This is a genomic window from Micromonospora sp. LH3U1 (genome assembly GCF_028475105.1).
GTDB lineage: Bacteria > Actinomycetota > Actinomycetes > Mycobacteriales > Micromonosporaceae > Micromonospora.
Genome location: NZ_CP116936.1, coordinates 4,782,430 through 4,897,772 on the forward strand (window position 1 = coordinate 4,782,430; position 115,343 = coordinate 4,897,772).

At 70.4% G+C, this 115,343-nt stretch carries 83 protein-coding genes, 1 tRNA gene and 4 pseudogenes (1 of these 88 running past the window's edge); 44 read left to right on the forward strand and 44 right to left on the reverse strand.

Going from position 1 to position 115,343, the window contains the following annotated elements; all coding sequences use genetic code 11:
* On the forward strand, positions 1-942 hold the 3' portion of the coding sequence (locus PCA76_RS21890) for an aldehyde dehydrogenase family protein (protein ID WP_272612346.1). 528 nt of this gene lie to the left of the window's left edge; only the last 942 of its 1,470 coding nucleotides appear in the window; the start codon falls outside the window, past its left edge; it ends in the stop codon at positions 940-942.
* A gap of 29 nt (positions 943-971) precedes the next feature.
* On the opposite strand, the gene PCA76_RS21895 is transcribed toward PCA76_RS21890, so the two are convergent.
* Positions 972-1,247, reverse strand: a complete 276-nt coding sequence (locus tag PCA76_RS21895; protein ID WP_272612347.1) for a Dabb family protein — start codon at positions 1,245-1,247, stop codon at positions 972-974.
* Between the two features lie 79 nt (positions 1,248-1,326).
* Between PCA76_RS21895 and PCA76_RS21900 the strand changes: the two genes are divergently transcribed.
* The 10 genes from PCA76_RS21900 to PCA76_RS21945 all read left to right on the forward strand — a co-directional run bounded on the left by PCA76_RS21900 (position 1,327) and on the right by PCA76_RS21945 (position 11,127).
* Positions 1,327-2,967: a nitrilase-related carbon-nitrogen hydrolase gene (locus PCA76_RS21900; RefSeq protein WP_272612349.1), complete on the forward strand. Its 1,641-nt coding sequence runs from the start codon at positions 1,327-1,329 to the stop codon at positions 2,965-2,967.
* A gap of 3 nt (positions 2,968-2,970) precedes the next feature.
* Positions 2,971-3,777 (forward strand): oxidoreductase, encoded by an 807-nt coding sequence (locus PCA76_RS21905; RefSeq protein ID WP_272612350.1) that lies wholly within the window; start codon positions 2,971-2,973, stop codon positions 3,775-3,777.
* Positions 3,774-4,763, forward strand: coding sequence for an alpha/beta hydrolase family protein (locus tag PCA76_RS21910; protein ID WP_272612351.1), 990 nt, complete (start codon positions 3,774-3,776; stop codon positions 4,761-4,763). Before PCA76_RS21905 ends, PCA76_RS21910 begins: the two co-directional genes overlap by 4 nt.
* Before the next feature lie 6 nt (positions 4,764-4,769).
* Positions 4,770-6,035 carry an aromatic ring-hydroxylating dioxygenase subunit alpha gene (locus tag PCA76_RS21915; protein WP_272612352.1) on the forward strand — a complete coding sequence of 422 codons (1,266 nt, stop codon included), beginning with the start codon at positions 4,770-4,772 and terminating at the stop codon, positions 6,033-6,035.
* Positions 6,032-6,754, forward strand: a complete 723-nt coding sequence (locus tag PCA76_RS21920; RefSeq protein ID WP_272612354.1) for a hypothetical protein — start codon at positions 6,032-6,034, stop codon at positions 6,752-6,754. The genes PCA76_RS21915 and PCA76_RS21920 overlap by 4 nt, the downstream gene beginning before the upstream one ends.
* The gene (locus PCA76_RS21925) at positions 6,747-7,748 is read left to right on the forward strand and encodes a hypothetical protein (RefSeq protein ID WP_272612356.1); all 1,002 of its coding nucleotides are present in this window, start codon (positions 6,747-6,749) and stop codon (positions 7,746-7,748) included. The genes PCA76_RS21920 and PCA76_RS21925 overlap by 8 nt, the downstream gene beginning before the upstream one ends.
* A complete protein-coding gene (locus PCA76_RS21930) occupies positions 7,745-8,593 on the forward strand; it encodes an SDR family NAD(P)-dependent oxidoreductase (RefSeq protein ID WP_272612357.1) in 849 nt (282 codons plus the stop codon). Before PCA76_RS21925 ends, PCA76_RS21930 begins: the two co-directional genes overlap by 4 nt.
* Positions 8,590-9,273 (forward strand): hypothetical protein, encoded by a 684-nt coding sequence (locus PCA76_RS21935; protein WP_272612358.1) that lies wholly within the window; start codon positions 8,590-8,592, stop codon positions 9,271-9,273. The genes PCA76_RS21930 and PCA76_RS21935 overlap by 4 nt, the downstream gene beginning before the upstream one ends.
* Positions 9,270-10,013 (forward strand): maleate cis-trans isomerase family protein, encoded by a 744-nt coding sequence (locus PCA76_RS21940; RefSeq protein ID WP_272612360.1) that lies wholly within the window; start codon positions 9,270-9,272, stop codon positions 10,011-10,013. The genes PCA76_RS21935 and PCA76_RS21940 overlap by 4 nt, the downstream gene beginning before the upstream one ends.
* 286 nt (positions 10,014-10,299) lie before the next feature.
* The gene (locus tag PCA76_RS21945) at positions 10,300-11,127 is read left to right on the forward strand and encodes a hypothetical protein (RefSeq protein ID WP_272612361.1); all 828 of its coding nucleotides are present in this window, start codon (positions 10,300-10,302) and stop codon (positions 11,125-11,127) included.
* Positions 11,128-11,236: 109 nt separating this feature from the next.
* Here the strand turns inward: PCA76_RS21945 and PCA76_RS21950 are convergent, their stop codons facing one another.
* The 8 genes from PCA76_RS21950 to PCA76_RS21985 all read right to left on the reverse strand — a co-directional run bounded on the left by PCA76_RS21950 (position 11,237) and on the right by PCA76_RS21985 (position 23,577).
* Complete coding sequence (locus PCA76_RS21950) at positions 11,237-12,628, reverse strand: hypothetical protein (RefSeq protein ID WP_272612362.1); 1,392 nt, start codon at positions 12,626-12,628, stop codon at positions 11,237-11,239.
* Entirely contained in the window at positions 12,625-13,398 is a 774-nt protein-coding gene (locus tag PCA76_RS21955; protein ID WP_272612363.1) for a neocarzinostatin apoprotein domain-containing protein, read from the reverse strand. The genes PCA76_RS21950 and PCA76_RS21955 overlap by 4 nt, the downstream gene beginning before the upstream one ends.
* Positions 13,395-16,205 carry an ABC transporter permease subunit gene (locus tag PCA76_RS21960; RefSeq protein ID WP_272612364.1) on the reverse strand — a complete coding sequence of 937 codons (2,811 nt, stop codon included), beginning with the start codon at positions 16,203-16,205 and terminating at the stop codon, positions 13,395-13,397. Before PCA76_RS21960 ends, PCA76_RS21955 begins: the two co-directional genes overlap by 4 nt.
* Complete coding sequence (locus PCA76_RS21965) at positions 16,202-18,292, reverse strand: ABC transporter ATP-binding protein (protein ID WP_272612365.1); 2,091 nt, start codon at positions 18,290-18,292, stop codon at positions 16,202-16,204. The genes PCA76_RS21960 and PCA76_RS21965 overlap by 4 nt, the downstream gene beginning before the upstream one ends.
* A complete protein-coding gene (locus PCA76_RS21970; RefSeq protein ID WP_272612367.1) occupies positions 18,279-19,637 on the reverse strand; it encodes a hypothetical protein in 1,359 nt (452 codons plus the stop codon). Before PCA76_RS21970 ends, PCA76_RS21965 begins: the two co-directional genes overlap by 14 nt.
* Positions 19,634-20,827 carry a hypothetical protein gene (locus PCA76_RS21975; RefSeq protein WP_272612369.1) on the reverse strand — a complete coding sequence of 398 codons (1,194 nt, stop codon included), beginning with the start codon at positions 20,825-20,827 and terminating at the stop codon, positions 19,634-19,636. Before PCA76_RS21975 ends, PCA76_RS21970 begins: the two co-directional genes overlap by 4 nt.
* On the reverse strand, positions 20,824-21,852 hold the full coding sequence (locus tag PCA76_RS21980; RefSeq protein ID WP_272612370.1) for a WxL protein peptidoglycan domain-containing protein: 1,029 nt from the start codon (positions 21,850-21,852) through the stop codon (positions 20,824-20,826). The genes PCA76_RS21975 and PCA76_RS21980 overlap by 4 nt, the downstream gene beginning before the upstream one ends.
* Before the next feature lie 72 nt (positions 21,853-21,924).
* The gene (locus PCA76_RS21985) at positions 21,925-23,577 is read right to left on the reverse strand and encodes a hypothetical protein (protein WP_272612371.1); all 1,653 of its coding nucleotides are present in this window, start codon (positions 23,575-23,577) and stop codon (positions 21,925-21,927) included.
* 266 nt (positions 23,578-23,843) lie between these two features.
* Here PCA76_RS21985 and PCA76_RS21990 point away from each other — a divergent pair, with 266 nt between their 5' ends.
* The gene (locus PCA76_RS21990; RefSeq protein ID WP_272612373.1) at positions 23,844-24,662 is read left to right on the forward strand and encodes an NAD(P)-binding domain-containing protein; all 819 of its coding nucleotides are present in this window, start codon (positions 23,844-23,846) and stop codon (positions 24,660-24,662) included.
* Positions 24,663-24,700: 38 nt separating this feature from the next.
* On the opposite strand, the gene PCA76_RS21995 is transcribed toward PCA76_RS21990, so the two are convergent.
* Positions 24,701-26,098 (reverse strand): FAD-dependent oxidoreductase, encoded by a 1,398-nt coding sequence (locus tag PCA76_RS21995; protein ID WP_272612374.1) that lies wholly within the window; start codon positions 26,096-26,098, stop codon positions 24,701-24,703.
* A gap of 236 nt (positions 26,099-26,334) precedes the next feature.
* Positions 26,335-27,672, reverse strand: coding sequence for an MFS transporter (locus PCA76_RS22000; RefSeq protein WP_272612376.1), 1,338 nt, complete (start codon positions 27,670-27,672; stop codon positions 26,335-26,337).
* Between the two features lie 928 nt (positions 27,673-28,600).
* On the opposite strand from PCA76_RS22000, the gene PCA76_RS22005 reads away from it, so the two are divergent.
* From PCA76_RS22005 to PCA76_RS22015, 3 genes are all read left to right on the forward strand, one after another.
* Entirely contained in the window at positions 28,601-29,110 is a 510-nt protein-coding gene (locus PCA76_RS22005; RefSeq protein ID WP_272612378.1) for an SDR family NAD(P)-dependent oxidoreductase, read from the forward strand.
* Positions 29,111-29,129: 19 nt separating this feature from the next.
* The gene (locus tag PCA76_RS22010; RefSeq protein ID WP_272612379.1) at positions 29,130-29,603 is read left to right on the forward strand and encodes a MerR family transcriptional regulator; all 474 of its coding nucleotides are present in this window, start codon (positions 29,130-29,132) and stop codon (positions 29,601-29,603) included.
* A gap of 150 nt (positions 29,604-29,753) precedes the next feature.
* Positions 29,754-30,842, forward strand: coding sequence for an epoxide hydrolase family protein (locus PCA76_RS22015; protein ID WP_272612380.1), 1,089 nt, complete (start codon positions 29,754-29,756; stop codon positions 30,840-30,842).
* 38 nt (positions 30,843-30,880) lie between these two features.
* Here the strand turns inward: PCA76_RS22015 and PCA76_RS22020 are convergent, their stop codons facing one another.
* Positions 30,881-31,066, reverse strand: a complete 186-nt coding sequence (locus tag PCA76_RS22020; protein ID WP_272612381.1) for a hypothetical protein — start codon at positions 31,064-31,066, stop codon at positions 30,881-30,883.
* Positions 31,067-31,140: 74 nt separating this feature from the next.
* Here PCA76_RS22020 and PCA76_RS22025 point away from each other — a divergent pair, with 74 nt between their 5' ends.
* A complete protein-coding gene (locus PCA76_RS22025; protein WP_272612383.1) occupies positions 31,141-31,620 on the forward strand; it encodes a hypothetical protein in 480 nt (159 codons plus the stop codon).
* 310 nt (positions 31,621-31,930) lie between these two features.
* Here the strand turns inward: PCA76_RS22025 and PCA76_RS22030 are convergent, their stop codons facing one another.
* The 7 genes from PCA76_RS22030 to PCA76_RS22060 all read right to left on the reverse strand — a co-directional run bounded on the left by PCA76_RS22030 (position 31,931) and on the right by PCA76_RS22060 (position 42,568).
* Positions 31,931-34,111, reverse strand: a complete 2,181-nt coding sequence (locus PCA76_RS22030) for an MMPL family transporter (RefSeq protein WP_272612385.1) — start codon at positions 34,109-34,111, stop codon at positions 31,931-31,933.
* A 1,261-nt stretch (positions 34,112-35,372) separates the two neighbouring features.
* The gene (locus tag PCA76_RS22035; RefSeq protein ID WP_272612386.1) at positions 35,373-36,350 is read right to left on the reverse strand and encodes an NAD(P)-dependent alcohol dehydrogenase; all 978 of its coding nucleotides are present in this window, start codon (positions 36,348-36,350) and stop codon (positions 35,373-35,375) included.
* On the reverse strand, positions 36,347-36,574 hold the full coding sequence (locus PCA76_RS22040; RefSeq protein WP_442930147.1) for a helix-turn-helix transcriptional regulator: 228 nt from the start codon (positions 36,572-36,574) through the stop codon (positions 36,347-36,349). Before PCA76_RS22040 ends, PCA76_RS22035 begins: the two co-directional genes overlap by 4 nt.
* Complete coding sequence (locus PCA76_RS22045; protein WP_272612387.1) at positions 36,568-36,996, reverse strand: hypothetical protein; 429 nt, start codon at positions 36,994-36,996, stop codon at positions 36,568-36,570. Before PCA76_RS22045 ends, PCA76_RS22040 begins: the two co-directional genes overlap by 7 nt.
* A 1,552-nt stretch (positions 36,997-38,548) precedes the next feature.
* The gene (locus PCA76_RS22050) at positions 38,549-38,845 is read right to left on the reverse strand and encodes a hypothetical protein (RefSeq protein WP_112735805.1); all 297 of its coding nucleotides are present in this window, start codon (positions 38,843-38,845) and stop codon (positions 38,549-38,551) included.
* 967 nt (positions 38,846-39,812) lie between these two features.
* A complete protein-coding gene (locus PCA76_RS22055; protein ID WP_272612389.1) occupies positions 39,813-41,432 on the reverse strand; it encodes a pentapeptide repeat-containing protein in 1,620 nt (539 codons plus the stop codon).
* Positions 41,433-42,157: 725 nt separating this feature from the next.
* Entirely contained in the window at positions 42,158-42,568 is a 411-nt protein-coding gene (locus PCA76_RS22060) for a hypothetical protein (protein WP_112735813.1), read from the reverse strand.
* A 375-nt stretch (positions 42,569-42,943) separates the two neighbouring features.
* On the opposite strand from PCA76_RS22060, the gene PCA76_RS22065 reads away from it, so the two are divergent.
* Together PCA76_RS22065 and PCA76_RS22070 are read left to right on the forward strand one after the other, a co-directional pair.
* Positions 42,944-43,543: an abortive infection system antitoxin AbiGi family protein gene (locus PCA76_RS22065; RefSeq protein ID WP_336298010.1), complete on the forward strand. Its 600-nt coding sequence runs from the start codon at positions 42,944-42,946 to the stop codon at positions 43,541-43,543.
* 202 nt (positions 43,544-43,745) lie between these two features.
* Positions 43,746-44,291 (forward strand): hypothetical protein, encoded by a 546-nt coding sequence (locus tag PCA76_RS22070; protein WP_272612391.1) that lies wholly within the window; start codon positions 43,746-43,748, stop codon positions 44,289-44,291.
* 295 nt (positions 44,292-44,586) lie between these two features.
* Here PCA76_RS22070 and PCA76_RS22075 read toward each other — a convergent pair whose 3' ends face one another.
* Positions 44,587-48,297, reverse strand: a complete 3,711-nt coding sequence (locus tag PCA76_RS22075) for a hypothetical protein (protein ID WP_272612392.1) — start codon at positions 48,295-48,297, stop codon at positions 44,587-44,589.
* Between the two features lie 670 nt (positions 48,298-48,967).
* On the opposite strand from PCA76_RS22075, the gene PCA76_RS22080 reads away from it, so the two are divergent.
* From PCA76_RS22080 to PCA76_RS22090, 3 genes and pseudogenes are all read left to right on the forward strand, one after another.
* Positions 48,968-54,088 carry a hypothetical protein gene (locus PCA76_RS22080; RefSeq protein ID WP_272612393.1) on the forward strand — a complete coding sequence of 1,707 codons (5,121 nt, stop codon included), beginning with the start codon at positions 48,968-48,970 and terminating at the stop codon, positions 54,086-54,088.
* A 187-nt stretch (positions 54,089-54,275) separates the two neighbouring features.
* Positions 54,276-54,632 carry a DddA-like double-stranded DNA deaminase toxin gene (locus PCA76_RS22085; protein WP_272612394.1) on the forward strand — a complete coding sequence of 119 codons (357 nt, stop codon included), beginning with the start codon at positions 54,276-54,278 and terminating at the stop codon, positions 54,630-54,632.
* 48 nt (positions 54,633-54,680) lie between these two features.
* A pseudogene (locus tag PCA76_RS22090) lies at positions 54,681-54,947 on the forward strand (Imm1 family immunity protein); the annotation flags it as partial.
* A gap of 126 nt (positions 54,948-55,073) precedes the next feature.
* On the opposite strand, the gene PCA76_RS22095 reads toward PCA76_RS22090, so the two are convergent.
* Together PCA76_RS22095 and PCA76_RS22100 are read right to left on the reverse strand one after the other, a co-directional pair.
* On the reverse strand, positions 55,074-56,144 hold the full coding sequence (locus tag PCA76_RS22095) for a tyrosine-type recombinase/integrase (protein ID WP_272612395.1): 1,071 nt from the start codon (positions 56,142-56,144) through the stop codon (positions 55,074-55,076).
* Positions 56,134-56,436 (reverse strand): hypothetical protein, encoded by a 303-nt coding sequence (locus tag PCA76_RS22100; RefSeq protein WP_272612396.1) that lies wholly within the window; start codon positions 56,434-56,436, stop codon positions 56,134-56,136. The genes PCA76_RS22095 and PCA76_RS22100 overlap by 11 nt, the downstream gene beginning before the upstream one ends.
* Positions 56,437-57,338: 902 nt before the next feature.
* Here PCA76_RS22100 and PCA76_RS22105 point away from each other — a divergent pair.
* From PCA76_RS22105 to PCA76_RS22155, 12 genes and pseudogenes are all read left to right on the forward strand, one after another.
* The gene (locus PCA76_RS22105; protein ID WP_272612397.1) at positions 57,339-58,886 is read left to right on the forward strand and encodes a DUF2397 family protein; all 1,548 of its coding nucleotides are present in this window, start codon (positions 57,339-57,341) and stop codon (positions 58,884-58,886) included.
* Positions 58,883-60,166: a DUF2398 family protein gene (locus PCA76_RS22110; protein WP_272612398.1), complete on the forward strand. Its 1,284-nt coding sequence runs from the start codon at positions 58,883-58,885 to the stop codon at positions 60,164-60,166. Before PCA76_RS22105 ends, PCA76_RS22110 begins: the two co-directional genes overlap by 4 nt.
* A complete protein-coding gene (locus tag PCA76_RS22115) occupies positions 60,163-65,166 on the forward strand; it encodes an SbcC/MukB-like Walker B domain-containing protein (RefSeq protein WP_272612399.1) in 5,004 nt (1,667 codons plus the stop codon). The genes PCA76_RS22110 and PCA76_RS22115 overlap by 4 nt, the downstream gene beginning before the upstream one ends.
* Positions 65,156-66,370, forward strand: a complete 1,215-nt coding sequence (locus tag PCA76_RS22120; RefSeq protein ID WP_272612400.1) for a TIGR02679 domain-containing protein — start codon at positions 65,156-65,158, stop codon at positions 66,368-66,370. Before PCA76_RS22115 ends, PCA76_RS22120 begins: the two co-directional genes overlap by 11 nt.
* A gap of 163 nt (positions 66,371-66,533) precedes the next feature.
* Positions 66,534-66,792: pseudogene (locus PCA76_RS32875) on the forward strand (IS630 family transposase); the annotation flags it as partial.
* 133 nt (positions 66,793-66,925) lie between these two features.
* Entirely contained in the window at positions 66,926-67,558 is a 633-nt protein-coding gene (gene darT, locus PCA76_RS22125; RefSeq protein WP_272612401.1) for a type II toxin-antitoxin system toxin DNA ADP-ribosyl transferase DarT, read from the forward strand.
* Between the two features lie 18 nt (positions 67,559-67,576).
* On the forward strand, positions 67,577-68,638 hold the full coding sequence (darG, locus tag PCA76_RS22130; RefSeq protein WP_272612402.1) for a type II toxin-antitoxin system antitoxin DNA ADP-ribosyl glycohydrolase DarG: 1,062 nt from the start codon (positions 67,577-67,579) through the stop codon (positions 68,636-68,638).
* A 779-nt stretch (positions 68,639-69,417) separates the two neighbouring features.
* Positions 69,418-70,116, forward strand: coding sequence for a hypothetical protein (locus PCA76_RS22135; protein WP_272612403.1), 699 nt, complete (start codon positions 69,418-69,420; stop codon positions 70,114-70,116).
* Between the two features lie 223 nt (positions 70,117-70,339).
* Positions 70,340-71,467: a hypothetical protein gene (locus PCA76_RS22140; protein ID WP_272612404.1), complete on the forward strand. Its 1,128-nt coding sequence runs from the start codon at positions 70,340-70,342 to the stop codon at positions 71,465-71,467.
* A 114-nt stretch (positions 71,468-71,581) separates the two neighbouring features.
* Entirely contained in the window at positions 71,582-72,490 is a 909-nt protein-coding gene (locus tag PCA76_RS22145) for a hypothetical protein (protein WP_272612405.1), read from the forward strand.
* 439 nt (positions 72,491-72,929) lie between these two features.
* A complete protein-coding gene (locus PCA76_RS22150; protein ID WP_272612406.1) occupies positions 72,930-73,259 on the forward strand; it encodes a hypothetical protein in 330 nt (109 codons plus the stop codon).
* Complete coding sequence (locus PCA76_RS22155) at positions 73,256-74,269, forward strand: hypothetical protein (RefSeq protein WP_272612407.1); 1,014 nt, start codon at positions 73,256-73,258, stop codon at positions 74,267-74,269. The genes PCA76_RS22150 and PCA76_RS22155 overlap by 4 nt, the downstream gene beginning before the upstream one ends.
* A 75-nt stretch (positions 74,270-74,344) precedes the next feature.
* Here the strand turns inward: PCA76_RS22155 and PCA76_RS22160 are convergent.
* The 9 genes and pseudogenes from PCA76_RS22160 to PCA76_RS22200 all read right to left on the reverse strand — a co-directional run.
* Positions 74,345-74,476: pseudogene (locus PCA76_RS22160) on the reverse strand (kinase); the annotation flags it as partial.
* 415 nt (positions 74,477-74,891) lie between these two features.
* Positions 74,892-75,155: a DUF1883 domain-containing protein gene (locus PCA76_RS22165; protein ID WP_272612408.1), complete on the reverse strand. Its 264-nt coding sequence runs from the start codon at positions 75,153-75,155 to the stop codon at positions 74,892-74,894.
* 345 nt (positions 75,156-75,500) lie between these two features.
* Complete coding sequence (locus PCA76_RS22170) at positions 75,501-75,980, reverse strand: hypothetical protein (protein WP_272612409.1); 480 nt, start codon at positions 75,978-75,980, stop codon at positions 75,501-75,503.
* A 582-nt stretch (positions 75,981-76,562) separates the two neighbouring features.
* Positions 76,563-77,159: a hypothetical protein gene (locus PCA76_RS22175; RefSeq protein WP_272612410.1), complete on the reverse strand. Its 597-nt coding sequence runs from the start codon at positions 77,157-77,159 to the stop codon at positions 76,563-76,565.
* A complete protein-coding gene (locus PCA76_RS22180) occupies positions 77,090-77,653 on the reverse strand; it encodes a hypothetical protein (protein WP_272612411.1) in 564 nt (187 codons plus the stop codon). The genes PCA76_RS22175 and PCA76_RS22180 overlap by 70 nt, the downstream gene beginning before the upstream one ends.
* Positions 77,650-78,651 carry a hypothetical protein gene (locus tag PCA76_RS22185; RefSeq protein WP_272612412.1) on the reverse strand — a complete coding sequence of 334 codons (1,002 nt, stop codon included), beginning with the start codon at positions 78,649-78,651 and terminating at the stop codon, positions 77,650-77,652. Before PCA76_RS22185 ends, PCA76_RS22180 begins: the two co-directional genes overlap by 4 nt.
* Positions 78,652-78,972: 321 nt before the next feature.
* Positions 78,973-80,064 carry a tyrosine-type recombinase/integrase gene (locus PCA76_RS22190; protein WP_272612413.1) on the reverse strand — a complete coding sequence of 364 codons (1,092 nt, stop codon included), beginning with the start codon at positions 80,062-80,064 and terminating at the stop codon, positions 78,973-78,975.
* The gene (locus PCA76_RS22195) at positions 80,061-80,540 is read right to left on the reverse strand and encodes a hypothetical protein (protein WP_272612414.1); all 480 of its coding nucleotides are present in this window, start codon (positions 80,538-80,540) and stop codon (positions 80,061-80,063) included. The genes PCA76_RS22190 and PCA76_RS22195 overlap by 4 nt, the downstream gene beginning before the upstream one ends.
* Positions 80,541-80,677: 137 nt before the next feature.
* Positions 80,678-80,764: transfer RNA gene (locus PCA76_RS22200), tRNA-Leu, on the reverse strand.
* Between the two features lie 233 nt (positions 80,765-80,997).
* Between PCA76_RS22200 and PCA76_RS32670 the strand changes: the two genes are divergently transcribed.
* The 5 genes and pseudogenes from PCA76_RS32670 to PCA76_RS22225 all read left to right on the forward strand — a co-directional run.
* The gene (locus tag PCA76_RS32670) at positions 80,998-83,550 is read left to right on the forward strand and encodes a hypothetical protein (protein ID WP_336298011.1); all 2,553 of its coding nucleotides are present in this window, start codon (positions 80,998-81,000) and stop codon (positions 83,548-83,550) included.
* A gap of 89 nt (positions 83,551-83,639) precedes the next feature.
* Positions 83,640-86,336, forward strand: coding sequence for a fibronectin type III domain-containing protein (locus tag PCA76_RS22210; protein WP_442930148.1), 2,697 nt, complete (start codon positions 83,640-83,642; stop codon positions 86,334-86,336).
* 27 nt (positions 86,337-86,363) lie between these two features.
* Positions 86,364-87,359, forward strand: coding sequence for an AAA family ATPase (locus PCA76_RS22215; RefSeq protein WP_112583044.1), 996 nt, complete (start codon positions 86,364-86,366; stop codon positions 87,357-87,359).
* A gap of 14 nt (positions 87,360-87,373) precedes the next feature.
* Complete coding sequence (locus PCA76_RS22220; RefSeq protein ID WP_272612416.1) at positions 87,374-88,555, forward strand: DUF58 domain-containing protein; 1,182 nt, start codon at positions 87,374-87,376, stop codon at positions 88,553-88,555.
* A pseudogene (locus PCA76_RS22225) lies at positions 88,509-90,923 on the forward strand (transglutaminaseTgpA domain-containing protein); the annotation flags it as partial. The gene PCA76_RS22220 and the pseudogene PCA76_RS22225, both read left to right, overlap by 47 nt.
* A gap of 72 nt (positions 90,924-90,995) precedes the next feature.
* Here PCA76_RS22225 and PCA76_RS22230 read toward each other — a convergent pair.
* Together PCA76_RS22230 and PCA76_RS22235 are read right to left on the reverse strand one after the other, a co-directional pair.
* Entirely contained in the window at positions 90,996-91,787 is a 792-nt protein-coding gene (locus PCA76_RS22230) for an SDR family oxidoreductase (protein ID WP_272612417.1), read from the reverse strand.
* The gene (locus PCA76_RS22235) at positions 91,784-92,767 is read right to left on the reverse strand and encodes an LLM class F420-dependent oxidoreductase (protein ID WP_272619512.1); all 984 of its coding nucleotides are present in this window, start codon (positions 92,765-92,767) and stop codon (positions 91,784-91,786) included. The genes PCA76_RS22230 and PCA76_RS22235 overlap by 4 nt, the downstream gene beginning before the upstream one ends.
* A gap of 155 nt (positions 92,768-92,922) precedes the next feature.
* Between PCA76_RS22235 and PCA76_RS22240 the strand changes: the two genes are divergently transcribed.
* Positions 92,923-94,143, forward strand: coding sequence for a low temperature requirement protein A (locus PCA76_RS22240; RefSeq protein ID WP_272612418.1), 1,221 nt, complete (start codon positions 92,923-92,925; stop codon positions 94,141-94,143).
* 51 nt (positions 94,144-94,194) lie between these two features.
* On the forward strand, positions 94,195-95,058 hold the full coding sequence (locus tag PCA76_RS22245; protein ID WP_272612419.1) for a DUF1028 domain-containing protein: 864 nt from the start codon (positions 94,195-94,197) through the stop codon (positions 95,056-95,058).
* Between the two features lie 21 nt (positions 95,059-95,079).
* On the opposite strand, the gene PCA76_RS22250 is transcribed toward PCA76_RS22245, so the two are convergent.
* Both PCA76_RS22250 and PCA76_RS22255 read right to left on the reverse strand, forming a co-directional pair.
* Positions 95,080-95,748: a maleylpyruvate isomerase N-terminal domain-containing protein gene (locus PCA76_RS22250; RefSeq protein WP_272612420.1), complete on the reverse strand. Its 669-nt coding sequence runs from the start codon at positions 95,746-95,748 to the stop codon at positions 95,080-95,082.
* A gap of 7 nt (positions 95,749-95,755) precedes the next feature.
* Complete coding sequence (locus tag PCA76_RS22255; RefSeq protein ID WP_272612421.1) at positions 95,756-96,643, reverse strand: phosphatase PAP2 family protein; 888 nt, start codon at positions 96,641-96,643, stop codon at positions 95,756-95,758.
* A gap of 185 nt (positions 96,644-96,828) precedes the next feature.
* Between PCA76_RS22255 and PCA76_RS22260 the strand changes: the two genes are divergently transcribed.
* On the forward strand, positions 96,829-97,461 hold the full coding sequence (locus PCA76_RS22260; protein ID WP_272619514.1) for a DUF3159 domain-containing protein: 633 nt from the start codon (positions 96,829-96,831) through the stop codon (positions 97,459-97,461).
* Between the two features lie 317 nt (positions 97,462-97,778).
* Here PCA76_RS22260 and PCA76_RS22265 read toward each other — a convergent pair whose 3' ends face one another.
* Complete coding sequence (locus tag PCA76_RS22265) at positions 97,779-100,685, reverse strand: glycoside hydrolase family 48 protein (RefSeq protein ID WP_272612422.1); 2,907 nt, start codon at positions 100,683-100,685, stop codon at positions 97,779-97,781.
* Between the two features lie 805 nt (positions 100,686-101,490).
* On the opposite strand from PCA76_RS22265, the gene PCA76_RS22270 reads away from it, so the two are divergent.
* Positions 101,491-102,834, forward strand: coding sequence for a GH1 family beta-glucosidase (locus PCA76_RS22270; protein ID WP_272612423.1), 1,344 nt, complete (start codon positions 101,491-101,493; stop codon positions 102,832-102,834).
* Between the two features lie 82 nt (positions 102,835-102,916).
* Here PCA76_RS22270 and PCA76_RS22275 read toward each other — a convergent pair whose 3' ends face one another.
* The 3 genes from PCA76_RS22275 to PCA76_RS22285 form a co-directional block, all read right to left on the reverse strand.
* A complete protein-coding gene (locus PCA76_RS22275; RefSeq protein WP_272612424.1) occupies positions 102,917-103,339 on the reverse strand; it encodes a roadblock/LC7 domain-containing protein in 423 nt (140 codons plus the stop codon).
* Positions 103,336-105,738, reverse strand: a complete 2,403-nt coding sequence (locus tag PCA76_RS22280; protein ID WP_272612425.1) for a nitrate- and nitrite sensing domain-containing protein — start codon at positions 105,736-105,738, stop codon at positions 103,336-103,338. Before PCA76_RS22280 ends, PCA76_RS22275 begins: the two co-directional genes overlap by 4 nt.
* A gap of 216 nt (positions 105,739-105,954) precedes the next feature.
* On the reverse strand, positions 105,955-107,367 hold the full coding sequence (locus PCA76_RS22285) for an FGGY family carbohydrate kinase (RefSeq protein ID WP_272612426.1): 1,413 nt from the start codon (positions 107,365-107,367) through the stop codon (positions 105,955-105,957).
* A gap of 204 nt (positions 107,368-107,571) precedes the next feature.
* On the opposite strand from PCA76_RS22285, the gene PCA76_RS22290 reads away from it, so the two are divergent.
* Entirely contained in the window at positions 107,572-109,494 is a 1,923-nt protein-coding gene (locus tag PCA76_RS22290) for an anthranilate synthase family protein (protein ID WP_272612427.1), read from the forward strand.
* Between the two features lie 87 nt (positions 109,495-109,581).
* Here the strand turns inward: PCA76_RS22290 and wrbA are convergent, their stop codons facing one another.
* From wrbA to PCA76_RS22310, 4 genes are all read right to left on the reverse strand, one after another.
* Positions 109,582-110,199 (reverse strand): NAD(P)H:quinone oxidoreductase, encoded by a 618-nt coding sequence (gene wrbA / locus PCA76_RS22295; protein ID WP_272612428.1) that lies wholly within the window; start codon positions 110,197-110,199, stop codon positions 109,582-109,584.
* A gap of 308 nt (positions 110,200-110,507) precedes the next feature.
* Positions 110,508-110,876: a DUF3037 domain-containing protein gene (locus PCA76_RS22300; RefSeq protein WP_272612429.1), complete on the reverse strand. Its 369-nt coding sequence runs from the start codon at positions 110,874-110,876 to the stop codon at positions 110,508-110,510.
* Positions 110,873-111,631, reverse strand: coding sequence for a HipA family kinase (locus tag PCA76_RS22305; protein WP_272612430.1), 759 nt, complete (start codon positions 111,629-111,631; stop codon positions 110,873-110,875). The genes PCA76_RS22300 and PCA76_RS22305 overlap by 4 nt, the downstream gene beginning before the upstream one ends.
* Positions 111,632-111,673: 42 nt before the next feature.
* Entirely contained in the window at positions 111,674-112,066 is a 393-nt protein-coding gene (locus PCA76_RS22310; protein WP_272612431.1) for a DUF4190 domain-containing protein, read from the reverse strand.
* Positions 112,067-112,206: 140 nt separating this feature from the next.
* Between PCA76_RS22310 and PCA76_RS22315 the strand changes: the two genes are divergently transcribed.
* Positions 112,207-113,316 carry a winged helix DNA-binding domain-containing protein gene (locus PCA76_RS22315; protein ID WP_272612432.1) on the forward strand — a complete coding sequence of 370 codons (1,110 nt, stop codon included), beginning with the start codon at positions 112,207-112,209 and terminating at the stop codon, positions 113,314-113,316.
* Here the strand turns inward: PCA76_RS22315 and malQ are convergent.
* Positions 113,313-115,313 (reverse strand): 4-alpha-glucanotransferase, encoded by a 2,001-nt coding sequence (malQ, locus tag PCA76_RS22320; protein WP_272612433.1) that lies wholly within the window; start codon positions 115,311-115,313, stop codon positions 113,313-113,315. The genes PCA76_RS22315 and malQ overlap by 4 nt on opposite strands.
* Between the last annotated feature and the right edge of the window lie 30 nt (positions 115,314-115,343).

Below are 115,343 nucleotides of genomic sequence, written 5' to 3' on the forward strand. Positions count from 1 at the left end.
GTGCTGCGCCTGCTCGCCGGGGCGCTGCCCGACGGGACGCTGGCGGTCGTCCACGGCGACGCCGCCGCCGGTGCGGCGTTGGTCGGGCACCCGCTGGTGCGCAAGGTGGCGTTCACCGGCGGTGACGTGGCGGCCCGGCAGGTGGCGGCGACCGCGGCCACCCAGACCACACCGGTCGTGCTGGAGCTGGGCGGCAACGACGCGGCGATCTTCCTGCCGGACGCCGACCTGGGCACCGAGCCGATGCGCCGGCTGGTCCTGGCGAGTTTCGCCACCAGCGGCCAGGTGTGCATGGCTGCCAAGCGCCTGTATGTGCACCGCGGCCGCCGCGACGAGTTCGTGGCGGCGTACCGGGCCGCCGCGGCGGAGGTGCTGCGCGTCGGTGACGCGCTCACGCCGGGGGTGAGCATGGGCCCGGTCATCTCGGCCGGTGCCGTCGCCCGGATCGAGCGGATCGTTGCGGCGGCCGTCGCCCGGGGTGCCACGGCGCTGCCGCTGGGCACTGTCGACGGTGGCACCGACCTGGCCGGCGGGTACTTCGTGGCCCCGACGCTCGTGCTGGACGCACCGGACGACGCCGAGGTGGTCACCGGGGAGCAGTTCGGGCCGACGGTGCCGCTGCTGCTCTACGACGACGAGGAGGAACTGCTGGCCCGGGTCAACGCCGACGAGCTGGGCCTTGGCGGCTCGGTCTGGTCGGCCGACGAGGAGCGGGCGTTCGCGCTGGCCCGTCGGGTCGAGGCGGGCTTCGTCTTCGTCAACACGCACAACCGCACCGGGCTGTCGCTGCGGGCGCCGTTCGGTGGGGTGAAGCGCTCCGGCTACGGCCGTGAGTACGCCGAGGAGGGGCTGGCCGAGTACGCGCAGATTTGCGTCGTGCACGCGCCCGGCCCGTTCCGGCCCGGTGGCGCCGGGCTGCCCGCCAACGCGTACCCGGGCTGAGGCCGGGCCGCGTCGGTCGAGCGCTGCCGTCAGTAGTCGACGACGACGCGGGCCGCGAGGCGCGGCTTGAGCCAGCCCGCCACCTCCAGGTGGGCGGGGTGGGACTGGTAGGCGCGCAACGCGTCCACGTCGGTGTGTGTGCTGATCATGCACAGGTCGTAGGAGACCGGGGTCCGCAGCGTGTCCAGGGCGACGGTCAGCGTCGCGATCTCATCAATTGTGCTGGCCAGACCTTCCAGCAGCGACCTCGCCTTGGCAGCATCGGCCGCATCGTCGAACTTCATGAGTACCACGTGCGTAAACACCTGTTCTTCCCCCTGTTCCCCGGCGTCGCCCGAGTGTATGTTCTGGAAACAGCGTTTCGCCAGGGGAACCGGAGCGGGAATGACCATCAGGGTTGCCGCCGTACAGTTCGAGGCCGGCCAGGACATCGGGGCCAATCTGGCCACCTGCCTGCGCCTGGTCACCGACGCCGCCCGACAGGGCGCACAGCTCGTGGTGCTACCCGAGTTCTGCAACCATCTGGCCTGGTACACCGACCGCGCCCAGGCGCACGCCCTGGCCACCCGGCCGGGCGACGATTTCCTCACCGCGATCTCCGCGAGCGCCGCCGAGCATCGGGTGCACCTCAAAATCAATGTCACGCACGCCTATCCCGATGGGCGCACCGGCGGCACCAACTTCCTCTTCGGCCCGGACGGGGCGCTGCTCGGCAGCTGTGACAAGCAGGTCCTGATGGGCGCCGAGAACGACCACCTCGACCCGGCGACCGAGGTCGGACCGGTGCTCGACACCCCGATCGGCCGGCTCGGCATGTACGCCTGCATGGAGGGCGTCATTCCCGAGACCACCCGCGGGCTCACGCTGCGCGGCGCGCAGGTGCTGCTCAACAGCCTGAACTCGTTCGCCACCGATGAGGCCGCGCTGCACATTCCGGTGCGGGCCGCGGAGAACCGGGCCTGGGTGATCGCCGCCAACAAGGTCGGCCCGCTGCTGCCCGCCGAGCATCTGCCGGCCATGAGCCACGGCCTGGGCGTGCCGGAGCAGTGGCTGCACGGGGCCGGCGAGTCGCAGATCGTCGCACCGGACGGCACGGTGCTGGCCAAGGGGCCGCGTACCGGTGAGGCCGTCGTCATCGCCGACATCGCTGTCGAGCGCGCCGACGACAAGCACCGCCCGGACGGCAGCGACATCCTCGCGGCCCGCCGACCGGAACTCTACGGCCCACTCGGGGACGCACCGGCCGGTCGCCGCCGGCCGCCCGGCGCACCGAGCCTGCCAGTCGCCGTGGTCCGGCCGCGGGACCCGGGCCAGGCGGCCGACCTGCTCGGCAAGGCGGTCGCCGAGGGCGCGCTGCTCGCCGTGCTCGCCGAGGACGCCCTCGGCGCCCACGTCGGGCCGGCCGAGGTGGCCGCGACGCTGGCACCGGCGCTGCGCGGCACCGACGGGTACGCCGTAGCCACCGCTCGCAGCGCCGACGGCCCGGTCGGGCTGCTCATCGGCCCGGATGGAGTGGTTGGCGAGCAGCCACAACTGCATCGGGCCGGCGCGGCCCGCGACGCCGCGCGGCCCGGCGGCGCGCTGCGCACCTTCGACCTGCCCTGGGGGCGGCTGGCGATCGTGGTCGGCGACGACGCGATCTTCCCGGAGACGTTCCGGCTCGCCGCGCTCGCCGACGCCGATGTGGTCGCCGTGCCGTTCACCCCGCGCGAGCCCTGGGAGCTGGCGCTGGGCCTGCCGGAGCGGGCCGCCGAGAACCGGCTCAACGTGATCGCCGCCGGACCCCTCGGCACGGGCGCCGCGGTCTTCGCGCTCAGCGCCGACTTCACCCTCTGGACCACCTGGGCCGGGCCGTTCACCGGCCGGATCAGCAGCCCGCTGCGCACCGACATCGCCGCCGACCGGTCCGTCACGCATGCCGTGGTGGCCCCGGCGCAGGCGGCGAACCGGCTCGTCTCCCGCCGAACCGACCTCGTCGACGGCCGCCCGTGGCGGCTCGTCCAGGCCCTCACCGAAAGGCGCTGACCCGTGGCCGACACGTTGAAACCCGTCGAGGACATGCTCGACGACTCCCCCACGGTCGACGTCCACGAGACGTTCCACCGGTACCAGATACTCCTGGATGAGCTGAAGGCCAAGATCGACGCACGGTTCGAGCTGACCCTCGACCCGTCCACCGAGCCGCTGGAGCACTACGGGGACTACCCGAACGGACCGGGCGGCTCGCTCGCCGCGTACACCGGGCCCGAGGTCGACTGGCTCGTGCACTCCTGGCTGGGCAACCCCGGCGCCAGCTTCGCCAACCTGCACCTGACGTGCTGGCTGGGCCCGCAGGTCAGGGTGCCGCACCTGGGGTTGGCCCTGCTGGTCTGGCCCGGAGGCTGGTTCTACGTCGACTCGGTGCCCCGGGTCAACATGGTCGAGCACGGCGACTACTACGACCGGTACTACGAGCCGGCCAACGAGGAGTGGCTGCAGCTGCGTGAAGACCCGGCGTTCGACTACTTCGTCAGCCGGGCCGGGTTCATCCGGGCCAGCCTGTCGCCGACGGCGTACTGCTACTCCTTCGACCGCAGCCCGGAGAACATCGAGAAGGTCAGTCAGGTGACCCACGCCCACGTCGACCGCTGGCTGCGCTGGGTCGACGAGGCCGAGCCGGTGCCGGTCGAGGAGCGGGCCGCGCTCGCCGAGACCGACCTGCGGATCCGCCGCAACATCGCCGACCGCGACCCGGCGAACGTGATGGGCGTGCGCTACTTCGGCGAGGAGACCACCAACCAGCTCGTCCGCGCGCTCTGGGGCGGCGACCGCGAACTCCCCCGGCCGTCGGCATGAGCGGTGGGCAGGAAGGCGGTGTCCGGTCGGTCTGGTGGGCCGTACGCGTCCCCGGCGCGCCGGCACCGTTCGACACCGCACACCTGCGGGTCTACTACCCGGCACGGCCCACCGGCTCCGATGCCGAGCGGCTCAGCGGGGTGCTGGCGGCCGACCCGGCCGGTGCCCCGTACCCGGTGGTCCTGCTGGTCTCCGGCGTCAACGTCGGGCAGGACGCCTACCGCTGGCTGGCGGTGGAACTGGCCGCCCGGGGCGTCGTCGCGGTGACCTACGACTGGGTCGGAGTGCTCTTCGCCGGCCTGCACGGGATCACTCCCGGCGTCGACCTGGACGCAGCCCGGCCGGACGGCTACGGCAGCCGGCCGACCAGCCCGTCGCTGCGCCCGGTGCTCGACGCGCTGGCGCAGCTCACCGGACCACTCGACGGGTTGCTCGACCTCGACCGGGTGGCGCTGCTGGGCCACTCGGCCGGCGGCACGGTGGCGCTACAGTCGGCGCGCTTCCTGCCCGAGGTCCGTGCGGTGGCCACCTACGGGGCGCACACCATGGTGGCGACCATGCTCGGCTGGCCAGCCGGCACCGTGCTGCCGGCCCAGGTGGACAGCCCGGTCATGCTGCTCGCCGGCACCTACGACGGCGTGATCAACGGCTCGGCCGACCGGTACGGCGAGGACGCGGCCACCCGCGCCGACCCGATCACCCGCACCTTCGGCGAGGCGCTGCCCGACGCGGGCGGCACCAACCTGCTGGTGCGGCTGGCCGGCGCCAACCACTTCAGCATCGTGCACCCGCTCGACCCCACCTCGGCGCGCGCCTTCCTCGACGAGGAGACGACCGCCGACCCGGAAGCCACCCGTGCGCTCCTGGTCGACCTGCTGTCCGGGTTCCTCGCCGTCCACCTTCGCGGCGAACCGGCCGACGGCTTCGACCGGTTGCTGGCACAGCTCGGCACCACCTCTTCGATCGCCTCGTTCCGTCGGAGGTAAGCCACCATGCTCAAGAACTTCTGGTACGCGGTCGAGTTCTCCGACCGGGTCACCACCAAGCCTGCCCGGATCACCGTGCTCGGCCAGTACCTGGCCCTCTACCGCACCCCGCGCGGGCGCGTGGTGGCCCTGTCCGACCTGTGCGTGCACCGGGGCGCGGCGCTCTCCGGCGGCTCGACGGTCGGCGAGAACATCGTCTGCCCGTACCACGGATGGCAGTTCGAGCCGGGCGGGGCGTGCACGAAGATCCCGGCGAACCAGCCCGGCCGGGGCATCCCGAACAAGGCCCGGGTCGACTCGTACCCCGTGCAGGAGCGCTACGGCTTCGTCTGGGTCTTCATGGGCGACCTGCCCGAGGCCGAGCGGCCGCCGATCCCGGTCTGGCCGGAGTTCGACAACCTGGTGGAGAACGGCGGGAAGTTCCGCGCGGTGACCGGCGAGTTCCTGTGGCAGGCCAACTACGAGCGGATCCTGGAGAACGGCTGCGACATCGCGCACGCGCCCTTCGTGCACGGCGGCGCGTTCGGCAACCCGGAGAAGCCCGAGGTTCCCGAGTACGAGCTCGAAATGCCCGACGAGTGGTCGGCGTTCGCCACGGTCAGCCTGCACCCGCCGCGCTCCAAGGGCCTCTGGTCGCTGATCAACCGCGACAACGCGGACCTGGCCAACCGCCCGCCGGTGGTCACCTCGGCCGGTTGGATGCTGCCCAACATGATCAAGCTGCACGTCCGGCTGCCGATCGGTGAGTTGATCATCTTCGACACCAACATCCCGGTGGACGAGACGACCACGCTGGTCAAGTGGGTCGCGCTGCGCACCTTCTTCACCGGGGCGTGGGCCAACCGCAACGCCGTACAGCGCGTCCTCAAGATCTTCTACCAGGACGCCGAGGTGGTGAACAACGTCCGCCCCGAGCTGCTCCCGTTCGACCTCGGCGCGGAACTGCACGTCAAGAGCGACCTCATCGCGGTGCACTACCGGCGACGCCGCCAGGAGCTGGCCGAACGAGGCTGGATGCTCTCCGACGCCGACCGGATCACGGGCGACGTGCCGCGCCGGGAGGCGACCGTCATCCCGTCGCCGGCCCGCCGGGAGAACCCGGAGCTGGCACGCGCCTGGGTGCACAAGGCCAAGGGCGACCATCCGACCGTGGCGGAGGCGCAGCGGATCGGGCTCCAACGCATCACCGAGGAAGAGGGCGCCGACGCCGCCGCAGGAGCCGAGGCGCAGGCGAGCCCCACCAGCAGCGCGACGACGAAGGAGCAGGCATGAGTCTCCCGCTGGAACTCTGCGAGAACGCGGTGGCCCACCTGACCGCCCGGCACCCGCTCACCGCGGTCATCGACGAGCCGCTGAGCAGCCCGATGTCGCCCGACCCGGTGGGTGCGCTGCGGGTCTGGCAGGGCGCACCCGGCCAGCCGGTGGCCAAGGTGGTCTACGTCGGGCTGGTCGTTCCGATGATCCGCCTCGACAGCCACATGGTCTTCGCCTTCACCGCCGCCGACAGCGCGGTCCCGCACTTCACCCTGGACTCGGTGTACGGCGGCGACTACTACGCCTACCACCTCGACCTGATTCCCCGGGCCGAGCTGAGTAGCCACCTGCCCTACCTGGACGCGGCGTACCAGCCGCTCACCCCGGTCTTCACCGAGGCCAGCGCGATGGACGGGTTGAGCCGGGCCGACATCGGGCCCCGCCAGTGCGCGCTGATGTCGCCGTGGATGCTGGTCGGCCGGGCCACCGAGGAGGCGTTCCGGAAGATCGGAGCCGCCGTCTCCGCGTACGCCGAGCACTGGTCCGCGCTGGTCACCGACGGCCTGCCGGCCGACGTCGTGGCCGGCCTGGCCGACACCGACCTGGCCGCCCGGGACACCGCCGTACGGGTCAACCTGTTCAGCCCCGACGTCGACCCGGTCTGGGCCCGGGTCACCCGGCTGATCGGCGAGCCGGCGACCGACCGGATCCGGGCGGAGCTGATCGGCAATGAGTGAGCCCACCGCACCGACAACCGAACCGGCGGACTCCGAACCGAGCGAGTGGCAGCAGCGGATCGCCGGCGAATGGCACGGCCGACCGTCGCTGTTCACCGCGACCGGGGTCTGGCGAGGTTTCGAGGACATCCGCCGCTCGTCGGTCTACGCCGACGGTGTCACCACGTACTACATGGACGGCGGGCTGGTCGGCGGGGGCGAGTTGGCCGGGCGCTACCGGCTGGGCGCGCCGTTCGCCTTCAGGGTGATCGACTCCGACGCCGACCGGGCCTACACCGGCCCCGACTTCTTCGGCACGGGTCAGCCGTACGGGTCCTTCGTGGACGCCCACTACTACGGCCCCGGCTGGCAGGTGGACCTGAACACCTGGAACCAGGTGCTGCCCGACGGCGAGACCCAGGTCTACTCGTCGATGCTCTACCAGGGCTGGGCGGTGGTGGGCTGCTTCAACGGCGTCTACACGCGAAGCTTCGACCACGACACCAACCCGGACACCCGGGAGCGGGTGGCGCAGTTCCTGTCCGCCGAGGAGCGGCGCGGGCCGGTGCCGTACATCCTGCCCACCAAGCAGGCCGGTGCGTTCACCGGTAGCTGCGAGCTGTGGGGCGCCGACCAGCAGCTGCGCGGCACGGTCGCGGTGCGCCTCGACCTGGAGCCGATCGACCTGCTGCGCACCCGGCGGGTGGTCAGCTGGGCCGGTGCTGGCCTGGACCGGCGGTACGTGGTCGAGCAGCGCCGCGACGGTGACCGGCTGTTCTTCGAGGGCCCCGACGCCTGGGGCAACGCGCAGGGCTTCGGCCGGGCCAGCTACCCGTCCTGGCACTTCCACGCTGACGGCGGCGACGTGTGGAAGGTCAAGGGCCGCGAGTTCGCCATCGACGCCGAACCGGGCATGTCCGCCGGCGGGCGCCTCGCCGTGGTGTACGAGCTGTTCCGGGGCAACGTGCTGGACAGCGTCCTGCACGGCCTGCTCACCTGGGAGCCAGCCGGATGACCACGGTGGTGGTCACCGGCGGCACCCGCGGCATCGGCGCCGGCCTGGTGCGCGCACTGCTGGCCCGTGGCACCCGGGTCGCGTTCTGCGGACGCAGCGCGGAGTCGGTGGCAACGGCGCTTGCCACACTGCGTTCCGAAGCCTCGGTGCCGGCCGGAGCCGAGGTGCTCGGGGTACGTGCGGACGTCACCGACCGCGCCGACGTGTCCGCGCTCTGGTCGGCCGCCGCCGAGGCGTTCGGCGGCGTCGACATCTGGATCAACAACGCGGGTACGAACCATGCGCGCCGCCCACTGTGGGAGCTGCCGCCGGCAGAGCTGGACGGAGTGCTCGCGGCGAACCTCGGCGGGGTGGCCCGGGCCAGCGCGGTGGTGCTCGCCGCGATGATTGAGCAGGGCCGCGGCGCGCTGTGGAACATGGAGGGCTTCGGCTCCAACGGCCAGGCCCGGCCGGGGCTGACCGGGTACGGGGCATCGAAGCGCGCGGTCACCTACCTGACCGACGGGCTGGCCAAGGAGCTCGCCGCAGCCGGGGTCGGCGACAGGGTCACCGTGCACCACCTCTCCCCCGGCATCGTCGTGACCGACCTGCTCACCCACGACTACCCGCCGGACGAACTGGCGAAGGCCAAGAAGATCTTCAACATCCTCGGTGACCGGGTCGAGACGGTCACCCCGTGGCTGGCCGACCGGGTCCTCGCCGGGGGCCGCAACGGCAGCCGGGCCGCCTGGCTGACCAGCCGCAAGGCCGCCGCCCGGTTCGCCGTCGCCGGCTTCCGCAAGCGCGACCTCTTCGGCGACTCCGTCGGCGGCCCCGCGGTGACCCGGCGCGAGCACCTGTCGTGAACGGCAGCGACTACACCGTCGTCCTCGCGCTGGAGGACTTCGTGCCGACCGGTCTGGCGCTGGTCGGGTTCTGGATCCTCGCCGGGCTCTCCGCTCGGGTCGTGCCGCGGGTGGGTCCGGTCGCCCACGTCAGCGCCGTCCTCATCGGCCTCGGCGGCCTGGCCAAGTCGACCTGGAAGCTGCTGCTGGCCGGGTTCTCGATCGACCTGCCCTGGCTGGAGGCGGCGCTGTTCCCGCTGATGGCGGTCGGCGCGGTCGGGCTGATCTGGGGCCTGGCGAGCGCATTGCGCGGGCGCAGCCTGCCGTGGTGGCCGTTCGCCGCCGTGCTGGCCGTGACCGCCGGCGTGGCCGCCGCGTACGCCATCTTCGCCCCCATCTTCGCCCTCGCGACCACGGGCGTGACCACCATCAGCGTCCTGGCCGCGATCATCGCCGGCCGGCGGCGCGCCTGGGCCGCGGTGACGCTCTACGTCGCCGGGCTGGCCTGCGTGCTACTGCTGGTGCCGCTGCGCAACCATGCCGATCACGAAACCCTGGCCATGCAGTGGGTGGAGCAGGGCACCAACACCCTCGGCCAGGCGGCGCTGCTGGCCGCGGCGTGGCTGACCGTGCGCGCGCACCACCGGGCCTCGACCACGTCCCACCCGACCCCCGCCCAGGAAGGAGTCGTCCGCTCATGACCGACGCGCTCGGCTGGCGCCGCAAGTTCGGCGTCATCGCCCCGTCGACCAACACCATCGTGGAGCCGGACTTCTACCGGATGACCGTGCCCGGTGTGACCGCGCACTTCTCCCGGATCCACATCCGCGACCAGGACCTCTCCAGCGACGGCAACTTCGAGAACCTCCTGACCCAGATCCGCGACGAGATCGGCGGGGCCTGCGAGCGGGTGCTGACCTGCGAGCCCGACTACATGGTGATGGGCATGTCCGCCGAGACGTTCTGGGGCGGCGTCGAGGGCAACCGGCAGTTCGTCGCCCAGATCAAGGCGATCACCGGGCTGGAGGTGGCGACCGGCGCGGAGGCGTGTGAGCGGGCACTGCGCCTCTACGGCGCGCGCCGCATCGGCGTGGTGACGCCGTACCAACCGATCGGCGACACGAACGTCGTGCAGTTCTTCTCCGAGATCGGCTTCGAGGTGGTCGCGATCGAGGGTCTCAAGTGCCCGACCGCGGTCTCCATCGCCCACGTTCCGGAGGACGAGTTGCGCCGGGCGCTGCTGGCCGTGGACGGCCCGGACGTGGACGCCCTGGTCCAGTGCGGCACCAACCTGTCGATGGTCGGGCTAGCCGACGAGGCCGAACGCTGGCTCGGTAAGCCGGTGATCGCCATCAACGCGGCGACCTGGTGGATGGCGCTGCGCGAGAACGGGATCACCGACAAGGTGTACGGCGCCGGTTCCCTGCTGCGCGAGTACTGAGAGGGCCGTTCGGGGCTGTGCGGGGCGGGGCTGCGACGCGTTTGCAACGAACCCCAGGTCTGCGGGCGCCGGGGGTTGAGCCGAACGTCTTCTCGCACGTCTGATTCGCGACTTCCCGCTGACGTATTGCAACAGCCACACATAGCGTCACGGAGTGCAGCCGAACGAGTCATCCCCCGCGCAGACCTCGAGACCCCCACTGGCCCAGGTACCAACCCCGCACCCGCATCAGGCCCTGACCGCGCGTCTGGCGCACTGGTGCGCGGCCGAGCAGGTGGTCGCCGTCGTGGCGAGAGCCCTCGACACCGCGTACGGAAGGCCACTGACCGTGGCACTTCTCGAAAGCCCCGTCGGCAGCGATTACCTGCCGGCCATCAACACCATCGTCCTGTCCACGAAGTACGCCACGCCGGATCTCGCCACCGTCGCCGACAAGCTGATCCTGTACCGGTTGGCCACGGCATTCGAACATCTCGGCGTGAACACACGCGATGCGGAGGCGCTTGAGACGTACAACGGGCGGCAGCGACGGCTGTGGCGGTTGGCGAACCCGCCCCAGGACCCGCCGCCCGCGGACGTGTACCGGTTCTACCACGGCACCAACCGATGCAACTTCTACGGCGACGGCATCCAGGTCATGGGCCTGACACCGAGCAAAGCCGGCAGCGCCATCGGCTGCAAGCGCTGGGAGAGACACGACATCGCCAGGGAGAGCAAGGACCAGGGCTGGATCACCGCTACCCTCGACTTCGACCTGGCGCTGTCCTACGCCCGGCAGCACACCGAATGGGCCATGGGGCGGAAACGCAACGAGACGACCCTGCGCGATGTCGCCGGCGAGGGCGGGCTCGTCCTCGCCTTCGACATGCCGAAGAAGGACGTCGACGGCAACGACCAGTGGCGCCAGGACAACAGCGGCGACCCGAACACCTTCCAGACCACGCAAGCGATACCGGCGAAGCGGATCCGGGTGGTGGAGGAGCTGGGCATCCCTGGGCCCTTGACGGCTCTCGCGCCACCCCCGACCTTCATCGAGGCCCCGATGGCCAAGGCGGACCCGACGCCGGGTACCAGGCGACGCGTCTACCCGACGACGACCTCCGAAGGGTCGTGAGCCCTTCGACGAACTGCCCCTCGGTCCGACGTCCTTTGACACCGACGCGGTCGGCGACCCGCAACGGCGCGGGCCGGGGGCGCCTCCCCGGCCCGCGTCGTTCGCCGGTTCAGCTGCGTAGCAGACGGCGACGCCTCGGCAGCACCACGACCAGACCGACACCGAGCAGGAGCGCCGCGCTCGACCAGAGCAGCATCAGCGTCGTCACGCCCCCCTCGCCCGTGGTCGGCAGCGACCCACCACCGTCGCCGTCGCCGTTGCCACCGCCTTCGCCCTCGTCGTCGGTCGCGGCCCGCGACTTCACGGTGAACTTGGCGACGATCGACGTCTCCTTCGGGCCGGCGACCGGGTCGGCGCCGGCGTTGCACTCGGTGTCGACCTGCGGGTGATCGAAGACGATGTTGGTGACCGTCAGACTGACCAGGCCCGCCTGCGAGGTGGTGTAGGTCCCGGTCAGCGTCGCGCCGGGCAGGATGGCGAGGGCGTCGATCGCGCCGTACGCCGGGCCCTTCAGGTTCACCGTGCCGCTGCCCACCCCGCCGACCTTGACGGTCGCCTTGGGCACCAGATCACCGGCGCCGACCGGCACCGGTCCGCTCTTCGGGCCGGCCGAGAACTTCAGGCTCACCGTCACCTTGGCACCCCGCCCGGGGTTGCTGGGCGACATGCTCAGCGTGTGCGTGGCGGTCCACGCCGAGAGGCTGCTCAGCGTCTTGCAGTTCAGCTTCACGCTCTTCGGGCCGAACGGTTGGGCCGGCGTGTCGACCTCGTCGGTTGCCGTCGGCGGGTCGTCCGTCGCCGACGGCGGGAGCGACGGCGACGGTTTTGCGGAGGGCGACGGCGTTGCGGAGGACGACGGCGTTGCGGAGGCGGACGGGCTCGGCGGTGGGGTCGCGGTGCCGGTACCGCCGACGGTGAAGTTCTCCACGATGGAGGTCGGCACCGGTGCGGCCTTGTGGTCGCGGTCGCCGGCAGCCGAGCAGTGCGTCGTGGCCGAGGAGTTGGCGAAGGTGACCCGCCCGACGGTGAGCGTCGCCGCTCCGGCGGCGGAGGCGAAGTAGGTGCCGGTCGCGGTGATCGGGCCGAGCGGTTCCGCCGGGGCGACGGCCCGCGCGGGGTACGAGGACATCCGCAGCGTCGCGCTGCCGGAGAGCGAGCCGCCCAGGGCCAGCGTGACGTTCACCGGAACGTCACCGGCGTTCAGCCCCACCGGCCCGTTGTCGGGGCCGGTGAGCGCGGTGAGCGTGACGGTCACCGTGTCGCCGACCTTCGGCTCGGCCGGCGACTGGGTCAGGGTGAAGGTGTCCTGCCAGACAGTCGGCGAGCTGCCGGTACCGGCGTCGTTGAAGTAGAGCCGGCAGCCCAGCGTCGCGGCCGTGGGACCGATCGCCGCGGCCGGTGGCGCCGCCCGGGCGGGGACTGCCGCCGGGATCGTCAGCAGCAGCGGCGCCAGGACGAGCGCGGGCGCTGCCATCCGGACGGGGAAACGACGTCGGGTCATGAGGACCTCCGGTTCCGGTAGGGCATCAACACGAGCAGGCCGATGCAGAGCAACAGCAGGCCGGAGCCGACCAGCACGGTGACCGCGTACCGGTCCGGACCGGCGTTCACCGGGTTGGCGTTGACCAGCGTCGGGGCCGACGTGCCGGCGGCGCCCGCCGGCCCGGTCGAGGGTGGGGTGGTGGCGGCCGGCGTGGCCGAGGGTGCCGCCGGTGCGGCTGGGGTCGCGGACGGGGTTGCCGGTTCGGGCTTCTGCGCCGGCTTCTTGCCGAACGTCAACGTCACCGAGACCTTGTTGGCCTCGACCTGGTCGGCGTTGCCGCTCGTGGGCAGGATCTGCGCCGCGACCACGCACTCGCGCTTGGTGCAGTCGAACGCGCCGAACTTCTGGGCCAGCTTCAGGGTGACCGTGGGCAGCTTCCCGCTGCCGTCGGCGTTGACGAACGCGGCCCCGCCGGACAGGTTGCAGTCGGTCGGTCCCTTGAAACCGGCGACGCACTGACCGACGGCGATCTGCTTCAGGTTCGGGGTGAAACCCGAACCGTTGACGATGACCTGCTGCTTGTCCGTCAGCCCGGTGGTCGCGCTGACGGTGAGGGTCGGCGCGGCGAACGCGGCCGGGGGTGCCGCCACGACGGCGAGGCCGCTGCTGGTGGCGAGCAGGGCGGCGAGCGTGAGCGCCCGGCGGCGGAAGGTTCGCACGGCGATCTCCTGACAGGTTCGGCGCAGGCCGGCACGGGCAAGTGGCGGGGCGACGCGGAGCGGGCTCACGACGGCACCGTCGTACGTTGAGCGGGCACGCCGGAGCGGTTGACGGCGGCGTGGTCGGTACCGAGGTAGGAGCGGACCACGTCGGGGTGGGTGCGGACCTCCTGCGGGGTGCCGTCGGCGATGACCCGGCCGCCGTCCATCGCGACCAGCCGGTCGGCGAGCCGGGCGAGCAGCGGCAGGTCGTGCTCGATGATGACCATGGTGACCCCGAGTTCGTCGTGGATCCGGCGCAGCACCTCGCCCAGCGCGACGCCGTCGGTCTGGGACACTCCCGATGAGGGCTCGTCGAGCAGCAGCAGCGCCGGCTCCAGCGCCAGCAGGCAGGTGATCTCGACGATCCGGCGGGTACCGGTGGACAGTTCCCCGACCAACCGATCGGCGAGCGGGGCCAGGCCCATCAGCGTGACGAGTTCCTCGGCCCGGTGGCGTTTGGCCTGGTCCGGGGCGGTGGCACCAAGAGCTGCGGCGACGAGGCTCGTCGGCGCGGTCCGTTCACCGGCCACCATGACGGTCTCCAGCACCGTCATGGTGGCGAAGAGCCGGGCGTCCTGGAACGAGCGCACCAGCCCGAGACCGGCCCGCCGCTGCGGCGACAGCCCGGTGACCGGGCGGCCGGCGAACAGGACCGCGCCCCGGTCCGGGCGGGTGAAGCCGGCAATGATTTCGAACAGGGTGGTCTTGCCGGCGCCGTTCGGGCCGATGATGCCGACCACCTCGCCGGCGGCGACGTCCAGGCTGGCCCCGGCGACGGCCCGCACGCCGCCGAAGGAGCGGGCCACCTCCCGCACCGAGAGCAGCGGCTCGCCGGTCGCACCCGGTCGCAGTGGGACGGTGCGCGGCGGCAGCGTGATCGGGCCACCGGAGCTGGCGGCCTGCGCCGGCCCGGCCATCTCATCGGTGGCGGACGGTACCGGTGCGTCGCGGCCGCGGGCGATCAGCGCGGCGATCCGGTCACGCAGCCACAGCACCGGCCCGCCGAGTCCGGCCGGCAGCGCGATCACCACGACCAGCCAGACCAGGGTCAGCGCGGCCTGGCCGATGATGTCCAGTTCCAGGAATCCGGGTACGCCGACGATCAGGAACGCCCCGAGCAGCGGGCCGCCCAGCAGCGTGATCCCGCCGACCACCACGGTGGCGACGACGTCGATGCTGGCCGAGGCCGGGAACGTGTTCACGGTGAGCTGGGTCTGCCCGTGGCCGATCACCGCCCCGCCGAGACCGGCAAGCGCGCCCGCGACCGCGTACGCCTGCAGGACCCGCATCGGCACCGCGACGGTGAACGCGCGGGCGGCGTCGGCGTTGTCGCGCAGCGCCACCAGGATCCGCCCGAAGGCACCGGCGCGCAGGTTGGCGGTGACCCACAGGCCGAGCAGCAGCGCCACCAGCGCGAACAGGTAGTAGTCGGTGGCCAGGTCGAAGGTGTGGCCGAGGATGCGCGGCTTGGGCACCTGCGCGCCATCGCCGAGCAGCCAACCCTGCCGCAGCAGGAACGTGCTGGTGGCCAGCGCGAAGGCGAGCGTGGTGACGGCGAGGGCGAGCCCGCGCAGGCGCAGCGCCGGCACGCCGACCGCGACTGCGGCCAGCGCCGCCGCCGCGCAGCCGGCGAGGATCCCCAGGAACAGGTTGCCGGTCCGCACGGAGACCTGCACCGACACCGCGGCGCCGATGCCAGCGAACGCGAACTGGCCCAGGGACAGCTCGCCGGCCACGCCGGTGACCAGCCCGATCGACAGGCCGACCAGGGTGAAGCCGATGATCGCGATGAGCACCGAGGCGGTCTCATTGCTGATCACGAAGGCCAGCACGGCGGCGACGGCGAAGCCCACCCCGGCGACGACCCGGCCCAGGTTGCGCAGCAGCCAGACCCGCTGGTACGCGGCGGGCAGCGGCGGCGCGCCGATCCGGCCCCAGCCGCCGTCCTCGCCGTCGCGGCGCGCGCGGACCGGCTGGGCCAGCAGCGCGACCAGGATGACCGCGACCAGGGCCAGCTCGACGAGGCCGCCGCTGGACTGACCGGACAGCAGGATCTGCTCCCCCACCCCGATGCCCAGCGAGGCGCCGAACGCGATCGGGACGGAGGAGAACCGGGCGATCACCGCGCCGGCGAGGCCCCGCACCAGCAGGGCCGGGCCGAGCGACTCAATCGACTGGGTGCCCTGGGTTGGCGCCATGAGGATCGCCGAGAAGGCGGCCACAGCACCGGCGATCGACCAGGCCAGGGTCGCCATCCGGGCCGCGGTGACGCCGTTGAGGGTGGCCGCGTCGGGGGCATCGGCGGCGGCCCGGATCGCCAGCCCGAACCGGCTGCGCTTGAGAAACATGGCGAGCCCGACCAGCAGCACCGGAGTGAGCAGCAGCATCGCGGTGAACGCCGGGCCGACCGGGGTGTTGCCGATGGTGAACGACGGCATGCCGGGCGGCGCCGGGAACGCCGGGCCGCTGGCCCCCGAGCTGTTCACCAGCAGGGCGAGCACGAGCACGAACTGGGACAGCCCGAGGGTGGCGATCATGCCGATCACCCGGGGCCGGTGCCGCAGCCGGCGGACCACGCTCAGCTCGATCGCGCCGGAGACCGCGGCGGCGGCGAGCATCCCGACCGGCAGGGCGAGCCAGTACGGCAGCACCCCGTCACCGACCAGCCGGCCGAGCACGGCGGCGCCGAACACCCCGACCGCGCCGTGTGCGAAGTTGACGAACCGGCTGGACCGGTAGACCAGCACCAGCCCGACCGCCAGCAGCCCGTACGTGAGGCCGGTGAACAGGCCCAGCACGATGCGGTCCGGGCCGACGTCGAAACCGCCGATCATCGGATCACCGCCCCGTCCACCGGGGTGGCCTCCGACGCGGGCGCGTCCTGCGCCTCCGACGCGGGCTCGGCGGCCTGCGCCTGGGGCGCGGGCTCGGTGTCCTCGGCTGGCGCGTGGCCGCCGAGCATCAGGGCCCGGACCAGGTCCGGCTGACCGGCCAGTTCGCCCGCGGTGTGCTCGGCGACCATCGCACCCTTCTCCATGAAGTAGATCCGGTCGGCCAGCGACAGCGCCACATTGACGGACTGCTCCACCACCAGCACCGAGGTGCCCAGCGCGTTGAGTCGGCGCAGCATCTCCAGCAGGCCGCCGACGACGACCGGGGCCAGGCCGAGCGACAACTCGTCGACCAACAGCATCCGGGGGCGCTGGATCAGCGTCTTGGCGAGCACGAGCAGTTGCCGCTCACCGCCCGACAGGGTGGCGGCGACCTGGTCGCGCCGCTCGTAGAGGCGGGGGAAGACGGCGAACGACGCGTCGACCCCCCGGTGCACCGCGTCGCTGCGCCGGCCCAGCGCGTAGCCGTGCATGCGCAGGTTCTCGGTGACGGTGAGCGAGCCGAACACCGCCTGACCGACCACCGTGGACATTCCGAGCTCGATCCGGCGGGGCGCGGTCAGCGCGGTCACGTCGACCCCGCCGAGCCGGACCACCCCGGCGGCGGGGCGGTGCAGGCCGGACAGCACCCGCAGGAACGTGGTCTTGCCGACCCCGTTCGGGCCGCAAATCGCCACCATCTCGCCGTCGCCGACGCGTACGGCCGCGTCGTAGAGCACCTGGACCGGACCGTACGCCGCGTCGATGCCGGAGCAGGAGAGAGCGGCCGGGCGTGCGCCGCTGTGCCGTAGCCGGGCGACCTCCGCCTCGTCGGCGAGCACCCGGGCCAACCGTTCGGCGTCGGCGTCGGCGGTGCGCCGGAGCCGTCGGGCGTAGCCGGCGCCGACCAGCACCGCCGCCGCGGCCACCGCCAACGCCGGAACGGCGCCGTACCGGGTGTTGAGCAGGGCGAGCAGGCCGGCGCCGCCCAGGCCACCGGCCAGGGACAGCACCGATGTCGCCGCCACGAACGCGGGGCGGGCGTCGGGGTGGAGCACCTCGGCGGCGATGCGTTCGCCCGAGACGGCGAGCGCGACCAGCGCACCGACGGCGACGGCCAGGCCGGATGCGAACAGCACGACCCTGACCGTGGCGGGGGTGGCCCCGACGAACAGGGCACCGGCGGCGACGAGCAACCCGGCCGGGGCTGCGGCGACGGCGAGGCGCAGCGCCCGCTCGCCGCGCAGGAGCACCGCAAGCGCGGCCCCGGCGAGCAGCGCGTCGCCGATGACTCCGACGGCGCCGCGCGGACCGAGGCCGAACCCGGTGCGCAGCACGTCGGCGGCGAAGATCAGCGCGCCGGGCACGATCATGCCGAGGCTGGCCTGGGCCAGCACGGCGGTACGCGCGGTGGGTGGGCGGGTGGCGTTGTCGAACAGGGTGCGTAGCGCCGGTGGCCAGCCGGCATCGCCCGGCAGTTCCGCGGCGGTCGCCCCGGCCAGCACGCCGAGCGCCGCGAGGACGCCCGCCGCCGCCCAGTGGTACCCGGATCCGCCTGCGGCGCCGCTGGCGAGCAGTGCGGCCAGGCCGAGCCCGTTCAGCAGCCCCACGTGCCAGTACCGCAGGGCGGCCGTCGCGGCGGCGATCGCGCGGCCGGACACCACCAGGACCGCCCAGGGCAGTCCGAGCGCGGTGAGCGCGAGCAGCCCCGGCAGCGGGGCGGCTACGTTGACCACCAGCAGCAGCGCGGCGCCCAGCCCGGCGCCGGCGAGCAGCGCGGCGCGTACCGAATGGCGGTGCGGTACCCGCTGCACGACCGCCACGGTCGCGGCCGCGCCGACCACCGCGGCGGCGATCACCGCGGTCAGCACGCTGGTCAGGTCGACATCGAGACCCCGGGCGAGTCCCGCGGCGCCGAGCAGCGGCACCCCGGTCAGCAAGCCGCTGGCCGTACCCGCTCCCCAGCCCGCGCTGCGGGAACGCCATGCCCGCGCACCGTCGCGGGCGGTGCCCGGCGGAACGCTCCGACGGGTGTTGTCATCGGGTCGCAAAGGACACGTCCTCCCCGCGGTAGGTGAAGCAGGCGCAGCCGCTGTCGTAGCCGAACGCCCGGTAGCCGTTCGAGGCGGCGAACCGGTCCGGGCCGAGCCGCCCGGAGAATCCGGTGGCCGGCTGGAACTGCGTGTCGAGCCTGCCCACGGCCGCCAGCCACCGGTGCGCGTTGAGGTCCGCGCCGAGGTCCTTCGCGCCGGTCTGCAGCAGCAGGACCGCGTCGCAGTACGGGAAGGCCACGCGGGCGTTCTCGCGGGTGCCGAACGACTCCCCCGCTGCGGCGAAGATGCCCAGGCAGGCTCGTTCGGGGTCGGTAGCGGGGAAGGCGTACTCCCGGTCGGCGACGTCCTGGCTGGGGTTGAAGCCGATGCCCACCGCCCCGGTCAGCGCCTCGCGCGGAATGATGTCCGGGTTGCCGATCAGGAAGCTGGGATTGTCGTAGCTGGAGATGCCGTACCGGGCGGTGAAGCCCTGCGCGGAGGCGGAGGTGAGGAAGAAGGAGGCCAGCCGGGTCCCGCCGAGGAAGAAGACCCGCTCGACGCGCTTGGCCCGCAGGTCGACGGCGGCCTGGTTGAGCCCCGTGTTGAGGGTGCCCAGGTCGGTGGAGTCGATCCAGGCCACGGTCGGGGTGATTTCCCGCTGCTTCAGGTACGGCACCACGTGCTGCTCGTACATCGCGCGGTTGGCCGGTGCGTCGACCGCGACGATGCCCGCCTGCCGGGCGCCGTCGAAGAAGCCCTGCGCGGCCAGCGCCGGCAGGTACGCGCGCACGAAGTCGTCGTACGCGGGATAGGCCGGGGCGAACAGGTATGGCGCGAGGCGCTCGTTCGTCGCCTGGTCGATGGTGATCAGGGTGGCGTCGAGCACCAGGGTGTGCCGCTGCGCGTAGCAGGGGCGGGCGTTGGCCTGCAACTGGCCGGTGAGCACGACCGCGAACGCGCGGTCGTCCTGGGTGATCTGGTTGCAGAGCTTCTCCTCGGCGGCCGGTGAGTCGTCGCTCGCCTCGTAGTTGCGGAAGATCGCTCGCATCCGCCGGCCGGCGATGCCGCCGTTGGCGTTGACGTGGCTTTCCAGCGCCCGCATCTGGCGTACCGGGTCGCCGGTCGAGGCGGTGTTGAACCCGGTCAGGTTCGCCGTCTTGGTCAGGTCGGTGCCGACGAACACGACGGTGACCGCGTCGGCGGTGACGCCGGGCCCGACGCCGGTGCCGTCGGCGCCGCCCACTCCGGGCAGCACCGCGCCGCAGCCGACGAAGGCGAGCAGCGCGGCGACGGTGGCGATGGCCGCCCGTACCGTCAGGGCCCGGTCCCAGCCGGTGGTGTGGGTGCCAGGATCGCGGCTCATCGAGGGCTCCCGAGGTAGGTGTCGAGCGCGGCCAGATCGATCACGGCGGCGGCGCTCTGGTTGCCGGCGCGTGCTCCGGCCGGCGTGGCCGCGCCTGGGCGGGCGGCGAGCACCGCGTCGAGGGCGGTGAGGTCGATGACCGCGGTGCCGGCGGCCTCGGTGCCGGATCCGTTCGGCAGTCCGGCGTCGCCGAGCAGGTCCCGCAGCGCGGCGACGCTCAGGTGGGCGTTGGCCCGTCGACGTAGCCGGCCGGCGCCGGGAGCGTCGTCGAAGACGAGGTACGCCCCGAGCGAGCTGACCCGCACGACGGACGGCAGCAGCGTTCCGGCCGGGGCGGCGGCCATCGCGGGCAGCGGCGGGCGGTCGCGGCGGTTGGCGATGCGCCGGGCGATGCCCACGACGATCAGCGTCCCGCCGAGCAGGTGCACCAGGAACAGGGCCCACGGGTACGTCCGGAGCGTCACCTCGGCCGGGCCGAACCCGCCCAGGTCGGCCTGCACGGTGTACCGGCCGAACGCGGCGAACGGGGTGGTGACGGGCACCCGGTAGGTGCGTGTCTCGCCCGGCCGGACGCCGCCGGCACCGGGTGTGCTGATCCGGTCGCCGCCGCCGTCCCGGCCGATCCGGACGTTGAGGGGCGGGTTGGGCAGCGGGTGCGGCCCGGGATTGTGCACGGTGTAGACGAGGGTCCGGGTCGCGGCGGCGCCGAACAGGCTCTGCCAGCCCGGTCGGCCGGCGATCCTCGCCTCGACCAGATCGAGGCGGACCGGGGCGGCCGAGACGGTGGGGGTCTCCCCCATGGTGTGCCCGGTGAGTTCCAGCGGCGCGTCGACCTGGCCGCGCGCGGTGCCGCCGACCAGCGTGGCGTGCACGACGCACGGGCAGGGCACCGGCGGGGTGCCGAGCACGAGTTGCACCGCGAAGGTGCCGTCCGGGCGCACCGGAACGGCCAGGGCGGCCCGTGTGTCGCAGGAGGCCGAACCGCCGATGGCGAGTTGCCCACAGGTAACGAGCTGGACCAGTGCGCCGCCGGGCCAGCCGGTGCCGTTCACCCCGAGCCGGTCGCCCGGTGCCGCCGCCGGGGCGGCGAGGGTGAGTCCCTCGGCTGCCCACGCCGGCCCGGTGGGCAGTGCCAGGCCGATGACCAGCCCGCAGACGACGGCGGTCAGGGTGCGTCCGATCCTCGTCATCCGACCTCCGCATGCGCGCGGACGCGTCGGACGCCCCGGGGGCGGGCCACCTGGGCGCGGCGGTGCCTGCGCCAGGCCACGACTGCGACGGCGATCAGCGCGGCGAGTGCGGCGACGCCGGTCCAGGAGACGACGACGGTACGGGTGGTCCGCACCGTGAGCACGCCGCCGTCGGCCTTCGCCGTCACGGTGGCGGTGACGAGGTCGACCGGCCACAGCCCGGTGAACCGGGTACGCATCCGCGACTCGGCGCCCGGAACCAGGTCGAGTTGTGGGGTGGCGCCACGCTGGTGGATCCGGTGTCCGAACATGCCGGAGGCGGTGACCGTGATGGTGGGGGCGAGGCGCAGGTTGCCGGTGTTGGCCAGGGTGTATTCCAGGGCACCGTCGACCGGCGTGGGCAGCCAGGGGGTGGGGTGGTCCAGATCCAGGTCGGCGAGGTTGAGGCCGGGCATCTCCGGCCCGGCGATCCGCAGGTAGATGCGGGCGCCGACGGCCCGCTGCACCGCGACGGCGACGCCGTTGTGCTCGCTCCGCCCGCCCGGGACGGACTCCATCGCGACGATGCCGCCGATGTGGTCGCCGGGGCTGGCGTTCGTCGGGATCGTGATGGTGAACGGGATGTCGGCCTGCGCCTTGGGCGGGAGCACCACGGTGCCGGCGCCGACCACCGTCCACACCCCGATGTCCGACTGCTTCTCGGTGAGCTGGCGCAGCGCGAACCCGCCGTCGCGCGCGGTGTTGTAGGCGTCCGCGCCGTACACGGTGAAGGTGCGCTCGGTGTCGGTGCGGTTGATCACCCGCACCGAGTCGGTGAGGGTCCGGCCAGCGGGTGACTCGAGGAAGAAGTAGAGCCGGGGGGTGGGCCCGGCGTTGGCCGGCGGGGTGGGCACGACGGCCCACTCGCCGTTGTCCGCCGCGCCGGCCGGCCCGATCGGGACGACGGTCAACGCGACGGCGGCGGCAGCGGCGGCGAGGGCTGCCGCGCCGGTGCGGAGGCGGCGTGGCCAGAGGGGGTGACGCACGCGGTTCCACCCTTCGACTGGTTGGTGTGGGGGCGGCCGGCTCGGCCGACCGCCCCCACCTCGAGGCGGTCCTCAGCTCAGGGTGAGGGTGAGGGTCGCGGCGTAGGTGCCGGCGAGTTGGTTCGCCGGCACGGAGAGGGTCAGCCCGGCTGAGGCGTCGAAGCTGCCGCCCGTACCGGTGGCGCTGGTCGGTGCGGAGCAGAGCGTCGCCGCGTCGACCGTGCCCGGGGTGCCGGCCACCGCGGTGACCGCGTTGGTCGCGCCGGCGGTGTCGACGCAGGCCGGTGTCCAGGACAGGTTGTTCTTGGCGATGGTTCCGCCCGGGGTGCCGGTGAAGTCGGTGACCGTGCCGACGAGGCTCCACCCGAAGGTGCTGCCCCGGTGGTCGGTCACCGTGACGGTCGACAGGTTGCCCGTCGCCGTCTGTACGCTGCCGCCGACGGTGACGCCGGAGAACGGGATGTTGCCGGTGCCGGGGGCGCGAGCCATCGACAGGTTTCCGGCGGTCACGGTCTCCGACAGGTTGTACGACAGGGTGCAGTTGCCGGTCGTGGCCGAGCCGGTCTTGGCGGTGCACGAGTCAGCCGACCCGGTCCAGGCGGAGATTGCGAACAGGGCGCCGGACTGCGCGCCGATGTACGCGGTGGTGCTGTCCGTGACGGTGAAGGTGGCGTTGATCCCGCCGGTGGCGCCGGCCGTGGCCGTCGTTGCCGGGTCGCTCGTCGCGGGCGGCGGCGGGGCGCCGGTGAGCGCCTTGTAACCGCCGATCGTGACGGTGCTGCCCGGGTTCCAGTTGGTGCCGCTGACCGTCACCACGGTGCCGGAGCCGCCACCGCTGGGGGTGATCGCGATGCCCGGCGAGCCGAGGATCGTGATCGGGACGGAGACCGTGTTGGTACCGTCCGAGACCGCCACGGTACGTGCTCCCGTGGTGGCGCCGCTGGGCACCGTGAGCGTGCCGGTGCCGGCGCCGGCGGCGTCGGTCGTGCCCGTGCCGGAGCCTTCGGCCGTTCCGGTGCCGTCGGCCGCGCGCAGTGTTGCGGTCAGGGCGGTGGACGGCGCGAGACCGGTCACCGCGTAGTTGATGACGTTGCCGGCCCGGGCAGCCCCGGTCACGGTCTGGCCGGTCACCGAGGTGACCGAGACCGTGCCGCCGAAGACGGTGAAACTCTCCACGATGGAGGTCGGGACCGGTGCTGCCTTGTGGTCCCGGTCGCCCGCGGCGGAGCAGTACGTCTTGGCGATCGGGTTGTTGAGGATCACCCGGTTGACGGTGAGCGTCGCGGCTCCGGTCGCTCCGGCCACATAGGTGCCGGTGGCGGTGATCGGGCCGGTGGGGGTGTTGCCGGGGATCGGACCGGCGGGGTAGTTGGTCTGCTGGAGGGTGACCGGGCCGCTCTGCGAGCCACCCAGCGCCGCCTCCACGACGATCGGCACATCACCGGGGTTGATCGCGACCGGGCCGTTGTTCGGACCGGTCGCCGCGGTGAAGGTCACCGTCACGGTCTGACCCGGGCTCGGCGTCGCCGGCGTCTGAGTGAGCCCGAACGAGTCGGCCCAGTTCGTCGGCGAGCTGCCGGTACCGGCGTCGTTGAAGTACAGCCGGCATCCCAGGTTGCCCGGGGTGGGGCCGTACGCCTGCGCGGGGGACACGCAGACCGCGGTCGCGGCGGCGGCCAACGCCGCCACGCCCACCGCTGTTGCCGTAGTTCTGAGCAATCCCATTGCGGTCCCGCTCTCCTTCCTGTGGGGAACGGTGCACCCCTGGCTGCTGTTTCGCTAGCGGAAACAACAGTTTCCAAAATTGGATAGGTTCATAAAGGCAGCCAGCCCGCCCTCCTGTCAATAGCCCGACAGGCGATTTGACGCCGGCCGATGTGATCGACTCCGCGGACCACCGCAGCGCCGGCGGCGGGTTCCGCGGCACGGCCTTGGCAGGGGACCCGAGATGGGGCAGAGTGTGGAAACAGCGTTTCCATGAGGAGGTCCAGGTGCGTTACGTGATCATCGGGTGCGGCAACGTCGGCATGGAGCTGGCCCGTCGTTGGGTCTCGGCCGGCCACCAGGTGATCGGCACCACCACCTCCCCTGACCGGGTGCCCGAGCTGGCCCCCGTCTGCACCGAGGTGGCGATCCTCCGTGGCAGCGACCGTCCGGCCGTCGAGCGGGTCACCCGGGACGCCGACGCGGTCGTGCTCACCGTGAGCCCGCGCATCGCCCGAGCCTTCGACGCCGACCAGCGCATCGCCGAGTACGCCGACACGCTCACCGCGTCCGCGCGCACCGCCGCCGTTGTGCATCCCCGGGTGGTCTTCACCAGTTCGGTGTCGGTCTACGGTGCCGGCCATGGCGCGCTGGTCGACGAGGCCACCCCGGTCACCGACGACCCGGACGCCTCCCCCCGCAACTTCGTCGCCGCCGAGGCCGCCGTGCTGGCCGCCCCGCGCGGCGCCGCGCTGCGGATCCCCGACGTGTACGGGCATCCGCGCGACCTCGACTATCCGACCCGGGTGAAGCTGGCCCACGAGATGCTCGGCGGCAGCGTGCCGTTCTCGGCCGAGGCCCTGCACTACCGCATCGACTACCGCGACGCCGCCGCCGCGCTCGACTTCGTGGTGACCCGCGACCTCACAGGCGTGTTCAACGCGGTACCGGACGCGGTCGTGCCGCAGACCAACCAGGCCGTCCTCGACGAGCTCTGCGCCGCCGGGGGTTGGCCGGCGCTGACCTACCGGGGTGAGATCAGGACCCCGTTCGTGCCGATCAGCTCCGGCAAGCTGCGCGCGGAGGGCTTCGCCTTCGCGCACTGAACGCATTCGTTCACTGTGGACATCAGGCCGAGACCGGCTCAGCCGGCGGTCCCCGCGAGCCGACGCCCGACCAGCCGACCGAAGGCCATGGCCGGCGTCAGGCACATGCCGGAGCAGAACGCGTTGCCATTGACAGCGGCGGAGCCGATGACCTCGCCGACGGCGTACAGACCGGGGATCGTCGTGCCGTCCGCACGGCGGACCCGCAGCAGCTCGTCCACGTCCAGGCCGGCGAACGTGATCAGGGTGACCGGATGGTTCTCCAGCGCGTAGAACGGCGGCTCGACGATCGGCGCCGGCAGGTACGTTCGGCCGAAGTCGACATCCCGGCCGTCGGCGACGAAACCGTTGTAGCGGGCCACCGTGGCCGACAGCCCCGCCGGGTCGATGCCGGCCAGCCCGGCGAGCTCCGCCAGCCCGGACGCCCGGTGCACGCCGCGGCGCCGGCCGCACTGGGCGTCCAGGTCGGCCGCGCTCCAGCCGTGCACCATCGGGTACGACTCGCGTAGGGCATGGGCGTCGAAGACCGTCCAGAAGGTCATCCGGTCGACCGTGGTCAGCACTCGCTCCTTGTGGTCGATGCTGGGCTCATCCTCGGCGATCCAGCGACTTCCGGCGCGGTCGACGTAGATCTCCCAGGGCGGCCGCTCCGGCGCCACCAGGTGCGGCCGGTGCGCCCAGTCGACCCGAAGGTCGCCGTCGACCGGGGGCAGCCCGCCGAAGGTGGGGATGTAGCGGCCCAGGCCCTGCAGGCCGGCGCCGACCGACCGGCCCATGAGCAGGCCGTCGCCGGTCGAGGTGGGCGCCGCCGAGGTGGTCAGCGGCGCACCCTCCAGCTCGGCGAACAGCTCCGGCGCGTACCCGAATCCGCCGGTGGCGAGCACAACGGCGGGTGCCCGCCACCGTGCGCCGTCGGCGGTGGCCACCCCGACCACCGCGCCGCCCTCGGTCAGCAGCTCGGTGACGCGCACCTCGCAGCGCAGATCGATGCGGCCGGCGGCCCGGTGCGCGTCGAGCATCGGGCGCAGCACGGCCAGAATGGCCGGACCGCCGGGGACGGTGGTGGCGTGGACGGTCCGCGGCGTGCGGTATGGCTCGTGCCCGTACACGATGCGGGGCGTACCCGGATCGACGGTGAGCCCGGCGGTGAGCAGCCACTCCAGCACCGCCGGCTGTTCGCGCAGCGTCAGCCGGGTCAGGTCGGCCCGGGCGGCGCCCCGGCTGATCCGCCAGACGTCGTCGAAGTGCCGCTCGGGGTCGTCGCTGATGCCCCGCTCATGCTGCAGCGAGAAGCCGCCGGCGGACAGGTGCCCGCCCGAGTACGGCAGGGCGCCCCCAACGTCCGGCGCCTTCTCCAACAGCAGCACGGTGCCGCCCGCGTCGGCGGCGACGATGGCACAGGCCAGGCCACCCGGCCCGGCGCCCACAACGATCATGGTCGGCACACCCACCTCCGGCACTCGTCGCGTTTCCGTGGAAGTGACAGTGTTTCCATAAGATCGGACGCCGTCAAACGTCCTGGGCGAGCCGTTCGGCAGTGATCGCCGTGTGCCCGTAGCGTTTCCAGGCCCGGCATCTCGGCACCGTGGATGCGGGCGGGATCGGTGAAGTACCGGTACGAGTGACGGGCCGCCCAGCGATTGCGCCGAGCACCGCGGGTGCGGCTGGGGTTTCAGTCCACCGGGTGGTTGGGGATCCTCGATCGGACGGCCAGGCCGTACAGGCAGGCCAGCCCGGCCAGGATGCCGAACAGGACGAACGGGCCGGCGGGGCGCCAGTTGTCGTACAGGGTGCCACCGGCGGCGAACGCGATCATGATGCCGATGCCGCCGCTGAGCGCGAACGTTCCGATGACCGAGCCCCGGGTACGGCTGGGAGCCTGTTCGGCGATCAGCACCTGACTGGAGATGACGGCGCTGACCTGGCCGAGCCCGATCAGCGCGGCGACGGCGTAGCCGAGCGGGCTGAACGGGTCCCCGATGAAGATCGTGGCGGTGTAGCCGAGGGCGGCGGTCCCCAGGGAGATCAGCACCGCGTCGGTGCGGGACAGCCGGTCGGCGATGATGCCGATGGCCGGTGCCCCGATCAGCGCGATGCCGTTGGCCACTCCCAGCAACAGACCTGCCTTGGCCAGCGCCTCGGCCTCGCTGAGCCCGAGGTGTTGGGTGCCGTACTGCTGTGCCCAGAGGGTGAGGTAGGCGCCGACGAGCGCCAGGTCAGCTCGGGCGACGAAGGCGCTGAGGTAGGCGAAGGAGACGCCGGGGCGCCGGATCTCGGCGACGCCCTCGCGCAGCAGCCTGGGGATCGGGATGTGCTCGGAGTGCGTTGTCGCCAGCCCGCCCCGGAGGGTGAGCCGCATCAGGATCGCGGTGAGCAGGGCCAGCCCGCCGACGATGAGGTAGGTCGCCCGCAGCGCGGCGATCGTGTCCATCCCGATGCCCTCGAAGATGTCGGGCAGTTTGATCAGCACGAAGAACGTGACGAGCGCGCCGAGACCGTTGCAGAAGCCGAGGATGCCGTTGGCCCTGCCGCGGGTGGTGTCCCGGACGTAGTCGGCGACCACGGCCGTGAGCATCACGGTGACCATCGCCACGCCGACGGCGGCGACACCCCGGGCCAGGTAGTAGGGCAGGACCGAGCCGAGGAACGGTGCCATGCCGACGCCGAGGCCAAGCAGAATGTAGCCGCCGACCACGATCGGGCGCCGTCCGAGGCGGTCGGACCAGGCACCGGCCAGGCCGACCGCCGCGATCAGGACGATTTCGCTGATCAGCCCAGCGGTGCCCACGATCGAACCCTGCTCCCCCTTTGGCACACCCAGGATGGAGGTGAGTAGTGCCGTCTGCGCGGCCGGGATGAACGTGAACGTCATGATCGACGTCAGCGCCAGCCAGTAGTACCCGCTGATGTTGGTCCGGGTCGTGCCCGGTGAGAGCTGGAGTGGGCCGAACGTGGTGGTCTGCTCGCCAACCTCCGGCGCGGCAGCGGTGTCTTGCTGGCTGCGATGCACGCTGGCCCCCTCTGCCCTGCGATGGCATGAATGGAAACGCTGTTTCCACACACTAGCGGGTCAGGGCCCGGACGTGATGGCGTCGGTGCGGCGCATTTCTCGCCGCCCGGTCCCGGTCCGGCGCCGTCGACCCGTCCCCGGTTGCGCAACCGGCGGGCTCAGGAGGCCGACGACGCCGCCGGCGTGTGCGAACGGAAAGCGGGTCAACGGCCGGAAGCGGTTCATCGTCACCGACACCCTCCGGCCGCTGGTCACGGTCTGAGTCCTGGCCGCGGCCTGGCAGGACCGCGACAGCGCCAAGGGCGCACTGCTCGCCGCGGTGGCGGCCACCCCGATCCGGCACGTGTCCGCCGACCAGGGCTTCGCCGGTTGGCTCGTCGGCTGGGCCGCCGCGATGCTGGACCTGACGCCCGCACTGCCGGTCTCAGTCCGCAGAAGCGCCCGCAGCGGTGTCGCTGGATTCCGCTTCCAGATCGTTCGGCCGCTTATCTTGGTTTCGGTCACGCGTCACCTTCCGACGCGCTGACCGGGCCAGCATGGATGGCTAGCTGCTCACCTAGCAGACCGAAACGCAAACGGTGCGCGCTGCAGTCGATCTCAGCGCACACCGTGGGCAAATCATTTGTGTCCGAGGGGCGACACGATCCTTTGCCCCACCGCCGTTGACGCTAGGCGCAACTCTGAAGCTCACGCAAACATAGCTGCGGTGGTGACCTCTTCGGATCCGCCAAAGTGGTCACCACAGAGAATGCGCTATCACGGCGCCTCGCCCACGGCGACCACCTGCACATACGGCGCGCTCCCCGGCGTGCACCGCGTCGAAACCGAGATCGTCGCGCAGAGGATCAAGCGGGCGGGACCGCTCGTCGCCTCCGGAGCCTGAGCGCGGCTTGCTTTCAAGCGCGCTCGAAGCTCTAGCGTCGGCACCATGACCACGACGAACGAGACGAAGACATGGATCATCACGGGCGCCAGTTCGGGCCTCGGTCTGGGGCTGATGTCGTTTCCCGCCGTCGGTAGCTACTCAGCCGGCAAGTTCGCGCTTGAGGGCTGGTCGGAGGCGCTGGCGGGCGAGGTCGCACCGTTCGGCATCCGCGTCCTCATCGTCGAACCCAGTCGCTTCCGCACCGCGTTCAACGCCGCGGACGTGCTCAACACAGCGCGGCAGAGCTCGATCTACGACGGGGTCACCGGTGCCGTGCGCGCGAACATGGCGGGGGCCGACGGCATCCAGGAGGGCGACCCGGCACGCGCCGCCCGGGTGATCCGGGACATGCTCGACACACCCGACGCGCCGCTCCGGCTCCCGCTCGGTGCCGAGGCGGTTTGCAACCTCACCCGCGTCTACCGTGGGGCGCTCGACGACGTCGAGAAGTGGGCGTCGGTGAGCGAGTCGGCGGACTTTCCAGGCATGCCGCTCGCGGTTCGCGCGTTCTGATCGCCGTACGCTGATGGCCATGGCCACCGAGGCGCTGATCGAACGGATCCTCGCTGCCAGCGACGGGCCGTTCTCGTCGACGATCGACGCGCTGCACGAGCTGCTCGACGACGCCACCATCGAGGCCTCGACGGCGCCCAGGAGTGTCGCCGAGGCCGCCCGGCTTGTCGGCCTGTCGACGCACACCCTCCGGTACTACGAGCAGGAGGGACTCGTGCGGCCCGCCCGCAACGCCTCCGGGTACCGCGAGTACTCCGCATCCGACCTGCGCCGCCTCGTCTTCCTCACCCGGATGCGCCTGTCCGGCATGACCATGACCGACCTCAAGCGCTACATCTCGCTCGTCGAGCAGGGCCCGAGCACCGTCACGGAACGCCGACGCATCATGCGCGACCAGCACGACCGGATCACGCGGCAGATCCGTGAGCTCAGGCTGGCGCTGGAGACCACCGAGTACAAGATCCGCGTCTACGACGGGCACCCGGAAGGCTGACCCAGTCCAGCCGTGACGGTCCCCCGAGCGTCCGCACGCCTCGGCGATTCACTCGGTCACTGACTCCGTTGCCGTACACGAGCAGGAAGGCCACCAGCCTGCCCATTCGGGCGGCTGCCGAGTGACTCCCTGCGATGGAATCATGATCGGGTGACGCCCTTCCACATCGATGTGCCCGAAGCCGTCCTGGACGACCTGCGGGCTCGGCTTTCGCGGACAAGGCTCGCGCCAGCCGCCCCAGGAGAGCCGTGGGCCGCCGGCACCGACCCTGGGTACCTGGCAGGTCTGGTGCGGTACTGGCTCGATGGATTCGACTGGCGTGCGGTCGAGCGTGCCCTCAATCGGTACCCTCAGTTCGTCACCACGGTCCGAGGCACGCCGGTCCACTTCGTTCATGTTCGCTCGGCATCGCCCGACGCCACGGCGCTGACCCTGACCCATGGCTGGCCCAGCACGTACACGGAGATGCTGCCCCTGGTGTCCCGGCTCGCAGACTTCGACCTCGTCATACCCAGCCTGCCCGGCTTCGTCTTCTCCGGACCACTCGCCGAGGGCCCGACGACCGAGGCGGCTGTCGCGGACGTGTGGGCTGAGCTGATGACCCGTTTGGGCTACGACCGCTTCGGCGCCTACGGTGGCGATATCGGGTCCGGCGTGTCGACGTGGCTCGGCGCCCGCCACGCAGATCGGGTCATCGGGGTCTTCTCGCAGCACATCAAGTTCCCGCCAGCGGACCGCAGGGGCGACCTCAGCCCAGCCGAGGAGGCGTTCATCGCCATGCTCGACGCGAAGGCCCAAGATGACTGGGGCTACGGAATCCTCCAGGAAACACGGCCCGACACCCTTGCGGCCGCGCTGAGCGACTCGCCTGCCGGACTGGCCGCATGGATCATCGAGAAGTACCAGCGCTGGAGCGACTGTGGCGGCGACATCTCCCGCCGGTTCGGCTTCGACGAGTTGCTGACCACCGTGGTGCTGTACTGGGTCACCAACTGCATCGGCACGTCCTTCCGGCCCTACCGTGACGACCGCCTGGCCCCACATCTGCCAATGGTCGCCGTGCCCGCCGGTATCACGGTCAGCGTGGAGGACGCCGGCCTGCCCCGGTCGTTCGCCGAACGCACCTACGCCAACCTCACCCACTGGCGCGAGCCAAGAGTCGGCGGCCACTTCTTCGCCCAGGAAGAGCCCGACCTGCTCGCTGCCGACCTGCGCGCCTTCTTCAGCCCGCTGCGGTAATCCAGGAGCTCAACCGGCGGCACCGCTGCTGGTTCTGCTCAGGGTGCAAGGCCGGCCTGGATCGCCAGGGTGGCGGCTCGTACCCGGTCGCGACTGCCGGTCTTGGCAGCACGTTGGTCGGTCTCCCGAGCGGTCAACTGGTAGGCCGCCATTTTGCCGTCGGCGGCTGGGACCTTGACGTGGCCGATCCGCAACCACTGAGCGGCGGCAGCCTCCAGGTGCATCAGTAGACAGTCAGTCGGGTAACCAGATCCCAGGCCGGCGCCGCACGGCGCCGGCCTGGGATATCCCTGCGGAGGTGACGGTGGTACACCTGCTCGGCAGCGTCAGCGGCACGGTCGCCGCCGACCACGGCCTGTTCCTCGTGCTCGACGAGCGCGCCGACGATATCGGCGACCCCGACTTCAGTCAGGACCGCATCTGCTGGAGCGGGCGCGACGCACTGTTTGTCGCCAGCCCGTCGAACGCCACCTGTCGGGCGTCGGTGACCGTGCAGGCGTGGGACGGAGAACCCGCGGGCGTCGACTCCACGACGTGGCCGGATACCGACAGCACCGAGGTCACCCAGCGGACCGGCACCGTGTACCTGTCGCACCTGCTCGACATGGCCCCCGTAAGCGACTTTCTGCCAGTAGGCCCTCCCGGCCGCTACCGGGTACGCGTCGACGTCGCAGGCCGGGCCCAGACTCGGGCGTTGCTGCGCTCGCCCGACTTGGATCCGGTCGGGCGCACCGTCGGCCCCGAGCGGATAGTGATCGGTTTCTGGCCGGCCTGCTGACCGCGTTCGTCAGGCCAGGCAACGCCCGCCGGGAAGCGTGCCGACAACGCGGAAAGCACGCCTCGGCGCCCGCGTTGGCGCCACAAGCCCGGTTGAGTTCGTCCTTGATTTCCTCGGCGGCGCGCTTGGCGTCCAAGCGCTGCTGCGTGGTCAGCTCGCTGCGGTTCGCCGGGCTCCCACTTCCACCGCGAAGGGTCTTTCCAACCCAGGGACCGTCAAACGAACTCTCTGTTGTTTCGGGCGTTACCGAAGGCGGTAGGACACGCGGTGGACGGGGCAGTTCGCCTCGCCCACCGCGTGTCGCGATCGTTCAGTGCGCTGCCGTGGCCGCCGACTCGGATGGGCTGGACCCGGTCGGCGTTGCCGACGGGTCGGAGCGGGTGGCGTCACCGTGCCCCGGCCACCAGGCGGTGTGGCCGAGGAGCGCGGTGATGCCGGGGACGAGGAACAGGGACATGACGAACGCGGACAGCACGATTCCCACCGAGACCGCGAAGCCCATCTCGGTCAGGAACGACACCCCGGCGAAGAGCATCGAGGTGAATGTGCCGGCGAGGATGAGGCCGGCGGCGGCCACCGACGGTCCGGCGTGTTGGATCGCCAACGAGGCAGCGGTGCGCGGATCGTTGCCGGCTCGTGCCTCTTCGCGGAGCCGGGCGATCATGAGGATGTTGTAGTCGGTGCCGATCGCAACCACGAACAGGTACAGGATGATCGGCAGCGAGAATGACAGCCCCGACCTGCCACCGACGCCCTGGAAGGCCAGGACGGTCGCGCCGAGCGTCGCCATGAAGCCGAGGCCGACTGCGATCATGAGGTACACCGGGGCGACGAGGCTGCGCAGGAGCAGCCCCAGGATCAAGGCGATCAGCACTCCGGCCACCGGGAAGATCACCCACAGGTCGCGGTTGTTCGCGTCGCGGATGTCGGCGAAGACCGAGCTGACGCCGCCGACCAGCGCGGTCGTTCCGTCCGGGGCCTGGTCGTGGGCCACCTGGCGGAGGTCGTCACCGGCCAGGTCGAGGGCCGCCGTCGAGTACGGGCTCGTGTTCAGCAACAGGTTGATCTGGGCCGTCGTACCGTCCGAGCTGACGGCGACAGCACTGCCGTCGGGAGCGGGCATCAGGCCGCCGACCCCGGGTACCCGGGTCAGTGCCTGCGCGTACCCGGTGAGTGTTGCCGGGTCGAGGCGTTGGCCGTTGTCGGCGCGGACGTAGACGGTGGTCGGGTTGAGGGCGCCAGCGGGGAACCCGGTCTTCAGGTCGTTCAGGGCGCGTGCCGATTCGGTGTTGGCGGGCAGCTGCGCGACCTGGTCGTAGTCGACCTTCAGACCGAACACACCCAGCGCCAACGCGACCATGACGCCACCCGAGGCGAGGGCGACCACCGCCGGCCGACGTCCGGTGAACCGGCCCAGGCGTTGGAAGACGCTGCCCCGAGGAGCGCGCTGCCAGGACTTCGACGGCCAGAACACCTTGGGGCCGATGAGCGAAACGATGGCCGGCACCAGCGTGACCGCGGCGATCGCCATGACGACCACCCCGATGGCAAGGCCCGGACCGAGACTCCGGAAGCCGCCGAACACTGCGAGCAGGAGTGCGCCGAACGCGATCACGATCGCCGCGGCGGCCGACGCGATGACCTCACCGACCCGGCTGACCGCCGTGGCGAGCGCGTTCTTCGGGGCGTCACCGGCACGTAGCCGCTCCCGGTAGCGGAACAGCAGGAAGACGATGTAGTCGGTGCCGACACCGTAGAGAACCACGGTGAGGATGGTCAGCAGTGACTGGTCGACCTGCATGCCGAACGCCTTGACGAACAGGGTGATGACCGCACTCGACACCGCCGAGACCACGCCGACGACCACGACCGGCAGGAAGGCCGCGACCGGGCTGCGGTAGATGATGAGCAGGAGGCCGACGACCAGGGCCAGGGTCACGATGCTGACGACCAGCAGCGCGGTGTCGAAGGCGTCCTGGTTGTCGACGAGGAGGGCGACATCTCCGGTCACCGCGTACGACAGGCCCGAGCCCTCCAGGGTGGATTTCGCCTTGTCGCGGATCGATACGACTGCGTCGCCGAGCACCGGGTCGGCTGGTGGGCCGGTGAGCGAGATGTTGACGAGTTGCACCAGCTTGTTCGGCGAGACGGCCTGCGGCCCGGTGACCGCGGTGCCGACCCGGTCGATGCCGGCGCCTTGGATCGTCTGGGCGAGTTGACTGACCCGGTCGGTGTCGGCGGCACCCAGGGGCTGCCCGTCGACACGCTTGACGACGATGGTGGCGCTCGCACCGTCGCCTTGGCCAAACGCGCGTTCTGCTACCTCCTGCGCCTGCACCGACTCATAGCGGGACGGTAGGAAGCTGGCCTGATCGGTGCTGACCTGATCAGCGAGAGACGGCGCGAAGAACGAGCCGACGAGCAGCACGAGCCATACCGCTATCACTTTCCATGGATTGAGGACGATCGCGCGTCCGAATCTGGCGAACATGCGGGAGAACTCCTGTCATCGGTGATGAATTGCCGGCGATATCCACCCGCCACGCACTGCCAACCAGCGGCGGAGAACAGCTGACTCGTTTGCCATTTACGGAGGCAGTGCCTGTTCAACGACGTTGCCGCCTGCGGCCGTCACAGGAGACGTGTCCAGCGCGTCGTCTGATCGAAGCGTCGACGTGGCGACTTCCGCCGCCTCCAACTCTCGTGGTGCCATTTTGGCACCGGTTGGCTCAGGATGCAACCATCATGGCTCATGATGGAGCCACCTATCACCCCGCCGTCTCATACTGACCTGCCCACAGCCAGGATCACCCCTGCCTGATCCCTAGCCTCTTGCCGACGCGAGGAGCCGACATCAAGGCGCGCCAAGCGGCGCCGGCAGGTCAGTCGGGCGGCTCGACCAGCCGCTCCATCCGGTTCCAACCGGACCAGCCCCGCTCGCGCATCAGCTCCCGCAGCCGCCGTACCCGCGGGTCGGACTCGACGGCAAGCGCGTCCATCAGGTCGTGCGGGAGGTCGTCCTCGACCTCCTCGCCGGGAAGGATCTCACCGGCGGCGTATGCCTGCTCATGGCAGGCAGCATGAAGGGTTGACGCAGCGTCAGGGTCAAGCCCACGGTGCGGACTTGATTGTTCGCCCGATGAGAGTTGTGTCATGACGCTCCCGACGAGAGTGGCTGACTCCTCTTGGACGGCATTGACAACCTGAGCTCGGAGCCATGCGATTGCGAGTGGCCCAGCGGTTGCGGTCGTGACACGCTGCCCCGGCGGCGTGTGTCTGGGCGGCAGCGACGCGCAGGCGGGGTCCCGCTGGCTGACAATCTCACCCAAAGGTAATGGTGGCGCCATGACCACCGAGATGCGCACGCTGGGGTGCTTGAGGCGCGCATGCTGCCCACCGCGCAGCGGCCGGTGGCCGACGCGGCCGGCGCGAACCGTCCGGCGCGGCGGTACTACGAGCGGCTCAAGCCGCGCGACGGCCGTCGAAGGCATTGTCGGGCGGCGCGGCAGCTACATCACGTTCATCAGGGAAAGGGTTGTCCGCCACCACCTGCAGTCGTTCTGAATGCGCGCGTCGCGTCTGCGGGACCCGGATGTGCAGGTTCTGCTGGTAGTGGCGCTGACTATGGTCGGGTCGGCATGAAGTTCCCTCGCAGTCATATCGCTCGCGGGGAGATGTCAGCTTTGGGCGTGGCCGACGCATGCGGCGTCGGCCGCCATGGCACCGCAGAAGCGTTCGCGACGACCACTGGGTCAGATGGTGACGACGATCTTCCCCGCCGGGTGCCCGTTCCGGAGGTGCCGGATCGCGTCCGCCGCCTGGCTCAGGGGATAAGTGCGGTCGACCGCCGGGGTGAGCGCCCCCGATTCGATGAGGGTCCCCAGCTCGTTCAGGTCCTCGGTCCGCTCGACCGCACTCACGCTGCGCAGCCGTTGACCGACGAACAGGGACAGCAGCGGCGCGCGGAACATCTGCCGGTCGTAGCCGCTGAGCACCGGGCCCTTGGTATACGTGCCGCCGACCAGCGCCAGCGTCCCGTGTGGGGTGAGGGCGCGGCGCAGGAGAGAGACCGGCCGATCGCCGCCGGTGTCGATGACCACGTCGTAGATCGGGCCGTCGCGGTCGACCTCCTCGCTGGTGTAGTCGAGGATGTCGTCGGCGCCGAGGGAGCGTACGAACGCGGCCCTGGCCGGCGTGCAGACGGCGGTGACCGTCGCCCCGTACGCCTTGGCGATCTGCACGGCGTGCGACCCGACACCGCCAGACGCGCCGATGACCAGCACGCGGTGTCCCCGGCGCACCGCGCCGCTGTCGCGAACCGCGCGAAGCGCCGTCATCGCGGAGACCGGCGCGGCGGCGGCCTGCGCGAACGACACGTTGGCCGGCTTACGGGCCAGCCGCCGCTCCGGCGCGCTCGCGAACTCGGCGTACGAGCCGCGCAGACAGGTGCCGTACACCTCGTCGCCGGGCCGGAACCGGGTCACCCGGGCGCCGACCGCGGCCACCACCCCGGCCAGGTCCCGCCCGCGCACCGGAACCCGGGGCCGGCGCAGCCCTGCGGCCAGCCGCGCCAGGTAGGGGCGACCGGTCATGAAGATCCACACTCCGGGGTCGACCCCGGCGGCGCGGACCTGGACGAGGACCTCCTCGTCGTTCACGGCCGGTTGGTCTATGTCGCGTAGGTGGAGCACGTCGGTTGGGCCGTAGCTGTCCTGGACGATGGCCTTCATGGTGCCGTCTCCTCGGGGTACTGGAACACGTCGTCGAGCCGTGCGTCGAACAGGCGCGCGATCTTGAATGCCATCTCCAACGATGGCGAGTAGCGGCTTTGCTCGATGGCGATGACGGTCTGCCGGGTCACGCCAATCCGGTCGGCGAGCTCGGCCTGGGTCATCTCGCCGTGCGCGAACCGCAGCGCGCGGATGTTGTTCGTGACGCGGGTCGGCCTCACCACTGCGGGACACCCTTGCGGTAGACGATCACCTTGGCCAGGGAGCCGACCGCCGCCGACAGGACGAAGCACAGGTAGATGACGTTGGCGATCCAGAACCAGTCCCACTTGGCCAGTGCCATCAGCATCGCCGACACTGCGCCGATGACCACGAATGCCTGGCCGACGTGGTCGCCGAGCCGTCCGATCTCCCGGTCGCGTACGTCCTTGACCCGGGAAGCGCGCGGGTTCACCACGCCCACACCAATCTCGGCCACGATGCTCGCGACGATGGCCCCGCCAACCGTCCACAGCAGAACCCCGGCGTACGGGATGGCGGCGAGCGGCCCGCCGTCGGCCCGGTTCAGGACGACGGCGGCGTAGACGGCATACCCCACCACGCTGACCACCAGCATGATCCAGGCGCGTTTCTCCTCGTGCGTCACGGCCGCCTCCCTTGTAAAGAATTCTTGACACGGCCATAGTATGGCGTCTTTGACATCGTGTCTAGAAAGTTTTACATAGAGGTCGACCCCTGGTCGGGTAGCAGGGATCTGCTGGTGAGCGACATGACTCTCAGGCACCAATTCCTGACAGTCCTATCGCTCCTGAGGAGACACCGAGCTCCGGTGACTGCGGCCGCGGCAAGGGGTTGGACCAGCAGGGCCGGGTTGAGGTCGGTGAACTCGCGGCGGCGAGGATCGGCAGGGTGGTTCGGGCGGTCGCCAGGTCGGCCAGTTCGCCGTCGACGCGGCGAGTTCACCGGTCAGCGCCGGCGATCTGCTCGCGTAACTGTTAGGCGTGCTGGCGTGTGGTGGTATCGCGCTCGGCGATCAGGTCGAAGGCCGTGAGAAGGTTCACCGGTGTCGCCAGGAGAGTGTGCTGGAACCGGTCAGCCGCCGCACGATGTTCGCCGTCGACGCCCACAACGCTCGTGACACGGCGGATTGCTGCCGGCTCACGTACTCGCGCGCGCGAAGGCGGTGCAGCACGCCGCAGTCACCAAGACCGCGACAATCAGCCCCAACACGTCCACGACCAGGCCCCGCTTGCGCTCTACACCTTCTTCGCCGCGCCCCTAGGCCGAGCGCTCGGCGACATCGTCGCCGAGCTGCGCGACGCCGACCCCGACGACAAAGCCGAGGTCTACCGGCACCTCGGACTCCGACTCACCTACCAGACCGAAACGCAAACGGTGCGCGCTGCAGTCGATCTCAGCGCACACCGTGGGCAAATCATTTGTGTCCGAGGGGGGATTCGAACTCTTGTACGTGTCATCGGTGCTCCATTTCGGGTGCACATGCTCATAGATTACGGCACGTTCAGGGTTGGCTCAACCTCGCGCGCTCATTACCGGGCGTGAGCATGAATCGAAGTCGGGCCGCGTATGGTCCAATATTGCCAGCCAGCTGGCTCGGTTATCGACTGGCCGAAATGAACGTGCAGGCATCAAGCCAGCCCCACCGCAGGGGTCCTGGTGAGTTTTCGGTCGACCGGCGTTGACGGCAACCCGTGCCGCTCGCGTTCTTCGGTAGCGAGCGCACCAGGTTCACCGCCTTCGTCGAACTCTGAAATTCACAACAACCGCGCACAGCGCCAGAGCATCCGGCAGCGCGGTCTGTGACGTTGCCTGTCAACTAAAAGGGGGGTGCATGCGAGCGTGACTCTCAGTCAGGATGCGATCGAGAAGACGACGAAGTTGGTCGAGTCTCTCGCTGAGGTGACAACCGCAGTCAAGCGGGACCCCAGTGGGCGACATTCTGGAAGACCCGGACGCGCCTGATCCCGTCATCTGGCTCGATGCCCTACCGCAGAGCGTTCAATGAATGGCTAGCCCTGCCAATGATGTGATCATGAAAATGCGTCCGTCTCGGCCACCGACGGAGCCGGCGCCGCCGGAGTTGCTGCACGAGTGAATCGACATGGATCCCGTGGGCGGGTTCGCTGGTCCTGCGGCGCGCCTGTTGGACGCCCGGCTGTGTCCGCTTCCTGCGGGAGTTACAGCAACAGGTGGTGGTTGCCTGCGGTGCTGCTGACGCAGGTGCCGTTCTGTCGTTGGGTCGCAAGATGGCGCGGCCATAGATGCGCTCGTTTCGTGCCGTTCTGCGCGACGCACAGTTCTGCGGTTACCTGTAAGGAGGCTGGTAGGGGGTAAGTGCCGTGGTACGGCGCGAGCATGAGTGCGTAGTGGGCGGGGCTGAGGTCCGTCATGGCGAGCCATGACAGGACAGGGTGGCTGGCGTCGCCGAAGGCGATGAGCCGCCCCGGTTCGGCGTCCTCGAACACCAGCGACATGTTGTTAGCGCGGGCGCGTCCTCGGGACACGAGGATCGTTCTTTTTGAACGTGCGGAGGGGTGAGCAGCCGCCGTGGATCGTCTCGGACGAACTTTGGGCCGAGATCCGAACCACTGTTGCCACCCCGACCACCACGCCGGCACCGGTTCCCCGGGCCTAAGCGCCTCGACGACCGCAGAGTGTTGTGCGGAATCCTGTTCATGCTTCACACCGCGATTCCGTGAAGGTTCCTGCCCTAGGAGTTGGGGTTCGCCTTGGGAAGACCTGCTGGCGCAGGTTGCGGGACTGGAACGACGCTCGCGCATGGCAACGACTGCACGCGATCCTGCTCGGCAAGCTGCGGGCCACCGATCAGCTGGACATGTCGAGCGTGTTCCACCTGCCAATCAGGAGATCACGCCGCCGCCGTACGTGAAGGCGCCGAGATAGGGAACCTGCCCGGGGCCGAAGGCCTCGGATGATGCTCACCCGGCATGGCCGCAAGGGATCGCTGCAGCCCGGATCGTTGAATACGTGACCGTCCACCGGCGGGCCCCGGGCGCTTCCTGAAGGTCGGGGCATCCGGGTTGCAGGGACGTCCCGACTTCGTGAAACCCGAGTCGATCAACCGGGTAGCCGTCGCAGCCAGCGACGAGAAGGGGAGGGACCAGGGCAGTCATAGCCGTGGCACCGCGGCCGACACGGCGGCAGAGATCCTGCACGCCACCGGTCGCGATAGCCTGGCCACAACGGCCAGGACCATCGCTCACCTGCTACACCTGGTCGCCATTCTGGCTCGTAGCCGGGACGGCCAGAGGTAGCCCTACCGAGCCCGGGGTTGACGGGAGTCAACCCCAGGCTCCCTGTAGACGATTCTCCCTGGCCCGTCGTGGTGGCCCTTAGCAGTCTTCCACCCTGCCGGTCGATCCGGGCACCCCACCGCGAGTCCTACGACGCTGGGTGTCTGGCAGCATGGGCGGCTGCTTATCATGGCGTCGGCACAGGCAGCGGCATGTCCGATGGCGGCAGCCACCGGTCCGGCAGGAGAAGCCCGTTCGGCAGCTTGTTGTTGAACGAGAACGTCGGACGGACATCCCCTATCGCCCGCTTGAGATCAACGAGGCCGCCCACGAATCTGGCGCGTTGAAAGGACACCGTGCCGCGAAAGCACGCGCCCTCAAAGTAAACTCTGCCGCCGGAGAATCTGGTGAAGTCGAAGGACACCTTGCAACCGTCGAACAGTGTGTCGACGAAGATCAGGTCGCCGCCGCTTACCACCGCCTGGCCGAGGAACACCTCGCCGCCGGAGAACGTCGCGTCGGCGAAGTCCACCGCGCCATCGGAAAACACCGCCCGACCGAAGCCAATCAGCCCGTCCGAGAACGCCGCTTTTTGGAAGAGCACCTCGCTGCCACAGAACCTCGCAGCTTCGAAGGCGACCTCGCCACCGGAGAACGTCGCCTCGGCGAAGGACACCATGCCGCCGAAGAAGCGCGCTCCTTCGAAGGTGACCTCGCCACCGGAGAACACTGCCTTCGCAAAGGACACCGCGCCCGCAGAGAAGGTTGCCTTCGCGAAGGACACCATGCCGCCGGAGAAGTGCACCCGGCTGAAGTCGCCACCGTCGAAGACGGCCCCGGTGAAGTCGAGGTCGCGGCCCTGCCAGCTGTGCGGGTTCGTCGTGGGCAGGCGCAGGTGGTCGCGGATGAGCCGGATGACTGTGTGCCGGACCTGCCGTTCCTCATAGGGGTCGCGGCCGGACGTGCCGACGGGCACCGAATCCGTAACGTCCTCCGCCGGAGCGGCGGCGGGTTCACCGGCGGGCTTGGCGGCGACTGGTGGCGTATAGGGCATACGCAGGTAGGCGCAGAGTACGTCAACGCACATCTGACGCCCGCCGGGCCAGTCGTTGGCCAGGTTGGCGACGGCGTAAACGCCGGCGAGGCGTACGGCGGCCTTGTCCGAGCCGACCAGCTCGACGGCCTTGGTGAAGCGCTCGTTGAACAGCTTGGTGTTCTCCCGACGTTCCTTAGATTCCTCCCGGTGTTCCGCAGCCTCACCGAGATGCTGACGGCGGTATGCGACCGTCAGCGCCACGACGCCACCGACCCCTCCAACCACCGCCAAGACGATCTTCATGGCGTCGAACGTGTTGGTCAACGTCCAGCCACTCGCCGCCGTCACGGCCCCGGGTGGGCCGGACACGTTTGGCGCGGGTGCAGGTGCCGACGGGCTGCCAGTCAACGCCGGGCGACCTACGGCAGTCCACAACAGCGTGCCCAGCCCGAACGCCACTCCGATAGCCAGCCCAAGCAGCAACGCCACATGTACCAGCAACGGCAACTGCGGCCCCTGCCCCGTTCGCTGGGCCGTGCCGCGGCTGCGCGCCGCCGCAGCGATCAGCACGGCCACGGCCACCAGCAGCATGCTGGGCCATGCCTCAATCAGAACTCGGCCAACGGCCACGGCGGCTTGCCCAGCCCGTCGCGGGATCAGCCACATCAACACCGCCGTACTCAGCACGCCCGCCGCAACCAAATACAACAGCCAGCGCTGGAAAGCCTGCGTCGCCATCGCTATCCACACCGAGTGCAGCCACAGTTTCATACCAGCATCCTGGCGTAGACCTGACTGCATCCGGGCGCGCCTTGCGTACCCATAGGACGCCTTTTTGGCGTAGCGACAGCAGCGGAGCGTCTGACCTGCGACAACTACGCCCTAAGCTAAGCCCGTCCATGGGCGGAGGGGTCTGCTGCTCAGGAGCTGTAACTCACTCCGGCTGGTTGCGCGGCGCGACTGACATACCACCCCGAAGCGCAAGCGGTGCACGCTGAAACCGATCTCAGCGCACACCGTGGGCCTATGGGCCGTGTCCGAGGGGCGACACGAACCAATGCCCCACCACCGCTGACCATCAGCAAGACGTTGAAGCTGATGCAAGTGTAGGCGCCCTGGTGACCTCTTCGAAAGCGCACAGGACACTGCACCGACTCTCAGGCTGCGAGAAGGAAAGATTGCAGGTCGCGGTGGGTGCCCGTTCGCCGCGCTTGGGCATCGTTCGACGGCATCCAATGCCGACGGTTGCCCCCAGCGCGGCCTCGGTCGCGGCGGGCAGCGTCCGATCGACTGGCACGATGTTGCTCTCGCGAGGCGTCTGGCTCGGCCGCTGTAGTCGAAGATTTGCGCCGGACACCTGATGGGGTAGCCGCGGCTGGGTTCCGTTAGCTGTGTGGATAACTGCGGCGTTCGCCGAGGGTCGCGTACTTGAGGCGGTGGCCCCAAAAGGGGGTCGGGAGGAATGCCCGCTTGGGTGTCGTGAGCCGGGACAAGTGTCATGTACGCGAGCGACTGAGCTTCTGCAGGTGGTTACGCATCATTGACAGATCGCTGAGGTGCATACGCACCAGCCAGGGATCTTTGTCGCCATACCGGTAGGGCTCGTAGCGGAACACCCGCTCGCTGGGCCGAACCGGGCTTCTACGCAGCTGCTTGGTGGCCTTGAGGTCCATCGTCACATCGAGCCACCAACGACGACCCGACCGGTATGGACTGGATGCGGCGTGGGCCAAGCCCGAGGCTCGGCGGAATGTGCGCTCGAAGACCCACAGCTCGTCGCCCTCACCGACGGGGTCCCGGCTGTCAAGACCGACGCTCATGGTTCCGTAGCGGATGAACAGGTCCAGGCTTACCTCCTCGCCGTCGAAGAGGTCTGTGTCATTGTGATCGATCACCAGCCACCACACCGGCTCAGCCTGCCGACAACAGGTATTCCCGTCAACAAGTCCGAGGTCGAATGCATCTGCTCCTACGGGACGTTTCGTAACTGGGTGAAGGCGTTGCCCGGGCCGGGCGGGTGGTCAGCCGGCGAGGATGATGTTGTGGAGGTTGGCGATGCCGGAAGCGGCGGGGCAGCCCACCCGACTACGGCAGAGGTATAGCAAAGTGGACCTGTGGCCAGTATCGAGGACCTTCTGCAACGACGTACCGACCTGTCGACCTTCTTGATCCACCTAACCCGTGACACTCTCGGTAATGACGGGCCCAGTGCCCGGGAGAACCTGCTGACGATGATCGGGGACGGATACATCGAGGCCTGCTCACCGTTCGGGCCGGCGTCGATGCACGAGCCGAACCTGACGTACGCGGCGACGCAGAAGGTCGTGTGCTTCACCGAGACCCCGCTCGAGCACACCTGGATGATGCTGGAGGACATCGACAAGCGCGACGTGCACTTCCAGCCCTACGGCCTGGCCGTCACCAAGACCACTGCTCGCAAGGCCGGCTGCAACCCCGTTTGGTACTCCGACATCACGCCCGGCCGCGACTGGCCGATCGACGCGGTGAACGCCATGGTCAACGACGCCGTACGCCGAGCCACCACCGGCCGGACCGTCGACCGCGACAAGTTGAGCGAGGAGCCCATCTTCAAGCTCACCCCGTTCTTCGAGCAGATGGGCCCGACCAAGTACAGCCGCAAAGAGTTCTGGTGGGAGCGAGAGTGGCGCCGCATCGGCGACTTCCCCCTGTACCCCCGCAGGACCGTCGCGGTCCTGGCACCCGCCCATGACCATGAGCACCTTCGAAAGGAGCTCACCGAAATCAACGAGGGGTGGGGTGCGCGGCCGATCCTTGACCCCCATTGGGGCCTTGAGCGGATGATCGCGGCGATCGCGCAGATCAGCGACGAGCACATCGGTCCGTTCCCTGACGCTGGCTGACACGGCGCGCCGGCGTTCTGGTGGCATGCTTCGTGGCCTGCGCGGTACCTCGTAGACTACCGGCGGCGGTCACGCCCGCCCGTCTCCAAGCCGCTGGCGCCCACGCTGCTGGTGATCGAGGACAAGCCGTCACCGACGCAGCGTGAACTCCACAGCAAACCCTTCCTCGCGAGGGGCGTGGGCCTTCACAGAAGGAAACATCATGGGCAAGCGCAACCGCGCACGCACCCGAGCCATCCGCGCCGAGATGGCGCAGACCGGGCAGAACTACACCCGCGCCGCCGCCACAGCAGCTGAGTCACCGCTGGACGGCGGCGGGGTACGCAGCAGCGGCGATGCCGCCGTCGAGCACGTCAAGCGCCTGCTGCGGGCGCAACTGGCCATCGACGACGCCCGCTACGAGCGCCTGGAGGAGCTCGAGCAGACGGGGTGTCGCATCGTCGATGGCGGGCAGGTCGGCGTCGACGGGTGGAACATTCTGGACTGGCGCACCGACGAGGTGATCGCCGAAGGCGACGACGGGTGGGAGGGCTACGCAGCCGCCACGAAGCGGCTGTGCCCCGACGGCCGGTGGGTTCACGTCGACAGCGTCACCGACGACCTGCCGCTGCCGGAGGTAAGCACCCCGGGGGTACCGCCCTCGCTAGCGAAGGCGCTCGACGATTGGATTAGCCAGAACAGCACATCTGTTGAGGAGATCGCGCAGTTCATCGGCTGGTCCGTCGAGAAGGTCCGCGAGCACCAGTAACGCCGCCTCGGCGTCAGAACGGCGCAGGCACACCCGCTCTCATCGACTGGCTCGCTGTCCACGAGTCAGTTCGACCGGTCGATGAGAGCGGCCCAATCCTCATCTTCGGGCCACTTCGCCAAGGCGGGCACCGGCGTCGCCGGTAGTCATTCCGGCGGTGGCTGCTCAGTCAGGCGATCCCGGCGCTCGGTGGCCTGCTCGCGCATCTCGGCGGCGAGGCAGCAGCTCGACGTCCGTCGGGCTGTAGCCCATGCGGTCAAGGCCGGTCCGGTCGCTGATCTCCACCGTGCCCCGGTCATAGTGGAATGGGCCCTGGTGCCGGGTCGACGCCGGCTTTCAAGATGTCCAGCAGTTGGTGCGGAAGCGCGAAAGGCACCTGCGGTTCGGCGACGAACGCGGCAGGTTCCACATCACGGGTCACCAGGATCGGCACCACGCGCCACCTTGCCCGGTCGGGACCGCCGACCAGCACGGCGACGCCGCGCGCGGCCTCGCGGATCTGTGCGGCCTTGGCGAGCAGCCGCGGCACATACGGCTTCGGACCGCGGTAAAACTTACGAACGTGGTTCCGGAGAGTTTCCGTGCTGAACGCCGCGATTGGGTCCTTGACCTCGCCAACCCACAGTCTGCCTGTGGCCGGATCGGCGACCACCAAGTCCACCTCCCCGAGCGGTTCCGGGATGCCAGCACCCTTGAGCTCGGCCACCTCGACATGGGTGCGGCATGGCAACCCCGTCGCGGCGACGACGCCGTGGACGAGCTCCTCGAGCTGGGCGTTCAACTCCTGCCGATAGGCGCTCATCATGTCGGCGACGCCGGGCGGAAGGTCACGGTGGGCGAACGGCAGCCGTGACCGGTGCAGGTAACCGTCGAACAGACGCTGTGTGTCGAGCAACCGCCACGGCATGATCCACAACTGGCCTTCGGCGTCGACGAGCGGGCGCAAAGCGAGGCGATGCACCCGCCGCTCGATGTCGAGAAATCGCAGCGGGCCCGCCTCGCGCAGGTGGTCACCGGACAGGGTGAGCAGGTCGACGGCTGCCTCAATCTGCGCCACGCTGAGCTCGGACCATTGCGCGGCGGCATCGACGAGTTCGGCACGGCTTACCGCGTGTACGCCGGAAGCGTCGGTGGCCCAGTCGACGGCCACGCCGAGGACGGCACGTATCCCGTCGAGACCCGTGCCCCAGTGATCGCGGAGTCGATCATCGACCCGTTGCAGTTTGACCGGCAGCCGTCCGTGTATTGGGGTAAAGAATCCCTGGTACCGATGTCCCGGTGGTGAGTTTCTGAGGAGGCCGGGGTCGTCGTCCTGATGGTCGTCGGCGGCGCCAGCCGGCTGACTGCCGGCCGGGATGAGACGGGCCGCGCGGCGGTGGTCGGTGTAGGCGGCGAGGTCGATTTCGACGCGCTCGACATCGTCATGGTCGGACCGATCCGGTTCGACCGCGAACATGCCGCGGCTAATGGTGAGGCGCAGGCCATGCAGCCGGTCGGTGTAGCCGCGGGCCACGGCTGCCGTGACCGCCAGCCGGTGCGCCAGCGCGGTGATCTCGGCGACATCGAGCTCGTCGGCGACGGCGCTGCCTACGGGTGGTTCGGCGAGAAGGGACTCGAGGAGGGTCTCCAAGGCGTGGGTCTGCTGGTACTGATCGTCGGTGAGGGCGATCTCGTGCCAGTTGTGCGCCCAGGGCCCGGTGAGGGCTACAGCAAGTTGCTGGGCGCTACGGTAGGCGGTGGCGTGGGCGTCGTTGACCCGGGCGGCGACGGCCAACGTCACCGTGCGATCGAACTGGCACGTTAGGTCGTGCAGCGATTCCTGAACGGCCGGCAGGATGAATTCTTCGCACATCCGCAGTGCGTCCGGGCCGAGAAAGACGCCGTCGGGGGTTCGGCGGGTCAGGATGGCGGTGACGGCTCTCCGAGTGGCGCGGGCGTGTACCGCCGCCGATCGCGGGAGGCCGTCGTTGCGCGCTACCAGTGGAAGTGCCTCCACCTGTCGGTGCACGGTCATGAAGGGCGCCGCCGCCCGCCACGCCATTCGGAATGCTGACGGTGCGAACCCGCTTGCTTCGTCGCCGGTGGCCAGCGCGGTGAGCCCGCGTTCCAGCCCTTCGCCAATGAGCGCATACGCAGATGCCGGGTTGTCGGCAAGCATGATGAGAAGCCCTGCTGCCATGACCAGAGCGATCTGCCTCAAGTTCGGGTCGACCCGCACGAAGGCGAGAGCGCCGTCGGTGTGCTCGAATGACGTGTCCGGGAGCCAGACCAGGACCAGCCGCAGTGTTCGCCCGGTTTCGTCGCACACGTGTTTACTGATGGCCGGCTTGCGTAGGTGTAGGCGCAGGCTGTCGGCGAATCCCACGATCGTGTCGGGATGGGTGTGCAGCGTGGCGGCGTCATTGAGGTCGACTTCGAGAACGACAGGCGGGTTGACGTTGACCAACATCGCCGGGCTGTCCGGCTTGTAGAACAGGTCGGCGCCATCACCGTGGTCACCACGCGCGAGGGGCCAGTCGATGTGCTCCGCGCTGATGCCGGCCCCGGCCAGCACGGCGTCGACGCCCTCCCACGACGCCGCCCTCTGCCACGTCTCGTCCGTTGTCGCCGGTGCAACGGCCAAACCCTGCCGCGATGCCCCCACCGTGACCGGTCCGATCGAGCCGTGCTCCTTCCACGCTCGCCAGACGTCGAAGATGTCAACGAACGCGACATCGGTATAGCCGGGGTGGAACACGAGGTCTTCGAGGAAGCAGACCACGGTGGTGAGGTCGCCACCGCACTCGGCGAGCATCTCGGCGAGTTCCTCAACGTGGAGGACGACGGCTTCGCCGACCATCTGCGCCACGACGTTCGCCGGCCCTCCGTAGACGATGACCTTCGCAACAGGCCTTTCTCCGGTTACGGAGCGACCACTAGGGCCTTGGGCGATGTTGTGCGTCGTGGCAGTGTCGACCGACAGCAGTTTCTCGCCCCAGGCGATCCCTCCTTGCAACCCAGCACCACTCACGCCGCTGACCACCGCGATGCGGAACCGCGGGCCCTCAATGACTGGTCGGACGGGTGCTGGTTCGGGCGTCTGGCCACCGCGGCTCACCAGTCGCCGCGAGAGCAGGTCTACGGTGTGCGACCACGTGCGCGCGTGCAACTGCACTGCGGCGTCGCCGGCGTCGCCAACCATCTCCGCGAGATACCGGGTGGCGGCGACCGCTGCGCTCAGCGCCAAGCAGGCCGGCACCCCGACGTGCCGATGCTCAGCGGACACTTGCAGGACTGGCCCGAGCGTTGCCTCGTCGGCAATGTGGCGCATACGCAGATGCTGCCTGTCGCGGGTCAGCCAGGTCAGCGCCCGTCGGGCGGCCGCAGGCTTACTGCACTGGTCAATCCATCCAAACGGCTCGGCGTCGACCAGCCGCAGGACTGCCGACACGTCAGCGTCACCGACACGAGGCGCAGCAGCGCTAGCCTCCGGGCCTGCCTGCCAGGCCGGCGCGAGCTCCTCGATGATGTGGTCGCCATGCGCGAGGCAGACCTCAAGGACGTCACTGAGGGAAAATCCCATGCGAGCCGTTACGGTCTCGTCCACCGCTCGGGCGGTCTGTTCGAGCTGGCGAAGCAGCACCACGGGATGGTCAAAATCGCCGGGGTGAACTCGCCAGCGGCGGCTTCCAAGAGTAAAACCAACCAAGCGGCGAGGATCGTTGGGCGTCCGGGACGTCTCTGGCACGCGGATCGGTGCAGCGCGCAACGCACTCTCGACCAAGCGGACCAGGTCCGCGGGCTGGGCATCGATACCGCCGGCCGGCGGCCGCCGCAGTGCTCGTCCCCATAGCAACGTCAGGTGGTACTCCCAGGGGCGACATGACGGGGAGTCGAGTGCCGCGGCGATCAGTACGAGGATGGACTTGCCCGCGAAGGACGCAAGCGCCCGATCGATCAGGGCCCATCGCGGCTGAGTCCCAGTGTCGTTACGGGCGCCGGTGGGCTGGTAGCGAGTGACGTGCACGGCGCCTATCCTGCGTGATCACGGCCCTCGCGGACCAGCTAGTTCCACCGCGCCCAGTGCATTTTTGTGCGGTGGCCTGACATCGCGGGCGCGGTGTGGCCATGGCGACCAAGGTGTCCACATGCGCGCTGCTGATGCTATTGCCGGCATCGCCCGGAGGTGGCGCTGCTGAGCATGTTCCGGGTGCTCTGACCGCGGAACCGAGTCCGCACCACCTCCGGGCGATGATCGCCATCGCGTGCAGCTGCCGCTGGGCCGTGGCGCTGGCTTCCACGGCGGCCCGGCGGACTATCAAGCGCATCTGCAGTGCCGCGCGTCCGGAATCAGTTTTGGGCTGGGCCAGCCGGGGGCGGGCCAGGGCGTCGCGGGCAGCGCGTTCGGCGTATCGGATCAGACTTCGCCCCGCCGTAACGGGCCGGTCGCAGCGGTCGGTCCAGCTCGACGACCAGCTCACCGACGTCGGCCAGGTGCCGGGCTAGGCCGGCGCCATAGCCGCCGGAGCCCTCCAACGCCCACGCCCGCAACCCGAGTGTTGTCCGGCCAGGGCCACCAGCTCGGCGTAGCCGCCCGGATCAACGCCCACCGTGGCCCTGGCCACGACCCCGCCACTGAATTCCCCCCGCTTTCGCAGAGTGCGGCCGGGTGAGGTGTGGGCCGGTAGCCTCATGCGATGTCGAGCAGCGAGGCGTCGGGCGGGCGGTCGGTGGCGACGGCGTTCATCACGGGCGGTGGCGGCTTCGCTTTCGAAGACCATGTTGGTGCGTGGCTCGCCGCTGCTATGGCCGCTGGCGAGATGCCGCTGGGCGCCGGGGTAGCGGTCCCGGTGGAGGTGCGGTTCCAGGGCAGCGCGTCGGGCTTCTTCCTCGACGATATGGTCGTCACCGGTGACGCAGCCCGCAGGCCGCGGTGGTCGGCGTCGGTGAAGTCCTTCGACATGTTGACCGGAGCCAAGCTGCACACGGAGTTCGTGCAGGCCGCCTGGTGCGACATCCTCGCCGACAGGTTCCAGTCCGCTGCAGACCGGGTCGGCCTGGTGTCAGGGTCAGCGGCGCAGGGCACCTGGGTCGAGCTCGGGGAGTTGATCCAGGAGGCCGCCGCCGACCAGGCTGGCATCGCCTCGCGGATCGGCGTGCCTGGCGCGTTCAACGAGGCGAAGCGCTCGCTGTGGGGCTCGGCGAAGTGCCCGACCGAGCTCGCCGAGCAGCACGGGGTCAACGTGGATTCCTCTCCCGCCCGGCTGCTGGCCTTGCTTCTGCCTCTGCGTCTGGATTTCCTCACCCCTACCTCCCAGGCGATCGTGGACGCGATCCGGTGGTGCCGCGCCGCGCTCGTGCCGCAGCAGGCCGGGAGGGTCGTGGATCTGTGGACGGCGCTGCTCGAGATGGTCGCCGAAATGCGGCCCAGAGGCGGGGCAGTCACCTGGCAGCTTCTGGCTGAGCGGCTGGGCGGGCAGTTCGCGTTTCAGCTGCGCCCGGATGTCGCCCCCGACTGGAGCCTTCTCACCGCGCACACCGCCAGCATGACGGCCCGGGTCCGGGACCGGCTCGGCGACGACGTGGTCCTGGCCCGTGAGGACGTGACCGCCGTGCTCGCCAACGCCGGGGTGGTCAGCGTGCTGTCCGGGCCGTCGGGCTGCGGCAAGACCGTGGCCGCCAAGAGGTGGCTGGCCGCCCTGGGCACGCACCACGCGGTGTGGCTGTCGGCCGCGGACCTCGAGGCCGGCGTCGGCGCGCGTCTCAGGCTGACCTGGGGCCTGGAGGAGGTCCTGACACTTGCCCCCGGAGAGGTCCGCCTCGTCGTCGACGGCCTCGACCGGGTCTACACCGACGAGCCGTTCGCCGCGACGGCCGCCCTGGCACGCCTCGCCGCCGCCACCGGCGGCCGGATCCGATTGTTGATCACGTCGCAGCAAGCGGAGTTCCCCCGAGTGTCGGAGCACTTGGTGCAGGCCAACGGCCCGCAGGCCACCCCGCTCGTGATGGGTGACCTGTCTGACGCCGACGTCAATCTGGTGTTGCGCGGGCACCCAGACCTGGCCGCGGTGGTCGTCGCCGGCGGGCTCCGTGGCGTCCTTCGACGCCCGAAGGTCCTCGACCTGGTGCTGCGGATGCCCGGGGCTACGGTTGCCGCTATCCGTGACGAGCCGTCGATCGCTGGCTTGTGGTGGCAGCGGCTGGCCGGCGCAGGCCCGAACGGCGCCACCCACCAGACGATGCTGCGGCGGATCGCCGTCGAGCAGGCCGACCGCCTGCGGGCCCACACTCCCCTGGACGACCTCCCGGTCGACGCCGTCGGGCTCGTCGACCAACTGCGCGTCGACGGGATCCTCTCGGAGGTCGACGGCCGGGTCTCCTTCACTCACGACCTGTTCGACGACTGGACGCTGTTGCATTACCTGCGCTCCCGTGACGACGTCATCGGCGTGATCGCGGAGAAGGCGGCGCTGCCGTCGTGGCACCGAGCGATCCGCCTGTATGCCGCCGGCGTGCTCCGCGAGCACGGTGTCGACCGGTGGGAGGCCGACCGGTCTGCGCTGGACGCCGCCGACCAGCCGCTCGTGGCGGACTTATACCTCGACGCGGTGTTCTACGCCCACGACGCCGACCGGCTTCTGGGCGAGCTGTGGTCGCGCCTCGCCGCCGACAGCGCTCTGTTGGCACGGCTGCTGCGCAGGTTCAGGTTCTCCGCGACCGTGCCGGACTGCGGTTGGATCACCGTGCTCGCCGACACACCGGACGTGGCGGTGTACGCCGCCGCGCAGTCGCGGCTGCCGGTATGGCCGCTGTGGCTTCCGGTCCTGCGCGTCCTGGCGGCGGAGCATGAGACCGCGGTCGCCTCGGTCGCCCCGGAGGTCGCCGCGATCGCCGACCTGTGGCTGCGACACGCTCCCGACACGTGGCCGGCCCGCGATCAGGCTGCTGTGATCGGCCTGGCGGTCGGACGGCACATCGTCGCGCACATCGACGGCGGAGGCTTTTTCAACGACACAGTCGAGCCGGTGCTGTGGCGGTGCGTCATCGCCGCCGGCGCGGTCGAACCCGACGCCGTCGCCACCTTCCTCGACACGCTGCTGCCCCCTGTTGACAGCCAGCTCGAGCACAGCGGCCAGGTCGGGGGCCGCCAGCGTCGCGGCCAGACGAGACTCCGTGCAGCCTTGCTGGACGTCGACACCGTGATGCCGTTGCTGCCGGCGTCCGCGCAGCTGGCCCGGGACCTGGTGCTGCGAGCAGCCGTCGACTCCGACCATCACGGCCGCCAGTACTCGCACCACCGGCTGCGTGACGGCCTCGGCATCGCCAGCGCCCCGCGCTCCTTCGATCCGATCCCCGAGTGCGGGCCGTTCCGCGCGATGCTCGTCAACGCCGAACCGCAAGGCGTCGAAGTGGTGCTCGCCCTCGTCGAGCACTCGACCACCCATTGGAGACGCACCCGCAACACCCCGACGTCAGGCGGCCAGGAACCCACGCATGAGCGACCGGCATTCGAGCTGCTCATCGACGGCGCACCCGTCGCGCTGATCGGTGACGCCACCGTCCTGGCCTGGAGCCACGGTGGCCACCGGGTACCGGACATACTGGCGGCGGCGATGATGGCCCTGGAGGCCCACCTCTACAAAGCCCTCGACGCCGGCCGCGACATCACCACGCTCCTCGCCCAGCTCACCGGCAGCCGATCGGTCGCGACGTGGGGGCTGCTCGCCGACATCGCCCGCCACACTCCTGCACTGCTGGAAGGCCCGCTTGCGCCCCTGGTCACCAGCGCCGACCTGCTCGACGACGACCGGATGAGCGTGCAGATGCGCTCCTTCAGTGTGCTCCCGCTCGTCATGGATCCCACTCGAGCGCTGCGAGCCCGCAGTTGGCACACGATGGACCACCGCAAGACCCCGCTCCTGGACATGGTGCGCCTGGGCGCATTCGTCACCGGCCGGCTCACCGAGCAGCTCACTACCGCCCGAGAGCACTGGGCCGCGACAGACGCGCACCGGTGGCGGGTGATGCTCGCCGCGACCGACATCGCGAACTACCAGGCCGTCCGCGCCACAGACGGAAGGACTTACCTCGAGTACACCCCGCCGGCGGTCCTTGAGGAAGAAGCCCGCGAGATGCGGGACCACCTCGACCGCGATCGCGCCTGGATGGTGTTCGCCCACACCATGCGCCGCAACATCACCGACCATGTCCGCCCCAGCGACACCGAGCTCGAGGAGCATTGGGCCAGCGTCCAGCCTCAACTCGACGCTCTCGCCCCGGACGCTGAGTCGCCGAGCTCGATCAGCGCGGTGGATGACCTGCGATGCGGGTACGCGGCATGGCTGGTGCTGTGCGCCCGCGACTGGCTGCGGAACCACCCCGACCGTGAGACGTGGTGCAAGACCGTGCTGCTGCGCCCCCTCACCGACCCGGCCGCCACGTGGTCCCACGCATACCCCGACAGCCCCTCCGACGATGAATGGGACGTCTTCTGCGCCGAAGCGCTCACCGCCCTGTGGGCCGAGACCCCCGACGACGTCACCGTGCGCGCCGCCATCGCACGGCTGCTGCTCGTTGCGCGTCGCCTCACCCTCACCACCGTGATGCGACTCGCCGCCGCACACCCCCACCTCGCCGGCGACCTGCGCCGGCTCGAGCACCTGACGCTGCACCGGGCGCGGCTGTCGATGTGGGACCACGACATCGACCCACACTTCGAAGAAGTCGACGACTTCGACTTCGACACCGACATCGACCCGGAGGAAGCCGATGGACTCGATGTGAACCAGGAGGACGACGAGCCCGGTCATGGCCCGATCGACGACCTCCCGGAGCTGGCGGCGGCCGTCGAGGCCGCAGTCGACGCCTTCGCCAACGGCAGCCTGCCCGCCGAGGTTCCCCGGCTGGCGGACTGGATCGCCACTACCCTCGCGACCAGATTCCCCGACGCCCGTGACGACCGCTCCCGCATATTGCGCACCCTCGACCTCGGCTACCTCGTCGCCTCCCGCCCGCACTTCACAGCCCTTGCTGCTGCGGCGGATACGCTCACGCGAGCCCGGGCGGTCGAGTTCGCCGCCGACCTCGCGACGTTCCTCGCCTCCGGGCTGACCCCGGCCAGGACCGCCAATCGTTCCCCCCGCTACCCCAACGACGAGGAACGTGGCGCTCTCGAGCTACTCGCTGACATCACGATCAGCGCCAACGCCAGACAGGCCCGGACGATCTGGGAGCCGATCCTCACCCTCGGTGCCACCGCCTCCTCCTGGGTGGGCAACTACCTCAGCCAGGTCTGGAAAACCGCCTGTGCGAAGGACCCGTTGCCAGCAGACTTCCCCACCCTAGTCGCAGACATGCTCGACTTCGCCGCCACCACCGCCAGCAACTGGCAAGGCCACTCCGGCAGGGGCGTCTTGGCGCTCGCCGTCGCCGGCCTCGGTGAGTGGGGGCACTCGCCGGTCAGCGAGCAGCAGACAGCCGCCATCCGCGCAGCCGATCCGGCGTGGTCGACGTGGTTCGGCGCGCACATGGGCCAAGATGACTTCGCCTACGCGGCCGTCCGCTTCTTCCAGGAACCGGCCGCGGCAGCGTTCGTCCCCGACGCCGTCGGCTGGCTCGCCGCCCGCGAACGTTCCTCCGACCCCACCAATGAGCGGGTCGATACCGCAGTCACCGAGTTCCTGGTCACCATCTCCACTCGCACCCCGAACCCGCTGCGCGGCTCCGGCCCCACCGCAGACAACGGCCGGCAAGTCCTCGCCCGCCTCCACGGTCGAGGCAACGCCGTGGCCGGCCAGCTCCTCAGCAGCTTGACCTGACCGCATCCCACCACCGGCCAGCTACATTGACGTTTCTCCAGGCAACGGCGGTGGTGGCGGCGGAATCCGTCGACCACCCGCACCCGCTGACCCGCCGCAGGCGGTTCTTCGGGCGGCCGCGAGTCTGGCGCGTCGCAGCGAACCGCAGGACAAGACCAAGGCGTTTCTCCTCGCCGACGGGGCGATCGTGGGCGATCCCGACTTCTCGGCGGAGCCAGATGGTCGGTTGCGCAGCCGGCAGATCAGGGTGGGCAGGCTTCCCGCCGCGGGGGTGGGACTCAAGCCGCCGCTGGCTCAGGCCATCGTGATGGACCACGCCGAGGCGCAGGCCGCCGCCGAGCTGCGCCGTCCCGGCAGCCCATCAGAGGTCACGCTCGTGCTCAATCACACCCCCTGCGACGACCCGATCAGACCCCTGGTCTGCGAAAAGATCCTTGCCACGATCTTGCCGCAAGGAACACGCCTGACGGTGTTCCTCACCGACGGCGACCGCACGTGGCTCCATAAGCTGTACGTCGGAACAGGCGAAGGGATCCGGCGATGAGCATCGACATCACCTGGGGACGCGGCGACGGCGCCGCATCGGTCAGCACGGTTGCCTGTCATGCTCGACATCTGCGTCGGGCACGCTGAACGGTCGTTCGTCTATCACGTCGCCGTTGACGACAGCAGCGCTTGGGGATACCAGCCAGACCTTGAACCGGGCCCCACGTTCACCTTCGACTACGCCGGCACGCCCACCGACGCCTGGCCCGAACGTACCGGCGTCACCAACGCGACCGCCCGGCAAGCCGCACGACAGTTCCTCACCAACGACGGGCAACGACCCCAGGCGCTGGCCTGGGAGATTGTCGAATAGCTCGAGCGTGGACGGCTCACGAGGCAAGTGCCGCAGCCGGGGTAGGGCGCGGCTCGCAGGGGCCTCGCCGCGTGCGGTGACCCCGGAGCCGCCTCACCCGGAGCACCGCACGCGGCTCCCCATCCCTTACTCGGTTGTAGGTGAGACGGCGCAGTTCGTCTGCGACCACCGCTCGGCGTGATCTGTCAGACGGGCCAGCGGATGGGGTTGGCCGGTCATGGCCGACAGCGCGTTGGCCACGTCGTGCAGATCCGCCTTGATGTAGGTGGTGGTGGAGGATCCGGGGCTGTCGGTGTGTCCGGCGTAGGCGCGGGCGATGCCGTAGCCGAAGTGCCGTTCCACCCAGGTCAGGGTGGTGTGGCGTAGCCAGTGGGTCGAGATGCCGTGCACGGCTACCCAGGGCAGGCGCTCACCCAAACGTTTCCACAGGTGGTCGTAGCGGCGGCTGGTGATCGGTTGGCCGTTGCGGGCGCGCAGGAGCGGATCGGTCGGCAGGACCGCGCCGCGAGCGTGGGCGTGCTCTCTCAGGTGTCCGGCGAGTTCGAGGGTGATGGGCTGCCAGCGGACAGTGGGGCCTTTCTCGGTGAGGCGGACGAGTCCGTTGGTGGTATCGAGGTCGACCAGCCGTAGGGCCAGGGCGCCGCCGCGGCGGCACGCGGTCTCGGTGTGCAGGCGCAGGAGCAGCGCGTCGAGGATGACGTCGTTTCCGCTGGTGCGTGCCATCGCGTTGATCTCCTCCAACTCGTGTGCGGTCAGCGCGCGGCGGGTGCCGGGTAAGCGTCGGGGTTTCGCGACTCGGTGAGCGGGGCTGGCGGCGGCGTCGATCAGCCCGTCAGCGATGGCACGTCGGTAGAAGGCGCGGGCGGCGGCGATGAGGTGCTCACCGGCGTGCCGGCCGTTGCGGCTGTTGCGCCGCGACACGGCGCTGGCGGTCATCGCCTGTTTCAGGGCCTCGACGTCGCTGGCGGTGACGGTGTCCACGGGCCGCTCGGGCCACGCGGCGGCCATCCGTTCCCAGTAGGTGCCGTAGGTGCGGCGTGCTCCGGGCCCGGCAGCGGCAATAACACGGGGCAGGTATTCGGCGACCGTCGGCAGAACGGACGGCGTCGTGGGGTGCGATTGCAGATCGGTCATCGTGACGCCCAGGTGAGCCAGAACCTGTCGAGCGGCAGCGATGGCGGCGAGGTCAGCGGTCATTGTCGGCTCCCGCCAGGTGAGTGTGCAGGTCGGCGAGCAGGCGTACGACGGTGCTGACGGGATGTACGACGACCAGGTCGTGCGTGACGATGGCGGCGAGCAGCACGGGTTGGCCGGGCTCGATGCGGCACATGTGCCGGGCATTCGCCGGCAAGGGTAGGTCCCCTCGGCTGCCCACCTGGTGGAGGCCGTCGCTGGCCGAGCAGATGACGAGCATGCCGTGGCGCGGCTGAATGTCGAGGCGGTGGTGCGGGGGCCATGCCAGCGCGCGCAGGAGGTGCTGCGCGCTCACCCGGCCACAGCGTGCCGGAAGAGCCATCCACAGCAACAGGGGCGCGTCCGTGATCGCCGACGGACAGACTCGGGCAGGTAGAGCGGGCATCGGCATCGGGCTTGGACCCGGACGCGCGGGCAGGACAGCAGGTACGAGTGGACCGACGAGGTGTTCCTTCGGTCGGATAAGTTGTGTCATGACCGAACAATCACATTCAGGCAGTACATGCTGAGGCACGATCCGATCGGCCGCCTCCTACCGGACCTTCACCGCCGCCGCCGACTTCAAGATCACGCGCGATAGCAGACGAATCCTGTCGGCGTACGGCTGAACGGCCCATGTAAGGACGGATGAACAGGACTCGTTTCCTGTCCAGGACTCAAGCGCAGCCGATGTGCTTCGTTGCCGCGAGACGGTCTTGGCAACCCCGGCTACCGCACGCCACCCCCGCCCCTCGCCGCTGTGCGGCTGCGGTGCGGGTCGGGTCAGCGCGAGCTGGTCCCACCATGCCTTCGGTGGCATGTCCCGTCGCTGATGTGCGTCGAGGTCTCGATGATCACGAAAAGCGTGAGCGCGCAGGGCGGGCTGGGGACGTTCAGTACATGCCCGGGTCAGGTGAGGTGGGCTTAGCCGTCGATGACCGTGAGGCGGTGCGTGAGTCGGTAGCCGCGTCCTTGATAGCAAGGTCCCTGAGGGCAGGTGGACCCAACCTGTCGATAGTGAGTTCGGGTGACGTTCGATGAGGACGGCCCAGTAGTGGTGGTCCGGCTGTCGATTCCTGTGCCCATGGCTGCGTTTCGGGCCCTGAAGAACGTAATCTTGCGGCGTCGGTCACTGGTGCGTCTCGGAGAGTAGCGAGGAAGTGTTGGTGAGTGCCGCGACGATGGCGCGGTAGGTAACGGTCGTCCGGGAGGAACTGCGTGCCGAACCCGCCACGGCTGTGGTGGCAGGACATCGATCCGGTCGTGTGGCGATGCTTCGGCCAACCCGAGGACCTGGCGCGCGAGCGCAACACGGCAGTATTGGCAGCCCTGGAGGAGTTGGCGACGCGCGCCCCGATGTCGACGCCGGCCGACATCGCCGCGCAGATGCGCGACGTCGGCTTCCGCGACCAGGTGACCGAAGTCGAACTGCGGACGGTGCTCGACTACCTGACGAGCGCGCATCTCGTCGAGCCCTTCCGGGACTATGCGGCGCTCAACGCAGGTTTGGACGCGGTAGTCCGCCGGCAGGAGGCCTGGGCGCTGACCAAGATCGGCCGGGCCGTGGTGGCCGCGGTGCGCACGGCTGTCGTCGACTCGCGGCGGGCGTTGCAACTGCCGAGCCGTCTTCTCGACAGCGTCGAACGCACGGTCCGTGATCTGATCGAGCATCTCTCTTCCGACGCTGGGCTCCTGCCAACCGACCTGGATGACGTCCGGACGAGGCTGGACGAGATGCAGCGGGTCACCGCCGACTTCTACGCTGCGCTGGCGCAGATGGTGCAGTCCGATGTCACCGATGATCTGCTGTTCGGGGAGAACCGTGATCGTGTCATCGAGGCCCTGCGGCAGTTCCCGCGCGAGTATGGGCGAGCACTCCGCCGGGTCGAGGCGGCCCTGACCGACTTGGAGTCGGCCGGGCACCGGCCGCTGGTCGAGACCGCCGCCATGCACGCCGGCCTGCTTGACGCCCGGGATCAGCAGGACTGGATCGACGAGCGGGTGCGTCGGCTCTCTGACCTGGCCGCCTGGTTCGCCCCTATGGGTTCGGTGCAGCGACTGATCTCCTCGGCGGCCGGCGCCGTGCATACCCTCCTGGTGGCCATCGATCGACGCTACACAGCCCTGCGGCATGGCTCGGATCTGGCCGCCGACTTCCGGGAACTCGCGTACAGCTTGTACGCCCAGCCGGACGACGAGGCTGCCCGCCGGGTGTACGCGGCCGCGTTCGGCCAATGGCCTGCCGTGCATGCGGTCGTCGGGACGGCCGAAGAAGACGTCGCTCACGCCACCCTGGCAGCCGGTGGGACCAGCCGGCACCAGGTGGATGTGATCCTGCGCGAGCACGAACGCGTCGGTCGCTCCAGCGGCCGTCCCCGCAAGGTCCCGGACGCCGGTGCTGCCCGGGCTGCCGCTCTGGAGAAGGCCGCCGCCACTGCGGCGAATCGGCGGCGCTTCAGCGCGTTGCTGGCCACCGACGGAGAAGTGCCGCTGAGTTATTTCACCGGTCTGGAGACAGCGGCGTTGGTGATCCTGCTCGGCGCGATCGAAGTAGCGCGCAACATGATTGATGTCGCTACCGGATACGGCGAAGTCCATGCCGAGGGTGCCAGCGTGGTCGTCCGGGTCCGGTTGGGCCGCCCCGAGACCCATCTGCCGATCCGGTTCGCCGAAGGGACCCTGGTGGCGCCGGAGCTCTTGGTCACCGTGACCCCGACCGAAGCCGCCCAGGATCCGCAGGTCGTGATGACAGAGGGCGCTGCATGACCCAGCGGCTTCTCGACCCGGATCTCGCCGATGCGGCACGCCACCTGATCCTCACCTGCCGGATCTCTTCGGCCGATGATCCGGTTCGTTACCGGGCGGTGCTGCGCGGCCGGCGGGAGATCACCGACTTCTTCCGTACGGAATTAGGGTGGACCCTGCACATTCACGACGTCGGTGGGATGGTGCGTCTGCATAAGCGCCGTGACGATGTTCCCGGGGATCGCGGACCGCGGCTGCAGCGGCGCAGCGGACGAGGCGAGTTGGCTCCCGCTCAGGTGCTGGTGCTGGCCGCGCTGGTCTGTGAGCAGCTGTGGCGGCGTCCGCGGATCAGCCTGCGCGAGCTGTTGCAGTCGGTTGCTCAGGTGTGCGCCGCCGAGGCGGCCACGGGTCGGCTACCGGCTTTCCGGATCGTGGCGGCGGACGGGGTCAGCAAGCGTGAAGCACAGGCCGCACGGGCGAACATTGTGGATGCGATAAAGCTGCTGCAGGTGGACGGGGAGATCGGCGTCGACGCGGACCTCGACCGGGCGGTGACGGACGAGAACGCGGAGGTGTTCATCACCGCTGACCGCGACAGCCTCGCCAACAAGTTCGCCTCGTTGTCTCCGACGCTGTTGTCGTTGAGCGGCCGGGCCCCCAGTCAGCACGTCGCCACGCTGACAGCGGTCTCGCTTCCGGACGCCGAGCCGGACGCCGTCGCGCAACGGCAGGCCAGCGTGGAGGGGCGCCGGCTGACCGCGCTGCGGCGAGTGGCGGACGACCCTGCCGCTGACCCGGAGGACGACCCGAACCCGGTCGGCTACCTCGCTACCTCGACCGGTCGGGAACGCGCGTTGAACATCGCCGCCGCGCTGGGGCTGGTCGCCAGCGTGCGCCGCGACTGGTGGGAGATCACCGACCCGACGGGAACCGCCTCTGACTCCGACTTCCCGCAGGGCCGCAAGACAGAGCGGCAGGGTGCGCTAGCCCTGCTGTCGCACCTGCCGCACCACGACGCGTCCGAGGTAACCGCCGATGAGATCACGACATTGTTCGAAGAGATCCGTCGAGACATGCCACGGTGGGCGGCCGGCTACGCCGAACAACTGCCCGTCCTAGCTCGAGCCGCTGCCGCGGAGCTGGTCACCGCCGGCCTGCTCCGGGTCACCGGCGACGAAGACCGGTGGCAGATCACACCGGGCGTGCACCTGTGGCGCGTGCGGGCACGGCAAGGCCAGCCCGCTCGTCCAGGCCGACACCGCTCGGAAGCTGACTCGGACACGAGGGAGGGGCCGGCGTGACTCTCATCGCGCACCCGGGCCAACAGCCAACCGGAAGCCACGACACCGCCGGCCCGATGTCGGATTGGAACGACGGACCGATCGCCGCCGACAGATGGCAGCCAACCCGAGCCGGTGCGGTGAACTCGTGGGCATGGACCGACGAGACGCTCATGTTCGCCGACGGCTGGCTAGCGCTGGCCGGGCCAAACGGATCCGGTAAGTCCTTGACCGCCTCGATGCTGGTCACCGTACTGCTCGACGGCGAGGTGTCGCAGAAGGCGCTGTCGGTGTCTGGTGAGGCCGTCGGCACGCTGATCGACCGGCACACCGACCGCAACCCGAAGGAGGATCGCACCGGAGCGTGGTGGCTGGAGTACGGCTACCGCGATAGCAGCACCGGTGACGTTGGCTACCTGACGACCGGCCTGTGGCTGCGCTCGCAGAGCAGTGGCTTGCAAAAGGCGTTTTTCATCATGCCGGGCCGTGTCGGCACCGACCTCTTCCTCGCCCGACAGCGGGATCCGGTACCGATTGAAGGGCTCGCCGAGCAGGTTGCCGCCGCGAGCGGCCGACTGTTCACCTCAACGGACCGTCTCACCTCAAAGGTCCGGGACTATGTGAACCTTGCCGAGGAGAGCCAGTACCGCGACGCGATCCGCACGACGCTGTTCGCGCCGTTGGACTCGGTGCAGTTCGACGCTCTCGTCGGAGTGTTGCGCAGCCTGCGCAGCGTCCGCACCGCAGAGGCGATCTCCCCGAATCAGATGCGCGCGGTGCTGACCGAGGCGCTTCCGGCGCTGGATCCACGAGCGTTGCAGTTCATCGCCGACACCATGGAACGCATCGCCGACCTTGAGGCACAACTGAAGCAAGCCCGTGCCGAGATTCGGCAGCTGGAACAATCGGAGCAGCAGTACCAGCGCTACATCGACGCGATCATCGCCGAGGAGGCCGCCCGACTGGCGAATGCCCAGACGGTCTTCGACGACCACGCCCGTGAAGCGCGTACCGCCGAGCACCAGTTGGCGGAGGCGCAGGCACAGGCGGCGCGGGTGCAGGCCCGGCGCGAGGAACTGCGAGGCGAGATCGCTGGTGTCCGGGGCCGGCTGCAGGCCGCCGAGGATGCGCTGCGTGACCATGCCGGCGCCGAGCTTCCGCATCTCGAAGAACGCCTGACTGATCTACGCAAGCAGCAATCCGAACTGGAAGCAGCCGGCTTGGACTTGCAGGAAGAGTCGCAAGACGCCGCCCAGCAGGCGGTGGAGTCCGTGGATCAGTTCCGCAACAGTCAGCGCCATCTGACGGGGATCGGCTCGCGGCTACGCGCGACAGCCGCCGATGTCGGGGCGCACGCATTCGTCGATCGTCTCACCGAGGTCACCGAACAGGTCACGGCAGCCAACAGCCTCGACCAGGATCCACCCAAGGTTGACCTCGCCCAGATCGCCGAAACACCCCGCGGCTGGATCGAGACGCGCACGACAACCCTCAACGGCATCGACACGGTCCTGCACGAACACGACATGGCACAGATCGAGCAACGAACCGAGGCCGGGCATCTCCGCACCGCCGAAGAGGCCCAGGATCGTACCGCCGACCGTGCCGGCGATGCCCGCGCCGAACGTCGCGCCGCCGAACAGGACCTACTCGACGAATTGGAGCAGTGGGAGGGCCGCCGGGCCCAGCTTCCGCCCGTACCGGCGAACCTGACGACTGATGTCGAGGACCGAATCGACCCCGACCAGTTAGTTGCCTGGCTGCATGAGGCCGGGACCGCAACACGGGAACGGATCGCCCTGGCAGCCCGGGAACAGGACGTCGTGCACGGCACCCGCCTCGTACACGTTGCCGAGGGCGCGGCACACCGGGCCGCACAGGCTCGGGATAGGGCCGAACAAATCGCCGATCAGGCCCAACGTGACCTGGAGGACGCGCAGGCCCAAGCCGACATCGACCGTACGGCCGTCGACGAACAGGCCCGCCAAGCCCGAGCCGACCATGACGCCGACGTGGACGCTGCCCACGCCATCACCGCCACAGCTGAGCAAGCTCTGGCGAACGGCCGAGCGAACGCCACCCTGGCAGCAACCGAGTGGAGCCGCCAGGTGGCCGGGTGGCGCGCCACGCTCGTCCACCTCGACGGCCGTACGGTGAACCTGCCCGACGATCCGGATGCCATCGATCTGCGGCAGCCGTTCCTCGATCTGGAACGGGCCCACTCGGCGGCCGTCAGCGGTCTGCAACGCGCGATATCCGAGGCAGGGCGTGCCGTCGATGATGCGGGGCAACGAGTCACTGGGATCGAGGACGAGCTCGAAAAGGCCCGGCGACAGCTGCCCGTGCCGCAAGGGCCGCCGTGGCGGGCACCACGCGATCCGGGCCGTGGCGTGCCGTTGTGGGCCGCCGTTGCTTTCGCCGAACACATCAGCGCGGAGCAGGCCGATCGTATCGAAGGCGCCCTGCTGACCTCAGGCCTGCTCGACGCGCTGATCACCGGCGAGGGCCTAGTCGGCGACGGTGACCTGGTGCTCGCTGGCGACCGTCCCGTCGCCGGGCAGAGCCTCGCCGACATCCTCGTTGCGGAGAACGGCTCGGGCGCCGACCCGCGGCACGTCGAATGGCTGCTGCGGGCGGTCGCCATCGATCTGACCGGTAGTGACCTCAGCATCGGGCACTTGCGGACGGGCAACGTGATCGCGTCGGCTCCGTCAAACTACCGAGCCACGTTCATCGGCCGGGCCGCCCGCGAACGGGCGCGGCTCGCGCTCGTCGTCGACCTCGAACAGCGACTGGCCACCGCTCGCGAAGATTTCGATGCTGAGAAGCAACGCATTGAGCACCTTGAAGCCGCTGTCCGCGCGTCCCGCCGGGAGCGGGATGACTTCCCTCCCGCCGACGTGGTTGCCGTGGCACGTGAGCAGGTCAGCCAACTTCAGCTCGGCGTCGCGAAAGCTCAGCAGCAAACCACGCAGGCACTGGCCACCGCCGCAGCGCAGCTCACCGGCCTGCTCGCCGAGTTCGACGCTGCCCTTAACGCCATAGGCAGGACGGTGGAGACTGCCCGCCGGCGACGTGAAGAGGCGGCCGGCGCACTAGGACGATCTCGGCAATCCGAGTCCGACGCCGGCGACGCCCTGGCCACCGCGCGGGAGGAGCTGGCGGAAGCCACCGAGCGGCGGGACGAGGCCCGAACGGCTCAGCAAGTGTGCGCCGCCGAGGAACAGCGATTCCCCGACGTGGAGCAGCTGCGCCGCACCACCCGTGATGAGGACGCTGCCGAACGGGACGAGGCCGCTGCCCGCGCCTCGGTCGACGAGCACCGCCACCGGCACCAGCAAGCCAGCGACCGTGTGCGCACGGCGCTGCGCGCACTGCATACCGCCGCGACGCTGCCCGACGGCGCCATCCTGCCAACCGACCGAGAAGTGCTACGACGGCACCGGGACCTGGTCGCTACCCTGCTGCAGCAGATCGGGGCCTGGCAGAGCGCCGGGCAGCGAACCCTCGACTTGCTCGCAACAGCCCAGCGCGAGCAGCGGACAGCGGACCGGGTCGCCGGCCGGTTCCAGAAAGCGGTCGCCGCCGCGGACCAGATCCGGCTCACCGCCGAGGAACTGGACGCCCGGATGGAGCAGACCCGAGCGCTGTACGGGGCGGAATACGCCGAGCTACGCCAGACGAAAGACCGGCTCGCCGAAGACCTGACCGACAAACTGGCCGAGGTCGAGCGACGCGAGGCCGAATTCCGCACGCACGACAACGCTGCGGTCGCCGCCACCACCACGCTCGACAAGATCGCGCCGCGTCGTCGAGAGGCCGACCAGCACCGCACCGACTGCTTCGATCGAATGTGCCTGCTGATCACCCACGGCTTCGCGGAAGTGCCGGAAACCCTGCCGCGTGACAGCGACAACCGGCCGGCCAACCTGACCGCCGCACTCACCTGGTCGCGTCAACTGCTCGCCGGCAAACCCACCACCAGCGCCCGGCTGGACACCCTGAGGATCGCTCGGGAACGGGTGCAGAAGCAGCTCGAGAGCACGATGCGGTCCGTCAACCAGGCCCTCGCGGAGTTCGATCAGCAGCTCGACAGCACCACCCTTGAGGGCACCGAGTGGCGGCGCATCACGCTCGCCGCACCCAACGCCGCCGTCGGCGAGGATCTGCGGCAAGCCGCCGAGACACTCCGCGCCACAGCCGAAGGCCTCGAACGAGATCTGCGCCAGGACGTTAAAGCGACTCTCAAGACGTCGATGTTCACCCAGCTGCGGCGTGACATCCAGACCCGCCGCGAGGCGGCAAGGGAACTTGTCCGACAGATCCGGGCCACCCTCGAGAACGTCCGGACCGGAGTGGCCCGCGTCGGCGTCCAGGTCGACTGGAAGGTCCGCGACGACGGCAACTCCCAGCAAATGGTCGCCCTGCTCAAAGCGCCGCCCTCCGACGAGGTCTTCGACCAGATGTACGAGATCCTGCGGGAACGGATGGAGGACGCCGGCGAGGAAACCTGGGCCGACCGGGTCGCCCACACCTTCGACTACCGCTCCTGGCACCACTGGGAGATCAGCGTCACGCACAGCAGTTTCGGCGCCGACCAGTTCAAGCCGGTAAACGCCCGATCCAACCCGCTCAAAGGCCTGTCCACCGGCGAATCCCGACTCGCCACGATGCTCCCGCTGCTGGCCGCGGCCTGGTCAATGTACTCCGGCGACACCTACCGGGGGCCTCGCCTGCTGTCCATCGACGAGATCGACGCCGCCTTCGACGACCGCAACCTGCGCCAGATCCTCACCCTGCTGCGAACCTGGGATTTCGACGTCCTCGCGACCACCCCCACGATCGCCCCGCTGATCAAACGCGAAGCTCAGCACGTCGTCGTCCACGAAGTCATCACTGACGGCCGGCACCGCGTGACAGTCCCGTGGTTGTGGAAGGGCAGCGGGGAACCAACGCCCCTACCCCTCGCCGCACCTGCCGCAGACACGACCCCCCGCCGGACACTGAACGATGCCGGCTGACCTCACCTACCTGGCGGAAGACGTCGACCTGCATCCTCTGTGGCGCGCCGTCCACGGACGTCTCTGCGCCGGCACCCGCCCCGAGGCGATCAACACGGTTCGGGTCCTGGCACTGAGCACAGCCGGTATCGCTCAACTGCGGACCTGGCTCGACACCTCCACACGCCGACGCCGCGGCACATCCGCCGTCACCGTGTCCGGCGATACCACCACGGTCCCGCTGCGAGAACTCCTCGCCGCGCTCGACATCGACCGCGAAACGCTCATCGCACTGGTAGAAAAAGCAGTGGGGGAACCGGTCATCGACCGTAGCGCCGCTACACTGGCCGCGGCGGACCGTCGTGCGCAGCTGTGGCAGTACGCGACCGAGGAGCTTCCCGACCTGCCGCAGCTCGTCGCCCGGATGCGGGTCACCGGCGTCGGCGAGGACGATACCGAGATCCGGCACAGCATCGCAGCGCTCTCCGCAGCCCTGCGACGCATTCCAGCCCGGCCACCGGTACCTCTGGCGAAGCTCGCCCACGACATCACCGGCGACCCACACTACTTCGACCTGACCACCCTCAACGGCATCCGCCTCGTGGCCGCAATCGCCGAACGCGCCGGCCAAACCGAGCCGAATCGACCGGATCTTGTACGCGCGCTGCTGGCCACCGTCGGTGTGATCGCCGACCGGCTCTCCGCGACGGTCCTGCTCTTCAACGTCGAGGCTGTCGGCGACGGACCGATCGACCGGCGACTGCGCGATTCACCGGCACCTGTGGCGCTCACATTGCTCGACCTCGTACAACATCCGCCTGTTCTCGCGTCGCAAACCCTGACAGTCGTGGAGAACCCGTCGGTCATGGAGATCGCCTTCACTGCCGAGGTGCAGCAACCGATCGCCTGCACCAGTGGTCAGTTACGTGCGATCGATCATGTGCTATTTCAACTCGCTGTCGCGCACGGCGTGCGCCTGCGCTATGCCGGCGACATCGACACTGCGGGCAGACAGATCGCGGCGGTCGTCGCAACGACCTATGGCGCCGAACTGGTTGCGATGGACGACGACACCGCCTCCGAAGCGCGACATCACCCGCCGGCTACACCTTGGCCGAGGCTGCGCGAGGGTGAGCCGCCCCACACGCTCACTGCCGCGACGGCAGCGGTGTACCAAGAGCACGACGTCCTTCTCGCGCGAATCCTCGGTGCTCACCGGCTCTGAACCCGCATGGCCCGGCGTCCCGGATCGGCAGTATCGTGCCGCCCTCGCTGTCAGCCTTCGCATAGCGGCTCAGACGGAGCCGCCGCCTACCCGCCAGATTCCGTGATCCCTGGACAAAGATCCGTGCACGGGCCGCCTCGGAACCAGGCCGAGTTCGCGCTTCACCCCGGCCTACGCCTCCTGGGCCGACCCCGTCGAGGCCCAGTTCGGGCCACTACGCAGCTTAGTCATCGCCGGCTCGAACCACCCGAAACCACGCGTGCTGACACCTGAAACTGCTGGCCTACCTGCGCCGGCGCAACGCCAACGCCCACCAGGCCCGACGTCCTGGCCGCCCAACGCCGCGAACATGCGCGCAGCCGCAGCCGCAGCCGCAAGGACCGACAACGACGCTAGGCCAACCCGCCACACGCGCAGCCTGATCCCAACACCGCTAACGTTCGTGGTCACGGCACTAGCGGACACCGACGTGACATGCTGACCCCATGGGGGGACGGGCGATCCTGACTGGACCGCCTTCGATGCGCCTTGAAGGCAACAGAGACTGGAGGTCACTTGGCCGCACCACCTGCCCCGATCAACGTCTACCACTTCACCCACCTCCGCAATCTCCCAGGAATTTTCCAGGATGGGCTGCGGTCGGATGCCAGTTGTCGACGGGAAGGACTTACACAAGTTCAAGTAGGCTCGGCGGGCATCAGGGAACGGCGACTGCAACTACCTGTCGGCAACGTCGGCCCGGGCGGCTGTGTCGGTGACTACGTGCCGTGGTACTTCGGCCCACGCAGCCCCATGATGTTTACGCTCAGTCGGAACAACTACGAATTCCAAGAGGGATTCGACGAAGTCGTTTACCTCGTCTCGAACGTTCCGAGGCTCATTGCACTGGGCGGTCAGTGGGTGGCCTCAGACCGGAACGCGGCGCTGAAGTTGGCGGAGTTCACCGACGATGAGCATGAACTCTCAAGCCACATCAGCTGGGAGGTCATCGAAGCCAGGTACTGGCCGGATTTTGCGGACGGGGCCGACCTCCGAGCCGCAGAATTTCTCGTTCATGAATGGGTCCCGTGGGAAGCCGTAGAAGTCGTTGTGACTAAGACTAGCAAGACTCGCGCAGCGGTCGAAGAACTGATCGACGGGCTGCATCATTCCCCGCCGATCATCGTCAATCGTGACTGGTACTTCTAGGACATGGAGAAGGATCCAATGATCTCTGTCGCGAATGGGAACCTACTCGACGCTCCAGTCGAAGCCTTGGTGAATACAGTGAACACTATTGGCGTCATGGGTAAGGGTATCGCACTGCAGTTCAAACGCGCCTACCCGGCCATGTTCAAGGACTACGCGTCTGCAGCAAAGCGTGGAGATGTAGCTATTGGTCGCATGCATGTTTGGCACACTGGCCAACTGGATGGCCCGAGGATTCTCATAAACTTTCCAACTAAGCGGCACTGGCGCGCAGGCTCCAAACTCGCCGACATCGAGGCGGGATTAGACGATCTGGTCGCGGTGATCAAGCAGGAGCAGATTCGATCGATAGCTGTCCCTCCGCTTGGCTGTGGCCATGGAGGCTTGGATTGGGCAGAGGTGGAGCCTCTAATCCGTGCCAAGCTTGGACCACTCCGTGACGTAGACGTTCGGATCTACCCGCCGGCAGGCGCACCGATGGCCGCCGATATGCACACTGCAGGTCCGAAACCACGCATGACGGCAGGGCGGGCAGCGCTGATCGAGATCATCCGACGGTATTCGTTTATGGCATTAGAAGGTGCTACACCCATCGCAGTGCAGAAACTAATGTATTTCTTGCAGGCCGCTGGAGAAGATCTAGGACTTCGCTATGAGCGGAACTTCTACGGTCCCTACGCGGACAACCTACGAGCCGTCCTGAGAGACGTTGAGGGGCACTACCTTGAGGGGTTCGGTGACGGCAGCCAACGCATCGAAGTCAGCGAGCCCTTCCGGTTACTACCGGGCGCCAAGGAGGCGGCATGGGAGATCCTTGACGAGAGGGGCGCAACGCTCGAACGCATCGATCGAGTTATGGATTTGACGAGCGGTTTTGAGTCAAGCAACTCCCTGGAACTTTTAGCAACGGTGCACTGGGTGGCAGCACAGCCCGGGGCTTCCGGCCGAACGGATGACGACATCACTTCGGCGGTACGTCGATGGAGCAAACGCAAAGCCCGCCTGTTCACGTCAGGCCAGGTTCACAAAGCGCTGGACGTCATGCGAGATAAGGATTGGCTCGCCCCACCGCCCGCCTAGTGCTGTGACCACGAACGTTCACGGTGTTGGGTGACACGTCATCCGGCCTGTCGACTGGGCGGCGTCGCGGCGGTCAGGCGGTGGCGGTGGCGGACTTGCACGGGCTCGGCGGCTGAGTGACCAGTAAGGTCTGCAGCTGCTCAAGATCACCCGCTGGGGAACTGGCTCCCCGATCCGACTGCGACGGGCGATGGTAGAGCAATTCATCGTCGAGACGGCCAACACCCCGCCCCGAGAAGCTAGGGCGAGCGCTCACCCGCTGAAGTATCCGCAAGCTCGCCGACCACCTGCGCCTTCACTCCACCCGACGGGAACGAGTCCACCGATCCTGATCGGGAGACAGAACTCGCCCGGATCCAGTACGTGAGCAGCTACTTCCCGCAGCGGTTGTTCGCGTTCGACGAGTTCGGGCCCCTGGTGATCCACCCGCAGGCCGGTACCGGTGAGCGCCCGCCGGGCACCCGCCCCGGCTACCCGCGAACTACCACAAGCTGCACGGAGTCCGGCAGCTGCACGGCTGCTACTGCGTGGGCCACGACCACCTCTGAGGGGCCGTGCGGCGCTTTTTACTGCTTCCTCGGTCCGCGCTACTTGTACTGGCCCGGCACCCGACCAGCAATGGATCGGGCATTTCATCCACGCCCTCGATCCCGACAAACGGCCGTAGCGCGATCGCATCAGCGTCGACAGCCCCACCCGGAGCCCGCTGTTGTTTGGCAGGATGCCTCCGTTACCGGTACGTCAGTCCGATACACCTCGTGACGTGAGGGGACGCTGTCATGCCTGAAGGGCTACACGGACCGAACGCCATCACGGCCGGAACGTCGCAGCTTCTCCTCGCCGTGGTCAGTGGAGGTGACGCTGTTCACCTCGTACGCCGTAACAACCCGCCTGAAGCAGGCCGCAGTGCCCTGTCCGACGCCCACTTCTACCAGGCGGACAGCGACTGGGAACTGGTCAAGCGACGATATGACCTCGCCGCGCTTGAGGAGCCGGTCTGGGCGCAGACGACGATGTGCGGTCGGGCCTGGTTGGTGATGGCCGGCGGTGATGGCGGACCCGTCAGCCGGTACCGGGAGCCGGCGTTTGCGCCAACGTGTCGACGGTGTCTGGCGTTGATGGACCGTCTGTTCCCGGCTCCTGCCGTCGATGAGCGGGTGCCGGTTGTGGCGCAGCTGGTCGTCGATCTGGTGCGGCAGCACGGGTACGCAGAGGTGCGGCGGGTGCCCGGCGACCAGCTGTCTGCACTGCGCAAAGCCATTCGATTGCTGATCAAGCAGCAGACAGGCCAGCCGTGTCGGACCTTCGTCCACAACGACCTGCTGATGGTGGTGTGCGAGTCACTCGGCGACCGCGAGGCTGAACAGCAGGCTGCCATCGAAGCAGTCGAAGCAGTGCTCCTGGGGCGAGAACAACTGCCCGCAGTCCGGCCGGTACCGGAATGGGTGGTCGCGTGGACCGCGTGGAAGCAAGGGTGAGGCACTCGCTGCGCACCTTCTTCTCGCCCTGGTGCCTGTGCCCGCCGTGCCCATGTTCCTCATCGTGAGCACCGAGACACGAAGGATGGTGACCGATATTGGCGTTGGTCTTCAGCCCTTATGAGTCAGGCGAGCCGCCGTCTAGATGGGTTGCCGTCCCGCAGGCGACGCGCCGCAAAATTTGGCTTGGTCGGCAGAGCGATCGGCCACTAGGGTCGCGGCGATGATGGGCAGGCTGTTCGAAGATCCGCGTACCACTCGAGAGCGTGGAATTAGCCCGACGGAGCCGACGGTGAATTGGTTCTTGGAGTGCACCCGGTCGCAGGCCGCACACGGGCGGCGCATCATCAACGAGCTGTACTCGCGCTTTCCGGACCGTGATGGACGGCTGCACGCCGAGCTGCGGGCGCCGGACGACACACGGCTGTACAGTGCGCTCGACGAGCTGCTCGTGCACGACCTGCTGTCTCGCCGGTACCAGGTGAGCTACGAGGAGGGCACCGATACACGTCCCGACTTTCGCCTCTACGCGGCCGACGGCTCGTACGTGGGGGCGGTGGAGGTTCTGACGCTGACGCTGCGCGAGGACTGGACCGCGGAACAGCGCCGCCATGCCGTGCTGGTCGATGACCTGAACGCTCGGCTGACACTGACCACCCACTCAATCATGGTGGAGATCCGCCGGTGGGACCGCGCACCCCGGATGCGCCCGCTCGTCGCCTGGATCGACAAGACGATCGCCCAGCTGCGCGACAATCCGGGCGCGTTGCCAGTCGAAAATGGTGTGCCCGGGACGATGTACCGCAGCGCAGCCGTCGACATCGACGTCCGTTTCCTTGCGCTGCCTGCCGGCTACCGCATCAGCGCCGACGACGACATCGTGGTCAATGGCGCGGCAATCGGCGGTGCTGTCGATTCCGCAGCCAGGCTACGGCAGCGGCTTGAGGACAAGGCCGTGAAGTACGAGCTACGCGACAAGCCGTTCGCGATCGTGGTTGGCATCCGTGACACCATGTGCGACATCCGGGAGGTTCACGAGGCCTTGACCGGCACGTCAGCAATCCAGATCTCGAGTGGGGCCATGATCCGCAGGGGCGACGGGTTCTTCGGCACCGGCCGGGACCGCACCACCGGCAAGCACCAGCGGGTCTCGGCCGTCTTCTCGGTGCACGAGTGGTTCCCCGGTGGCCCTTACCGGCCGCGAATCACCCGGTTCGACAACCCCCTGGCGTCGTACGTCTTCCCCTCAGACACGATGCCCTACGGCGGCCGCTGGGGCGTCACCGAGCAGACCCAGCAACACATACGCGCCGACTGGCTGACGCCGGCACAGGCGATGCTGCCCGCCTGAGTCCTCCACGGTCCTTGACGATTTCGCCATGCCGCGTCTGTCGCGACAGTGCGTCGATCTGCTTAGGGTGTGGCGCTGTCGACACCTGGTCCTTATCCGACGGAGGCATTTGGGATGACCGCCCCTGATCCCACTCACATGGTCAAGTACTGCCGCGACGTGCTGCCCAGCATGCTGATCGAAGCATGCGACGTGGACGAGGATCTGGCCCACCGTATCGGCGACGACGTGTTGCAGCGGGCTGAGGCGCTGGCAGCTCTGCCGCAGCGTGAGCAGGACGTGTTGATCGCGCCGTTCGTCGAGGAGGTGTTCGACCACGAGCCGCTGGCGTCACCGCTGGATCTGAGGGCCAAGGTCACCCTCGTGGTGCGGAACAGCCTGCTTGAGCAGGCACACCACGACGGCCAACTTGGCAGCGGGATCATCGCGGCGACGGAGTACGCGGCCGGCCCGCTGTCGCATCTGCTGGCCGCGCGCCGCCGCCAGCCCATCGCGGCTCAGGATCCGAGCCCTTTCGCCGGGCTGGCGGGGCGCTATCCGCGTGCGTGGGCGTGTCTGGACGCTCTGACCGACACCTTCGCCGCAGGTGGCCGCGGTCCACTGCGCCTACCTTCGGCACCTACGCCCAGCCTGCCTTCCGGCCATGAGGTAGTCACGGCACCACGGTCCGACGACGGCACGATGACCGTGTTCAGCGCGATCGACCCGCGCTTCGACCAGGGCCTGGTGGATCTGCTCGGGAAGGCAGCCGAAGGCGATTTCGTACTGTGCACGTCGGCGCTCAGCCGGTACTCGCGCAACAGCGAGAAACTGCACCGCATCCTCGAATTCCTTCTCGCGCACAGGGCCACAATCCTGACCACCAACTATTTGATCCGCCACACCGACGTCTGGGTCCGCCGCGGCGCGCTGGTCAAACCAGACAGCCGCAAGCCCTTCGCCGGCGTGCTCGACACCCAGGGACTGGCCGGCACTCACCGGAAGATAGCCGAGAGCGTCGCCGTGCAGCGGGGCCTGCGCTGACTCCACCAGGCGGTTGCGCGTCGGCTTCAACACCTCATTGATCAGCTTCGGATGCCGACGTTTCGGAGTTAATCGAAGGGGTTGCAGCTAACCGCTAAGGCCTGCAAGAGCGGTGGCAACGACCCGGCCCGGGAGCATCGTCGTCATGCGTCACTGACCTCGGCTTCGGCGGTGGCGGTCGCCTTAGCGACGATGGGATCCGGATGTAACCCAGCCATGGCAAGCAGCTCGTGAGCGACCGATGCCGCGGCCAGGAGCCGTTGCGTCGATTGCTGCATCGCCGGGGACCACACGGGCTGCTGCTCACGGAGGGCCTTGCGCCTCTTGAACGCCGGGCAAGCCGCACCAGGAAGATGTACGTCTCCGACGTGGCAGATCAAGGACACTTCTTATCGTCGGAGCTTCCGCAAGTTTGCATCCATCAGCCATGATGGACGTCGTGCCCAAACGACTGTTGACCGCCTGCGGGCTCCTTCTGATGATCGTTGTCTTACTAGTAATGATCTTTAGCGGGAGCCTCGACGGCGCGGCAGCGTGGGCAAACATCATCGCGTTACCGGTAGCGATCGCCGGTGTGATCTTGACGATTCGAAGCGCCAGCGGCTCGGCATCCTCGTCTAGCGCTCAGGATCGCGACAGCTTGAGCGGCCTGGCGAAGTCGGGCAGAGCTAGCCCTGTGGTCAACCAGGTCGGGTTCAGTGGCGGGCGTCAGGCCAACGTCGCGGGCGACTACTTCGAGCGAGGCCATGATGACCGCGAGGGCAGGTGAGCGTGGTAGATCGGCAAACTGGCTTTGGTGGCGAACGTCAGGCCAACGTCAAGGGGTCCTACTACGAAGGGAACGTCGATAAGAGCACCCACACGCATCACCATCGCCACTACGCACCCAGGGCTAATGTCGACCTGAGGGAAGATGAGGCAACGGAGTCTGGCTCGGGAAGTGGCGCGGCAGCAGCCGCGGGTGGGGGTGGACTGGGCGTCGTCGTCGTTCTTGCTGTCTTGGGCTACTTCATCTTCGGAGGAAATGAGCCGTTCCCGGCGACGTCAGATCCCTGGCCGGCCGAGGTGAAGCAGGAGGCCGTGGTCGCGGCTGCAGGTGGCTGGCTCGACAAATGCGCGAAGGCACCGTCTGCGACCCCGGCCAATTGCCCGCAATCCATTGTCGAGACCTCGGATGTCTCCAAGGTCCGTTGGGCCTTCTACGGCAACCCTCTGGAAGCTGCGGTCATTCACTACACCGAAGCGGAGAGCCGGTTCGACATGCTCGGGACTGTCATGGTGACGGCGGACTACACCGCTTCAAAGGATCTACGCCGGGTCGTGACGCCAGCGAAGTACTGGGCCAAGGTGAAGTGGGTCGATGGGAGGCTTGACGTCCAGGAAATCAAGGAGCACTCGGCCATAGGCGACCCCGATGTAGTGAAGCAGGATCCCAAGGTGCCTTGGGAACTGGTCGCCGCAAAACTGAGCGACGCGTTCACACGATGCGTGCGAGACGCCAAGTCGGCTATGCCGGCTGGATGCCCCGAATGGAGTCCGCCGTCGGGCGCCGAGAAGATCAAATGGTCTTCTACGGGTGATCCACTCCTGACCGCTCGCGCTACCTTCGATCCGAAGTTCGCGATCTACCGCGTCAAGGGCACGTACGAGTTGGCCGTGCGCTACACCTGGCTTGGTACCACGAAGACCGACACTCGCAATCCCACCTACGAGGCTTGGATCGCTCCAACAGCGGCAGGGCCCGTGGTACTCCAGATCAAGGACACGACCACGGTCTAGGTCTCATCGTCATTTGCGCTTGAACGACGACCCGGTCGATGCCCGGCCGAGTCGATGCTGTGCGGGCGCGCTTGTCCGATCCCGCAGCACGATGCGACGCAGGTAGTCCTGCTCGACCAACCGACAGCCTCGGCCGTGCCGGCGCCGCAACTCAGAAGCGAAGCTGCTCTCACCCCAGCAGGAGTTACCCCGAACGCAGACGAGGATCGTGCGCGCTGCCGGTCGGGACGGAGTCGCGGCCCCGGCGCTCCCTCGCAGTCGGCGGGGCGTGCAGGGGCATGGGCGAAGTACCGCAGCCCGCGGGCGGACACCTTGGCATGAACCCATGCCCGCACTCCGGACACCGCAACGCCACCCGCGGCCGAGTGCTGTGCACCGCTGACCAGGTCAGGTCGCAGCCGATGTCGGGCAAGTTGGCATCGATGCGGCGAGCCGCGGGATGGATCGCCGCGAAGGCCCTCTCATCGCTGCCGTCGACCCTTGCCGCTTACAACCGGGCCGCTGTTGGTGGCCATGCGGATCTCGCCAACGCGGACCTCTCACCGATGATTATGGAAACGCGTGTACGTCGAGCATGGCAGAGCAGTGCGACAACACCACTGCTCGTACGTGTCCCCCAGCGTCAGTTGAAGACCTGGTTGACCGTGATTCGGATGCGGTCAGGGTTGCTGTCGACGATGAGCCACCAGTGGTCGTCGTAGGGCACTTCTAGGACCACGGGAGTGAGGTCGTAGAAGCCGCCGAAGAACTCGTACTCGTCGCCGTCGACGTACGCCTGGTACTCGTCGTCGTCCATGAGGCAGACCCTGGCGGTCGAGCCGCGCAGCCCGATCTCGAACAACGCGCCGGTGGCGCACTCACCAAGGTCCCAGTAGAGGTGATTCACACACCATGTGTAACGGATGATGACGCCCCGTAGAAAGTCTTCCCAAGCGTGGCCTTGTCCACTCCGCAAACCACGGCCGGTCGGGCCCCGCTGGCCGCGAGTAGCAGCGGAGGGAACAGGGCTTGCTCGAAGCCGAACACCGACATCAGTGCCCCGGCGCCGGCGAGTCGCCGCGGTAATTCTCCTGTGGATGCAACCGGTCACGGTGATCCCTCGCGATCAAGGGGGCTGTCCCAGCACCGCCGTCCGATACAGTCGATTCATTGATCAAAGAATTCGGTGACGTCAGACCCTCAGGCCTCCCGGCCCAGGACGAGCAGCCTCTCAATCCCTGCAACAGCGGAGCTAAAGGCTGCCTGTCGCATCCCAGTCCGCCTCCAACCGCTCGTTGGCCAACCGGCGCTCCTCCTCAATGACCTCTTGCCGCCGCTTCCAGTCCTCCACGACGTCATCGCTCGGCAGGAGCCGAACCGGCTCCTGCTCACCGTTGCGGCGCCAGCGAGCCCTGCGGTTATCGGTAAACACGAACTCAAGGTCGAGGTGCCAGGGGTGACCAGGACAACCAGGGCCGATGTGCATCACGTGCCAAAGCTCTGGGGCATCAAGCCAGCCGTTGCGCTTCGACTTGCCGGGTCCGATCGTCCCGAAATGCAGGGGCAATGCCCGTTCTGGAAGAAGGACCATCACGGATGAGATTGGCTCGCCGCTGTGGTTGTCCACCTGAACGATGACCTGGTCATACTCGCGAGGCGGGGCGTTGGCAGGGCGTGGCAGATGGTCGTTGTCCCAGTGCACATTTGGCTCAGAGACGATGTCTGCGGTCACAACCGGGCAACCTGCCGCTGTGTCTCCTCCGCCTCCGCCCGAGCCCGATCACGGGCACGCAAAGCCTCCACCCCCGATACGACCACTGCGGCGACACCCGCCGCACCGGCAAGTATCGACCCGATCGAATCATTGATGTCCCAAAATCCCATGCACCGAGGATGCCACCATCATGTTGATCTCCAGCAGTGCCCGGTGAAGAGCCAGCTCAGATGAGATTAGTGACGGGCGGAGCCGTCGGGTCATGTTCGGAAAATCCTTCTCGGAACGCAGCGATGTCGCCGTTGTCGACAACAGACTGCTGTCGCACGACAGGCCCTGACCGCCCGCGGCGAGCAAGCCGTCTCCGTCCGCGGGCACCATCCCGGGTAGATCATCCCTGGAACTCGAAGGTAGGCGGCGCGCCCCGGCGCGAGTTCGCGCAGGCCGTCGGCCCATTCCCTCCATCACGAAGCGTCAGTCGGGTCCTCACCGTCTAGCGCTCCCACGTATACCCCCGTAAGTCACCTTGCCAAGGAAGCACCGATCGTCGCCTTGCACAGGTACGGCGGACAAGCCGAATGCGCGCCCTCGACGCGCCTATTAGTGATCGCCTTTGCCGGCCACGCGGGGGATCTGGGGTTGGTCGCTGTTGGCGGTGGGGAGAGTAGGTGCGTGGCGGGCCCGGTGTCGTCGGAGGGCGTCGCGCATGCTCGAGATGCAGGTTCCGCGGGCGGCATCCACCTGGTTTCGGGGGTAGCGGACCTGCAGGTTCATGTCGGCGTCGGTGGTGAGGGCGGCCTGCTGCCATGCTTGCCGCATCTGCCCGCCGGCTTGGATCTTGGTGGCGCGGACGAGTGCGGCGTAGCTGGCGGCGACCTCGGGTGCCTCGATCTGCAGGAGGGCCTGGTGGTAGGCAAGCCGGGACTGGATCTTGCTGACCTCGTCGGTGAGGTCGTAGCGGGCTTCAGGAGTGTCACGGCGGCGGCGGATCCGGTACGGCATCTCGGCGTAGTCCTCGACCGCGTTGAGGGCCTCGGCGAACGCCTTGGCCTGCCGCTCCCGGCGAGTCGCGCGCTGGTTCAGCGTGTAGGTGACCGAGGCGGAGACGACGCCGCCGAGGATCGCGATCACGGCGACGATGACGACCGCCGTTTGCGCGGCCGTCCAGCCGCTCTGCGCGGCTTGGGCGTCGACCATGTGCTGTCACCTCCCTGGGTTCGAGGAAGTCCGTGGGGTGCGTCTTCGAGCAGCCACACCCCGTCGTTCTGTCGCCAGTAGTTCTCGAGGAACAGGTGCTGGCGGGTCAGCTCGATGAGTTCGAGCAGCCCCTTGTCGTGGGTCCACCGCCGCTGCGGCGGGTCCAGCGGCATCCAGATGCACAACGCGCCGTCCTCGGGCATGCGGTGCTTGGAGGTGGCGCCAGGCTTGGCGAAAACCCGGGGATAGTCCTGCGGAGGCAGCCCGTAAGTGTCGTACGGCGGCAGCGTATGGAAGCGGATCGTCACCTCGACCGGCTCCGGGTCGCCGATTACTTCCAGCGCCTCTATCTGGTAGACGAGGATCTCGCACTCCCTAGCGGAGCAGGCAGGGTCGAAGATGTACTGGTGGGAGAGGGTGGGCCCCAGCCGCCGCCGGGCCGCGGCTTCCAGCGGAACCCACCACGGCGCCCGCCGGCCATACCAGTCGGTCACCGGGGTGACCACGCCCGCGTGGAGGTCTCCGGTCCTGCGATGATGAGGCTGGCGGCCGACGCGCCGGTGGTTAGCAGGGCCTGCTCGGCCATTTGCGCGCGCTGGTCGCTGTCGGCGACCACGTGCGGCAGCACGCTGTGCAAGGCGTGCTGCGCGAGAGCGGGCCGGCCGGCCTGCTCGTGGTCGATGGCCGCGGCCACCTTGTCCCGTGCCAACCCGAGCCGCCAGGCCGCGCCCTCGCGGGTCATCCCGGACGGGAGCTTGATCGTGCCCGCGACGTCCGCAGGGTCATCGGTGAGCCCGGCGTCCATCTCGTCGGCGGCATACGTAAAGAAATCGTGCAGCGCCTGCAGCAGCGGCCGCTCCTTGTCCGCGATGCAGCCCAGCGCCAATGCCTTGATGTTCCACGAGCACAGCGGCTTGCCGTGGTGGGCACGCCAGTGCTTGAGCAGCCGCACGGTACGGGCGAACACGTTGCCAGTGTCCTCGTTGGCCTGCAGCACCAGCTCGGTGTGCTTCTCCGGGTGCGCCCGGTCCCACCCAACCTTGATCGTGGTGTTCGGGATCCACAACCCCTCATCGGGATGGTCTAAGGCCACGATCACGTCGGCGGTGAAGTCCTTCTCGCCCGCCGTCACCGGGGCGCCGAACCGCACCAGCACGGACCGCTTCTGACCCTCGACGGTGACCGTCAGGTTGTCGAACTCATCCTTGAGGTGCTCGCGGATCGCATCGCGGGCCTGCTCCAGCAGCGGCAACGGTCCCTCGGCGTCCGGCCCGTACCCGGCCACGTCGACCACGACGCCAAGGTCAACGTCGGTCAGCGGCGTGTTCGCGTCGCCGTGCGCGACGGAGCCGTTGATGTAGGTGCGGGCCCCGGGAAACGCGTCGAGCAACGCGGCACCCAGCAACCCTCGCCGTCTGCGGGCCTCACGCAGTTCGTCCAGCGTGACCTCGAGGGTCTTACGGCCCTCATCGAGCTGGTCCTCCAACGACATCGCGGTCCTCCTCTCGGCCGGAATCCGGCCGTGGCGGTACCTCGCAGGCACAGCACAAGGAGGCGCGGGTAAGCAAGTTTGCCCGTCGCGACATCATCTGCCGCCGAGGACCCTCACCGGGTATGTTCCTGGGTGCGAATCAAGGAACGGCTTCGTAACCCGTCGCCCCCGTGCGCGAGTAGCTGCGGGGCTTCTTGTTGCCGTCAGCCTAACCAGCACCCCCGACACTTCCCCGCTGCTGCGACGCGAGCGGTCATCGCATACCACGGGGGTTGTGCCGTGAGCCGGACGCAGAGCACCGGGCCCCCATCCGTCGGCGCTTCACGACCCGTCTAGCGGCGGGTTCCACCGCGGTATGCCGCCGCTCCCATCCTCCGCCTCCTGGCCGGGGAACCGCTGCTCGCTCTCAGGTACAGCCAGCGGGTGTGGCTGACCGGTGAGGGCAGCCAACGCGGTGGCGACGGCGTGCAGGTCGGCTTTGATGTAGGTGGTGGTGGCGGGTCCACGGCTGTCGGTGTGGCCGGCGTAGGCGCGGGCGACGGCGTAGCCGAAGTGCCGCTCGACCCAGGTGAGGGTGGTGTGGCGCAGCCAATGGATGGAGATGCCTTGGACGGCGACCCACGGCAACTGCCGGCCAATGCGTTTCCACATCAGGTCGTAGCGCCGGTACGTGGCGGGTTGGCCATTGCGGTAGCGCAGCACCGCATCGGTCGGTGCGACGGCCCCGCGGGCTCGGGCGTGGTCGTTCAGTCGGCTGGCGAGCATCGGTGTGATGGGCTGCCAGCGTTGCGTGCCGCCCTTCTCGCGCAGCCGGATGAGGGCGTGGTCGGTGTCCAGGTCGATCAGGCGCAGCGCGAGGGCGCCGGCGCGTCGGCAGGCCGTTTCGGTGTGCAGGCGCAGCACTAGAGCGTCGAGCACGATGTCGTGGCCGCCGCTGCGAGCGGCAGCGTTGACGTCGGAGAGTTCGTCGGGGGTGAGGGCGCGGCGGGTGTTGGGCAACCGGCGGGGTTTGCGGACCCGGTGGGCCGGGCTGTCCGCGATGGTCAGGTAGCCGTCGGCGATAGCGCGGTTATAGAAGGCGCGGGCTGCGGCGATGAGGTGCTCGCCGGCGTACCGGCCGTTTCGGGAGTTGCGGCGAGGGCGGGCGCCTGCGACGGCCTGCCGCATGAGGGCTTCGATGTCGCTGGCCCGCACCGCGTCAATGCGCAAATCGCCGAGGGCTGCGGCCATTCGTCGCCAGAAGCTGCCGTAGGTGCGTCGGGTGGCCGGGCTCGCCGCAGCGACCACAACAGGAAGGTACTCGGCGACTGTCGGCACAGCAGGCCGGTTACTGTCGGTGAGGTCGGCCGCGGTGAGGCCGAGGTGCTCGAGCATCGCTCGGGCGGTGGCGACACGATCGGGATCCATGGTCATGAGGGCTCTCCAAGGACGCGGGCGTGCAGGTCGGCCAGGACCGCCGCGATGGTGTTTGAGGGGTGCGCGAGAATGCGGTTCTGGCGGGGGAGGGCAGCCAGAAGCACGGGTTCGCCGGGAGCGATGCCGCACAGGTGTCGGGCGGCGGCCGGTAGGGGCAGCTCCTCGCGGGTCCCCACGGCGTGCGCGCCTTCGGCGGCCGGGGTGATCAGGATTGCGCCGGTCACGACGTCGACGTGCAGGGTGAGGCCCGGTGTCCAGCCCAACGCCCGCAGCAGCGTACGGGCGGTGACGCGGCCGGCGGCGTCGGGGCGCGCCACGTCGAACAGCAGGCGGCCATCGCCACTGGGGGCGGCGGACGTGGGCAATGTCGGCAGCGGTGCCGGCTCCGGTACCGCAACGGGCAGCGGGGTTGGCACGAGGGCCTCGACGAGCTGCTCGTCGGGCTGGCGGGGACGCGGGCGGCCGGGACTCACCTAGGCCCCCGCCGGGGCGGACGCAGCGGTGTCAGCGCAGAGAGAAGCCACTCCCGGCGTTTGAATGCACGTATGCCACGTACCGGCTCTCGTCCCCACGCGAGGGGAGTTGATCTCGCGTGGATATCCACGAGAAGTGGTGTCCGAGGGGGGACTTGAACCCCCACACCCTATACGGGTACTAGCACCTCAAGCTAGCGCGTCTGCCATTCCGCCACCCGGACCTACACATGCAGCCTACCTCGCCGACCCAAATGATCTTTCCATCTGATGGTCGGTACGGCGGGCCGCACGGGGAGTTACTGTACACGCCGCTCGTGGATCATGCACATCGCCTTCCGGTGCCGTTCTCCCGGCGCTCCCGCCGCTGCTCAGGCCGCCTCAAACGACCACAGCGACACGCCACCAACGCGTGTCCGGGTAGCGTCCGGCCACCCTCTGACGGCAGCATTGCCACGTGTCCCATCCCTCCCCCTTGGCAGCCGCCCAACACCGGGCTCTCGCCCTGCGCGTCGCGGGCGACCTCAGCGCCGCTCGGCAGCTGCTCGCGGAGGCCGTCGGATCCGCTCCCCCGCCGTACGGCGTCGACCACCCCGAGGTGCTGCACACCGCGCACCTGCTGGCTCGGCTGCACCGGGAGGCGGACGACCCACTTGCCGCCCGCCGCGTGCTGGAGGAGGCTTTCGCGGCGGGCGAGCGGCGTTGGGAGCATTCCGATCCGGTGATGCTCGCGCTCGCCTTCGAGCTCGCCGAGGTGGCGGAGGAGTTGGGCAACCGGCACGAGGCCCGCCGCAACTACACGCGCGTCGCCACCGCCGGGCCCGCCGCGCTCGGGGACGACCACCCGGCGGTACGCGCCGCCCGCGCCTACCTCGGCCTGTCCACGTCGACGCCGAGCGAGCAGCGCGACTCATCGCCGACGTCCAGCCCCGCCCTGGTCGCCGCGGCAACCGAGTCGGGCGCCCGGTCGGCACTGTCTGGCCCGACTCTGTCCCTGGCGACCCTGGCCGCGATGCGACCCTCTGCTGGCGGCCCGTCGGCCGCCACCTCACCCTGGGCTCCGCCGCAACCGGCGGCCACACCCCAGCAAACCTCTCCAGGGGTACGCGCACCCGGCGCACCCACCCCGCCCAGCGACGCCGCCGTGGCGCCGGCGCCGGTCCCTCGGGTGCCGCCAGGCCCGCCAGCACCTTCCTCGATCACACCGGCGCCGCCCGGCCCGCCACCGACTGCACCCACCTTTGCAACGCCGCCGCGCCAACGTGCCGACCAGCAACCACCCGGGCCTGCGACGCCAACGCGCCAACGCGCTGAGCAACCACCCGGGTCCACGACGCCGCCGCGCCAGCGTGCCGGTCAGCAACCACCCGGGCCTTCCCAGCCAGCGGTCGGCCCGCTGCCCCGGCCGAGGGCTGAAGGCCAGCCGACGCCGCCGTCCGATCAGCGGCCACCGCACCGACCGGCGTCCGGGCCAGGTGTAGCACCGCGTCAGCGGCTGAGCGACCAGGCGGCCCACCCGACGGTCGACGTGCCACCCCGGCCCTCGACCCCCGCCCCGGCGTCGGCCCCCAGCCCGGCAGCACCGGCGTTGCCGGCACCCCGCTGGGACGACCCCACGATCCAGGTACGGCAGATCGAACCGCTGCTCGCCGAGGAGGCTGCCCGAGCCGCAGCCAGGTCAACCGGGCCGAGCGGATCGCACAACGTGTCCGGCGCCGAGGTGACATCGCCGGGCAGGCCATCCCCGACCCGTGACCAACCAGGGTCGCCGTACCCGGTGAGCGGACCACCCGCCCACCCCGTCAGCGCGCCGCCCGCTCCCCCGTACCCGGTCTCCGGACCACCAGCGCACACGTACCCGGTCTCTGGACCGCCTGGCTACGGGCAACCCGTGTCCGCACCACCTGGGCACACCTACCCGGTGTCCGCTCCGCCCGGGGTCCAGCAACCCGTCTCCGGGCCGCCCTACGGACAACCCGTCTCCGGGCCTCCGGTGAGCGGGCCACCCGTACCGCCGTGGGGCTTGACCGCACCCCCGTGGAGCAGCAGCGCGCCACCGCAGCCACTGCCGACGCCCGCCGTCGGCTCCGCCGACCCGTCTCCGATGGCCGCAGATGGTGAGCTTGGGTCGACCACCGCCAATGCCCCGATGGTGCCGACTCAGCCGGCCCGGGTCGCACCGTCCGACCAGACCGAGGTGTTCCCGTCCATTCCGGCGGGCAGTGGCCCGGCCGGGGGCGACGCCAGTTCGAGCCAGCCATTGGCCGCCCCACCAGGCCCGATCGTCGCCCAGTCGGGCCCCGTCGCGACATCGGCCGAAACAATTCCGGCAGTCTGGTCACCGAACGCCGGCACCGACCCGACGACACCGCCGCCACCAACCGCGCCACGACCGGCCCAGCAGCACCACCAGGGCCAGTACCCGACGCAGGACCAGTACCCGGCCCAGGCGCCGTACCCGGGCCAGCAGTACCGCCCGTTGCAGGACGCCTTCCGGCCGGCGTACGCCGATGACGCCGGGTCGACGGGCCGGGACCGTGCGACGCTGATCGGCGCGGTGGTGGCGGCCGGGGTGGCCGTCGTGGCGGTGGCTGGTCTGGGTGCGGTGGTGTTCGCCCGCGACGACCCGCCGCCGTCGACCGGGACCGCGCCGACGGTTGCGGCACCGACGTCGGCGGCGCCGACGGCGGCCGGTCCGCCGCCCGGGGATGTGAAGCTGCGGGACAACTCGGCAACGATCACGCTGACCTGGACGGACCCGTCCGGCGGTGCGGTGCCGTTCATGGTCGCCGCCGGTCGGGCCGGGCAGGCTCTGGGGGTGCTGGCCACCGTGGACCCGGGCAGGACCAGCTACACGGTCAACGGGTTGAACTCGCGCGTGGATCACTGCTTCACCGTGTTGGCGGTCTACTCCACTGACAGCTTCGCGACATCGGGACAGGTCTGCACCGCGCGCGAGCGCACCACCCCGTCGGCCCGAGAGCCCTCGGGCCGACCGTCGCCGCGCTGAACCGAGCTGAGCTGGGCGTCCACAACGCACACGCTGGGTATCCACAGGGGTGACCGTGCGGGTTCCCCCGTCACCAGCAGCGCCATATGATGGCACCCGGCTCAGGGGAGGGTCGCCGCGAAGGCGTGCCACCTGCCACGACTCAGGGGAGGCAGCCGGCTGTGGCCATCATCGAGGAAGCCATACCGACCGATGCCCCCCGCTCTCGGTCCCGGCTTCGCGGCGGGCTGGTGACCGTCGGCACGGTGACCGCGCTGCTGGCCGCCATGGGGCTGACCGTCCTCGGGCTGGGCGCAGCCGACAACGCGGTGGCCAACTACGACGCGAGTTCCTGGCTGTGGAGCGCGGCGCGCAGCGAGCTGGCCCGGGTCAACGGGGTCACCGCCCGGGTGGACACCCGCACCGAGATCCCCGGCGCCAACCGGCACCCGATGCAGGTCACCCAGACCGACCGGCTGCTGATCCTGCGTGACCTGCAGACGGGGCAGGTCAGCTCACTGGACCTGGCGACCCTGCAGCTCACCGCAACCACCCGGACCACTCCTGGTCTGGGCGTGAGCGTCGCCCTGCACGAGGACGCGGCGTTCGTCGTCGACGCCGTGCAGGGCATCGTGCGACAGCTCGACCCGCGGTCGCTGTCTCCGGTCGGCGAGCCGGTGCGCTACCCCCCGGGCATCACCGGCGGCACCTTCGACGGTGTGGGCCGGCTCTGGATCGCGGTGCCCAGCGAGGGCACCGTCTCGGCGATCACCGCCGCGAAGCTGCCGTCCGCTCCGGCCTCGGCAGCGAACGCCGGTGCCGGGCTCAGCCCGGAGCGCGTGGAGTCGTACGACGTCGCCGAGGCCAGCCACGAGCTGGTGGTTTCCACCCTGGACGACGGTGTGGCGGTGCTCGACCGGACGGCCGGGAAGCTGGTGCGGGTGCAGCGCGGCGAGGTGCATCCGACGTCGTTGACGCTGTCCGGTCCGGCGGCGCTGCCCGCGCGCACCAGCGGGTCCCGGGTCCCGGTCACCGTGACCGCCGATCGGCGGGTGCTGGTGGTGGGTGACGGTGGTGAGGAGAGAGCGTTCACCGTGCCGGGCGAGGGCGACCGGCTCAGCCCGGCGGTGGCCTGGGCGGACCGGTTCTACTGCGCCGACGAGGCCACCGGCACCATCTACTCCTTCGACGCGGGCGGTCAGCTGGTCGAGACCATCGGTGGGCGGGCGAACGGGCCGCTGGAGCTGGAGGTCCGGGAGAATCATCTGTTCATCAACTCACCCGACTCGGCGACCGCCCGGGTGGTGGACGACAAACACCAGGTGCGCGAGGTCAACAAGTACGCCAACGACGTGCTCGGCGGCGACCCGCCACCGGTTCCCCCGCCGCCGCCCCCGCCGAAGAAGCCCCGGGTGGGCAAGCCCAGCGCGCCGCGAAGCGTCACCGCCGCCGCCGGCAACGCGCAGGCACGGGTGAGCTGGCGGCCAGCCGCCGCCAACGGCGCCGAGATCATCAAGTACGTGGTGGAAGGCGCCGACCAACGCCTGGAGGTGGGCGCCAACCAGCGCGCGGTCGAGGTCAAGGGTCTGACCAACGGCGAGACGTACCGGTTCGCTGTGCACGCCGTCAACGCCAAGGGCGACGGTCCGTCGCGCAACAGCAACCCGGTGACCCCGACCGCTGCGGTGCCCGACCCGCCGGCGAGTGTCACCGCCCAGGAGCGGCCGGACGGCACGGTGCTGGTGAAGTGGCCGGCAGCGAACGGGCAGGGCAACACCATCGCGAGGTACGCGGTGACGGCCAGTTCGGCGGGGGCGAACGCGCCGGCCGGTGAGTCGACGAAGACGGAGCTGGTGGTGCCCGCCGGTGAGCTGGAGTTCGGCACCCAGTACGCGTTCACCGTGGTGGCGGTCAACAACAAGGGCGCCGGGTCGGCGGCGTCCCCGGTCAGCAACACGGTGGTGCCCTTCGCGGCACCCGGTCGGCCGCTCGATCTGCGCGCCGGCACGGTCGCCAACCAACCGGGCGCGGTCACGGTCCAGTGGTCACCGGCCGAGGCCAATGGTCGGCCGGTGACGAAATACCTGGTGGACGTCGGTGGCCGCGCCAGCGAGGTGACCGACACCCGCGCGACCGTCACCGGGCTGGGCAACGGCCAGAACGTCACCGTGAAGGTGAAGGCGGTCAACGAGGCGGGGCCCGGCCCGGAGGCCACCGCCACCGCCCGTACGGTCGCCGAACCACGGGTGACGGTGACGGGCTCGTCGTCGACCGCCACCGCGGCGACGGTGACGTTCACCGTGGACGCTGGCGGCGGCCAGGCCACCTGCTCGGTGAGCACGACGGGTGAGCCGGCGAAGGCCGGGGCGTGCTCCAGCATCACGGTGCCGGGCCTGACGCCCGGCACGACGTACACGTTCACGGTGACGGCCACCAACGCCGCCGGTAAGGGCACCGCGACGAGGGCGCAGGACACGCCGCCGCTCTACGGGATCGCGACCTGCAACAACGGGCCCGACGGCGACCAGCGCACCTACTGCAACAAGGAAGTCGACGGCCGTAACGGCAACGAGGTCTTCAAGGTCACCCGGCAGGACAACGACCAGCAGGTTGGCTGGGCGAAGCCCGGCACCCGCCTGAAGGCGTACTGCAAGAAGTCCGGTGAGGACGTCGACTCCTGGATCTACAACGACAACAAGCGCAGCACCTGGTGGGTGCGGGTCGAGTTCGGCGGGAAGAACTACATCCCGTGGGCCTGGCTCAACCTGGAGGGCGGCGACACCATCAACGTCCTGCCCACCTGCTGAGCCACCAGGCAAGGAGCACCACCGATCGTGAACACCCACGAGCCGCTCACCCAGCCGGAGGTCCAGGGCTTCGCCGCTCTGGCCGCCCGGCTGGCCGAGAACGTCAACGCGGTGGTGCTCGGCAAGCCGCAGGTGGTTCGGCTGGCGCTGACCGCGCTCTTCGCGCAGGGTCATGTGCTTCTGGAGGACGTGCCAGGGGTCGGTAAGACGACCCTGGCGCGGGCCATCGCCGCCACGGTGAAGGGTGAGTGGCGGCGCATCCAGTTCACACCGGACCTGCTCCCCTCGGACGTGTCCGGTGTGACGATCTTCAACCAGGCGACCCGGGACTTCGAGTTCCATCCGGGGCCGGTCTTCGCCAACATCGTCATCGCCGACGAGATCAACCGGGCGTCGCCGAAGACGCAGTCGGCGCTGCTGGAGGTGATGGAGGAACGCACTGTCACCGTGGACGGGGTCCGGCATCCGGTGCCGTCGCCGTTCCTGGTGGTGGCCACGCAGAACCCGGTGGAGATGGACGGCACCTACCGGCTGCCCGAGGCGCAGTTGGACCGCTTCCTGGTGAAGCTGTCCGTCGGCTACCCGGACGAGGCGGTCGAGGTGGAGGTGCTGCGCGGCGCGACCGTACGCTCCCCGGAGGCGCTCGCCCCGGTCACCGACACCGCCACCGTCGGGGAGATGGTCCGGATGGCCCGCCGGGTGCACATCGCCGAGCCGCTCTACGCGTACGCGGTCCGGCTGGCCGCCGCCACCCGCACCCACCCGCAGGTGCGCGTCGGGGTCAGTCCCCGGGGTGTGATCGCGTTGACCCGCGCGGCGTGCGCGTACGCGTTGATCGACGGGCGGGGCTGGATCATGCCGGAGGATCTGAAGGCGCTCGTCGAGGCGGTGTTCGCGCACCGGCTGCTGCTCACCCCGGACGCCCAGGTGCGCGGGATGACCCCCGCGGAGGTGCTGCGCCAGGCCGTCGCCTCGGTGCCGGTGCCGCTGCCGTCGGGGCAACCCGCTCCGGTGCAGGGCTGACCGGCAGCAGCGCGATGGGAATCACCGCCCGTGGGGTCGGGCTGCTCGTCGCCGCCGTGGTGCTGCTGGGGGTGGGTTTCCGGTTCGCGTACCCCGAGTTGACGCTGCTCGGCGCGGCGGCCGGAGCGGCCGTCGGCTACGCCGCCCTTGTCGCGGCCTGGCGGCCCCGGCTGACGGTGACCCGCCGCGCCGACCCGGACCGGGTGGCGCGCGGCGAGCCGGCGAGCATGACGTTGACCGTGCGCAATGCCGGCCGGCTGCGGTCGGCGAACCTGCTGGCCGAGGACCGGTGCGGGGAGCGCAGCGTGCCGGTGCCGGTGCTGCGCCTTCGGCCCGGCCGGGACACCGAGGTCCGCTACGACGTTCCGACCCATCGTCGCGGGGTGGTGCCGGTCGGGCCGCTGCGGGTGACCCGTCGCGACCCGCTGGGTTTGGTGGCGTTGGCCCGCCCGTACGGTGCGGCGGTGCCGGTCTGGGTGTACCCCCGGATCCACCCGCTGACGGCGGTGCCCACCGGCGCGGGGCGCAGCCTCGACGGTCGGGTGGACGGGGTGCCCCACGGGTCGATCACGTTCGACTCGCTGCGGGAGTACGTGGTCGGCGACGAGTTGCGCCGGGTGCACTGGCGGACCAGCGCCCGGGTGGGTGAGCTGATGGTGCGGGAGAACGTGGACACCAGCCTGCCGCGCCTGGTCGTTCTGCTGGACAACCGCGCCGCCGCGCACCCGCAGCGGGTGGGTGGGGTGGCGGAGTCGTTCGAGTCGGCCTGCGAGGCGGCGGCGTCGATCGTCACCGCCGCGCACCGCGCGGACCTGCCGGTGGTGTTGCTGTTCGCCGCCGCAGAGCCGGACCCGCCGGCCGGGGCACCCGGCGAGAAGGCGGACCTCGGGCCCGCGCTCGGGCCGCTGGACCGGCTCGCCGCCGCCGAACTGTCCGGCGACGCTGACGCGGTACGCGCGGCGACCACCCGGCTGCGGCAGGACCGGCTCGGCGACACGCTGATCTTCCTGACCGGGCCAGGTGGTCGGGACGAGCTGGGCCACCTCGGGGCGCTGCGCGGGGCGTACCCGTCGGTGGTGGTCGGGGTGTTCGGCGCGGCCGAGCCGACGCCGCCGGGCGCGGCCGGCCTGGTGGTCGTCGACGCGGCGGACGGCGCGCAGTTCGCCGCCGAGTGGGACGGGGTCCGCCGGTGGTGACGCGCGCCGTGCGGGTGCTGCGGGTGGCGGTCGTTCCGCTGGCGCTGATCGGGCTGACCGCGCTCGCCGGGGTGGTGCTCGGCCGGGTGTACGCGGGCGACCTGCTGACCTGGCTGGTCATCGGCGCCGCGGCGGGTTCGGTGCTGGTCAGCGTGGCCATCCGGCGGCTGCCGTCCTGGCTGGTGGCGCCGGTGTCGGTCGCCGCGATGGCCGGCTGGACGCTCTGGTCGCTGCGGCTGGCCGCCACCCACGCGGAGCTACCGGGCGGCCTGCTGGAGGTCACGGCGGACGCCGCCCGCAACGGCATCCCCCGGCTGCTCACCGCGATGATCCCGGTGGAGCCCACACCGGACACGGTGCTGGTGCCCGTCGTCGCCGCCTGGCTGGCCGGGCTGGCCGGTGCGGAGGTGGCGCTGCGCGCCGGCCGGGTGCTGCTGGGCTACCTGCCGGCGGCGGGGCTCTACGCCGCCGCCCTCTACGTGGTCGGCCCGAACGCCGAACCGGCGGTCGGGGCGACGCTGGCGTTCGTCGCGGTCGCGGCGGTCGGCCTGGCGACCCCGACCAGCGCGGCGCCGGCCAGCGGCGATCCGGGCACCGATCTGGCCCCCGGGTACGCGCGGCGGTGCGACTGCGGCTGGCCACCAGCGCGGCGCTCGGGGTGGCCCTGGTGGTCGGGCTTGTCGCACTGCTCGGCCCGGTCGTCGCCGATCAGGTCGACGGCCGGCCGGTGGATCCGCGCCGGTACGTGGAACCGCCGCAGGTGCAGACACTCGACGAGAACCCGTTGATCCGCATCTCCGGCTGGGCGCTGCACCCGGAGCAGAAACTCCTCGACGTGAGCACGGAGCGTTCCGATGCCCCGGCGCCCGGCGGTGCCGCACCGAGCACAGAGCCGTCCACCGAGGGGAAACCGGCGACGGACGGCGCCGGTGGCAGTGTGCGGATCCGGTTGGCGGTGCTCAGCGACTACGACGGGGTGACGTGGCGGGTCGGCGCGACGTACCGCAACGCTGGTCGGATCCTGCCGGCCGCCACGCCGCCCCGCGACAGCACGGTGGGGACGGTCCACCAGCAGATCACCGTGGCGGATCTGAGCGGTCGTCTCCTGCCCGCCGTGGCGACGCCCCGCGAGGTCAGTGGCGCGCGGGTGGCGTACGACCCGGCGAGCGGAACGCTCATCCGGCCGGAAGGGCTGACGCCGGGACTGCGGTACACGGTGACGTCGGGCGAGGAGCACCCGGACTCGAACCTGTTGGCCAGCGCGAACGTACCCGCCGGCGAGGAGGTGGCCCGGGTGCTGCGGGTCGCCGACGGGGTGCCCGACCCGATGCGCCGGCTGGCCGCGCAACTCGCGGAGGAGAACGGCGCCCCGTTCGCACGGGCTTTGGCGATCGAGCAGTTCCTGGCCGAGCACTACCGGGTGGTGGCGGACGCGCCGAGCGGGCACGCGTACCCGAATCTGGGTTTCTTCCTCTTCGGACCCCGTGCCGGCGGCGGGCAGGAGGGCACCTCGGAGCAGTTCGCGGCGGCGTTCGCGGTGTTGGGCCGGCTCTCCGGGCTGCCGACCCGGGTGGTGGTGGGTTTCCGAGCCGGCGGGCAGGGGCCGGTCCTGGCCGGTGACGCGTACGCCTGGCCGGAGGTGCTCTTCGACGGGCTGGGTTGGGTGTCGTTCGACCCGCTGCCCCGCCCGAACGACGAGCCGAGGCCGGTGGAGGAGGATTTCCGCCCAACGCCGGAGGACCCTCCGCCCTCGGAGGCGCCGCCACCCACCGTGGAGCCGACCGCGTCGCCCGAGCCGGTCGCCGCCGCCGACGGGCCGCCCGGCCGTGGCGGGGTTTCCACGCCGGTGCTGGTCGCTGGCGGCAGTGGCGGCCTGCTGCTGCTGGTGGGGGCACTACTGCTCACCCTGGTGGCGATGCGCCGCTCACTCACTCGCGCCCGACTCGTCCGGGGCGATCCCGGGCAGCGCATCGCCGGCGCCTGGCGGGAGGTCACCGACGCGCTGGGGCTGGCCGGCCGACCGGTCGGTGACGACCTGGCGGCCACCGAGGTGGCCGGGCACGCCCGCACGGCCCTCCGCGAAGCCCGAACGGGCACGACCGGCGACGGCACAACCGTCGACGGGCCGACCGTCGACGGGCCGACGGTCGACGAGCTGGCGGCCCTGCTCAACCAGGTGGGCTTCGCTCCGGGGGCGCCAACGGCCGACCAGGCGGCTCGCGCCGCCGAGGTGGCTACCGTCTGGGTAGCCACCCTGCGCTCCGCCCGCCCCTGGTGGCGCCGCCTGCTCTGGTCCATCCACCCAGCCCCCCTGCGCCGCGCCCGCCGGTCCTCCCGGACCCCCCGGACCCCCCGGACCCCGCAGTGATCAAGAGCTTTGCGTCATCTCCGGCCCCATTCCTGACGCAAACCTCTTGATCACCGAAGGCAGGTCCCGGGGTCAGGGGGTCAGGCGGCGGATGAGTTTTCGCATGCCCGCCTGCCAGCCGTCCGGGTCCTCGGCGCGGCGGCGCGCGTAGTCGGCGACCTCCGGGTGCGGCAGGATCAGGAAGCGTTCCTCGGCCAGGCCGGCGATGGCCGCGTCGGCGACCTGGTCCGGGGTGAGCACCGCACCGGACGCGGCGATCACCCGCGCGCCGAGATGCCCCTCGACGATCCCGCCGGCGAGCATCGGGGTGTCGACCCCCTGCGGGCAGAGCGCGCTGACCCGGATGCCCCGGTCCCGGTAGGTGATGGCCAGCCACTCCGCGAACCCCACCGAGGCGTGCTTCGTCGCGGTGTACGCGGCGTCGCCCACCGCGGTCAGCACACCCGCCGCCGAGCAGGTGTGCAGCAGGTGGCCGCCGCCCCGGGCGAGCATTCCGGGCAGCACCGCCCGGGCCGAGTAGACGTGGGCGAGCACGTTGACCCGCCACGCCCGGTCCCAGCCGGCGTCGTCGACCTCCACTCCCCCGCCGGTGGTCACGCCCGCGTTGGCGCAGAACAGGTCGATGCGGCCGTACCGCTTTTCGGTGTCGGCGACCAGCGCCCGGACCTGCTCCTCGTCGGTGACGTCGAGGGCGGTGGCGTACGCGATCGGGCCGATGTCCTCGGCCACCGCGCGGGCCGCGTCGCCGTCCAGGTCGGCGACCACCACGGCGGTGGCCCCCTCGGTGGCGAACCTGCGCGACAGCGCGGCACCGATGCCACCGGCGCCTCCGGTGACCACCACGATCCGGTCGGTGAGGTTCACGCGGACGCTCCTACGGGGTTGACGCCCAACTGGGCGATGAGGGTTAGCAGCGCGGCAGCGCCGCCGGCGGTCACCTCCGGGGTCGGCAGCAGCGCGAAGATCGGCACGTCCACGCCCGCGTCGGCGTAGCGGCGCACCTCGGCGCGGCACCGCTCCGGCGTGCCGTGCAGCACCAGGGCGTCGACCACCTCGTCGGGCACCGCCGCGCTGGCGCCGCGCCGATCACCGGCGGCCCAGGCCTGCCACATGGGCCCGAGCGTCTCGTCGCGGCCGAGCCAGCGGTGGAACTCGGCGTACGCGGGGACGGTGAGGTAGCTGGTGATGAGCCGGCGGCCCAACGCGCGGGCGTAGGCGGCGTCCTCGGTGGGGCAGACGAAGATCCGGGCGGCGACCTCGAAGCCGACGCGCCGTTCGCCCAACTCGCCGAGGGCGCGCGGCACGTCGTCCGCGCTGAGCCAGTTGAGGATGACCCCGTCGGCCTCCGCTCCGGCCAGCCGGAGCATCCCAGGGCGCAGCGCGGCGAGCAGGATCGGTGGCGGCACCTCCGGCGGTCGTTCCAGCGTGAACCGGCGCACCGTGAACGTGTCGTAGACCTCGTCGACCGTCTCGCCGTTCAGCGCGGCGCGCAGGAAACGCAGGACGTCGCGGGTGCGCCGGAACGGCTCGTCGAACGGCACGGCGTTCCAGTCCCGTACGAGCACCGGCGAGGACGCGCCGATGCCGAGCGAGAACCGGCCCGGGGCGGCCTCGGCCAGCGCCGCCGCGCTCATCGCCAGTAGCCCGGGGCCCCTGGTGAAGACCGGCGTGATCGCGGTGCCCAACCGCAGCCGGGGCTGCCAGGCCGCGGCGAGCGCCAGCGGGGTGAACGCGTCGGTCCCGGCGACCTCGGACGACCAGACGTCGGTGAACCCGGCCCGGTCGAGGGCCGCGTAGGCCGCATCATGGTGGGCCAGTGCGATCCCGCCCAACGGCACAGTCATGCCCCATCGATTCGTCACCGGTCGATCGTGCCGGTTGACAGGGCGCGCGAGCAAGATCCCCGTACTAGGCAGAATCGCCGGTTTCCGGCCGTACGTGCGAGCGGAGGGTGCTACGACTGCGAGGTGGACCGGACCGACGGCGCAGGCCGCTGACCATGGGTTCCAAGGTGGCGGGACACCTGGAGCCGGTCCCCGGGGCGGCCACTCCCGGCAGGGCCACCTTCCTTGAGCTCTTCTTCGACCTGGTGTACGTCTTCGCGCTCACCCGGATCTCGGCACGCGCGTTCGAGGACCTGACCCACGAACCGGGTCGGCAGCATGGCTGGGGAACGGTCACCGGCGGCGGTAAGACACTGCTGTTGCTGCTCGCACTCTGGGCGGTCTGGCAGGGCACCGCGTGGACGACCAGCCGGTACGACCCGTACAAGGTGCCCCTGCAGACCGTGGTGATCACCGCGCTGGTGTGCAGCATGCTGATGGGGGTGGCGATCCCCCGGGCGTTCAGCGAGACCGCGCTGATGTTCGCGGTGGCGTACGTGGTCGCGCAGGTGACCCGGCCGCTGATCCTGTCGATCGCGCTGGGACCGCACCCGTACCGCCGGTTGAAGGTGCGCATGGCGGTGGTGTTCGCGGTCACCGGGGTTTTGTGGATCACTGGTGCGCTGTTGAGGACCAACGCGCAGGTGGTGCTCTGGACGGCGGCGCTGGCGCTCGAGTATCTGGCCGCCCGCTTCGGCTGGCCGGTGCCGGGGCTGGGCCGCTCGACGATCTCCAAGTGGGAGATCGCCGGGGAGCACCTGGCCGAGCGGTACCAGCAGTTCTTCCTCGTCGCGCTGGGCGAGACGATCCTCGTGGCGGGTTTCGCGTACAGCCAGGGACCGTACGAGTCGGGGCACGCCTGGGCGTTCTCGCTCGCGCTGGCCAACTCGATCATGCTGTGGCGGATCTACGTGCAGCGCGCCGGGCGGATCCTGGGCGAGGCGGTGATGAAGGCGCGACACCCCGCCAACATCGGCCGCTCGGCGGCCGACACCCACCTGGTGATGGTGGTCGGTCTCGCTTCCACCGCGATCGGTTACGAGCTGATCATCCAGCATCCGCTGGAACGGATCCCGGGGCCGTGGCTGGCCATGGTGCTCGGTGGCCCGGTCCTGTTCCTGGCCGGCCGGGCCCGCCTCGAGCGCGAGGTGTTCGCGCGGGTCTCCCGATCCCGGTGGATCGCCCTCCTGGTCCTGGCGGCGTCGGCGGTGCCGCTGCTGTTTCTGCCCGGTGTGGCCGCGACCGCTGTCGGGGTGCTGGTGTTGGCCGCGGTCGCGGTCGTCGACGCCCGTCGAGCACGGGGCGCCCCACCGGAGCCCGCCGCGCCGCCCTTCTGAGACAACGACGCACGACGATGTGCTGCCCGCGCGGCCGGTTAGTCTCGGCGGGTGACCTTCTCGCTCGTCGCCCGCTCCGCCGACGGCCGCCTGCACGGCGTCGCCGTCGCCAGCAAGTTCCTCGCCGCCGGTGCGCTGGTGCCGGCCGCCGCCGCCGAGGTCGGCGCACTGGCCACCCAGGCGCACGTCAACCTCGCCTACCGTCCGCAGGGCCTCACCCTGCTGCGCACCGGGGTGATCGCCGCCGACGTGGTGGCGGGGCTGATCGCCGCCGACCCTGAGCGGGAGCACCGCCAGCTCGGCGTCGTGGGAGCCGACGGTCCGGGCGCCAGTTGGACCGGGCCGGCCTGCCACCCGTGGGCCGGCGGACGGACCGGCGACGGCTGGGCCGCGCAGGGCAACGTACTCACCGGCCCGGAGGTCGTCGACGCCCTCGGCGATGCCTGGCTGGCGGGGTCGGCGCTGCCGTTCGCCGAGCGGCTGGTCGCCGCGCTGCGGGCCGGCGACGAGGCCGGCGGCGACCGACGGGGCCGGCAGAGCGCCGGTCTGCTGGTGGTCGAGCGCGGCGGCGGGTATGGCGGCACCAGCGACGTGGTGGTCGACCTTCGCGTGGACGACCACCCGGATCCGGTCGCCGAACTGGGTCGCCTGCTCGCCGTGCACACCATGCTGTTCAGCCGGCCCGACCCGGCGACTCTGCTCGACCTGAGCGGCGCGGTCGCCGAGGAGGTGGCAGCGTTGCTCAGGGCGCTGGGCCATCCGGTGGCCGAAGAGGGGACGGAGGCGGCGTTGGTCTCCTGGGCCGGGCTGGAGAACCTGGAGGAGCGGCTGGTGCCGGGACGGATCGACCCCGTGGTGCTGACGCACCTGCGCGGCGTCGCCCCGCACGTCCCCGCACCCCGCTCCGCGAGCTGACCCGCCCGGGCCGGGCCTGGGTCAGCGGCCGAAGGTGAGCCAGCGGAAGCCGGCGGCGTCGATCGTGGCCCGTTCCGGTGCGGTCAGCGCCGTCCGCCCGGTGGTCTTGCGGATCAGGGTCAGCCGGTCCCAGCCCAGGCCCGCCGGTGCCGGTCGCCCGCCGGTGAGCAGGTCGGCAGTCACCGTGGCCGCCTGCGGGGTGAGCCACGGCGGCCGGTCCAACGCGGCGGCGAGGTCCAGGCCGTGCACGCCCACCTCGAGGACCCGGGTCCGCAGGAACTCGGTGAGGCGCATCGCGTCGCCGTGCCGGGTCCGTACGACCCGGTCGGGCGGCGCGGCGGCGACCGCCGCGTCGGTGGCCCGCCAGGCCCGGTCCAACTCGGTTGCCAGCTCCGCGCGGTCCATCTGCCGGGCGTCGCGCCGGCCACCGGCGATCCGTTCGGCGTCGAGCTGCGGGGTGAACTTCGCGCTGTCGAAATAGCCGGCGGCGTCCACCTCCGCGTGTGGCGGGGCCGGCGCGGCGAGCATGTCGGGCAGCCGGCCGACCCCGGTGCGTACGTGCGCGATCAGCTCCCGGACGGTCCACGGCGGGCAGTCGGTGGGCCGGTCGAGGTCGGCGTCGACCAACTCGGCCAGGACCTCGGTGAGCTGTGCGCACTCGGCGGAGAACGCCGCGCGGACCGGGTTCATCGCCAGTTCAGCCCTTGACCCGGGGCACCAGCCGGTGCACGACGCTGAGCACCAGCGCCATCACCACCGCCATCGTGCCGGCGATCCCGGCGGCGCTGCCCGCGTACCCGGCGAACAGTGGCCGGCGGGCCAACTCGTCCGGCCCGGTGTCGCGCAGCTCGATCAGCCAGGCCAGGGACAGCCCGCAGGCGACCAGGGCGAGCACACCGCCCACCCCGAGCACCAGCGCGGCGATCCGGTGCGCGTCGCCGGGCGCGACCTCGGCCTGCTCCCGTTGGGTGACGAGCAGGACCAGCCCGGCCAACGCCGCCCAGACCCCCACCACCAGATACGCGGCGACCGCGTCGCTGGGCCGGTGCCAGCCGGCGGAGAGGGTGGCGACTCCGGCGGCGGCGGCGTAGCCGGCACCGATGAAGGCCCCGACCGCTCGTACCTTGCGGGGCAGCACGAGCATCAGCGCGACGGCCACCGACGCGGCCACCGTGGCGTGCCCGCTGGGCAGGCTGTTGCCCACCCCGTCGCGCTCCGGGTCGAGACCGAAGTCGGGCCGACTCAGCCCATACTTCAGCAGCTGGGTCGTGACGTTCGCTCCGGCGATCAGCAGCGTCGCGGTGATGGCCAGGGCGATCCGTCCCCGGATCAGCGCGATGAACCCGATCGTCGCGGTGGCGGCCAGCAGGGAGACCACCGACATCGCGTTGAGGATCCGGTCGACGGGGCCGTCGATGGTGTCCTGCCCGATCCGGTTGCCGGTCAGGGCGACTGTGTCCACCCACTGGCCGATCTCGGAGTGCACGGCCACCCGCCACACGGCGAGGAAGGCGGCCGCCTGGACGAGGGCCAGTACAACCAACCAGACCGCGGTCCAACCCCGTGCCGTCGCGCGCATCCGCACACCGTAGCGGCCTGTCTCAGCCAGCCGACCGGTGGCCCGCCGTCAATGGCCGGTTAGGTTGTGCCGGAGGCGAGGAGGCGGTGGTGGGCGGAACACCGGAGCGCGACAGCGGCCAGGCCGAACCCGGCCCGGACCAGCGGACGGGCGCCGACCCGGGCCTCGGAGGGCCGGCGCGGGTCGAATCGCTGGCGGATCTTCTGGGCGGGCGACGCGGTGCCGTCGACGCCACCCTGCCGCCGCTGGCGTTCGCGGCGGGCTGGTTGCTGGGCGGCGAGTCGCTGTGGGGTGGCGTCGGCGCGGCGCTGGCCGTGGGCGCGGTGGTGGCCGGCGTACGGCTGCGTCGGGGTGACCGGCCGCGTGCGGTGCTGATCGGGTTGTTGGCCGTCTGCGTCGCGGCGATCATCGCGGTGCGCACCGGCCGGGCTGAGAACTTCTTTCTGATCCAGCTGCTTTCCAATGCCGCCAGCGCCCTCGCGTGGACGGTCAGCATCGTGGTGCGTTGGCCGCTGCTCGGTGTGCTGGTCGGCGCGGTGCTGGGCCAACGCGCCCGGTGGCGGCGCGACCCGGCGCTGCTGCGCGGGTACGGCCGGGCCAGTTGGGTGTGGACGGCGACCTACCTGGTGCGGCTCGCGGTGTTCGTGCCGCTGTACGCCGGTGGGCAGGTGCTTGCGCTGGTGATTGCCCGGGTGGCCCTGACCTGGCCGCTGGTCGCCGCGGCGCTGGCACTGAGCTGGGTGGTGCTGCGGCGGTCGTTGCCGGTCGGGCACCCGGGTCTGCGTCATCCGGTCACCGTGGATCCGGCCGCACCGCAGCGCTGACCCGGGCGAAGCCGGGGACGGTTTGCGGGCAATAAAGTGGAGAGGCCGCCACGGGGGGAGCGGCCTCTCCGGTGACGTACGTTACTCCGTCATGGACTTCGGCGTGATCCCGTGACGGCCTGAATTTCTGGGCTTTTTCGCGGCTAGCTCCAGTCCGGGCGGTGGGGTGGGCCAGCCGATCCGCTGCGTTGACCAGATCGCTGACCCACCCCGGCCTGACCGTGGGAGTCAGGCCGCCCGCCGGCCAGGGCCCGGCGTTCCCCGGGACCCTGGCCGGACCCGGGGTGGGCGGTCCAGGCCACCCACCCCGGGTCGCCTCAGCCGTTCGGGAACAGGCTGCCGTAGTCGGCGTACGCCATGGCGACGTCCGCCTGCGCCCAGAACCGGTGGTAGTTGAAGCTGGGCTCCGCACCACCGTCCAGGTACGCCTGCACCTTGGGCCAGTCCGGGTCGTTCTTGTAGAAGGACCGGATGTCGAGGAAGCTCTTGCCGGCGGCGATGCTGTCGCCGTTCGGCATCTTCCCGGTCCAGCCCGACGGGACGTAGAGGCCCTGCCCGGTGGACGCGTTGTAGGTGTCGTCGAAGCGCCGGTAGTCGCCACGCTTCTCGGTGGTGGAGACGCCCTTGGCGTCGCTGACGGAGTACAGCGCGTCGAGCAGCCCCTTGGCGGTGTTCTTGGCCGCCACGTTGCCCGACTTGGCCGCGTACGCGGTCAGGGTCCGGGCGTAGGCGGCGGCGACGCCGACGTCCTGGCCCTTGACCGTGACCTCGACGTGCAGGTTGGTGTTGGGCTGCGGGTTGCTCGGGTTCCAGGTGGTCGGCTGGCCGGTCCACGCCATGTCCGACGGGATCGACCAGTTGGTGCCGACGGTGGTGTTGGCGATCGCCCACGGCACCCACTTGTCCAGCAGTGCCTTGGCCTTCGCGTTGCCGGTCTGCAGGTACAGCTCGGCGATGCGCTGCATCGACCATGCCTGCATGCCGAACCACTGGTTGGACGGCGGGTCGTTGTAGACCGGGTCGACGTCGTAGAACATGCCGTAGAAGGTGCTGGTGCCGGCCGGCGGCTGGGCGTAGCTGCCGTCCCAGCTGTTGGTGGCGCCACCGGCGATGCCACCCTCGGCGGACTGGAGCCAGGTGTAGAACTCCAGCTGCCGCTCGAAGCTCTTGGTCCAGTCGGCGACCGCGGTCGCCGACTGCGGCTTGAGCTCCGGGGTGTTGGTCAGCGCCCAGGCCGCGAACGGGTTCTGGTAGCCGAAGTGGTTGTGGCTGGAGCCGATCCGCCAGGACCAGTTCTGACTGGTGTCGTACGCGCCGCCCCAGGCGTAGTACCAGGACAGCAGGTAGTGCGCCGAGTCCTTGCCGCTGCCGGCGGGGCAGGTGCTGGCCCCGACGCAGTTGCCGATCTTCTTGAAGTACTTGTCGAACATCGCGTACCGCAGGTAGTCACCCATCTTGGCGGCCTTGGCCACGGTGGCGGCGACGTCGGCCTGCTTGCCCTGCGCCTTGGCCCAGGTCAGCGCCCAGTACGCGGCCTGCACGGCGCGGGCGTCGGCGTCCGGGGCGTTGGTGTACTTCCACTGCTTGGCGGGGGCGCCGGTGTCCTTGACGAACAGGTCGAGGTAGCCGTACTGACCGCCGTGCTTGAAGGTGTCGCAGGACGGCTGCGGGACGGTCTCCCACACCGACTCCTGGGTGCCCCGCTGGAAGGTGTTGATGTAGGCCGGCTTGCTGGTGCCGTCGCCGCAGCGGCCGAAGCCGTAGGTGTTGTCGACGTCCAGCAGCCAGTGCATGCCGTAGATGTCGCCGGTGCCGTAGGTGGACTGCAACTCCGAGCGGAGTGGGTCCTGCCCTACCGAGATGTTCGGGTTCAGCGCCGAGGGGTACTGGCTGGGCAGGTTGTACTCCGCGGCGTACTGCGGGGTGCCCGCGGAGCCCGCGGTCGGCTGGTCGGCGTGCGTCGGGATGATGTATTTCTCCATCACCGTCCAGGCGTTGTTGAACGGCGCCCAGTTCTGGGTGACCCGCCCGTAGTTCGCCTCCAACCACAGCCAGAAGCTGAACGCCTCCGACGTGGTCTCGTGCCCGTGGTCGGGCGCCTCGACGATCAGCGTCTCCACCGAGTGGTACGGCACGCCCTCGGGGCTGAAGTAGCCCGAGTTCTTGATCTTGCCGTACTGCTCCAGGAAGCGGGCGACGTAGGTGTTGTCACCGCCCGGGGTGTCGTTGTCGATCTCGGTGGCGGTGACCACCAGCGGGGCGAGACCGGTGGCGGAGGCGGTGATGGTGGCGGTGCCGCCGGCCGTGTCGGTGTCCTCCGCCGCGGCGACCGTGACGGTGACCCCGGTGTTCCAGTTGGTCGGAGTCAGCGTGACGGTGGCCGGAGAGACCGTGACATCGGTGTCGCCGGTGCGGACGAGGGTGACCGGAACGCTGGTCGTCGGCGCAGCGCTGAGCTTCAGGTTGAAGGTGGCGGTGCCACCCTCGGTGACGCTCACCGCGGACGGGGTGGCGACCAGCGTCGGGCCCGTGGCGGCGGTGACCGTGAACGCCTTTTCGGCGACCCCGACACCGTTGGCGTTGTCGTACGCCTTGGCCTGGACGGTGTAGCTGCCGGCCGGGAGGTCCTCCTGGGTGTAGGCGTACGGAGCGGTGGTGTCGGTGTTGATCAGCAGGCCGTTGCGGTAGAACTCGACCTTGCTGATCGTCCCGTCCGGGTCGCTGGCGGTGGCGGTCAGCGGCACGTCGGCCGGCGCGGTGAACGGCCCGGTCGGCAGGTCGAGGGAGACCGTCGGCGGCTGGTTGGCCGGGGTGCCGTTGCAGGGTGTGCCGTTGAGGGTGAACGCGGTGGGCTTCGGGTTGCTCCCCGAGTGGGAGCCGTTGAAGCCGATGGTGGTGGAGGCCCCGGTGCCGAGGTTGCCGTTGTACGACTCGTTGGTCGCGGTGACCTCGCTGCCGGACTGACTGAACCTGGCCGACCAGCCCTGGGTGACCCGTTGACTGCTGTTCGGGAAGGTCCACTTGAGCGTCCAGCTGCTGACCGGGTCGCCCAGGTTCTTGATGGTGACGTTGGCGGTGAAGCCAGTGTTCCAGTCGTTTGTCGCATAGACCACGTCACAGGCGGGTGCGGCCTGTGCGGCGCCGGCGGGCAGGGTCACCCCGCCGACGGCGAGCGCGATGGCGGCGATGATCGCCACGCGACGGCGGCGTGCCAGTTGTCTCATGTGCGCGGTGTCTCCTCGGACCAGGCCGGGATGGTCCCCGGCGAGGCGCCTGCCCGCGAGGGTGGTGGTGCGCGGGGGATTCGAGGCGCCGGGAAGGTGGTCTCCCCGGGCCCGGCCGGGGTGGGGCAGTTCGGGTGACCGTGACCGGAAATGCGCTGCCGGCTGCCCTCGGTGGACCCGCGCTCACGCGATCTGGCTCCTGTCGCGTTGAATCGACAGTCTGCCATGGAAGCGCTCCCACAACAAGCGCGCGCGACGCCGGATCAGCTCCTTGTTTCGATCTCGTTTTGGGGCTTTCACAAAGGCGTGACGGGCGTTACAGTCGCAACATCGGTCGATGGGAGCGCTTCCATCGACAAGGTTCCAACAAGAAGATCGCCGGGACCGTCTCTGACGGGCCCGGGGAACCAGCCCGAGGGCTGACGACGGGCCAGCCCGGACGCCGTCATCAGCCATCGTCCCGCCACATGGAGGGAGGTGGAACCAGAGCCACTCGCGTGGCCCGGCTCCCGCGCGACACGCACGGCAGGACCCAAATTCCGCCCGTGTGTGTGCAGTTACGGTGGGGACGGGGGTTGCCCTCCCCCGTCCCCACACTAAACCCCCGTACACGATAGGAAAAGAGGCCGACGGGACAGGCGCGCTGCGCCGCCCGGCGGCCTCGTTCGCTGCTCGGGGCCCCACCCGCCTCCCACCCGCCATCGCCGGCCGCCAGGACAGCCGGCTGACCGGGTCGGCCGCGTCTGCCCTATCATGGGAGCGCTCCCGAATTTCGGCGGTGGCCCCGTATCCATGAGGAGAATCCATGTCGATACCTACCGGGCCCGCCGGCCCGCTGCGCTTCCCTGACAACTTCGGCTGGGGCGCGGCCACCTCCGCGTACCAGATCGAAGGCGCCGCCAAGGAGGACGGGCGCGGCGAGTCGGTCTGGGACACCTTCAGCCGCGTCCCAGGGCGCACCCGCAACGGCGACACCGGCGACGTGGCCGCCGACCACTACCACAGGTACGCCGAGGACCTCGACCTCATGCGCGACCTCGGGTTGCGCAGCTACCGCTTCTCCATCTCCTGGCCACGGATCCAGCCCGACGGCACCGGCGCGCCCAACCAGCGCGGGCTCGACTTCTACCGCCGCCTCGTCGACGGCCTGCTCGAACGCGGGATCACCCCGATGGCCACCCTGTTCCACTGGGACACCCCGCAGGCGCTGCAGGACGCCGGCGGCTGGGAGTCGCGCGACACCGCCCACCGCTTCGCCGACTACGCCGACGCGGTCTTCCGCGCCCTCGGCGACCGGGTGCCGGCCTGGCTCACCATCAACGAGCCCAAGACCGTGGTGCAGAACGGCTACCTCATCGGCCACCACGCCCCCGGCCGGCAGGACCCGGACGCCGCCTACCTGGTCGCCCACCACCTGCAACTCGCGCACGGGCTCGCGGTCGGCGCGCTGCGGGCCACCGGCAGCGGCAGCCGGATCGGCCCGGCGCTCAACCTGCACCCCTGCTACCCCGCCGACGACTCCCCCCAGGCTGCCGCGGCCGCCCGCCTCTACGACGGCTACGAGAACCGCCTCTACCTCGACTCCCTGCTCAAGGGCAGCTACCCGGAGGACGTGCTGGCCGACCTGGGCCCGCAGAGCCGGATGGTCCAGGGCATCCGCGACGGCGACCTGGCGATCATCTCCGAGCCGGTCGACCTGCTGGCCGTTCAGTACTACACGCCGATCTACGTCACCGCCGACGGCGGCACCGAGCACCGCTGGTCGACCTCCGAGGCCGAGTGGCAGCAGATCTACCCCGATGGGATGTACGACATCCTGACCCGGGTCACCAGCGACTACGGCCCGATCCCACTCACCGTCACCGAGAACGGGCTGCCCACACCGGACACCCTCGCCTCGGACGGCACCGTCCACGACGCGGGTCGGATCAGCTTCCTGCGCGACCACCTCGCCGCCGCGCACCGGGCCATCGCCGCCGGGGTGCCGCTGGAGAGCTTCCACGTCTGGTCGCTGCTGGACAACTTCGAGTGGGCCGAGGGGTACGACCAGCGGTGGGGACTGGTCTACGTGGACTACCCGACCCAGCGGCGGGTGCTCAAGAGCAGCGCCACCTGGTACCGCTCAGTCATCGCCGACGGCGGCTTCTGAAAACAGGCCGCCACCCGGACGTCCGGGCCCGGACGGTTCGGCTCCGCTGAGCCGGTGACCGTCCGGGACCCGGCCGGGTTGATCAGCGGGGCAGGGCCTGCTGCAACTCCGCCCGCAGCGCCGGAGTGAGCATCTCCCCCGCCTGCTTGGCCAGCCGGGCCATCTCGTAGCCCACCACACCGATGTCCGCGTCACCCGCGGCCAGCGTGGCCAGGATCGAACCGTCGCGTACCTGCATCACCAGGAAATAACCGCGGCCCATCTCGACCACCGTCTGCTTGACGATGTCGCCGTCGAACAGCTGGGCCGCGCCCGCGGTGATGCTCATCAGCCCGGAGGTCACCGCGGCCAGCTTGTCCGCGTTGTCTCGGGGGAGGTGATCGGAGATCGCCACCAGCAACCCGTCAGAGGAGACCACCACCGCGTGTGCCACGCCCGGCACCCGGTCGGCGAACGCGCTCACCAGCCAGCTCAGGTCACGCGCTTCCTGGCTCAACGTCGTCACTGTCGTCGTCCCCCTTCATCGTGCCCCCCGTACGGTGGCACGGGTATCTCGGTGGTGTCCTCGGCCTCGGCGCGCCGAACCCCGCTGTAGAGCCGGGAGAGCATGCCGCCGACCGCATCCGGGTCCGGGTCGACGCGGGTCGCCGCCGACACCGGCTGCGCCGACCGGGTGACCGCGCTCAACTGCGCCATCGGCACCCGCATCGGCAACCCCCGCTCATTCGTGCCGGCGGTCACCGGGATGGCCGGCGGTGCCGCCGCCGCGGGCACTGCCGGCGCGAACGGGCCCTGCCGCGACCACCAACCCCCGCCGTCTTCGCGGGCGGCGGCCGGGTTCAGCACGTCCTCGGCTCGCACCGGCACCGGACGGGCCTGACGCGGCACGGCGACGCCCGGCGGGCGGCCAGCCACCGGCAGGTCCCGCACTCCAGTGCCCGGACCGGTGACACCGCGCTGCGGGGCCACTCCCCGGGCCGCGCTCGTGGCCAGCATCCGGGCCGGCGCGGGCGGATCCAGCTCCGCCGGGCCTGCCGGGGCCAGCAGCACCGCAGGCATCGCGAGCCGGGCGACCAAGCCACCCTGGCCGCCGTCCAGCCGCACCCCCAGGCCCAGACGGGCGGCCAGGTGGCTGACCACGAAGAGGCCCATCCGTTCCACCGCCGCGACGTCCGCGGCCGGAGGGCTGGCCAGCACCGCGTTCGCCTCAGCCAGCGCGTCCGGACTCATACCCAGGCCCTGGTCGGCGATCTCGATCAGCGGGGTCGTGCCCTCGACCCGGGCGGTCACCAGCACTGTGGTGTCCGGGCGGGAGAAAGCCGTGGCGTTCTCCAACAGCTCGGCCAGCAGGTGCACCAGCTCTCCGACGGCGTGCCCGACCACGTACACGTCGGCCACCGACTCGATGCGGACCCGCTTGTACTGCTCGATCTCCGCGGCGGCGGCCAGCAGCACCGCGCCGAGGCCGACCGGCCGGTTCCACCGGCGGGTGGAGTCGGTGCCGGCGAGCACCAGCAGACTCTCGTCGTTGCGGCGCATACGGGCGGCCAGGTGATCGAGTTTGAACAGGTTCTCCAGTTGGTCCGGGTCGCTCTCCTCGCGCTCCAGATCGTCCAGCAGCTCCAGTTGTCGCTCCACCAGCACCTGGCTACGGCGGGCCAGGTTGACGAACATCGCGTTGACGTTGCGACGCATGAGCGCCTGCTCGACGGCGACCGTGACCGCACTGCGGTGCACCGCCACGAACGCCTCGGCCAGCTCGCCGATCTCGTCGAGTGAGCGGACCACCGCGGGCGCGACCTCGATGGCGGGCACCCCGCCGGTGACGGCCTTCAGACGGTCCAGTGCGTCCGGCAGCTCAACCTGCGCGATCCGGAGCGCCTGGCTCCGCAGCAGGCGCATCGACCGGGCGACCGACCGCCCGACGAGCAACGAGATCAGCAGGGCGACCAGCAGGACCGCGACGATCCCGCCGACGACCAGCAGGGTGTCCCGGAGCTGACCGTCGCTGGCATCGTCGGCCTGCCGCACGGCGTCGTCCAGCACGCCCGCCTCAAGCTGCCGCAGCAGCTCGTGGCGCTGCTGGCTGGCCGACCACCACTGCTCCGACGGCAGCACGGCGGGCGGCACGCCGCCGGCCGGCAGGCTGCGTTCCTCCAGCCGGGTGGCGGTCAGGAAGATCGGAACCGACGAGGTCTCGTCGTACCGGCGGATCTGGTCGGTGGTCGCGGCAACCCGGAACGCGCCGAGCGCGGTCAGCTGCTGGGCGCGCAGATCGGTGAGGAGCACCCGGTCGTCGGTGCTGTACCCACCGGCGCGGGCGGCGGCGTAGAGCTCGCCCCGAACCCGGGAGGAGAGCTCCTTGACCCGGGCCAGCTGGACGTAGCGCAGCACCGCGTCATTCAACGCCGGCTGGTCCTGACCAGGGTCCGGCTCGGCGAGCAGGTCGAGCATCGCGCCGATGGCCCGGTGGTAGTTGCTCAGGATGGTGTCGCTGCTCAGCACCGCCGGCAGGATCGCCGGCCGGATGTCGACCACCTGGTCGTACGCCGCCAACGCCTCGGAGAAGGCGACCCGCCAGGACGCGTCGGCGTCCGCCAGCGGCTCGGCGGCCCGACGCAGGTCCACGATGGCCCGATCGGAGGCCGCCTGCAACGGCTTCAGGTCGGTCGCCGCGGTGCCCCGGTCGCCGCCGTTGCGCAGCTCACCCAGCTCTCCCGCCGAGCGGTCGCGCTCCTGCTGGAGCTCGTGCACCACAGCGGTGATCTGCCGGCCGATGCCGACCTGGCCGGAGAAGTCGTTCAAGGCCGTCGTCCGCCCCACCAGCGCGCTGGTCTGCACACCGGCGAGCAGCAGGAACGCCATCGACGGCACCATCAGCACGGTGGCGAGCTTCGTGCTCATCCGCCAGTCTTGCAGCCGGAATGGCGACCGACGCCGGTGTGGAACAACTCGGACGTCGAAGCGGCGCCGGCGATGGTTCGACACCGCGCCGTTCGCCGGGTCGGGACCTACCGCCACCCTGTCTCCTCCCTCCAACCGCGTCCACCGCGGTCCGGGGAGCGGAGTCCATCCAACCAGGCTCGGGAGCGCTGTCAACGGCCCGGGCAACGCGGAGGTTCAGGAAGGATACTGCGGGTGGGATCGTCCTGCCGTGGTCGGCAGAACCAGCTCGTCCGTCCGGCCGATATCGGCGAGCTCGATCGCCTCGCCGAACCGACCCAGCGCGACCAGTGCCGCCCCGGTGGCGCCGATCTCCGGATTGCGTTGGTGCGACACCGGTCGCGGTGCGAGCGCGGTGGCGAAGGCCTGCCGCCACCACACCGAAGCTGCTACCGCACCCCCGCCCAACACCACACCGACCGGTTTGTCGATCGTGGACTCGAGCACCGCGAGATCCTCGGCGACCAGCCCACACAGCCCCTGCATCAGCCCGGCCAGGATGTCCACCGAGGTGGTGCTGAAGCTGAGGCCGTGCAGCTGGCCGGAGCCCGCCGGCACCAGACCGGGCGGACGGTCGCCACCGAAGCGGGGGTCGGCCGGTCGGCCACCGCCCGCCGGCACCAGCGCCAGCGCCGCGTCCAGCTCCGCGCCCTGCGGCAACCGCAGCTCCCGGTTCGCCCAGGCGAACAGGTTGCCACCGCTGGAGTACGCCGCCCCGGTCACCACGTGGTCGTGGTCGACCCGGTAACGCCACAGCCGTTCGGGGAGCCGTGGCATCGGTTCGCCGGCCGGGATCCGCTGCATCAGCCGTACGGCCGCGGAGGTGCCCACGGTGACGGCGGCCCGGCTCGGGTCGACGCAGCCCGAACCGACGTTCGACGCTCCACCGTCACCCACCGGCGGTGACCACCGGACCTGCGCCAGCTGCGGCCAACGGCGGGCCTTGTCGGCCCGCAGCCGGCCGTGCCAGTCCAGCTCGCCGAGGGGCGGCAGATCCTGCGGACGCGCCCCGGCCAGCGTCAGCGCCTCCTCGTCCCAGCGCAGGGTACGCAGGTCCAGCAGACCGGTCCCGGAGGCCTGGGAGACCGACATGGGCGCCGAGTCGAGCAGCTCGCCCAGCACGTACTCGGGCAGGCCGACGAACCGGGCGATCGGGGTGCCGGACTGCTCACGCAACCAGGGCAACCGCATCGACCAGTACGAGCGGTGCCACCAACAGCCGGTGCGCTGGTGGAAGCCGTCCGGGTCGGACGGGCCCGCCGTATCGCCGACCGGCGCGGGCCGGGTGTCCAGCCAGGTGACCACCGGGCCGAGCGGGGCGCCGTCGCGGTCCAGCGGAAGCACGGAGTGCCACTGGGCGGAGACCGCCACCAGGTTGACGTCGTGCAGGTGCCCCGCGTCGGCCAGCTCATCCAGGCACTCGACCAGGGAGGCGAGATAGTCGGGGCCGGACAGGGTGCCGGTGCCGTCATCGCCGATGGCGAGGTCGACCTTGCGCCGGGCCAGAGCGCCGGGCAGCGGTCGGGTGTCCTCGTCCAGCACCAGCCCACGTACCGAGGAGGTGCCCAGGTCGAGCGCGAGAATGTTCATCGCCGGTCAAGTTACCCGGTGCCAGCCGGCCGACGGGCGCGTAGGGTGGATCACATGCTCGCGCATCTGTCCTGCTGGTGGCCCGCCAACCCGGCGGCCATCTCCCGCGCGTAGCTCCATCCACGCGGCCGCCCTCAAGGCGGTCGCCGGATCTCCCGGCCGAATGGCCGCCCGACGGCGGCGCCCGGCCCGACGGAGACTCCGATGACCCACCTGACCGACCTGCTCGCCGCCGTCGCCCACGGTGTCGACCCTGGCCCCTTCGCGCTGCTGCGCCGCGAGGGCGCGGACGAACTGGAGCTGTTCACCGGCCCGGTCGAGACCGTCGACCGGCTCGCGGACATCCCGCTGACGCCGGTCACGCCCGGGGCGCAGACCCTGGCCCTGGTGCCGTTCCGGCAGATCATCGAGCGCGGCTTCGCCTGCGTCGACGACGGCGCTCCGCTGGAGTGCCTACAGGTCCGCGAGCATCGGCGGATCGCCCTGGCCGACGCCCTGGCCGCGCTGCCCGACGAACCGGTCCGCACCGTCGACGCCGCCTTCGACGTCACCGACGAGGACTACGCGCGGACCGTGCAGCGGGTGCTTGCCGAGGAGATCGGCAGCGGCGAGGGCGCGAACTTCGTCATCCACCGCACGCTGAACGCCACCGTGCAGGGCCCACCGCTGACGGCCGCGCTGGCCGCGCTGCGCCGGCTGCTGGTCGCCGAGCGCGGCGCGTACTGGACCTTCGTGGTGCACACCGGCACGCGGACGCTGGTCGGCGCCAGCCCGGAACGGCACGTCAGCGTCGACGACGGGCTGGTGATGATGAACCCGATCAGCGGCACCTTCCGGTGCGCCGGTGGCACCCCGGACCGGGCGGCGCTGCTGCGCTTCCTCGCCGACCAGAAGGAGGTCGAGGAGCTGTACATGGTGCTCGACGAGGAGCTGAAGATGATGGCCACCGTCGCCGAGCACGGCGGCCAGGTGATCGGTCCGTACCTGAAGGAGATGTCGCACCTGGCGCACACCGAGTACCTGCTCGCCGGGCAGGGCACCCGTGACGTGCGGGAGGTGTTGCGCGAGACCATGTTCGCCCCCACCGTGACGGGCAGCCCGATGGAGAACGCCTGCCGGGTGATCGCCCGGCACGAGCGCCGAGGCCGGGGTTACTACGCGGGCGTGCTGGCGCTGCTCGGCCACGACGAGGCCGGCCGGCAGACCCTCGACGCCCCGATCCTGATCCGTACCGCCGAGATCTCCCCCGCCGGCCGGCTGCGGGTGCCGGTGGGCGCCACCCTGGTCCGGCACTCGACGGCGGCCGGCGAGGTGGCCGAGACACACGCCAAGGCGGCCGGTGTGCTGGCCGCGCTCGGCCTCGGGCCGGCGGCGCCCGCCGGCGGCGGCGGGCCGGTCGCGCGGCTGGCCGACGACCCGGCGGTACGCGACGCGCTGGCCGCGCGCAACGCACCACTGGCGCGGTTCTGGCTGGACCAGCGGGCACCGGACGCACCCGGGCTGCCCGGGCTGGCCGGCAGCCGAGCGTTGATCGTGGACGCCGAGGACACCTTCACCGGGATGCTGGCGCACCAACTGGGCGCGTTGGGTCTCGCGGTGACCATCCGGCCGTGGCACGCCAGCGGCCCTGTCGACACCTACGACCTGGTGGTGGTCGGTCCCGGGCCGGGCGACCCGGGCAGCCCGGACGAGCCGAAGATGGTGGCGCTGCGGAGCCTGCTGGCCGGGCTGCTGGCGACCGGCCGACCCACCCTCGCGGTCTGCCTCGGCCACCAGGTGCTGGCCGGATTGCTGCGGTTGCCACTGCACCGCCGGGACGCGCCCTACCAGGGGTTGCAGCGGGAGGTGTCACTGTTCGGCCGGAGCCGCCGGGTCGGGTTCTACTCGACGTTCACCGCCCGCGCCGAGGCGGACCACCTGACCACCGCGTACGGGCCGGTGGAGCTGGCCCGGGACGAGAGCGACGGCGCCGTCCACGCCCTACGGGGGCAGGGCTTCGCCGGGGTGCAGTTCCACCCGGAGTCGGTGCTCAGCCCCGACGGGCTCGCTGTGCTGACCGAGCTGGTGACCGACCTGCTGCCGGCATCGCACACGGACGAGTTGTCCGCAACGGGCGGACGCGCATAGTCGCCCTACCCCGGGGGTAGGGCTGGATCGACCGGTGGCGCGGACGGGCCGAGAGCCCCCGCCCGCGCCACCGGTCACCGTCGCCCGTCAGCCGGCCATGCCCGCCTTCAGTGCAGCCCCCATCAGCACCGCGCGCCGAGCGGTGAGCGCGCAGGCGCCGAGCGCCACGGCGTCCGGGGCGATCTCCCCGTTGTTGCTCGTGTGCGAGGCGCCGTACGGGTTGCCGGCGATGAACTGGCTGGTGTCGGTGTAACCGGGGGTGACCACGACACCGCCCCAGTGGTAGAAGACGTTGAAGAGCGAGGTCAGCGTGGTCTCCTGCCCCCCGTGCGAGGTCGCCGTCGAGGTGAAGGCGGAGTAGACCTTGTTGGCCAGCGCGCCCTGCGCCCAGAGCGGGCCGGTGGTGTCGATGAACTGCTTCAGCTGGGCCGCGACCATGCCGTACCGGGTCGGCGCGCCGAGGATCACCACGTCGGCCCAGGACAGGTCGTCGACCATCGCCTCGGGCACGTCCTGGGTCTCCAGGCGGTGCGCCTGCCAGCCGGAGTTGGAGCGGATGGCCTCGTCCGGCGCCAACTCTCGCACCTTGCGCAGACGCACGTCGGCACCCGCGTCTCCGGCGGCCTCGCACACGGCCTGCGCCATCTGGTACGTGGTGCCGGTAGCGCTGTAGTAGATCACCGCTACCTTGGTCTGGGCAGCCATCAGATGTTCCCCTTCTCGTTTCGGGTCAGCTCCCGCGACTACCCGTCGAGCGCGATCCCTAACGAGGACGCCCGCACGGTCCCACGTACCGGTCCACCGGGCTCAAGTTTTCCGCAACTTACCGGTCGTTCCCGCCCCGCGCCCCGCGCGGACGGCGATCCTGAAGCCATCGGTGCCGGCGGGACTGATCCGCCGCCCCGCACCGGGCACCTGAACGGGGGATCGCGCTCCGCCAGCAACGGCGCTGGCGTAGCGCGATCAGGGGACGCCCGCCGCGCTCAGCTGGCACCCTTCGGCGCCGCCGACGCTCAGCGGACCAGGGCCGCCATCAGCCGGTCCAGCTCGGCCGCCGGGTCGTTGGTGAGCCCGGTGTGCACCGGCCCCGTCTGGATCATCGTGCTGCGCGGCGCGGCGAGCCAGTGGAACCGTTCACCGAGCCTCATCCGGGTCGCCGGCCCGTCACCGGAGCAGGTCCGGTCCCAGGAGTCGAGCACCGCGGCGACCGCCGGCAGATCGACGTCGGGTGCGAGTGCGCGGACCCGGTCGGCATCCAGGTGTGTCCGCGCGGCCAGGAAGTCGCGCTGCTGGCAGTAGAGCAACACCCCAACGTTGATCTGCTCGCCGCGCTCGATGCGGGGCACCAGCCGGATCAGCGCGTACTCGAAGGGCTGCCTCACGCGGCGCTCCCCTGTGGCAGCCAGTCGGCCGTGCGGCCGACCCGGCGGGACAGGTGCGTCAGGTACGCGGCACGCGCGGCGTCGGCCGTCTCGAAGTCGGCAGCCGTCAGCCACTCCGCCGGCACCAGCGCGAGCACCTCGGTGAGCAGCTCCGGGGTGACCCGAGGGGCCAACTCGGCGTCGGCCTCGGCCATCCTCGTCGCGTACGGCGCCAGCACGTGGTCCTCAGCTCGGTAGGCCCGGTGCACCGCCGCCTCGGCACGCGGCCAGTTGTGGTGGAAGTACAGCGAGGCGCCGTGGTCGATCAGCCACAGCTCCCGGTGCCACACCAGCAGGTTCGGGTTGCGCCAGCTCCGGTCGACGTTCTCCACGTACGCGTCGAACCAGAGCACGCGGGAGGCCAGCGCCGGGTCGACGGGGTGTGCCACCGGGTCGAAGCCCAGCGCCCCGGGCAGGAAGTCCATGCCCAGGTTGGCGCCGCCGCTGTTGCGCAGCAGCTCCTGCACCTCCTGGTCGGGCTCGGCCCGCCCGATCACCGGGTCGATGTCGAGCACCACCAGCGGGGGCACCCGCAGCTCCAGACGGCGGGCCAGTTCGCCGCAGATCACCTCGGCGATCAGCGCCTTGGGTCCTTGGCCGGCACCCCGGAACTTCGCCACGTACGTGCCGAGGTCGTCGGCCTCCACGACGCCAGGCAGCGACCCGCCCTCGCGCAGCGGGGTGACGTAGCGGATCGCGGTGACCTGGCGGAGCACGTCGCCCACCCTACTGTGATCTCCGCCCGCGCCCGCCGTGGGTCAGTCCAGCTTGTCGCGCAGCTTGTCTACCTGGGTCTGGAGGCGGTCCACCGCGTTCTCGTTGTTGACGAACGTGGAGATGCCCGCGGCCAGACCGAGGCCGATCAGCACGGCAAGGATGCTGAGCACCAGGCCGCCGATCGACACGCCACGGCCGGTGACCCCGGGTCGGCCCGCCATCTTGAGGCCGACGACGCCGAGGATGATCCCGATGATCCCGAGCACCAGCCCCAGCGGGGCCAGGATCGCCGTCAACACGCTGAAGAGACCGGCCACCCCGAACACCAGGGCGAAGGTCGCGGCGGCGCTCGTCTTCGCGCGGGCATCCCCCCGATGGGTCCGGGACCCGGCCGGTGCGCCGGCACCCCGGGCCGGCTCGCTTGCGGCAGTCATGAGATTCCCTTCCGCACGCGCGGCGCGCGCACTTCCAGCGAGCCGCTTTCCCACGACGACCGCCGTTACGCCTCCCGTCAAGCAGGAGTGTCGGTGACCGGCCCTAGGCTGGCGGCCCGGCCACCGGAAAGGGGCGCCCGATGTCTGTCGATCTCAGCGCGGCCGACGCGTTGGCGCTGCGGATGACCAGTCTGCTGCTGCGCCCGCATCCGAGCATCCGGCCCGGCACCGTCGCCGAGGTGGTCGACTGGTTCGGCGCGATGCAGGCGCAGGACCTCGCGAGCGGCCTGTGGTCGCTGGGCGCCCGGCTGCCGGGCCGCACCCTGGCCGACGTGCAGGCCGCGCTGGAACGGCGCGAGGCGCTGCGCACCTGGCCGATGCGGGGCACGGTGCACCTCGTCCCACCCGCCGACGCGCGCTGGATGCTGGAGCTGACCGGCGTCCGTTCGCTGGCCGGCGCGGCGACCCGCCGGGCCCAGCTCGGGCTCACCGAAGCCGACGCGGACCGGGCGGTGGACGTCCTCGGCGCCGCGTTGGCCGGCGGCGGCCGGCTCACCCGGGCGCAGTGCCTGGCCACCCTGCGCGCGGCCGGCCTGGGCACCGACGGCCAGCGCGGCTACCACCTGATCTGGTACGCGAGTGTGCGCGGTGTGACCTGCGTGGCACCGAACGTCGGCACCGACCAGACCTTCGCCCTGCTCGACGAGTGGGCGCCCGAGTCACGCCGACTGGACCGGGACGAGGCGCTCGCCCTGCTCGCGCACCGCTATGTCCGCGGGCACGGCCCGGTCACCGCCCGCGAGTTCGCCGGCTGGTCCGGCCTGACGCTGACCGACGCGCGGCGAGGGCTGGGCGCCGCCGGCGACAAGCTGAGCACGGTACGCGTCGACGACGAGGCGATGCACGTCGACGCGGCGGTGGCCGATGCGCCGCGCACCACGGTCGACGACGTGCTGGCGCTGCCCGGGTTCGACGAATATCTGCTCGGCTACCGGGACCGCACGCTGATGCTCGACCCCGCGCACCAGGCCGCCGTGGTGCCGGGAAACAACGGCATCTTCCAGGCCACCGTGGTCCACGCGGGCCGGGTGGTGGGCCTGTGGAAGCGCCGGCTGGGCCGGACCGCGGTCACCGTGACGATCAAGCCGCTGACGCCGCTCGCCACCACCACGCGCGCCCGGGTGGAGCAGGCCCTGATGCGGTACGCCGACTTCGTGGGGCTGCCGCCCCGGTTCGACTGGTCGGCCTAGACGGCGTCAGTCGGTGTGGCCGGCGGCTGACCCCCACGCGGCCGGGCTGTGGTCAGGAGGTCGACGATCCGGGCTGCCCGGGGGTCCGTGCGGATCTGCGCCACGGTGGCCGGCAGTGGCAGTCGCCAGTTCGGATATTCGTCCACCGTGCCCGGCATGTTGGGCTGGCGCACCTCGCCCAGCACGTCGTAGAGGGAGACACCGATCAGCCGGGCCGGGCTTGCCGCGAGCGCGGCGTGCATCCCGACCACCACCTCACCGTCGTCAGGCTGAGCCTGCTCTGACCCCGGGTCGGGCGTCTGCGGCAGCAGCGCCTCGTCGCGCAGCATCGTCAGCAGACGCTCCCGGTCGGCGACGGCTCGGGCCCGTTCCACCGTCACGTCGGTGCTGAGCAGCTTCAACTCGTCGCGCACCCGTACGTGCTCACCGGTCAGGAAGCCCGGCGCGGTGGGCAGGTCGTGGGTGGAGATCGTGGCGAGGGCGTTGCGCGGCCACCGGGCCGGTGGGACGAAGTCACCCTCGTCGTCGCGCGCGAACCACAGCACGGTGGAGCCGAGCATGTTGCGCCCGCGCAACCCTCGGGTCACCGTTGGTTGGACGGTGCCGAGATCCTCACCGACCACCACCGCGCCGGCCCGGTGCGCCTCCAGCGCGAGGATGCCCAGCATCGCCTCGGCGTCGTAGCGGACATAGGTGCCCTCGGCCGCTCCGCCGCCCGGCGGCACCCACCACAGCCGCCACAGGCCGGCGACGTGGTCGACCCGCAGGCCAGCCGCGTGCCGCAGGGTCCGGCGCAGCATGTCCCGGTAGGCCGCGTAGCCGGTTGCGGCGAGCCGGTCCGGGCGCCACGCGGCGAGCCCCCAGTCCTGGCCGAGCTGGTTGAAGTCGTCCGGCGGTGCGCCGACCCGCACGCCCTGGGCCAGCACGTCGGCGAGCTGCCAACCGTCCGCGCCGCCCGGGTCGATGCCGACGGCCAGGTCGTGCACGACGCCGACCGGCATCCCGGCCGACCGGGCCGCCGCCGTGACGGCGTCGAGCTGCTCGTCGCACAGGTGTTGCAGCCAGGCGTGGAAGGCCACCCGGTCGGCGAGCTGCCGACGCTGCTCGGCGACCGCCGGGGCGTCCGGGTGGTGCAGCTCCGCCGGCCAGGCACGCCAGTCGTTGCCGTGCCGCTCGGCCAGCGCGCACCAGGTGGCGAAGCTGACCAGTGCCGGGTCCGCCGCAAGGTCCACCGGCTGGGCGTACGGGTGCAGCAGCTCCAGGGCGTGCCGCTTGGCGGCCCACACCCCGTCGTAGTCGATCAGGTCACCACGGTCGGGGCGCAACGCGTCGACCACCGCACGGGTCGCCGGGTCCGCCGCCCGGTACGCGCCGGTGTCGCTGACCCGCAGGTAGAGCGGGTTGACGAAGCGTCGACTGGCTGGCGAATAGGGTGAGGCGGCGACCGGGTGCGCCGGCCCGACCGCGTGCAGCGGGTTGAGCAGCACCAGCCCCGCACCGGTGGCACCGGCCCACCCGGTGAACTCGGCGAGGTCACCGAGGTCGCCCATGCCCCAGGAGCGTTCCGAGCTGAGCGCGTAGAGCTGGAGCATCCAACCCCAGGTGCGCGGCGGCACCGGCAGCCGGCGGGGCACCACCACCAGCGTCACCTCCCGGCCGGCGCAGGCCAGCCGGTGCCAGCCCAGCGGCAGGTCTGACGGCAACTCGCCGTCGACAGCGCGGCGGCCACCGTCCTCGAGGGTCACCACACCGGCGCCGGGCAGTGCCCGGGTGGTGCCGTGGGCGAGCACGACCGTCTCCGGCAGTGCGCCCCGATCGACCGCGCGGGCGGCGGCGAGTGCGTCGGCGATGGCCGACGGGCTGGTGGCGTCCACGCCGAGCAGGCCGAGCACGCCCACGACCGTCTCCGGGGCGACCTCGACGCGGCGGTGCCGCCAGTCCTCATACCAGGTGGACACGCCGTGTGCGTTGGCCAGCGCGGCCAGTCGTCGATTCATCCCGTACCCCGCTTCGCGACGCGACCTGCG

What these genes read in the sequence shown, in the direction of transcription:
- PCA76_RS22065 (WP_336298010.1), top strand. Translation starts at nt 42,944, where the DNA reads ATGCACGAGCCGAACCTGACGTACGCGGCGACGCAGAAGGTCGTGTGC.
- PCA76_RS22010 (WP_272612379.1), top strand. Translation starts at nt 29,130, where the DNA reads ATGGCCACCGAGGCGCTGATCGAACGGATCCTCGCTGCCAGCGACGGG.
- PCA76_RS22315 (WP_272612432.1), top strand. Translation starts at nt 112,207, where the DNA reads ATGTCTGTCGATCTCAGCGCGGCCGACGCGTTGGCGCTGCGGATGACC.
- PCA76_RS22095 (WP_272612395.1), bottom strand. Translation starts at nt 56,144, where the DNA reads ATGACCGCTGACCTCGCCGCCATCGCTGCCGCTCGACAGGTTCTGGCT.
- PCA76_RS21970 (WP_272612367.1), bottom strand. Translation starts at nt 19,637, where the DNA reads ATGAGCCGCGATCCTGGCACCCACACCACCGGCTGGGACCGGGCCCTG.
- PCA76_RS22290 (WP_272612427.1), top strand. Translation starts at nt 107,572, where the DNA reads ATGACCCACCTGACCGACCTGCTCGCCGCCGTCGCCCACGGTGTCGAC.
- PCA76_RS21915 (WP_272612352.1), top strand. Translation starts at nt 4,770, where the DNA reads ATGCTCAAGAACTTCTGGTACGCGGTCGAGTTCTCCGACCGGGTCACC.
- PCA76_RS22070 (WP_272612391.1), top strand. Translation starts at nt 43,746, where the DNA reads ATGGGCAAGCGCAACCGCGCACGCACCCGAGCCATCCGCGCCGAGATG.
- PCA76_RS21920 (WP_272612354.1), top strand. Translation starts at nt 6,032, where the DNA reads ATGAGTCTCCCGCTGGAACTCTGCGAGAACGCGGTGGCCCACCTGACC.
- wrbA (WP_272612428.1), bottom strand. Translation starts at nt 110,199, where the DNA reads ATGGCTGCCCAGACCAAGGTAGCGGTGATCTACTACAGCGCTACCGGC.
- PCA76_RS21940 (WP_272612360.1), top strand. Translation starts at nt 9,270, where the DNA reads ATGACCGACGCGCTCGGCTGGCGCCGCAAGTTCGGCGTCATCGCCCCG.
- PCA76_RS21900 (WP_272612349.1), top strand. Translation starts at nt 1,327, where the DNA reads ATGACCATCAGGGTTGCCGCCGTACAGTTCGAGGCCGGCCAGGACATC.
- PCA76_RS22190 (WP_272612413.1), bottom strand. Translation starts at nt 80,064, where the DNA reads ATGACCATGGATCCCGATCGTGTCGCCACCGCCCGAGCGATGCTCGAG.
- PCA76_RS22145 (WP_272612405.1), top strand. Translation starts at nt 71,582, where the DNA reads ATGACCGCCCCTGATCCCACTCACATGGTCAAGTACTGCCGCGACGTG.
- PCA76_RS21960 (WP_272612364.1), bottom strand. Translation starts at nt 16,205, where the DNA reads ATGATCGGCGGTTTCGACGTCGGCCCGGACCGCATCGTGCTGGGCCTG.
- PCA76_RS22140 (WP_272612404.1), top strand. Translation starts at nt 70,340, where the DNA reads ATGATGGGCAGGCTGTTCGAAGATCCGCGTACCACTCGAGAGCGTGGA.
- PCA76_RS22050 (WP_112735805.1), bottom strand. Translation starts at nt 38,845, where the DNA reads ATGTCGCTGGTGTTCGAGGACGCCGAACCGGGGCGGCTCATCGCCTTC.
- PCA76_RS22280 (WP_272612425.1), bottom strand. Translation starts at nt 105,738, where the DNA reads ATGAGCACGAAGCTCGCCACCGTGCTGATGGTGCCGTCGATGGCGTTC.
- PCA76_RS21995 (WP_272612374.1), bottom strand. Translation starts at nt 26,098, where the DNA reads ATGATCGTTGTGGGCGCCGGGCCGGGTGGCCTGGCCTGTGCCATCGTC.
- PCA76_RS22080 (WP_272612393.1), top strand. Translation starts at nt 48,968, where the DNA reads ATGTCGAGCAGCGAGGCGTCGGGCGGGCGGTCGGTGGCGACGGCGTTC.
- PCA76_RS22265 (WP_272612422.1), bottom strand. Translation starts at nt 100,685, where the DNA reads ATGAGACAACTGGCACGCCGCCGTCGCGTGGCGATCATCGCCGCCATC.
- PCA76_RS22030 (WP_272612385.1), bottom strand. Translation starts at nt 34,111, where the DNA reads ATGTTCGCCAGATTCGGACGCGCGATCGTCCTCAATCCATGGAAAGTG.
- PCA76_RS21930 (WP_272612357.1), top strand. Translation starts at nt 7,745, where the DNA reads ATGACCACGGTGGTGGTCACCGGCGGCACCCGCGGCATCGGCGCCGGC.
- PCA76_RS22240 (WP_272612418.1), top strand. Translation starts at nt 92,923, where the DNA reads ATGGGTTCCAAGGTGGCGGGACACCTGGAGCCGGTCCCCGGGGCGGCC.
- PCA76_RS22270 (WP_272612423.1), top strand. Translation starts at nt 101,491, where the DNA reads ATGTCGATACCTACCGGGCCCGCCGGCCCGCTGCGCTTCCCTGACAAC.
- PCA76_RS22235 (WP_272619512.1), bottom strand. Translation starts at nt 92,767, where the DNA reads ATGACTGTGCCGTTGGGCGGGATCGCACTGGCCCACCATGATGCGGCC.
- PCA76_RS22020 (WP_272612381.1), bottom strand. Translation starts at nt 31,066, where the DNA reads ATGCACCTGGAGGCTGCCGCCGCTCAGTGGTTGCGGATCGGCCACGTC.
- PCA76_RS22285 (WP_272612426.1), bottom strand. Translation starts at nt 107,367, where the DNA reads ATGAACATTCTCGCGCTCGACCTGGGCACCTCCTCGGTACGTGGGCTG.
- PCA76_RS22110 (WP_272612398.1), top strand. Translation starts at nt 58,883, where the DNA reads ATGACCCAGCGGCTTCTCGACCCGGATCTCGCCGATGCGGCACGCCAC.
- PCA76_RS21950 (WP_272612362.1), bottom strand. Translation starts at nt 12,628, where the DNA reads ATGACCCGACGTCGTTTCCCCGTCCGGATGGCAGCGCCCGCGCTCGTC.
- PCA76_RS21910 (WP_272612351.1), top strand. Translation starts at nt 3,774, where the DNA reads ATGAGCGGTGGGCAGGAAGGCGGTGTCCGGTCGGTCTGGTGGGCCGTA.
- PCA76_RS22310 (WP_272612431.1), bottom strand. Translation starts at nt 112,066, where the DNA reads ATGACTGCCGCAAGCGAGCCGGCCCGGGGTGCCGGCGCACCGGCCGGG.
- PCA76_RS22120 (WP_272612400.1), top strand. Translation starts at nt 65,156, where the DNA reads ATGCCGGCTGACCTCACCTACCTGGCGGAAGACGTCGACCTGCATCCT.
- PCA76_RS21925 (WP_272612356.1), top strand. Translation starts at nt 6,747, where the DNA reads ATGAGTGAGCCCACCGCACCGACAACCGAACCGGCGGACTCCGAACCG.
- darG (WP_272612402.1), top strand. Translation starts at nt 67,577, where the DNA reads ATGATCTCTGTCGCGAATGGGAACCTACTCGACGCTCCAGTCGAAGCC.
- PCA76_RS22220 (WP_272612416.1), top strand. Translation starts at nt 87,374, where the DNA reads ATGGGAATCACCGCCCGTGGGGTCGGGCTGCTCGTCGCCGCCGTGGTG.
- PCA76_RS22250 (WP_272612420.1), bottom strand. Translation starts at nt 95,748, where the DNA reads ATGAACCCGGTCCGCGCGGCGTTCTCCGCCGAGTGCGCACAGCTCACC.
- PCA76_RS22185 (WP_272612412.1), bottom strand. Translation starts at nt 78,651, where the DNA reads ATGTCGTTGGAGGACCAGCTCGATGAGGGCCGTAAGACCCTCGAGGTC.
- PCA76_RS22135 (WP_272612403.1), top strand. Translation starts at nt 69,418, where the DNA reads ATGCCTGAAGGGCTACACGGACCGAACGCCATCACGGCCGGAACGTCG.
- PCA76_RS21975 (WP_272612369.1), bottom strand. Translation starts at nt 20,827, where the DNA reads ATGACGAGGATCGGACGCACCCTGACCGCCGTCGTCTGCGGGCTGGTC.
- PCA76_RS22210 (WP_442930148.1), top strand. Translation starts at nt 83,640, where the DNA reads ATGGCACCCGGCTCAGGGGAGGGTCGCCGCGAAGGCGTGCCACCTGCC.
- malQ (WP_272612433.1), bottom strand. Translation starts at nt 115,313, where the DNA reads ATGAATCGACGACTGGCCGCGCTGGCCAACGCACACGGCGTGTCCACC.
- PCA76_RS22175 (WP_272612410.1), bottom strand. Translation starts at nt 77,159, where the DNA reads ATGGTCGACGCCCAAGCCGCGCAGAGCGGCTGGACGGCCGCGCAAACG.
- PCA76_RS22055 (WP_272612389.1), bottom strand. Translation starts at nt 41,432, where the DNA reads ATGAAACTGTGGCTGCACTCGGTGTGGATAGCGATGGCGACGCAGGCT.
- PCA76_RS22005 (WP_272612378.1), top strand. Translation starts at nt 28,601, where the DNA reads ATGACCACGACGAACGAGACGAAGACATGGATCATCACGGGCGCCAGT.
- PCA76_RS21985 (WP_272612371.1), bottom strand. Translation starts at nt 23,577, where the DNA reads ATGGGATTGCTCAGAACTACGGCAACAGCGGTGGGCGTGGCGGCGTTG.
- PCA76_RS22035 (WP_272612386.1), bottom strand. Translation starts at nt 36,350, where the DNA reads ATGAAGGCCATCGTCCAGGACAGCTACGGCCCAACCGACGTGCTCCAC.